Origin of the sequence: Synechococcus sp. N5 (assembly GCF_900473925.1) — a bacterium.
GTDB lineage: Bacteria > Cyanobacteriota > Cyanobacteriia > PCC-6307 > Cyanobiaceae > Parasynechococcus.
The window spans coordinates 1-109793 of the sequence record NZ_UCNI01000001.1 but is presented as its reverse complement, the minus strand read 5'-3'; the positions used below and the strand labels follow the sequence as shown (position 1 = coordinate 109793).

The window sequence follows — 109793 nt, the reverse complement described above, 5'->3', positions numbered from 1 at the left end:
CCCTGACGCGACCGGCAGACGGTGAAGGCAGCGTGCAGGTCCACCAGGACCCGGCACTGAACATCCAGGAAGAAACCCTGGTGATCGCGGTCTATGGCAAAGGCGGGATCGGCAAATCCACCACCTCCTCGAACCTGTCAGCCGCCTTCTCGAAGCTGGGCAAGCGGGTGCTTCAGATCGGCTGCGATCCCAAGCATGACAGCACCTTCACCCTTACCCACAAGATGGTGCCGACGGTGATCGACATCCTTGAGGAGGTGGACTTCCACAGCGAAGAGCTGCGGCCTGAGGATTTCGTCTTCACCGGCTTCAACGGGGTGCAGTGCGTCGAGAGCGGCGGCCCACCGGCGGGCACGGGCTGCGGCGGATACGTGACCGGGCAGACCGTGAAGCTGCTCAAGGAGCACCATCTGCTGGAAGACACCGATGTGGTGATCTTCGATGTGCTCGGCGATGTGGTGTGTGGTGGTTTCGCCGCTCCGCTGCAGCACGCCAACTATTGCCTGATTGTGACCGCCAACGATTTCGATTCGATCTTCGCGATGAATCGCATCGTTCAGGCGATTCAAGCCAAAGCCAAGAACTACAAGGTGCGGCTTGGCGGCGTCGTGGCGAACCGATCCGCCGACACCGATCAGATCGACAAGTTCAACAATCGCACCGGCCTGCGCACCATGGCCCACTTCAGGGATGTGGATGCCATCCGGCGATCCCGACTCAAGAAATGCACCATCTTTGAGATGGATGATGCCGATGAGGCTGTGCAAGCGGTGCAGAACGAATATCTGCGGCTAGCCCAGAACATGCTCGACAAGGTGGAGCCGCTCGAGGCCACATCCCTCAAAGACCGCGAAATCTTCGACCTGCTGGGATTCGATTGATCCTCACTTGATCAACAAAGCCATCGACAAAGCCCCGGACGCTGCAACCGGGGCCTTGTTGTGATGAGCTCAGCTCAAAGTCCAACGAGTTTCATCGACAGCTCCCACACCCGGCGGGCTGTTTCTGGATCAGTGGCCTTGTCGGACAGTTCCTGGCTGAACTGCTGTCCATCCTTTTTCTGACGGTTGCCCCAGCTCCAGTGCACCCCGGATTCGGCGAAGTCGGGATTGGCCACCACATCAGCCACCCGTTCCCCCGCCAGGGCCTGGGAGACATAGCCGCCGGTGATGTTTTTCTGAAACCAGGGGAAGATCGTCTGGAAGGCCTTGGGGGTGTTGCGGAACAACGGTGTGTCCGCCACACAGCCCGGGTAGAGCGACGTGAAGGTGATCCCCGTGTCCCCGTGCAGACGGCGATGCAGCTCCTGGGTGGTGATCATGTTGCAGAGCTTGCTGTCTTTGTAGGCCTTGCCGGGCTTGAACGGCTTGCCACTGGCCATGGTGACGGGGTCTTTGAACCCGGCTTCAAAACCAGAGAGGTCCCCCAGATCTGCCGGCGCAGGGATCGGAATCTTGCCCCCCAGCTCCTTGGAGTTCGCCGTCACGGTGCCCAGGATTACCACCCGCTTGGAGGGATGAGTGGAGGCCTTCAGCCGACCCAAGAGCAGCTGCACCAGCAGGAAATGGCCGAAATGGTTGGTGGCCATCGAGATTTCATAGCCCTGGGGCGAACGCTCCGGCTGCTTCAGTTTCGGCTTGTACACGGCTGCATTGCAGACCACAGCATCCAATCGCTCGGGCAAGGCATCCACAGCCCAACGCACACTGTCGAGATCACCCAGATCCATCAGCACGTGCTTGAGCCGGTCTTTCGGGAGATCCAGCTCATCCGCCGCCGCCGCGGCACGCTGCGGGCTGCGGTTCGCCGTGATCACCTTCCAACCCCGCTTCACCAAGGCGCAGGTGGCATTCAGGCCAACACCGGAGGTGGTGCCGGTGATCAGAACGGTGCCGGGCGTGGACATCAAGACAGGGCCAGGAAGGCTGCCAGTCTGCCGGTCAGCACTCAATCCCAACGCCGCTGGTCACGAATCTCAGCGCCAGATCACGCGCAGACGGTTGGGGGCGATCCACTGATCCTGCTCGCTGATCAGACGCTTCTCTCCACCGATGCTGAACAGACGATCGAAGCGTTGTTGCAGCGTTTCCAATTTCGCCGACTCAATCGTCACGACCGCCGCGATTTCACTGTGGCGATCCATGCGTTCCTGATAGGCCACGGACAGACGGATCAAGCTCACAGCGCCCAACAGAACGAGCCCCGCCTTGGCCGCCAAGGCGAGAAGGCTGCACTGCAGCTCCTGTTGGTCGGTCTGCCGCTGAATCGCCGCAGCCATGCTGGCTGCATCCGTGCGGGGAGCTGATCTTTGAACCTGACTGGCGGTCACCGCATCAGCACGAACATCCGCTTGTAACGCAATCCGTTCGCAGTGCCAAGACCAGCTCTACGCCCGTTGATCTGGGCTGCCTTTGAAATCAGGCCTCGTAAAGGCTGATGGAGAGACGCAGAGCCAGAACAGCGGCATGGGCAGCCACCACGAGGGCAATGAACACCTCAGGTGCAGACAGAACGGTTTCCATGGGAGCCATGCATCAAACGGTCCCATTCTTCTCTGAGGGAAGGGCTGCAGGCCATCATTCGCAAAGGCCTGTCACACCAGCCCATGGATCCGGTTCTGATCGATGCCCCTGCTATCCGCGCCTTGGATCTACGGCCGCTGGAGATCTGGAGCACTCAGCCGCTGGATGCACTGCTGAGCCAGGGACCAGTGCTCGAGCTTCGTTTCGATTGGCCCCGGGCGAAGGATGACCCACGCGAACTGCCGGAATGCCCCGAGCCTCGGCTCTGGGCCCTTCGGGCAGATGCGCGCTACCCCTGGCTGCCGCTCTTGCTTGAACGCGACCAGGGCAGCCTGATTCGCCATGTGGCCCTGGTGATTCCCCACAGTTTCAGCCGCAGCGAAGGCCTGCGTTTTAACCCGGATGCCTTGGAGCTCTGGGTGACGCATCGATTGATGCTGTTGGACGACCTCTGCCAGCGAGAGCTCGGACGCCCGATGCGGGGCAACCTCTCCCAAATGGCCGCAGCACTGGGCTACGAGCTGGATAGGAGATTTTGGAACCTGTTGGGCTGACCAGTCAGCTCAGCCAAAGCTGCAGGGCCCGCCTGGAGCTGTCAATCGCCAGGATGATGGCGAGCCCCCGCAGACAGCGCACCAGCAGGGCCGCATCAAACTGATCGAGCCGGCTGGCCGTCCACTGCGCAGCGATCGCCGCCACCGCCCCCAGCAGCAGGCCCATCAGAGGAACGCCGCGTCCTTCATGCAGGAACTGGAGGGATGCTGCGCTGGCTGAGCAGAGCACCGCCACCGTGCTCAGCCGCACGGCCTGATGAATCGGCACAGACATCGGACCGCTCATCAGGGGCACCATCACAAGCCCCCCGCCCAGGCCCAACATCCCAGCGGTCCAGCCGGCGATGCAGCCCACACCCGCCAACTGCGGAGCGCTGCCGTCATCAACGTCATCATTGGCATCCGCCTCGGGCCGTTCGCGAACGCAGAACGCCAGCACGATGTACATCAGCGTCTGCATCGCCAGCAGAATCCAGCCCGCTGCCAAACCGGCCAAACCACCGAACAGCAGTGCCGAGCCAAAGGCCGCCAAGCCGATGGCGAGTCCAGGCCGGGTCGGCAGCCGGCCCTGGCGCAGATGGGTGATGGTGCCCGCCAAAGCGGTGGGCACAATGGCGAAACTGCTGGTGGCCAGGGCCTGATGGGGCGGGAGATCAAGCCAGAGCAGGAGCGGGGCAAAGATCAAGCCACCGCCGATCCCCAACAAGCCGGCCAAGCCCCCGGCCAGCAGGCCCAGGGCGATCAAGATCGGCACATCCCACCAGGGCACCATGGCGTGCGATCGACTCTTCCCTCCAGCATGCCCGCAACCGGGCGTTTGCTCCCCACCCAGCAAGCGGATGGACACACCCAGATGGCTTTGGATGCCTGGCTTCTGAAGCGCAGCAACGGCCCGATTCTGCGTTTTTACCGCTGGGATGGGCCCTGGCTCTCGCTGGGACGCCATCAACGCCTCTGGCCTGAACACTGGAATGAGCTGGCCCGCCGCGGCCGCATCAACCTGGTGCGACGCCCGAGCGGAGGTCGGGCCGTACTTCATGCCGGCGGTCTCACCTATGCCTTGATCTGGCCGGATGCACCCCGGCGACGCCAGGAGGCTTACCGCCAGGCCTGCCAGTGGTTGATCGATGGCTTCCAGGATCTCGGGCTACCGCTGCACTTCGGCTCGGACCCTGCTGGTGGCGAGGCCAACAACTGTTTCGCCTCGGCAACGGTGGCCGACCTGGTGGATCCATGCGGCGTCAAACGGGTCGGTAGCGCCCAGCGCTGGCAGAACGGTCGCCTGCTTCAACACGGTGAAATCCTGCTGGATCCCCCTGCTGAGCTCTGGGAGGAGGTGTTTGAGGAAGCGGCTCCAGCGACGGCTCCAGCCCGGATCAACCGGCTGGAGCTGGATCAGCGACTGCGCCAGAGCCTGGTTCAATCCTGGAGCCATTGCCCGTGGCAGATGCAGCCTCTGAAGGCTGACGAAGTTCAGGAGTTCGAGATCGAGCTGGCGTCTGACTCTGCGCTCTGAGCCTGCATCGACTGCACCATCTGGGGAAGCATCGCCAAACCCAGGGGGTATCCATTGCGCTTGCGCGCCTCGTCGAGGATCGCGGGGGGCAGGTTCACCCCGAGCCGCTTCAGCACCGCATCGCCTACATCCATTCGGTCAAGGGTGCCGGAGGGAAGGCCCGCAGCACTCATCACCAAGAGGCGTCCCTGGGAGGCCGCCTCCAAAGCCGGCACCGCCTCCACCAGGGGGGCCGAACTGGCGATGGACGGCAGTTCAGTGAGGGGGCGCAGATGATCCTCGAGGCGCTGTTGGTCCCATTGCTGCACCGGCAGCAGTTTCAAGGGCTGATCATCAATCCAACCCACCCAACGGCCGCTTTTGCAGACGAGCACCCAATCGGCAGGTCCCTCCGCCTCGCTGGCGATCAGCCGCAGCTGACTGAGGCGCCGCAAGGTCTGATCCGCCTCCAGCACGCGGAAACGTTTGCCTGCCGCAGCCGCCACCTTCAACTCCCGCAGCACCGTCTGCAACTGCAGCATCTGGGTCTGACTGCGGTTGGCACTCAGGCCGAACCAACCGATCAACATCAGCAGGAGGCCGTTGAGCCCCCAGCCCTGCCAGAGCAGAACACCACCCAACAGGATCATCAGCATCGACAAAGCCCGTCCGGACGCCGATGCCACCTGAACGCCTTTCTGCTGACTGCCGCTCAGCTTCCAAACCAAGGCCTTGAGGATCAGCCCGCCATCGAGGGGCAGCCCGGGCAGGAGATTGAACAAGCCGAGCATCAAGTTGAGCAAACCCACCTGGCTCAACAACTGAGTGGCCAGGGGCTGGGTGTCCGACAGCGCTGCAGCCCCCGCCAGCATTCCGAAGGCCAACACCAAACTCACGATCGGGCCAGCAGCCGCAATGCGCAGATTGCCCATGGCGGTGGGGCATTCCTTCTCCACCCGCGCGATGCCGCCCAGATGAAACAGGGTGATGCTCAACACCTTCACCCCTTCTCGCAGGGCCATCAGGGCATGACCCAATTCATGCAGCAGCACGGAGCTGAACAGCAACAAGGTGGTCAGCAATCCCAGCCCCCAACTCGCCGTTACCGAGGCCGTGGACGCGTAGCGGGACTGAAACAACGTGGTGAAGATCGCCACGGCAAACAACCAGCTGGGCTGAAGCCGCAGGGGAATTCCGCCAATCTTGAGCACCTGCCAGCCCTCTCCCACCGCCAATCCCGTCGTGTGCCGCTGCTGCGGACTGTCATCCACGATCCTAGGGAGAGCAACCCATGCAGCCCTTGCGTGATCCCCGCCCCACTCCAGACCTAAAGATCTGTGGGATCACCGACCCCGAGCAGGCTCAAGCCATCGCACAGATGGGGGTGCAGGCGATTGGCGTGATCGGCGTTCCCGCCACCCCACGCTTTGTGGAACCAGCCCAGCGCAGGGCCTTGTTCCAGCTGCTGGAACAACAGCACCCCCAGCTGCATCGCGTTTGGGTTGTGGCCGATCCCGACGATGCCGCTCTCGAGGAAGCGCTCAACGGTGCTGGGCAGCCCTCCGTGGTGCAGCTGCACGGCAGCGAGTCAGACCAACGTTGCCAACACCTGAAACAGCGCTACCCCAGGCAGCAGTGGTGGAAAGCGTTGCGGGTGCGTAAACCCGACGATCTCAAGCAGCTCGAGCAGTACGCGCCCCATGTGGATGCTCTGCTGCTCGATGCCTGGAGCGCCGATCAACTGGGCGGCACCGGGCACCGGATCCCCCTTGATTGGCTCGCCGAAACCGAGCTTTCGGTGCCGTGGTGGCTGGCAGGAGGAGTAAGTGCGGAGTGGGTTCCAGAACTGCTCAGTCGCGTCACTCCACAGGGGCTCGATGCCTCAAGTCGGCTGGAGGAACGACCCGGATGGAAAAACCTCGACAAGGTTCAAGCCCTTGTCGAGGCCGTGAGGTCGAGACTGTGAAGTCGAGGAGTTGAAAGAGCGTTGAATCGCGGCTGATCAGGTGCTGAGCAGCGCTTCCTGCTGACGCACCAGCTCAAAGAACTCCTGCTTGAGGCTGGGGTCGTGGCGGAAATCGCCGCGCACAACGGAGTTCACCATGCTGGTTTGAGGCTCTTTCACCCCACGCCACTTCATGCAGTAGTGCTGCGCCTTGATGATGATGCCGAGACCCTGGGGCTCACAGAGCTTCTCGATTTCATCGGCAAGGATCATCACAGCCTCTTCCTGGATGTGAGGGCGGGAGAAGACCCAGTCAGCCACGCGGGTGAATTTGGAGAGACCGATCACCCGGGCACCAGGTTTGATCCCGATCCAGCAGTTGCCCATGATCGGCACCAGGTGGTGTGAACAGGCGGAACGAACCGTGATCGGGCCAACGGTGTAGATCTCATCCAGCTGTTTCACGTTGGGGAAGCTGGCCACCTTGGGCTGCTGGTGGTAGCGCCCCTTGAACACCTCCTGGAGGTACATCTTGGCGACGCGCTCCGCCGTCTCATGGGTGTTGTGGTCGTTATCGATATCGATCACCAGGCTGCGCAGCAGGTCGCGAACCTTGTCTGCAACTTCAACCTGAAGCTGATCCAGCTCACCCGGCTGGAGGTGATCAGCGATGTTGTCGTTCGCCAGGAAGGAAACGCCAGATTCGATTAACCGTTCACGAATTCGGGCTGAAACCTGGGGATTCAAAAGCTTGTTGCCGTTGCCGTTGGCGACGCCGTTGGAAACGAAAGGGACTGTGGAGGTCATGGTGTTCGTTCAGAAGGCGCCGGCGGCCGGCATAAGGGTGAGGTCTTCGATCAGCTGGTTGCTGGGTTGCAACGCCAGATTCGCCAGTGTTTCTGCCGCCTGATCGACAGAGAGCATGGCACGACGATCGAAATCGCTATGTACGGTTTCCGCGTCCCACAGTGGTGTGTTCACGGCCCCAAGAGTGAGGGTGCAGGCACGAATGCCATTGCTCCGTTCCTCTTCCGCCAGGCAGCGGGTGAAGCTGGCCAAGGCAGCTTTACTGACGCAATACGCCCCCCATTGAGGGAAGGCATTACGGGCGGCGTGGCTGCTGATGTTGATCACCAGTCCGCCGTTCTGACGCATGGCGGGAACAACTGCAGAACAAACCTGCATCACGCTGGTGACATTCAGCTGTAGCAGCCATTGCCAACGTTCAATCGGCATGGCCAATAAATCGCCGGTGTAGGCCGCACCCGCGTTGTTGATCAACACGGAAGGGGTCTCACCCTGCTGCAACAAGCCAGCCATCGCAGCTGCGATGCCATCGGGTCGCGTCAGGTCAATGGCGGCAGAGGCCACAGAAACACCTTTTGAGCTGAGCTGAGAGCTCAGCTGCTCCAGTTGATCAGCGCTGCGGGCGGTGAGCAGCAAATCCCATCCTTGATGAGCCAGTAGCTCAGCAGTTCGGCGACCTATGCCTCGGCTCGCACCTGTGATTAGAGCCGTTGGCAAAAACCGTTAGCAAACCGCGACACTTTAAGCGGCTTTGTCGACATCCTGTGACGTTTTTTCGAGGAACCGCCCCATGGCCCTGAATTTGGAGTAACGAGCCTCGCGCAGTTGCTGTTCCGACAGGCTCAGCAGTTGGTCGAGGTGACGCTCGATTGCCGCCCGCAGGTTTTCTCCTGCCTCCAATGGTGCCCAGTTGTTGCCACCGGAGGGCTCTTCGAGCACCTCATCCACTAGCCCAAGCTCCAGCAGGTCCCGGCCGGTGATCCTCAGGGCTGCCGCTGCATCAGGCGCTTTGGCCGCATCACGCCAGAGGATCGAGGCGCAGGCCTCAGGGCTGGCCACCGTGTAGACGCTGTGCTCGAACATCAGCAAGCGATCGGCCACCCCGATGCCCAAGGCACCGCCGGATCCGCCTTCACCGATCACGGTGGCGATCACCGGAACACGCAAGCGGAACATCTCCCGCAGGTTGACGGCGATCGCTTCACCCTGGCCCTGCTCTTCGGCCTCAAGGCCGGCATAGGCCCCAGGGGTATCGATGAACGTGAGAATCGGCAAGCGGAAGCGGTCGGCATGGTCCATCAACCGCATCGCTTTGCGGTATCCACCCGGAGCGGCCATCCCGAAATTGCGGGCGACGTTCTCTTTGGTGTCGCGTCCTTTCTGATGGCCGATCAACATCACGGGTCGATCGCCCACCCGGCCGACACCGCCGATCAAGGCCTGATCGTCGTTACCGCGACGATCGCCGTGCAGTTCAACCCAGTCGTCGCAGAACATCTGGATGAAATCCAGCGTGCTCGGACGCTGCGGATGACGGGCGACCTGAATTTTCTGAGCGGGAGTCAGCCCCTGAAAGATCTCCTGACGCCGACGGGCCGCAAGGCTTTCCAGTTGCTGCAGTTGCTGCGAGACGTCGACTTCCGAATCTCTGGCCAGCTGACGGATCTGCTCAATCTGCTGCTCCAGCTCGACGAGCGGTTTTTCGAACTCAAGCAGGGGGCGACGGGGCATGGCTCTGGCTCTTCGAAGGTCAGGCAGCAGTGGCCTGCAGGTTGGGTTGAAGGTTCAAGGTGCTGAACCCATGGCGCACCGATGCCGCGCCGATGAAATCCATCTTCTCGAGGGTGATGTTGTTACGCCCCCAGCTGAAGTTGGTGTGGCAGCGCTCAAACTCGAGCAGCATGGCTTCGGCAAAGCAGGCAAACATCTGGCGCTGCGGCCGCTCCATCTCGGCGATGGCCATCATCGACCAGCCGATGTCGCGGCAGAACTCAACGATTCCACCCTTGAGAACGTGGATGCCACCACCGGCGACCTTGGTATCGAGATTCTTGGGATAGCCCCCATCAATCATCAGACAGGGCTTCTTGAGGCTGTCTTGATCGATCTCAAGGGTGCGGGGCATGCTCGCCACCCAGACGACCACATCGGCTTCAGGTAGGGCCTCATCGAGGGACAGAATCCGGCCATCGCCCAGTTCCTGCTGAAGATCAAGCAGCGGTTGCTGCTGACGCGCCACCAACAGGAGCTCACCAACTCCGGTGCGTGCCTGCAGCCAACGGCAGACGGCGGAGCCGATATCACCAGTGGCACCAACGACGGCCACCTTGGCTTTGCTGAGATCGATCCCGAGACTTGGAGCGTTGTTCTCCACCTGACGGCAGATCACCCAGGCCGTGTGGGTGTTTCCGGTGGTGAACCGCTGCCAATCCAGGGTGGTGCTCCGCACCGTCTGGTGCTGGAGCAGGTTGAAATTCTCGAAAATGATCGAGGTGAAGCCACCCAGGGCAGTGATGTTGATGCCCTTCTTCTGGGCGAGTTCCATGGCGTTGAGCACCTTGCGCCGGGCCGTCTTAAAGCGGCTCAGCATCTCGGGAACGAAGCAGGAGTCGATGTAGGCACCCTCGATGGTCGTGCCCACGGGACTGGTGACTTGCACGTGCTCAACGAGCTGCGGGGGTGCACTGCACCAAACATCCAAATCACCGTCGGCGATGTGATCGAACCCGAGTTCCATCGCCTTGCGGCGAGCAGCCTCAAAACTCGTTGAATGTCCGATCAGACCAAACATGTCTTACTGCTGACGTCTCAAAGAACACCTCGAACAACCATGCTCCCATGGCAACCGGTATCGACGGCAACGTGCCTGTCGATAAACCGGCGTTGGATCAAGAATTGAAACGGGTCAAACAGCAAGCGCTGCAGCGGCCATGCGGGCGATATCGCGGGAAGTGAAGCCGATTTCACCCAAAGCTTCCTGGTAAGCGATCAGGAAATCTTCGATTAGGTCTTCCTTCTCCATGTGGAGGACGGCCGCATCAGCAGCCACGTCTTCCAGCATCGAGCGGATGAGGGGAAGATTGGCTTTGTTGGCCTCGAACAGTTCGTCCTTGCTGGCCTCGAAGTTGGCCTTCAGCCATTCCTGGCCGTAGTTGAGGTGGGTGTATTCATCCTTCACCACACCCTCAGTGATTTTGCGGGCGAAGGGATCGGCCACGGGGATATAGATGTGATATGCCGAAATGGCGAATGCTTCGATCAGCAGGGCCTGAATCAGCAGGCAGGTGACCACCTTGCCCTCCTTAAGAGCGGCCTGAAAATTGCCGTGAAGAGGTTCGAAAAACTTCTTGGCGAAGGGAAGATCGGCTTCCACCCCGAGGTTGCGTCCACAGGAGGTGAAGCCCTTCATGTGCTTCATTTCCATCCTTGCCAGACGCTTGAGCTCCTCGGCCTGCTCGGGGATCAGCGTTCCCAAAGAAATGTAGTTGTCGTGGGCTTCCTGTTCGCCCTCGATCACGATGGCGTTGATCCGGCTGTAGGCGTCTTTGTAGGCCTCGGTTGTGAAATCGGGCAGTGCGTCCTGGCCCTCCAGCACGGGTGCTTCAGGTGCATTGAGGGTAGTCATAGGACGCTGTCCACCACGTTAAGTGGGACCGACAATAACCAGTTCCCCAAGAGTTGGTGACACATGCGTCCAAGGTTCAGGACTTGGGCGTGATGTTGGACGGTTGGGAGAGAAGACTTTGCGTGGGTGGCCAGTCACTGGCCAGAAGGGCTTGAAAACGCTCCTGCCAGTGTTTGATCAAGCGATCTTGCAGGCAATGTCCCAGATCAGCGGAGGCCTGGCGCGCATCACCGATCACTCCCGTCACGCTGAGATCGTCGGTGAGCCAAGCGCAGGGCGCCGCCCCCTCGAGACTCCAGCCCGCTGGAGGATCCTGCGCGGATCCTGCTGCTGGACGTCCATCCACCGGGCGGGCAGATCCAACCAGCTCTGGGGCCATCTGCAGCATCAAGCTGGTTTCGGCTTGGCCGGCATGAAGTCCATGGGCCAACTCCTGCTCAGGCAACAGATCCGCCAACCCCTCCACACCACTCCAAAGGAAGCAGGGCAGAACGGCCAACGATGGGCAGCGAGCGCGCAGCTGTCGGGCTGCCACCTGCAGCAAACCGATCTGGCCGCCATGGGCGTTGAACAGAACCAGGCGCTGCACCCCCATCGCCGCCAGCTGCATGCCCACCTGGTCGACCAGATCCAGAAGCAGAGGAGCTGAAAGGCTGAGGGTGCCGGGAAAGTTCTGGTGCTCAGGCGAAAAGCCGATGGCCTGACACGGCAGTCGCCAAATCGGCAGAGCTGGCTCAAGCCCGCGCAACACGGAATCGAGGATGCCCTCAGCAAAAACAGCGTCCGTCGAAAGCGGCAGTTGGGGGCCGTGTTGCTCACAGGCTCCGAACGGCCAGATCACCGTGGCACCAGGTTGGCTGGCAGCACAGCTGGCCTCGGGCCAGGTCAGCTGATCAAATCGCTTGCGGAGCTGGTCCATGGCGTTGCACAGGCACGGGGGTGCTGATCCCAACCCAGCCTGTCAAAATGAGCGATCGACAAGCCCAATGGTCCATGCCCGCAGCCGGCAGTCCGCAGCCCAACCGCCCCAAGGCACCCAAGCCGGCAGCTACGAAACCGCTGCAGGTGATGCAGATCAACCGCCGAGAAGAGCAGGAAAAGCTGGCTCGTGAAGCGGCTGAAGCACGGGCAGCAGCAGAGGCTGCGGCGGAAAAGGCACGCATCCTTGAGGAACGGGCGGGTCTCGCCACCCCGCCGCGACCGGTCCAGCAGGACTCCACCTCGTCTCCAGGCACGGATGACGACGCTCTGTTCGACATGGGCGGCATGGAAGGCATGACCATGGCCGACCTGATGGGCGCACCGGATCAACAACCCAAGAAGGAGCAGCGCAATCAGCCGCGCAGCGTGGACGACTTCGATTTCGATGAAGAAGCCTTCCTCGCCGCCCTGGACGAGAACGCTCCGGTGGGCACCACCGGTGAGGTGATCAAGGGCACGGTGATCGGCATCGAAAGCGATGGCGTATACGTGGATATCGGCGGCAAAGCCCCCGGCTACATGCCCAAGAGCGAGGCGGGCCTTGGCGTGGTGACCAACTTCCGGGAGCGCTTCCCCAAGGGCCTGGAGGTTGAAGTTCTGGTGACCCGTGAGCAGAACGCTGACGGGATGGTCACGATCAGCTGTCGCGCCCTTGAGCTGCGCAAGAGCTGGGACCGGGTGAAGGAACTGGAGAAACAGGGGAAAGTGGTTCAAGTCATCGTCAATGGCTTCAACCGCGGCGGTGTCACCTGCGATCTCGAAGGGCTGCGCGGCTTCATTCCCCGCTCTCAACTCCAGAACGGTGAAAACCACCAGGAGCTCGTGGGCAAGACCCTGGGCGTGGCCTTCATCGAGGTGAATTCGGAGACACGCAAGCTGGTGCTGTCCGAAAAACGAGCCGCCGTGGCCGAACGCTTCCAAGATCTGGAAGTGGGCCAATTGGTGGAAGGTCAGGTTGCTGCGGTGAAGCCCTACGGCCTGTTCATCGACCTTGGTGGCATCAGCGGACTGCTGCACCAATCAGCCATCACCAATGGCAGCCTGCGCTCGATCCGTGAGGTGTTCGACCAGGGCGACCGCGTTTCGGCCCTGATCACGGAACTGGACCCGGGCCGCGGACGGATCGGCCTCAACACAGCCCTGCTGGAGGGGCCTCCTGGAGAGCTGCTGATCGAAAAAGACAAAGTGATGGCTGAAGCCGCCGATCGCGCCAGCCGCGCCCAGAACACCCTGAAACAGCAGGAGCAATCGGCCGGATGAGCACTGCTGCCCTGACAGCCGCCGAAGACTGGGAACTCGACTTCTACTCCCGACCCATCCTTGAGGCCGATGGCCGCAAGCGTTGGGAACTGCTGATCACCTCCACCCCCGCCGCAACCGGCGATGCAGAGCCATTTCGCTTCGCCAAGGTGTGCCCCTCTGGTGAGGTGAACTCGCTTTGGTTGAGCCAAGCCCTGGCTGAAGCCAAGAAGGCATCCGCAAGCGGGGGCTGGGGTTCGCCCGTCCGCCTGCGCTGCTGGCGCAGTTCGATGCGCACCATGGTGCAGCGCGCCGCAGCCGAACAAGACCTCGAGGTGATTCCCAGCCGCCGCACCTTCGCCCTGCTCGACTGGCTTCAGCAGCGCGAAAGGGAGGTGTATCCCGAGGAGGAGGGCTTCATGGCCGGCCCGCTGGCACCACCGCCGGCGCCTGTTCCAACCCCTCCAGTGCCCCTGCCGGAGGAAGTTCAAGGAGACGCCTGGAGCTGGGCCGCCCTGCCAGCGAGCCTCCTGCTGGAGGCATCGGAATGGCCAATGAGTTTCAGCGGGCTGCTGCCGGTGCCCGGTGGCATCGACCCCGAGGCCTCTGTGCCGGGTCTACGCCTGTTCAGCCAGAGCCGCTCCCTCGCCATGGCGGGCTGGTTGGGGGGACTGGAACCGGTGCGGATGATCGTTGAAGACCGCCAGCTGGTGCTGGAGGCTGGTCAGGATGACCGCTGGCTGGTGAGCGACCTGGAGCCGGGCGTCGCCGCTGAAATCTCCGAGGCCCTGACCACTTCGCAGCAGCAGGTGCGCGGCCTCCAGTTCATCGCCATCCAGTCCAGCCCCGAAGAACAGACCTTCGGCGGCTTCTGGATGCTGCGGGACATCCCCATGGCCTGATTGCAGGGCTGATGAAAGACGGGCCGTTTGATCGACCAGACAGCCGCTTCAACACGTTGAAGGGCTGGACCTGGATCGGTTGTTACGGGGGCTATTACCTTCAGAGCGATCTGCTGCATACGCAGGGGTTCGAGCACGGCTTCTTCACCCGGCTCTGGCAGGGCCGTGGTCCTGACGAACTGGCCGGGTACGTCAGCGCCGGCATCAGCGTCCACCGGCCCCAGCAGATCCACAGTGGGATCGTGCTGAACGCCAGCGATGCCCGTCAGGATCCCTGGCCTGAAGCCGATGGCCTGGTGAGTGATCGCGGGGGCCAGAGCCTCTGGGTGTGCGGTGCCGACTGCACACCGGTTCTGATCGCAGATCCCGGCACCGGGCATGCCGCGGCCTGTCATGCCGGTTGGCGTGGGGTGGCGGCTGGAATCCTGATCACGGCCCTGGATCGGTTGGTGGAGCGGGGGGCCCGGCGGGAGGATCTGGTGGTTGCCCTGGGCCCGGCCGTCAGCGGCCCCTGCTACCAGGTGGGCGATGAGGTGGTGAAGGCCGTCAGCGCCGCGGTCCCGAACAAGGCTTCCCTGTCCGATGCAGGGGCCCTGCTGCCGGATGAGCAACCGGGGCGGCATCGCCTGGACATTCGAACCGCCGCCAGAGTGCAGCTCCAGGGCGCAGGAATCCCCAGCGAACGGATCGCCCACTGCCCGCTGTGCACCGTCAGTGAGCCCAAGCTGTTCCATTCCTGGCGACGGGATCAGGTGAAAGCCGTTCAGTGGAGCGGAATCGTGGCGCAAGCCCCCGTCTGCAGCTGAAACTTAAACAGGCTTGGTCCTCAGGATCTGAATGGCCAAGGCTTCAGCAGCCCGAATGCCATCGATTCCGGCCGAGAGGATGCCGCCGGCATAGCCCGCCCCCTCACCCGCGGGCACCAGCCCCTTCACATTGAGCGATTCCAACGCTTCATCCCTGGGAATCCGCACGGGCGATGACGTGCGGGTTTCCACGCCGGTGAGCACCGCATCGGGGTGGTCATACCCCTTCAGCTTGCGGGCAAAGGCCGGCAACGCCTCCCGCAAGGCCTCAACGATGGCAGCAGGGAGCAGGTCATCCAGATCGGCGGGATGCACACCCGGCTGATACGACGCGGCGACGCCACCCAGACGGGTGGAAGGACGGGCAGCCAGGAAATCCTCCAACCGCTGCGCCGGTGCGGCATAACTACTCCCTCCAAGCCTGAAGGCGCGCTCCTCCAGCTCCCGTTGAAGGGCAATCCCCGCCAACGGATCCCCTGGGAAGCGTTCAAACGGTGCCAGGTCATCGGCGTCCAGAGCCACAACCAAACCGCTGTTGGCGTTGCGCTCGTTGCGGGAGTGCTGGCTCATGCCATTGGTCACCACCCGGCCTTCCTCCGAGGTGGCGCCCACCACAAATCCTCCGGGACACATGCAGAAGCTGTAGACGCAGCGGCCGTTCTCGGCATGGTGAACCAGCTTGTACTCGGCGGCCCCGAGACGGGGATGGCCCGCCGCCTCTCCCCAGCGGGCTGCGTCAATCAGATGCTGCGGATGCTCAATCCGCACACCCACAGAAAACGGTTTGCGCTGCAGCTGCACACCGATCTGCTCCAGCATTTCGAAGCAGTCGCGCGCGGAATGACCGGGAGCCAGCACCAGATGGCGGCAGGGAATCTCCGTTCCATCGGCCAGCACCACCCCATCGAGTTGATGGGGCTTCCCAGCGCTGCTGTCGCTGAGCTGAAGGCGTGTGACGCGACTGTTGAAACGCACCTCACCGCCCAGAGCTTCAATCCGTGCCCGCAGGCCACGCACCACGGTGGCGAGCTTGAAGGTGCCGATGTGGGGGCGGTGCAACGTGAGGATCTCCTCGCTCGCACCACAGGCCACCAGCTCCTCCAGCACCTTGCGGCCGTAGTGCTCGGGATCGCTCACCTGGCTGTAGAGCTTGCCGTCGGAGAAGGTGCCGGCTCCGCCCTCACCGAATTGGGCATTCGATTCTGGGTTGAAGGGGCTGGTGCCCCGCCAGAAGCCAAAGGTGTCTGCGGTGCGTTGCTTCACGGCCTGACCCCGTTCCAGCAACAGCGGTCGGAACCCCATCTGTGCCAACAGCAGAGCAGCGAAATAACCGCAGGGGCCTGCCCCCACCACCACAGGCCGATCGGCCGCATCCAAGGGGAAGCCATCGGGGGCATGACCCACAGACCGGTAGCGGGTGTCTGGAGCCAGACGCACCCGGCCTTTGTTGCCGATGCGCCGTAACAGGGCGGCTTCACCCTTCACCTGCACATCCACGCTGTAAATCAGCTGAATCCGGTCGCGACGCCGCGCATCAACACTGCGCTTCACCAGGGTCTGACCCAGAAGACGATCCGGCGGAATCCTCAAACGCTTGAGCACCGCCTCCTGCAGCGCTTCCTCCCCATGGTCGAGGGGCAGCTTCAGTTCACTCAGGCGCAGCATCTCGAGGTCGTGTCCCCAGACCTCATTCGATCAGACCGGCCATGGCCTGGCCCGATGGTGCAAGGCAAGCACGAAAGCGGGAATCACTGGCCACCGCCTTCAGACGCAGACGCTCCCCGCGGCGACGCTGATCAAAGGCCTGGCAAATCGGAACGACCTCCTTCTGATCAGGGTCCAACCAACCCATCGCATCGATGCCCCCATCAGCAGCTTGAGCTCCGTCGAGGGCATCAGCTGCGGATCGGGCGCATCGCCGGAGTTGGTCCCATGCCAGGCAACCTGCGGGAAGGGCTCACCACAGGCCTCCACCGAAGCCTGCCCCAGACGAAAGCCCTGGAGGAAGTTGTGCCGCAATTCAGCATCGCGGTGCCCCATCGGCAGCAGCACCGCCAGCCTTGGGCGGCTGACGCCACTGGCCACGATCGACTGGCAGCCGATGAGCGTGGCTGCAACAACACTCCACGACAGCCAAGGCCAACGTCGCCACTCAGGCTTCGACATGGGATCGGAGGGAAGCAACCCGATCCCCGCAAATTAGGGAGAGGGGTCGGACTCGTCCGGTTTTGTCACAGAGGATTCAGGCCCACCGTCGGAGCCGCCACCCAACTGGGACAACCAACCTGCCAAAAGCAAGCCAGCACCGATGCCGATGGCCAGGGTGCGGTTTTCAGCTGCGGCGCCCTGCCCCCAGGCCGCTGTGGCCAGAAAGGCGCCCCCCAGCAGCAGACAGGGAACCAAGACAATGCCCCGGGCAATGCGGTTATCAGCCATCGCCCCCACAGCTGTTGCTGGCCAAACCAGCGGCAATCAAGCCGGTGCTGAGGTCACGCTCAGCACCGATCGGTGTCACCCTGGCCATCAGCTGCCCCTCGCTGGAGCCGACCGGCCGCAGATTGACCTTGCGACGGCGCGGCAGTTCCTGACGCAGCCATGCGGTGGCCTCGGCCTCCTGGCTTGCATCAACGGCGGAACAGGCCAGGGCAACGGTGTAGGTGCGGTTGTGATCTCCCACCTGCAGCAGGGAACTGCTGCGCACCTGAAGCACCTCTGCGGCCTGCACCGGCACGGCCCAAAGCAGCAGCAGAACGCCGATTAAGACAAGACGAATCAAGAGGTCGGGGCGTTGAGAACCGGCATGGGAGCCGGAAGGCCCACCATTTCAGCATTGCTTTTACCCGGGGGAACCATCGGATAGCAGTTCTCACCACGACGCACGTGGATGTCGATCAACATCGGGCCGGGGGCCTTGAGCGCCGCCTCGAGATCACTCTTCAACGAGTCCCGCTCGCGGATGTGCACGCCGTCCACACCGAAGGAGCGGGCGAGAGCCACGAAGTCCGGCATGCCATTGAGCATGTCGGAGGCGGAATAACGCTCCTCGTAGAAGCTCTCCTGCCACTGACGCACCATGCCCTGCCAGTGGTTGTTGACGATCACCACCTTCACCGGAAGGCCGTAGGCCGCCAAGGTTCCCAACTCCTGAATGTTCATCAGGATGCTGGCGTCACCCGCGATGCACACCACCTGACGATCGGGACACGCCACCTGGGCGCCCATGGCGGCCGGCATGCCGAAGCCCATGGTTCCAAGACCGGCACTGCTGATCCAGCCCCGGGGCCCATTGCGCAGGTACTGGGCCGCCCACATCTGGTGCTGACCCACGTCCGTGGTGACGATGGCATTCGGTGCCAGCTCGCGAACGGCCAGCAGCACCTCCTGGGGGAAGAGGGGGCCTTCGGTGGGAGGCACGGTGAGGGGATAGGTCTGTTTCCACTCGGCGATGCGCGCCAACCAAGGGGCCGTGCGGGGTTGCACCTGCTGCTGCAGGCTCAGCTCCACCAGGCGCGCCACGCTCAGGCCCAGATCACCCAGCACCGCCACATCGGGGCGACGGGTCTTGCCGATTTCGGCCGGGTCAATCTCAAAGTGGATCACCCGGGCCCGGGGGGCGAAGGTGTCGAGCTTTCCGGTCACCCGATCGTCAAAACGGGCGCCAACAGCAATCAGCAGATCGCATTCGGTGACGGCGAAGTTGGCATAGGCCGTGCCGTGCATGCCGAGCATGCCCACCGAGAGAGGGTCGTTTTCATCGAAGGCACCCTTGCCCATCAATGTGGTGGTGACAGGGATCTGATAACGCTCAGCGATCACCCGCAGGCTGTCGTGAGCACCGGCTGAGATCGCACCACCGCCCACATAGAGCAGCGGACGCTCCGCCTCGGCGATCAGCTCAAGCGCCGACAGGATCGGTTCATCCCGGGGGGACTGAGGCTTGCGGAAGCCTTTGGGAACAATCGATCCGGGCTCAACCGGCACGTAATCGAACATCTCCTGGCCAACATCCTTCGGGATGTCGATCAGCACGGGGCCTGGACGACCACTGGTTGCAATCAGGAAGGCTTGGGCAACGATGGAGGCGAGATCGGCCGGATCGCGCACCACCCAGGAATGTTTCACGATCGGCAGGGTGATGCCGAAGATGTCGGTCTCCTGGAAGGCATCGGTGCCAATCGCCGGACGCGGCACCTGACCGGTGATCACCACCATGGGCACCGAGTCCATCTGGGCGGTGGCGATGCCTGTTACCAGGTTGGTGGCACCCGGCCCAGACGTGCCGAAGCAAACGCCCACCTTGCCGGTGGCACGCGCATAGGCATCGGCCGCGTGGGTGCCGGCCTGCTCATGCCGCACCAGGATGTGCTTCACCCAACCCTCGCTCTCGGCGATGTGGAGTGCGTCGTAGATAGGGAGAATCGCGCCGCCGGGGTAGCCGAAAATCGTGTCGACGCCATGGCGCCGCAGCGCATCCATCAGGGCTGTCGCCCCAGACATTCTCTGGCCACCGTGACCGGCCTGCTGCCCAGTGACGGCCGAAGACGCTGAGGTGAGAGTCACAGAGGCGACGGGTCAATGACCCCCAAGGTTAAGGGCCCGCAGCTCCCCTGGCTTGGTCAGAGCAGGCCGAGGGCGTGCAGCGGCCCTTGACCACTGATCAGCTCGAGCAAAAAGGCTGAAAAACCAACCATGGCCAGACGGCCGTTCCAGACCTCGGAACTGTTGTTCCAACCCCATTCCCACTTCTCCTGGGGATAGAGCTTCACCTTGTTGGGCAGCTCCGCCGCCGCATCGAGACTCACCTCAGGGCCCTGCAGGCTGGTGGCCACGAGATCCGCCAATCCCTCGATGAAGGGGGCATAAGTGTCGAGAGCACGCACCCGACGGAAATTCACCACACCGGCTTCGGTGGCCAACTCCCGGTATTCGATGTCGATTTCCTCAAGCGTCTCGATGTGTTCGCTGACGAAGCTGATCGGCACCACCACCAGATCGTTGGTCTTGGCTTGCCCCAATTCCTCAAGGGCCTCCTCGGTGTAGGGCTTGAGCCACTCCACCGGACCCACACGGCTTTGGTAGGCCAGGGTGAAGGGGTTCTCGTGGCCCATCTGAACGGCCAACTCCTTCATGATCAAACCGGTGCAGGTTTCGATCTCCTTTTGATAGGGGTCGCCCGCCTCTTCGACGTAGCTCTTCGGCACACCGTGGGCACTGAAGAAGACGTGGGCCTTCTTGGGGTCGTCGCTGTTGCGGACCTCTGCCGCGATCAGCTCGGCCATGGCCTTCACATAGCCCGGGTGGTCAAACCAGCTGCGGATGCAGCGAATCGGCAACTTCTCAAAGGCCGGATCCGCCTGACGCAGGCGCTGCAGCTCACGAAAACTGGATCCACTGGTGCTGATCGAGAAATGGGGGTAGAGGGGGAGCACCACCACCTCATCCATACCATCGGCCTTGATGTCCGCCACAGCGGATTCGGTGAACGGATGCCAGTAGCGCATGGCCACATAGCTGGTGGCATCGATGCCGCGCTGACGCAGCAAGCTCTGAAGTTCACGGGCCTGCTGCTCGGTGATGCGCCGCAGCGGTGATCCGCCACCGATGGAGCGATAGGCCTCCTGCGACTTGCCACTGCGCAGGGTGCTGATCAACCAAGCCAGCGGCTTCTGCAGCGCCGGACTGGGAAGCCGAATGATCTCCGGATCGGCGAACAGGTTGTAAAGAAACGGGCCAACGTCCTGGATCCGCTCCGGGCCACCCAGGTTCAGCAGGACGACACCGACGCGAGACATACCAACCAGAACGGTTTTCGGGGGTTGAGCGTAGCCGCCACGGACGCGATCCTTGGTTCCAACGACACATTTATGGAGCTCAAAAGTGCGCTGGAGACCGCCAATGCTCAGCTGGCGGCACAGGGATCGCGCCTGCGCATCGAACAGCGGGGTCGGCGGCTGAACCTGCGCGGGTCTCTGCCCTTGCGCGGGGATCCGAGCCGCAACGGCCTGCAACGGATCAGCCTGGGGCTGATGGCCGATGCAGCAGGACTGAATCAGGCCCTCAGCACCGCTGCCCTGGTGCAACTGCAACTGGATCAGCGCAGTTTTGATTGGACGCTCTGGTCGGCCTCCACCTCTGCCGCCACGGCCAGAGGCCGTTCGATCGGGATCCAGGCCGCCATCGAGGGCTTCGAAGCAGCCTTTTTTACCGACCCGCGCCGACGCCGTTCCCCGGCGAGCAGTCGCACCACCTGGACCAGTGCCTATTTGCCCTACCTCCGGCGACTGGCGCGTCAGTGCGGTGATCAGCCGCTGGAGCCAGCGCTGCTGATGCAGACGCTTACCAGTTACGACGACGGCAGCCGCAGCCGGCAGCAGTGCGCCACAGCTCTGGCCGCCCTGGCCCGGCACCTGGAGCTGCCCTTGCCGGAGGACTGGCGCCAGGAGGCCGGCGGCTATGGCCTGCACCGGGCCCGCTTCCGCCAGCTGCCCACCGATCCGCAGATCCTCGAGGCCGCAGGCCGCATCCCCAATCCACAGTGGCGCCTGGCCTTTGCCCTGATGGCCACCTACGGCCTGCGCAACCACGAGGTGTTCTTCTGCGATTGCTCCTCCCTGGCACCGGGCGGAGATCAGGTGCTGCGGGTGCTGCCCACCACCAAAACCGGTGAGCACCAGAGCTGGCCGTTCCACCCCGACTGGGTCGAGCACTTCGGGTTGCAGGAGCTGGCGGAGAACCCGGCCGCTCTGCCAGCCATCCAGACCGATCTGCGGCGCACCACCCTGCAGCAGGTGGGACGACGGGTGAGTGAGCAGTTCCGCCGCTACGACCTGCCGATTACCCCCTACGACCTGCGCCACGCCTGGGCGGTGCGCACCATTCATGTCGGCCTGCCGGACACCGTCGCCGCCAGGATGATGGGCCACTCGGTGACGATCCACACCCGCACCTATCACCACTGGATCACCCGGCGGGATCAGCAGCAGGCGGTGGATGCAGCCCTGGCCCGGCAACCGGCCTGACAACACCCTGTCTGCTTGTTTTCACTTCAACGATGACCTCATTTCTGAGGCCGCTGGCCTACCGCTACCGCTGGATTTACGACACGGTCACGGCGGTGTCGTCGCTGAGTATTGGCGGAGTGGAGCGCCTACGGGGCCTCGGGCTCGAGGCGGTGCAGCCCCATCTCAAGCCCGGCGCGTCGGTACTGGATCTCTGCTGCGGCAGTGGCGAAGCAGCGGCCCCCTGGCTGGCGGCGGGATACGCCGTGACGGGGCTGGATGTCTCCCCCCGCGCCCTGGATTTGGCCGCCCAACGCCACCCCAACCTGAAACGGGTGGAAGGGCTGGCCGAAGATCCGCCCCTGGCCGATGCCAGCTTCAGCGCCATCCAGCTGAGCGTGGCCCTGCACGAATTCCCCCGCAGCGATCGGGAACAGGTGCTCCGCAGCGCCCTGCGGCTGCTGGAACCGGGCGGCTGGTTGGTGCTTGTGGATCTGCATCCCGCCGGGCCTTGGCTGAAGCTTCCCCAGCAACTGTTTTGTGCCCTGTTTGAAACCGACACCGCCACCGCCATGCTGGAAGACGACCTCCCCACCGAGCTGGAGCAACTCGGATTCAGCAGCGTAAGCCAGGAACTGCTGGCGGGTCGGGCCCTGCAACGCATCACCGCCACTCGGCCTCGATAGAACCAACACCCCCTCTCCCCATGAGCACCAACGACCTCGATCAATCCGCCGCGGAACTGGGCATGGGGGGCAATCTCGCCCCAGAAACCGACGATGCCGGTTACCGCAAACGGATGGAGCGGCGCCAGCAGGTGCAGAAGCAAAGGGTGGAGGAACGTAATAAGGAGAAGGGGCTGGTGCTGGTGTTCACCGGCCAGGGCAAGGGAAAAACCACCGCCGGGCTTGGGCTGGTGCTGCGCACCCTTGGCCATGGCGAGCGGGTGGCGATTGTTCAATTCATCAAGGGGGGCTGGGAGCCCGGCGAAGCACGGGCACTGCAGGCCTTCGGTGAGCAGGTGAGTTGGCATGCCCTGGGGGAAGGCTTCACCTGGGAAACCCAGAACCGAGAGCGGGATCAGCAACTGGTGGAGGCGGCCTGGCAGACGGCCCTGGGCTATCTGCGCGATGCCAGCGTGAAATTGGTGCTGCTGGACGAACTGAACGTGGCCTTGAAACTGGGCTACATCGAGGCCCATACGGTGATCGCCGGATTGAACGAGCGACCGGAGCTCACCCACGTTGCGGTGACCGGCCGGGGTGCACCAGCCGAGCTGGTGGAGCGAGCCGATCTGGTGACGGAGATGACCCTTGTGCACCACCCTTTCCGCGAACAGGGGGTGAAGGCCCAGGCGGGCATCGAGTTTTAAGGGTTGAACCAGCCGGTCTCAGGCCGCTTCAGCCGCCTCGAGATCATCCTGAAGATGACGGGTGGCAGCGGTAAGCACCGAAAGCCCACTCACCAACAGAGCGCGATGCACCACCGGTTCACGCCAACAGTCGGGATCCTGACTGGCCCGTTCCAGGGCTGAAAGCGTGAGACGGGCCATCACACCGCTTTGGGTGGCATCGGTCTCTGGCATCAAACAGCCGCGGTTTCCCCATCCAAGCGGCGATCAGAGGCTTGTGCCAGTGCTTGCTACTGTCGGAAGGATCTGGACCGTAGATGACCTACACACGCGTCCTGCTGAAACTCAGCGGCGAAGCTCTGATGGGATCTCAGGGCTATGGCATCGACCCCGCCATTGTTCAGTCGATTGCTTCCGATGTGGCCAAGGTGGTGGCCAATGGCACCCAGCTGGCGATCGTCGTGGGCGGCGGCAACATCTTCCGCGGCCTGAAGGGGTCTGCAGCGGGCATGGAAAGAGCCACAGCTGACTACGTCGGCATGTTGGCCACGGTGATGAACGCCATCACCCTCCAAGACGGGCTTGAGAGGGCCGGTGTTCCAACCCGGGTGCAAACAGCCATCGCCATGCAGGAAGTGGCGGAGCCTTACATCCGTCGCAAAGCGATCCGGCATCTGGAGAAAAATCGGGTGGTGGTGTTCGGCGCCGGTTGCGGCAACCCTTTCTTCACCACCGACACCACGGCTGCCCTGAGGGCCGCCGAAATCAATGCCGATGTGGTGTTCAAAGCCACCAAGGTGGATGGGGTCTACGACAAAGACCCGGCCAAGCACGCCGACGCGGTGAAACACGCACAGCTCAGCTATCAGGATGTGCTCAGCGGCGAGCTGGGCGTGATGGACAGCACCGCCATCGCCCTTTGCAAAGACAACAACATCCCGATTGTTGTCTTCAACCTGTTTGAACCTGGCAACATCGGCAGAGCCGTGGCCGGGGAACCGATCGGGTCCCGCATCGGCGACCCCTCCTAAACAACGCCAACCCAGTTCGCACGCCTCCTCTCCAAGCAACCATGTCGACCCAGGACCTCGAAGCCAGCATGCGCAAGTCGGTGGAGGCCACCCAGCGCAACTTCAACACGATCCGTACCGGCCGGGCCAATTCCTCCCTGCTGGATCGCATCAGCGTGGAGTACTACGGCGCTGACACACCGCTGAAGTCGCTGGCGACCCTGTCGACCCCGGACTCCCAGACCATCCAGATCCAACCGTTCGACATCAGTGCCCTGGCCTCGATCGAAAAGGCCATCGCGATGAGTGAGCTGGGCTTCACCCCCAACAACGACGGCAAGATCATTCGCATCAACGTGCCGCCCCTCACCGAGGAGCGCCGCAAGGAATTCTGCAAGCTGGCATCGAAGTACGCCGAAGAAGGCAAGGTGGCCCTACGCAACCTGCGCCGCGACGCGATCGACAAGATCAAGAAGCAGGAAAAGGAAGGGGAGTTCTCTGAAGACCAGAGCCGTGACGAGCAGGACGGCGTTCAGAAAACACTGGACAAGTTCATCGCCGAGCTGGAACAACACCTGGCCACCAAGGAAGCCGACATCCTCAAGGTGTGAGCAACGAATCAGATCGGACCTACGACGTCCTGATCGTTGGGTCCGGTGCCGCTGGCGGTGCCGCGGCCGTGCATCTCGCCTTAGCGGGCCATGACGTTCTGACGCTTGAGCGCGACGCCGAGCCGCGGATCAAACCCTGTGGAGGAGGCATGGCAGCCTCAGTTCAGCAGTGGTTCCCTTTTTCATTGGAGCCGGCGGTGGAGCAGGTGATCGATCAGGTGGATTTCAGTTGGTGCCTGGAGGATCCGGTGGTCGCCGAGTTGCCAGGGGATGCACCGTTCTGGATCGTGCGCCGCGAAACGCTGGATCAACTGCTCTCAGATCAGGCCATTCAGGCTGGGGCAAAACGCCTTTCAGGTGTTGAGGTCAATGATATCCGGCGCCATGGAGACGTGTGGCACGTCACGGCAACCGACGGACGCCATTGGCAGGGGCGGGCCGTGGTGATCGCCGATGGTTCGGGATCCCCTTGGCCCCAACGGCTCGGCCTGGGGGCCAAACAGCCCCAGACGGCCAGCACCATGTCGGTGCGACTCGAGGGTCAAGGCAAACTCAGCGATGGCACAACCCGCTTTGAATTCGGCCTGGTGAAACAGGGCTTCGCCTGGGCCTTTCCCCTCGCCGGTGGTGTGAACATCGGGGTGGGCAGCTTCATCGGCAAGCAGGACGCCGACCCGGAGCAGGTGCTGGCCCAGCTGTTGCCGGATCTGGGTTTCGCCGCCGATGCAGGCATCCGTCAGCGCGGCCAACTGCGGGTGTGGAACGGTCATCACCGTCTTGATGGCGACGGCATTGTTGTGGTGGGGGATGCGGCATCGCTTTGCGACCCCTTTTTGGCGGAAGGGCTACGCCCTGCCCTGATGAGTGGCTGCGAAGCGGCCCGACATCTGAACCTATGGCTCAAGGGCAGCAGCAAGGATCTGCGGGGCTACAGCCGCAGCATGCGGGAGCGCTGGGGTGAGTCGATGGCCTGGGGCCGGCGCATTGCCCAGGTGTTTTATCGCTTCCCCGGTGTGGGGTATCAGCTGGGGATCAAGCGGCCCACCGCACCACGGCGCATTGCTCAGATTCTCTCCGGGGAGATGGGCTATGGCGACATCGCCCAACGGGTGATCAAGCGGTTGCTGCTGCAGCGCAACTAAAGACCGAGGCTGAGCTGCTGGCTGCCGTTGTCGGGCTGCTGTGGTTTGCGGCTGCGCCGCCGAGACGTTGTTGGCTTCAACCCCGCCTTGCGGGAGCCATGCTTGCGCTGAATCGCATCGGCATGGCGATCAAAACCGGCTGATCGGCGAATCTTCCAGATGCGCTCTTTGGCCTCCTGCATCGATGCGGTGACATCAACGATCGGTGCTGGCATGCCACCACCCAGCATCCAGGGCTCATGGATGTGAATGATGGGGACATCCTTGAGTTCAGGGCACCACTGACGGATGAACAGCCCCTGAGGGTCATGGTCCATCCCCTGCTTGATCGGGTTGTAGATCCGAATCGTGTTGATCGAGGTGCTGCCCGATTGCATCTGGCATTGGCTCCAGTGAATCCCCGGTTCGTAATCCACAAACTGACGGGCCAGATGCAGGCCACTGTCTCTCCAGGGCAGCCAGAGGTTGTAGCTGGCAAACGACATCAACATCGCCCGCATGCGGAAGTTGATCCAGCCATGGGCCCGCAAGGCGCGCATGCAGGCATCCACAAAGGGGATGCCAGTGCGACCTTCGCTCCAGGCCCTCAAGCGCTCGGCGTCGGCTGCGCGAATGCCGCGCATGAACGGATGGAAATCGCTGAATTCAATCGCCGGCTGATCCTCCAGCTTTTGAATGAAATGGCAATGCCAGTGCAGCCGTGATTCAAAGCTGCTGACGCCGCGGCCGCTGTGGGTACGGCTGGTCTGCAGCACTTCCCGCATCGAGAGGCAACCCCAGGTGAGATAAGCCGACAGGCGCGAACACCCGGTGAACGCGGTGTTGGGGCTCGATATCGACCGTTGATAGCGCGGGGCGCGGTGCTGCAAAAAGTCGTTCAGCTCCTCCAGGCCGATCGACCGCCCACCGATCTGACGCTGCGGACATGCATCCGAGAGCAGGTCTGAACAGGGGTGCTCCGGGATCACACCGGGATCAATGCCCTCCAGCGATTGCAACGCGGCCGACTCGGGTGTGATGGGCTCCGTCATCTGAACCTCCCAGCGTTTAGCCCAGCCATTGCGGCTGCGCATCCGGCGCGTCACCCCGAACTGCGGTATTTCCGTCCAGGCGATGCCGTGCTCACGGGCCCAGGCTCCAACGCGTTTGTCGCGCTGGTACGTCCAACCATTGCCGGTTTCCTCATGGCTCCACAGCCCATCAATGCCGAACTGACGACGGGCCCGTTCCAGCACCTGCACCACATCCCCAGCGCGCACCACCAAGGGTTGGCCCCGATCCGCTAGGGCCTGGCGCAACTCCAGCAGCGACTCCCGGCAAAACATCCACTGCCGCTCGGAGGCATCGGGCTGCTGCCACAACTCTGGTTCCACCACATACAGCGGCAGCACCAGACCCCGCTCTGCAGCAGCCTCCAAGGGCTGGTGATCAACGATGCGCAGATCACGCTTGAACCAGACGATCTGCAGCGCTGCCATTCACTGCAATGGAAGGAACCCGGTTCTAGTGGATCCGGAGCTCTAGCCAAGCTTCAATCGACTGCTATTTCCATGTCATCGGCAAAGCGGGTTTTCACCGTGTTGCGAAAACCCACCACATCCAAACGGCGCGTCATCAACGCGGCAGCGAGGAAACAAACTATCTGCAGGCCGAACACGCCGCCATAGGCAGCAAACAAATCACCACCGTTCCAGGCTTTGAGCAAGGTGAGCAGCCCGCCTCCACTGGTGGTGGCCAGGCCGCAGGAATAGGCATAGCCCGCCCCCCACACACCAAGCAGAAAGCCGGTTAGGCCGGGCTGCACAAAGCTGAACATCAAGGTGAGGCAGGCATTCATGCACACCCCCAGTGACAGGCCAAACAAACCAACGGCTGTCCGCAAAGGGGGGATGGATGCCCAGAACCGGCCCAAAGCATCAACAGCAAAGCCAAAGCAGCCAGCACCGCACCCACCCGGGCCGTTCTGATGTTGCCGGCACGCTCAATCAACCAGAACCCACCCTGCAGGAGGCGCAGTAGCGCAACCTTCTTTCAGGATCAGGCCTGACGTGAGGCTTCACGGGAGCGCTGCTTCTCATCCAGCAGCTCCCCTTCCAGTTGCTCGATCAAACGACTCACCAACGCCTGAAATTCAGGCTGGCAACCACGAAACGCCGCTTTGTGACGGATCGGCTCGTTGCGCATGCGCAGATCCGTGAGCATCAGCTGCAGCGAATCGATCCGGGCATTGGAAGTCATGAACTGCGTCGGCGTTCCAGAATGAGGTTATGACGCAGCTGCTTCAAAGCTCCAGCTCTCGCAGCAGACTGTTTTGCGTCTCCCGGCCGAGGACCGCATGGGCCGCCATGGCACCACTCGCCGCCACGGGGGGAATGCCGATCCCGGGGAAGGTGCTGGCACCACAAAGCCAGAAATTGGCCAGGGGCGTCGTCACGCCCGGGAAGAGACCTTCCGCTGCTGAAAGGGCAGGGCCATAGCTGCCCTGATGAACATTGAGGAAATGGCTGTGGGTCAGCGGCGTTCCCTCCATGATCAGCTCACAGCGGTCGCGGATGTCGGGAATACGGCGTTCCAGCACCCGCCAGAACACAGCACATCGCTCCTGTTTTCTCTGCTGATACGCCGCACTATCGCGCTCCAGATCAGCCCAGAGCTCCCAGGGTTCGCTGGCCGGTGTGTAGGCATGCAGCACATGGCGACCGGCCGGCGCCATCGAGGAATCCAACACCGACGGAATCGACAACACCACGGCATTGCGCTCGGCGTCGATCCCACGCTCCCAGTCATCCACCCAGACGGTGTGGATCGGCAGATTCTCCAGCCCCGTGGCATCAAAGCCCAGATGCAGATGAAGGAAGCCGTTGCAAGCCGGCGTGGCCTGGCGCTGACGCTGCCACTTCGGCGCCACGGACTCCGGCAGCAGAGCAAGGGTGGACCAGATGTCGGCATTGCAGATCACTTGCCGTGCCGCAATCTGCGTTCCATCGGCCAACGTCACACCCACCACACGATCCCCCTCCACCCGCAGCTGCTGCACCGCCTTGCCGGTGTGCAGGCTGCCGCCGTGAGCTTTCAACCCACGCACCAGGGCCTCAACCACCGCTGCACTGCCGCCAACGGGGTAGTCGAGATGGGCATCCGGCTCAAACCACTCGCCGAACAGCGTGGCCATGGCTGCGGCGTTGGTGTCTCCCATCGGCATGCCGCTGATCAGGAAGGAGAGCAGATCCACCCAATGGCGCAGGAAAGGATCGCTGAGGTGACGATCCACCAGGGGCCCAAAAGAACCGGAGAGGTGACGCATCGCCGCAAGATGCGGCAACAGACGTCCTCCGCGCTTCAGCAGTTGCGCCATGCCATCCACCCCAGGCCGCAGTGCCAGCAAAGGCAAAGCATCGGCAGCGGCGGCAATCGGCTGAAGCGCCTCCACAAAACGCCGCCATTCGGCGGCCACTTCGGGGCCGCGCAGGCTGCGCACCACAGCCTCAAAGTCGTCGTGCCCAACGGCGATGCGCAGATCCCCTTCCGGCAACAGCACATCCCAGCTGCGATATGGAATCACCTCCACGGTCTGGTCCAGCGCGCGCAACACCTGGGCCAGGGGATTGCTGCTGGGCCAACGCCCCAGGCCACTCCAGAGGGATGGACCGGATTCGAAGTGATACCCCTGGCGTTGAAAGCCATGGGCGGCTCCACCGGGTTGGTGATGGGCTTCCAGCACCAGCACCTCACGGCCGGCGCGGGCACACAAACCTGCGGCAGAGAGCCCACCGATGCCGCTGCCGATCACCAGAACGTCGGCGTCGCTTCTGATCATCCGCTCAGCATCCGCGTCATCATTGTGGTCATTGGCGCAAGACGATGCGCACTCGACTGCTGCTTCCCCTGCTGATCCTGGCCTTGGCCTGGGGGCAGGAGCTGATCGACCAACTGCTGTTTGCGGGGCAGTGGAACCTGCCGATGGGGCCGGATCAACCGTGGTGGGGGGTGATCACATCGCCATTCAGCCATGCCGGCTTCGGGCATCTGATCTCCAACAGCCTGGCGTTTCTGCCCCTGAGCTGGCTGGTGCTCAGCCGGGGGATGCGCGATTACATGAGCGTCTGGCTGTCGGTGCTGCTGATCAACATTCCGGTAGCCCTGTTCTGGCCCGCCCGAAGCCATGGACTCTCAGGCGTGGTTTACGGACTGCTGGGCTACATGCTGCTGATCGGCTGGTTGGAACGCCGCATCCTCTCCATCGCTCTGGGGCTGGTGGCGTTCTGGCTTTACGGCTCAGCCCTGATCGCCTTGATCCCCGTTGTCTCACCCGCTGGCGTCAGCTGGATCGGCCACAGCGCAGGGTTCATTGGCGGATTGGTGGCGGCTCTTGCGGTGTATCGCGAGCACACTGTCAGGTGAAGACGGCCAGTTGAAAACAGTCAGTTGAGCTCAGCCCTGGGCCAGAACCTCATCGAGAAACGCCAAGGGGCGCTCCATGGTGGCGGAGTAGCCGAGCAGGCTTTGAGCGCGGTGGAAATAGATCACGCTGTCATCGGCGTCGAGCAACACGGTGGCGCCGCGCTGGGTGATGTAGTCGTCACAAGGCACGTAGGTGCGCCAGTTGCGGAGCACTTCATTCATGTTGCGCAAACGCTTGGTGGCGAGCTCAAACGGTCGCTGGAACCCGGCACCACCGGCCTGGCGGAACAGAGCCCCCCGGAAGCGCGGCAGAGGAAAGGCTTCAACCCACTCTTCGTCGTCGAAGATCTGGGCCGCCGAGCGATCTCCGGTGTAACCGCGCAACACCTCGCGCAGGGTGCCCGGCGAGCCCACGCCGGCGCACATCAACAGAAAACCAGGCCAGGGCCCACCGGGGAGCTTCAAGCCGGCCTCCAACCCCAGGGCCTGATGCAGCTGGGGTGATGGATCGGCGATCAGCTGCTGGAGGGGAAAGCCGGTGAAGGCCGCGAAGCGTTCGGCACTGGCGGCGTTGCCAATGCCGAACAGCTGAACCTTGACCCCAAGCGCCGCCAACTGGGGCAGCCTTGGCACCAGCGCCTGGGCGTATTCGATCGAGTCGAAATCCCCCAGCTGGCCCTGCACAACAACAAGGCGCTTGCAACCGCTCTCCATGCCGGCAACTCCGGCCAGCCGTTGCAGCAGTGGGTCGAGTGGGATCATCCCGACAGGCTGACATTTCGCCTCCGAGAACGTGGATGGCGCTTGCGCACCGCCTGAGAGACTCAAATCAAAGGCAGGGAGCAGGTGGGCAAGAAATCTGGCTTCACAAGTGCTGAGATCGAGGAGATCAAGCGTCTGTATCTGCAGGAAGGGCGATCGATCCTGCAGATCCCCAAGATCCTGGGCAAAGGCAGTGAAAACTCCGTGCGCAACGCCCTGCACAAGGCCCGGGTGAAGCATGCGCCGGAGGAACGCACCAAGCTGGAGCGGTTCAAGCCCGATCAAGTTTTTGGCAACGTCACCCTTTTAAAGCGACTCAAAAAAGCGAAAAAACTGAAGTTCCATGCCCGCTGCTCCTGTGGCTACGAATTTGACGTGGACCCATTCCGGCTAACGCTGCCGGAACACCACAAAGACAGGATTGCCGCATGCCAACGCTGCAGCAAAGTGCAAACAGAGGAGCGCTCCAAGCCTGAAGCCTGAGAGAATCAATCAAGATAAGTTCAACAGCGCATACAAAACCAACAAATATTTCAACGGCTTCACATCAATAAACACAAAATCCCACAAGTCGAATCAACCCCTTTCTCCTGCCAGGACAGGGGTTAAGAGCAGAACTTGTATCAAGCTGACGCAGCCTTAACAATGACTAAAGAGCTAGGTATCAAGCGGAACCTTGCTGCATTCGGGCGAGAACGTAGAACTCAAAAAGTTTTTACTCATCCCTATTCACGCCATGGAACTCACTTTCTTGGGCAACAAATATGCAAAGACAGAAGCAGTATCGACGCGGCCAACAATCCAACTGAAATACATGGGCAAAAGCTATCGGGCTGAGCAGATCAAATCCGTTCGCAATAGCGTTGCTCTCACCTACCGCGGCGTCTCCTACTCCAAAGTCTGAAGAGGCCTTGGGGTAGGGCACTGAGAACGCAGCCGACGTGACGGCATGAGGCCGCAGGATCGGCAAAATGGCGCGATGAGACTTCTGATCGCAGCCCTGATCGCGTCCAGTGCTTTGGCCTGGCCGGCAAAGAGTGCGGAACCGATCCCCCTCGTGGTGGTTCCCTTTGATGCCGCATGGGGGTCGCGACGTCTTCCCGTTCAGCCCGCAGGGTTGTTGCCGCCACCTCCAATCCCTGCACCGAGTCCAGCCAGCGAAGCCAACGCTGAACCAAGGCCGCAACGCCAACGCTGGTGCCGGGGTGGCTGTTGAACACAGGACGGCTGTCACCTGGAAGCGTTCTGTGTAAACCGAAAGGAGAAGCCCCCCTTCCGGCCCTAACGATGCGAAACGCGGCGCTGTTGATGGCGAGCCTCCTTCTGGGATCCATAGCTCTTGCCGGTGGCAAGCGGGCCACAGCCCAAGGGCCGTCCGAGCAGTTCGCCACCGCTGAGGCGATGCGGGTGATCCCGAAAGGGGCAACGATCACCAACACCACTTGCAAGAGCATTGATGTGGGAGCCAGCAGCCGCTATCAGTGCACCATCACCTACAGCCCCTGAGCTGATCGATGAAAGGCTGGCGTGCTGCGTGTTGGAGCCTGATCCTGCTGGGGATCCCGGCTGCGGGGCGCGCCGAATTTGATCAGTGTCGCTTGATCGATCAGGTGCTGAATCGCCTGGGCAACGCCATGGCCATCAACCGTTTGATCATTGCGGAAGGCAAGGACAGCACGGCTGTTGCTGCGGCGAGTGATGCTCTGGCCGCACAGAACGAGAGCTACCGGCGCACCAAGCGCCAACGCGCCAAAGCCGGCTGCGATGGCTGGCAACGGGACTGACTGGCTGACGGGCTGTTGTCTGACTGACTCACTGACTCACTGGCTCACGCCAGGCAAGCTGGTGAAGCGCTGATCGAGAGACCTTGGCCGTCACCGTCTGCCAGAACTGCGGAAGCCGCCGGTTTCGTGCCGACCGATCCATGGCCGGGCGGCTGGTCTGTCAGAACTGCGGCCTTGCGGCCGGTAGCCGAGCTGCACGGTCCACACCGCAAAGCAGGCGGGGCAGCAACGCAAAACGCTGGCTGGTGATCCTGCTGATCGCGGTGATCGTGCTGGTGGTGGTCACGTCGTAAGCAACTGCACCACCTCAGCGGTGTTCGCCGATAAAGGCTTGGCGGCCAGCTGGTCGATGGCCTGACGCATGACCATTTGACGATCGGGGCCGTAACTGCCGCAGCGACTGAACACCTTGGCCATCCGTGATGCGGTGATCGGATTGCGGGAGTCGACCGCTGCGATCTGCTCCGCCATGAACCGATAGCCGCTGCCATCGATGGCGTGAAACGCCTGAACATTGGCGGTAAATCCACCGAGAACAGCGCGAAGGGAATTGGGCGCCAGGGGATCGAAGCGCGGGTGCTCCAGCAGCTGTTGAACGCGCTCCAACGCGTTGGACCTGGGGGCTGATGCCTCCATCGCGAACCAGGCATCCAGGATCACGGGCTTGTCTTGCCAACGCTCGTAGAACAGCGCCATCGCCTGCTCACGCTCAGCGCTTTCCTGCGGCAGCAAGGCCCGCAGGGCTCCCCGCGCCAGGGTCATCGAGGGGCCGGAAACAGCAGCCAATGCCTCCGCTTGAACCGTGGCATCACCAGCCGCAGCAAGCCAGCGCCAGGCCAAAGCGGTCAGGGCCCGGCCGCCCTGACCCGCCGGCCAAGCCAGGCTCCAGTCAGCCCGGGCCAGCTCCAGAAGTCGACGCAGGGACGACTGCAATTGAACGCCCATCTCATGGGTCCATGCCCGGAAGGCTTGATCCAGTGCCAGCGGATCCACCGGGGATTGCAATGCCTCCAGTTCCGCCATGCCCGGCAGCGCCAGCAGCGCCGCCAGATCCATGCCATCACCACCGTCGTAGGCGCAGATCCGCTGATCAAGGGCCTGAATCAGCGCCGCTTCCACGGCAGGCTTCGGCTGGTTTTCAGCCCGCGCCAACAGCACCTGGCGTGCCAGGCGCTGGGCCACATCCCAGCGGCAGAACGGGTCATCATCAGACGCCAACAGCTGCAAGCACTCCTCCAGCGGCTGCTCCAAACGCACCTGCACCGGGGCCGAGAAGCGGCGCAGGACCGAAAGGGCAGGGGGTGTGTCGCCGGGCTGGCCCTGCAGGGTGATGCTGGCGCGCTCAGCCTCCATCACCAGCAGCTGCTCCTCACCAATACGGCCTTGCTCACCCACCAGGGCCATGGCAACCGGCAGCACCAGGGGCTGTTTGTCCGCTTGCCCCGGCGTGGGAGGCGTCGCCTGGTGCAAGTCCACCGTCAGTTGACCCGATTCGGGGTTCCACCGCCGATCAATGCTGAGTTCCGGAGTTCCTGCCTGGTGGTACCAACGCTTGAAGCGTTCCAGATCAAAGCCAAGAGGCTCGCCCTGGCTGGTGGCGCCATCGGCAATCGCCTGAACAAAGTCTTCCGTCGTGGCGGCCGTGCCGTCGAAGCGTTGCACGTAAACCGCTATTCCCTCCATGAACCGCTCAGGCCCCAGCAGAGTGCGCAGCATGCGGATCAATTCCGCACCTTTTTCATAAATGGTTGTTGTGTAGAAGTTATCGATCGCCTGGTATTCCGCTGGCTTCACCGGGTGGGCCGTCGGTCCAGCATCCTCACGGAATTGGGTGTTGCGCAACATCGCAACATCCTCAATGCGCTTTACCGCTTCCGAATGCAGATCTGCGGTGAAGCACTGATCACGGAACACCGTCAGGCCTTCTTTGAGCGACAGCTGGAACCAATCCCGGCAAGTGATGCGGTTTCCACTCCAGTTGTGAAAGTATTCATGGGCAATCACACTTTCGATGCGCTCAAGTTCAGCATCGGTGGCTGTTTCCGCATCAGCCAGAACAAGCTTTGAGTTGAAAATATTCAGACTCTTGTTTTCCATCGCGCCCATGTTGAAGTGTCGGACGGCGACGATGTTGTATTCATCCAGGTCGTATTCAAGGTTGTAAACCGATTCATCCCATTGCATGGATCGTTTCAACGAAGCCATGGCATGTGCCGTGAAAGGTTCATCCCCCTCCTCCACATGCAAGCGCAGAGTGACCTGCCGGCCCGACGCCGTTGTGTAGTGATCACGAATCTCCCTGAGGTCTCCGGCCACCAGGGCGAACAGATAGGAGGGCTTGGGGAAGGGGTCATCCCACGTGACCGCATGACGATCAGCGCCGACGGATTCCTCCTGAACCGCATTGCCATTGCTCAACAGCACAGGGCAGCTGCTGCGGCTGGCCTCAATCCGCACCTGCCAGCGGCTCAGCACATCCGGACGATCAGGGTGCAGGCTGATGCGCCGGAATCCCTCGGCCTCGCACTGGGTGCTCAGCAGACCACCACTGGCGTACAGGCCTTCGAGCGAACTGTTGGAGTAGGGATCCAGACGGCAACGGGTTTCAAGCACAAAGGGCTGGCCCGGCACGTTGGAGATAGTGAGACGTCCGTCGGCAAAGCTGTATTCCTCTGGCGACAATGGCGCCTGGTCGATCACCAGGGATTCGATCGCCAGATCGACGCCGCACAGCACCAGGGGCTCTCCAGGTCGACGCGGTTCAAGGCTGAGTCTGGAGGCAACGACGACATGATCGTCCTGGATATTCACGTCCAGGGCGATGGAGGGGAGGTCAAAAGCCCACGGCGTGTAGTCCGCCAGACGAATCGAAGCAGCTGTAGCCATGGCCGAACCACGCGAGGACCGAACGATCCTGACGGACGACGCTCAAAACCGGGACGTTTCAGCCAAGCTGCCGACCATCAAGCAAGCAACGGCATCAGAGCAGAAGAACAGACACAAAAAAACGCCTGACCTCAATCGGTCAGGCGTTTGAATGATGCGGCGGGGGTAGAAACGAATTATTTTTTCTTCATTTCAGCCACTGCCTTCTCAAACTTGGCTTTTTGATCGGCCGGAATCATCTTGGGACACATTTTCATGGATCCCGCCATCACCATGTACGACGCATTACCTATGAATTGCTTCTCCTCCAAGGGTTTTGTAGAGCCTGGGACCAATCCACCATGCTTGGAGAAGACGGGATACCCCTGAGCTGCAACCGCAACTAACATAGATTTCTGAAAATCAATATTTTGCCCTCGAGCCTCACAGAAAGTAGCTATCGAGATGTTGACATAAGTGAGAACTTCTTCGTTGCTGGCAGGCTTTTGCTTTGTCTTACTGACCTGAGCATTTGCAGGAGCAGAAATCGAAACATGCGCCGCAACGAATAATGCCGACGCGATCAATGAACGAATTAGCACGTGCTCAATGAAGCAGATTATTTGACAAATTTACTCTTTACAGATTCCACTCGTCAGCCTCAGGCGCGGTTGTTGAACTGGGCCATCAGCACAACGGCGCCGTTCAATCGTCCTCGATCAGTGGCAGGGGATCGGACATTCGAATCTCATGGTGGTGCTCAACGATCGAGAGATCACCGTTCTCCCAGCTGTAGATGGCGCGGTAGCGATAGCGGTCCTGATCGACAAGGCGAATGTGCTCAAGGATGTCCCACTGCTGGTAATGGGATTCGAGGATGGTTTCGTGCTCATCCACCTGACGCAGCCGAGTGCGCACCGGGTCTCCCGTCAAATAACCACGACTTCTCTGGAGTTGATGGCCCCACAACGTGGCTTCCATCACGCCACTGCGTTCAAACCAGGGTTTGCGGGCAAAGAATTCGTCGGAATGCTGGTCTTGCTGGTCAGACCACCAGCTGAAGCGGTAGCGGCTCTCACCCACCTCGGGGTGTGCGAACGCCTCCATTTTCAGGTTCATGTCCAAGTGGAGAACCTGATCGTCACTGAAGGTGTATTGCCGCCGGGAACGCCACAAGCCCAGATTGCGGCTGAACCAGCGACGCAGGTTGCTATCCACCTGAATCGAAGGCTGGGCAGCCACTCCGCCGGGAACGGTCAGAGGAACACGGTTTTGCGCAGAAAAAAGCGACATGGACCGCGTCAATGACGCAACGGAGTGTTCCTGTTCGTCTTAGCGCTGCTGGCGGTGCAGTCAAAAACCCATAAGGTGAGCATCGGTTTTTGCTGTCTTGCAGTCCGCGTGGTCAAGGACGCTCCCAAGACACGTCAAACCCTGAAGCTGTTGCTGGTGGCAGCTCGCCATCACCTGTCGGGACAGGACCTCCGATCGCTGGTGCAGTTCCTGGAACGGGAGGACCTGGGCTTCGAAGTCACCCTGCAGGTTGCCGATCCCGCCCAGCAACCCGAACTGCTGGAGCTGCATCGCCTCGTGGTGACGCCAGCGCTGATCAAATTGGCGCCGAACCCCAAGCAGGTGTTCGCGGGAAGCAACATCCTTCAGCAACTCAAAGGATGGGTGCCTCGCTGGAAACAGGATGGGGTGGTGAGCGGCCTTGGCCTCAGCCTCAGGCCCACCGAACTTGATGGCAGTCGCACCCAGAAGGAACTTCAGCTGGAGGATCAGCTGCTGGTGCTGCGCCAGGAGAACGAAACGCTGATCGATCGCGTGAGTGCCCAGGAACGTTTGTTGCGCATGGTGGCCCACGAACTGCGCACCCCACTCACGGCAGCGGCCTTGGCCTTGCAAAGCCAGAAGCTGGGCCAGATCGATATGGATCGCTTTCAGGATGTGATCACCCGCCGCCTGCAGGAGATGGAGGCGCTGTCGAAGGATTTGTTGGAGGTGGGCACCACCCGATGGGAAACCCTGTTCAACCCTCAACGGCTTGACCTGGCCAGCGTTTCAGCCGAAGTGATCCTCGAACTCGAAAAATTGTGGTTGGGGCGCAACGTCGAAATCAAAACCGACATTCCGGCTGACCTGCCCAAGGTTTTCGCTGATCAGCGCCGCATGCGCCAGGTGCTGCTGAATCTGCTCGAAAACGCCCTGAAGTACACCAACGACGGCGGGCACATCTCGCTCACGATGCTGCACCGCACCAGCCAGCGTGTGGAGGTGAGCGTTTGTGACAGCGGCCCGGGTATTCCAGAAACAGAACAGCAGCGAATTTTTCTGGATCGGGTGCGGCTGCCGCAAACCTCCGACCAAACCACCGGTTATGGCGTGGGGCTAGCAGTCTGCCGCCGCATCGTTGAAGTGCACGGCGGCAAGATCTGGGTGGTGTCGGACCCTGGCGAAGGCGCCTGCTTCACCTTCACGGTGCCGATCTGGCAAGGACAAGGTGTCGAATGGGGTCAAGCTGTCTTGACGGAGGGTCCGACCAAGCCCTAGTGTTCACAAGTGATCAGGAGCACAGATCGCTCGCTGATTACGGCCTCGCCCCCATCGTCTAGAGGCCTAGGACACCTCCCTTTCACGGAGGCGACAGGGGTTCGAATCCCCTTGGGGGTATGACCTCATCACCAAACCTCTGTTTGGTGATGAAATGAGTACCAATTCAAGTTTTTAATGGTGCCTTCAGGCCCAGAATGACTGGGTCATCAAAGGCTCCTTAACTGCAGCACCCTCGCTGCTTGTTCAGCTGTTTCTGCGGTGCGCTTCCTGCACAACGGCGTTGAGGTTGCTGGAGAGATCGTCCCGCAGCCGCTCCTCGATCAGACCGATCGGCATGCCAAGACAGCCTTGAACCGTCAGCTCATAGAGCAGTGAGCTGCCATCGGGACGCTGACGGATCTGCCAGGACCCTTCAAAACGTCGGAAATCCCCTTTCACCATGCGGAACTGCAGCAATCCGTCCTGGCGGTATTCCGTCAGCTCTAACTGAACCTTGGCCGAGAAGCGAAGACCCAGCAGCTGCTGACTGCCCACCTGTTGGAGCCGCACCGTCTGACCCTGGCGCTGAATCAGCTCACTGGTGCTGAGGTTGGGAATGAAACGAGACAGGTTCTCGTAATCCGTCAGCACATCCCAGAGCAGCTGAACAGGAAGTGGAGATTTGAGTTCAGCGGCAAGACGCCGGGTCCCCTGGGGCAGCCGCTCCATGGTCTGCTCGATCGCAGTGCCTGAATCCGCGGAGGTTTGAAGCCCTCGTCCAAACGTTGTCTGGGGGAAAACCAAAAGAAACGCCTAGATGTGGGTGCGAACCCGAGAATCTTAATGAGGTCGCCCGGATCACATCAGATTCTGTTCCGAACAGCAACCTTTTTGTGTGAAATCAAAGGCCACGCCTATAGTCGCGCCACCAAAGGCAGGTGATTTCTATGCGGGTGTCCAATGCAGCGACAGAGCACTGCAATGAAGCTCTGTTCACTGTTGTGGCTCGTGGTCCCCAGGTCGGCGCCAAACCGTCCGTGGTTCAGACCTACACCGTTGCAATGAACCAGTTTTCCGCACTTTTCAAACGATTGGGGGCCACGGGCGCCAAGATCGTTTCTGTGAATGGTGCGGGCGAAGAGCGTTCCGCCGCTCCCGCTGTCGCCACCCCGGCACCTGCCAAACAACCCGCCAAAAAAACCGCCAAGAAAGCTGTGACGTCAAGCGCCCCGAAGAAGAAGCCCCACGCCGACGTTCCGGTCAACACCTACAAGCCCAAAACACCGTTTATGGGGACGGTGACGGAGAACTACTCCCTGCTGAAGGACGGTGCGATCGGCCGTGTGCAGCACATCACCTTTGATCTGGCCGGCGGCGACCCGCAGCTGAAGTACATCGAAGGCCAGAGCATCGGCATCATTCCCGAAGGGGAAGACGCCAACGGCAAGCCCCACAAGCTGCGCCTGTACTCCATCGCCAGCACCCGCCATGGCGACAACCTGGAGGGCAACACCGTCTCCCTCTGCGTTCGCCAGCTCGAGTACAAGAACGACGCCGGTGAGCAGATCTATGGCGTCTGCTCCACCTACCTGTGCGACATCGAACCCGGCACCAAGGTGAAGATCACCGGTCCGGTCGGCAAGGAGATGCTCCTGCCTGACGACGAGGACGCCAACATCATCATGCTGGCGACGGGCACTGGCATCGCTCCGATGCGCACCTACCTGCGTCGCATGTTTGAGCCCCGTGAACAGGAGGCCAACGGCTGGAAATTCCGCGGCAAAGCCTGGCTGTTCATGGGCGCACCCAAAACCGCCAACCTGCTCTACGACGAGGACTTCCTCCACTACGAGAAGGAGTATCCCGACAACTTCCGCTACACCAAGGCGATCAGCCGGGAACAGCAGAACGCCAAGGGCGGCCGGATGTACATCCAGGACCGCGTTCTGGAGCACGCTGAAGAGATCTTCGCGATGATCGAAGACCCCAAGACCCACGTGTACATGTGCGGTCTGCGCGGTATGGAGCCGGGCATCGACGAAGCCATGACCGCCGCCGCGGCTGCAAAGGGGCTCGACTGGGCCGAACTGCGTCCCCAGCTCAAAAAGGCTGACCGCTGGCACGTTGAAACCTATTGATCGATCAAGCGCTGATCCATCAGCCAACGATCGTTTTCAGTCCACCCCGAGGGGTGGACTTTTTTTTGGGGTTGGCAACAAAGGCTGACGCCAACACGGAAACAAAGCGGCGAGTCCATGTCTGTTGCCATTTCCGTGCCTAAACCATCGTCAGAAGCCTGGACACTCCATGGTTGCCACGATGACGAACCCCCTCAGGGTTGGACTGCGTCAGGAGCGCGTGATCGCGCCGCAGTGTCTGGTGATCTTCGGCGCCAGTGGTGATCTGACCCACCGCAAGCTGGTGCCAGCCCTGTTTGAACTGTTCAAGCAACGGCGTCTGCCCAGTGAGTTCGCCCTGCTGGGCTGTGCGCGACGGCCGTGGAGTGACGAGGAGTTCCGCGGAAAGATGGCGGAGGCACTGGCCAGCACGATCGAGGACGATCCCCAGGCCTGGGAGCAGTTCGTGGGCAAGTTGTTCTACGAGCCGGTCGACCTACAGAACACCGATCACATGCTGAGCCTGCACACCAGGCTCGAGCAGATCGATCAACAGTGCGCCACCCGCGGCAACCGCACCTTTTATCTTTCCGTCTCCCCCAAGTTCTATGGCAGTGGCTGCCGTTCACTGGCCGACGCTGGCCTGTTGAAGGACCCCAAACGCAGCCGGGTGGTGATCGAAAAGCCCTTCGGACGCGACTACGGCAGTGCCCAGGCCCTCAATCGCGTGGTGCAGGCTTGCGGTCAGGAGAACCAAATCTTTCGCATCGACCATTACCTGGGCAAGGAAACCGTCCAGAACATCATGGTTCTGCGGTTCGCCAACACGATCTTCGAGCCGCTCTGGAACCGCAATTACATCTCCAGTGTTCAGATCACCGCCGCTGAAACGGTTGGCGTGGAGGAACGGGCCGGGTACTACGAATCGGCCGGAGCCCTACGGGACATGGTGCAGAACCACCTGACCCAGATGCTGGCGATCACTGCCATGGAACCTCCAGGGCGCTTTGACCCGGAGGCCATCCGCAACGAAAAGGCCAAGGTGCTCCAGGCCGCCCGCCTGGCCGATGAGCTCGAACCCTGGAACTGCTGCATCCGTGGCCAGTACGGACCCGGTGGTTCGGCGGAATCGCCCCTGGCCGGATACCGCCATGAACCCGGCGTGGATCCCAACAGCACCACCGAGACCTACGTGGCGATGAAGCTGTTCATCGACAACTGGCGCTGGCAGGGGGTCCCGTTCTACGTGCGCACCGGCAAACGGCTGGCCAAGCGCACCAGTGAGGTGGTGCTCACCTTCCGTGAAGCACCGGTGCATCTGTTTGATGCAGCCACCGGAGGCCCCACGGCCAATCAGCTGATCCTGCGCATCCAACCGGATGAGGGGGCCGAATTCCGCTTCGAGGTGAAGTCACCCGGATCTGGCATGCGCAGCCGCCCGATCGACATGGAGTTCTCCTACGACGAATCCTTCGGGGAACCCTCCGATGAGGGCTATGTGCGGCTCCTGGCTGACGCCATGCTCAGCGATCCCACCCTGTTCACCCGCAGCGATGAGGTGGAAGCGGCATGGCGGCTCTACACCCCGCTGCTGGAACTGATTGAAGACAGTCCCTGGCAGCTTCCGGTTCATCCCTACGAATCCCGCACCTGGGGACCGGCCGCCGCGGATGCCCTGCTGGCGAAGGATGGACTGCTCTGGCGACGCCCCTGACCGCGCACGTTCACAGCCCTGTTGTTCAGCTCTCCACGTCTCGTTCATCCGTCACCATGTCCCCTCAGCTCACCCTGCAAACCCCGCTTGAACTGGCACCGGCGGAGGTGCCCCACTACCTCGAACAGCTCTGGTCCCCCGAGCAGCAGGGCAGCACGGGCACCGGGGCCAACACCTTCTGCCTGCTGATCTGGCAACCTGCCTGGGCCGAGCAGCAACTGATCCGCAGTGGTCGTTTATCAGGCCCGATCACGGGACAGCAGTCCGCCCCCTTGATCGCTGCGGGCCGCCAGGCGGTGCTGGATGCCGACCTTACCCTGAGCACACCGCCCCTGGATGGGGCTGTGGTGAAGGCGGTGGCTGATTTGGAAGGGCAAGCGAACGCCGAAGACCTGCGGGGGCAGTACATCGATCCGGCCCTGAGTGCACTGATGCCCCGGCGCCTGATCACCCTGGCGCCCACCATCGATGCGGCCCAGCCCCTGGAAACACTCGTGGCCGCCTACTGCCCGCTGCCTGAAGAAGGCGGTGGTACCGCCGCCTGCGGCGATGTGGTGGTGCTGCGGGGCGGCCATGGCGCCCTGCATGAGGGCCTTTCGATTCTCGACCCCCTGCTGCCGGAATCGATGCCGGCCTGGGTCTGGTGGAACGGGTGCATCGACGAAGCACCGGAGCTGATGCAACGGCTCACCAGCGCACCACGACGCCTGATCATCGACACCGCGTTGGGGGATCCACATCAGTGCCTTGAGCTTCTGCGTCACCGCGTGGAGAGCGGCCAGGCGGTGAACGATCTCAACTGGCTGCGCCTGCGCAGTTGGCGCGAGACCCTGGCCATGGTGTTCGACCCGCCGCAACGGCGTGATGCCCTCAGCCACATCACCCGTCTCGACATCGACGTTGAGGGCCATCACCCTGCCCAGGGGCTGCTACTGGCCGCCTGGATCGCCGATCGACTGGGCTGGACGCTGCTCTCGACCGCTGCGGTCGAAAACGGCACCACCGCCCAGTTCAAGCGCTCCGATGGCAACGAGGTGCGCTTCCAACTGATGGCCGTGCCAGTCGCTCAGCCCAACGTGCACGCCGGCCAGATGGTGGGACTGCGGCTGATCGCTGAACCGGAGAACGGCCAGGGGGTGTGCGTGATTCTCTGCGCTGAATCCGGGGGCTGCATGCGTTTGGAGGGGGGAGGCATGGCCAACCTCGAGCTGCATGAGGAAGTTGTTCCCGTGCAGCACGACACCCCTGAAATGGATGTGGCCCGCCTGCTGGGCGGCGGTCACGACAGCACCAATCCCCTGCTGGCCGCTGCGGCTCCGCTGGCTGCCAGGCTGCTGGGCTGATCCGCATCTGAGCCATGGCCGCTGTCATCGCTGCACCAGCCAGTGGCAGCGGCAAAACCCTGTTGAGCCTGGCGCTTTTGAGCTGGGCCCAGCAGAACGAACGCCGGATCCAGGCCTTCAAGGTGGGGCCGGACTATCTCGATTCCCAGCTGCTCAGCCAGGCCTCGGGGCAGGCCTGTCGCAACCTCGATCTCAATCTCTGCGGAGAAGCCTGGGTTCGCCAGGCCTTTCACGGTTACGGCGGTGCCTCTGAGCTGACCCTCGTGGAAGGGGTGATGGGGCTCTTCGATGGCATCGGCAGCAGTACAACCGGAAGCACGGCCGACGTGGCCCGCCTGCTGGACCTGCCGGTGGTGCTGGTGCTGGATGCCGGTGGTCAGGCCGCCTCCCTCGGCGCCATCGTGCGCGGATTCCGCGATCACGATCCCCAGCTGCGCATCGCCGGAGTGGTGCTCAACAAGGTCAGCAGCCCCAGGCACCGGGAGCTGCTGGCCAACGTGCTGGAGTGCATGGAGATGCCGTTGCTGGGCTGCCTGCCGCGCAGCGAAGCCCTGGCCCTGCCGGGCCGGCATCTCGGCTTGGTCCCGGCCCATGAATTGGAGGCCCCCGAGCAGCGACACCAGGCCTGGGCCGCTCTTGCCAGCCAGCACCTGAACCTGGAACGCCTGGTGCCCCTGCTGCAGGCGCCCCGCCCCGGGCCGCATCCCCTGGCCAGCATCCCCGTGGAGCAGGGCCAGCCCCTGCCGGTGGCTTTGGCAAGTGATGCCGCCTTTCACTTCCGCTACCAGGAAACCAGTGAACTGCTGGAGCACATGGGCATGCCCGTGCTCCGCTGGAGCCCCCTGGCCGATGAGGCCATCCCTGCAGACGCCAAGGGCCTGATCCTGCCGGGCGGTTTCCCCGAACAGCACGCTGCCCAGCTCAGCAGCTGCACGCGAAGCCTGGGCTCGCTGAGGGCTTTCGTGCAGCAGCGACCGCTCTACGCCGAATGCGGCGGGATGCTTGTGCTCGGAGAGCAGCTGACCGACCTCGATGGCACCAGCCACCCCATGGCGGGCCTGCTTCCCTTCACAGCCCAGCGCGGCCCGCTGCAGGTGGGCTATCGCCGGCTGCAGGCGCGGCGGGACAGCCCTGTGGTGGAGAGCGGTCAGCAGCTGGTGGGCCATGAATTTCACCGCTGGGAACTGCACACCAACCGGCCGTCCTCCGACAGGTCAGTGCTGTGGGACATTGAGGGATGGAAAGTCCATCGACATTCGGAAGGATGGGTCGATCAGACGGTTCACGCGAGCTGGGTTCACCTGCACTGGGCAAGCTCTACGACGATCTGCTCCCGATGGCGCGCCGCGCTCGAATCCGGGGAGAGAAGATCGCCAAACGCTTCATCAGCCGCCAGCAGCCCCCGCGGGTCCAACCCTTCTCCGAACGCTGGCGCTGGGTGATCGAAGGTCGCGTTCAGCGGGTGGGGTTCCGCGCCAGCTGCAATCGGCGCGCCCTGGATCTCGGCATCAGCGGCTGGGTGCGGAACCTGAGTGATGGCCGTGTGGAAGTGCAGGCCGAAGGCCCACCGCTGGCCTTGTCTGAACTGCGGGCCTGGTGTGAGGTCGGGCCGCCGGGCGCCCGGGTGGTTCGGGTGACCCCCAGCCAGCTCCCGGTCACGGGCGACGACTGGTTCGAAGTGCGCTACTGAGACGACGTGCGCTGGGAGGAAGTCCGCTGAGACATAGACGCGAAAATATTGGGAAGGAGGTCTCCACGCTCCGCCCATCTCGCTACGGCTGAAGCAGGACCTTCGCGCCTGCCGCATGCTCCGCTTCGGATTTGTCCTGTTGATCACTGCGCTGCCCCTGCTCGGCATGGAGGCCATGAGCACGCGACGGGAAACCACCAAGCAGGTGTTCGATTCCGCGGCAGAAGCCCTCAACGCCTGTCAAAGCTGGCGGCTCAGGGAAGGACAGTTTTCGGCCCTGATTCCCGCCGCTGCACCGGTGTCAACGCAGGCGCGGCCTGTGCAGACCGACATCCGCAGCTGTGAGGCCGATCTGGACCATGCACTGGTGCTGGGTCGCCGCTACAGCGTTGTGCCCGGCGTGCACTACAACAAAACGCTGCGGTCGCTGCACCGCCCGATTCATCGCACCTTTCCTTTCCTGCTGCCAGATGGCACAACTGGCGAATAAAGCCCCTGGCATGTCTTGAGCAACTTCCTCGACACCAAAGACAAAGCCTTCTGGAGAGCCCTGCTAGGCGTTGTGAGTTTGGGGGTGAGCATCGGCCTGGCGGCCCTGATCCTGCAACTTTGAGCTGCGAGCTCTGAGCACGGCCCATGGCGGAACCCCGGATCTGGACGGAACTGCTGACCTACGGGCTTGGCGTGGCGCTGTCGCCCATCCACATCGTTCTGCTGCTGTTGCTGCTGCTGGGGGGCTCGCCGCTGCGGCGCGGTGGCTTTTTTGTGGGCGGCTGGATGACGGCACAGCCCCCGCCTGGAGCGGCGCCGTGGATCGTTTCGCCGCGATGCCGCTTCCCCTGCTGTTGCTGATCAGCAGCGTCACTGAAGTGATCAGTCCCGACGACCTGTTGCTGTTCGCCAAAAGCGCCGCCGTGATCCTGGCTGCGCAACTGCCCCTGCAGAAGGAGATTGCCTGCAGCATCGGCTTCAGCACCGCCGCCACTGCCCTGCTGCTGGTTCCGTTCCTGGCCGTGTTGATCGGACGCGAGCGGGTTCTTCCACTGCTGCAACGCGGCAAAACGGCCCTACTGCGCCGGGGGGAGCTGGTGGTGGGCAGCCTCAGCTTCGGACTGGGCTCCTATCTGGGCTGGCAGGGCATCAGCGGTTTGATGATCAACTGATTCACTCGGAATCCCGCGTGGTGTCGAATTCGCGCTGCCAGGTAGCGCGCAGATCAGACGACGTCACCCCGCCGAGCAACCAAACCCCCGTGCGGGCCCGGGACACAGCCACGTAACAGAGCTGCTGGCGGATGGCTGGATCGGCCCGGAACACATCCGGCGCCACAAAAACATCCCCGAAACTGCTGCCCTGACTGCGGTGCACCGTGAGCACCGCCGCCGGCCCCAGGGAAGCGAAAGCATCGCGAATCAGGAAGTACTGCCGCCAGATCGCGCGACCGTTTTTCTTGCCGGCATCACGGGCCTGCTTGCGCAGCCGCTGCATCACCGCATCGAGCTCCTGCCGACCGGAGCTGCCAATCGGCGGCTGCAGGCGCAGGGTGAGCTCCAGGTCCCCCGCATTCACCGATGCGGAGAGGGTCTCGATCACGGGCACAGGCCCATCGGCGGAGGAGAGGCCGAAATCCGCCAGATCACAGGCCTCCGGCTTGACGTCCCGTACCGTCACTTCGCGGTTGGAGCCCAGCACCATGTCGGGTTCTTCACCGGCCTCTTCGCCATCCCTTGAGGCCGGGGCCATCACCGCGGTGCGACTGATCAACACCTCACCGGGCAGCACCGGCATCTGATCCGCCATCTCCCCATGGATGGCCCGTCGGGCATGGGGCACCAAACGATCCAAGGTGCGGTTGGTGTAGCAGAGGATGCGTGCTGCATCGGGGTTGTCTTGCACCGAAGCCTCCCGCAAGGCACGCCGGGCCTGATCCAGCCACTCCCGTTGCACCAGGCTGCGCACCTGCCCCTGCGGGGAACGAATCGGCGGCAGCAGCGGCGGCATCTGGCAGGGCAGGCGCCCCTCCCGCAGCCCCGCCGCCAACTGCAGCACCGGGCCTTGATGCCGCACCACCTGGGTCAAGCTGGCGGAACAGGACCGTTGCATCGCAAACACGGGGCTGTTCGGCTCACCCACCGGAGGCAACTGGGCGGGGTCGCCGACGAACACCAGACGAGTCTTGAACGGATGGGCGCACTGGAGGGCAATGCCCAACAGGGTGCTGTCCACCATCGAGGCTTCATCAATCAGCACCAGGCCCAGGTTCTCCAGGGCCATGGCCGTCTGCTCGGTGGGTTCACAGAGTTCAGCGTCGGCGGAGCGCTTGAGCTTGAGCCGCAGCAAGCGATGAATGGTGGAGGGGTACCAGGTGGGTTGGAGACCCTCCAACTCCAACGCCTGGCGTAGAACGCCCACCGCTTTATGGGTCGGTGCCACGACGGTCCAGCACAAACCACTGGCCTCCACCTGGCGCAGCAAGCGCATGGAGAGGAAGGTCTTGCCGCTGCCGGCAAAACCATTGAGCACGAAGGGCGTGCCATCCACGGGCTGCTTGAGCCAGGCCGCAAAGGCGTCAGCCGCTGCCTGCTGATCAGCGGTGAGGTCCGCAGCAGCGGTCACCCCAGCCCAGCTCCAAGACGAGCCACCAGATGCAGCGGTGATCCCACAAACTCCAAACCGGGCAGAGCAATGGCGGGCCCCATCAAGCTGCCCACCAGCACCTGCAGCCGACTGTGACCCAAGCTTTCCTTGAGGGGTTTCTCCGGAGCGTCCGGCCAGAGCGAATCAGGCAGACCATTGACCCGTTCCGCCGTCAGGCCAGCAGCGCGACGAATGCCACTGGCGTCGTACATGACCACGAACGCCACCATCGCTGCAAGGGCGAAGAGGGGGTGATCAAAACCAAGAGTCCAACCCACACAGGCCGCCGTACCGGTGACCAGAGCGGAGTGGCTCGACGGCATGCCGCCGGTTTCGATCAGCACCGCCGGACGCCAACGGCGATGCAGAAGCAACTCAAGAAACAATTTCGAGAGCTGGGCGACGCCACAGGCCATCAGGCCCCAGGTGAGCGAACTGTTGTCGAAGAACTCCCGCAGCACCGCATGGGAGGGCGTGGCGTCGATCATCGGTCGCGGCTGGTGATGAAGTCAGCCAAGGCCAGCAGGGGAATCGCCTTCTCAGCCCAGGGTTGAAGCGCCTCTTTCGCTTCATTGACCAACGCATCGGCCCGACGGCGGGACTCGTCGAGCCCGAGAAGCTTGGGATAGGTGGTCTTGTCGGCGATGAGGTCCTTGCCGGCGGTTTTGCCGAGCACCTCGCTGCTGGCGGTGATATCGAGGATGTCGTCGATGATCTGGAAGGCGAGGCCGATCCCCCTGGCGTAGGTGCGCAGGGCCTTGATCAGCGCCTCATCGGCGCCGCCGATCATCGCCCCGGTGATCACACAGGCACTCAACAGGGCTCCGGTTTTGTGGAGGTGGATGTATTCGAGGGTTTCAAGATCCACCTCCTTGCCTTCGCTTTCCAGATCCACCACCTGGCCGCCCACCAGGCCAGGGGCGCCGGCCACCAACGACAGTTCTCCCACCACCTTGAGCAGACGCTCAGCCGGCACATCCGGACTGCGCAGCGCCACCATTTCGAAGGCGCGGGTCAACAGGGCATCACCGGCAAGGATGGCCACGGCTTCGCCGTACACCTTGTGGTTGGTGGGACGACCACGGCGCAGGTCGTCGTCATCCATGGCCGGCAGGTCGTCATGGATCAACGACATGGTGTGGATCATTTCCAGCGCCACCGCCGTGGGCAGGGCCTGCGTCGCTTCCCCGCCCGCCAGCTCGCAGGCGGCAAGGCAGAGAATCGGGCGCAGGCGCTTGCCACCGGCAAGCAGCGAATAGCGCATCGCTTCCCTGAGGGACTCCGGCCGCTCCGGACCGAGCGATCCATCGAGGGCCGCTTCCACCCGCTCTTTGGCCTTGCCGAGATAGGCCTTGAAATCGAACTCGGCGCTCATGGGTGGACCCTGGCTGGCGGGATTCTCTCAGGCCGAGCCCTTAGCTGCCGAGGGGAACCCAATCCATCGGATGGGGTGTTCGCATCTCGCGTCCCTTGCCCGGCGCCGTGATGATGGCCAGGTCGTAGGACACCGAGTAGCGGGGGCTGCTTCCCTCATAGAGGAGCACCCGATGGCGCAGGTCCGAAGGGAACAGCAGAAGACGGTGGAGTAACGGCGCAAACACCCCACCGGAAACCGCCGCATCGCGGTAGGGAATCGCCATCACATGGCTGAAGTAATCGTCGGGCGCCTCAAATTCCAGCTCCCCACTCTCGTTCGCAGGATCCGTCAACACGTAGAACACCGCGCTCAACTGGGCGTTGCGGTGGCTGTGCAGATCCACCGTTCCGCCATTCCTCGCACACACCACAGGCCAGGCCTTCTGGATGTGGGCCACAAGACCGTGCTCCGGGCCCAACAGCGCACGGAGGTAGGCCGAAACGTGCTCAGCCAACTGCCCGTTCAGCCACTGGAACGCATCCATGCGATGCAACTGATCCAGGCCGGCATGGCCCAGCAGATCTCCGGTGAGGTTATTGCGATCGCTGAACTCAGGGTGCTGATACACCTGGGCATCGAACTGCTCCAGCTGCTGCTGCATGGCTGCGGCTGTGGCGGCATCCGGCTCAAGGTCCACCTGCAGAACGGGGGTGGGGAACAGCTAGTGCAGCGCCATGGAACCGATCAGGGCACGAGATCGTCCAAATCATGGTCAAGGTTGTGGCGTCTGCACCAAGCCACAACGGTGTTCACCAGAAGCATCGTCACCGTCATCGGTCCCACACCGCCGGGGACGGGCGAGAGCGCAGCAGCGATCGACTCGACTTCAGCCGCACGAACATCCCCGCACAGGCCGCCTTCCGGCTTGCGGTGGATGCCCACATCCACCACCGCAGCTCCCGGCCGCACGTGCTCGGCCCCGATGAACTCAGGACGGCCTGCTGCCACCACGAGGATGTCGGCTTCGCGGGTGTGGGCCGCCAGATCGGCCGTGCGGGAGTGGGCGATGGTGACGGTGGCGTTGGCGGCCTGCAGCATCAAGGCCATCGGCTGCCCCACGAGAATGCTGCGTCCGATCACCACGGCGCGCTTGCCCGCAGGATCGATGCCATTGCTGCGCAGCATCGCCATCACCCCGGCGGGGGTGCAGCTGCGCGGACCCGGCTCCCCCTTGAGCAGCCGTCCGAGATTGAGGGTGTGCAGACCATCAGCATCCTTTTCAGGATCAATGGCCATCAGCAGCGGCCCCTCATCGAGGCCAGCAGGAAGAGGCAGCTGCAGGAGGATCCCGTCCACTGCAGGGTTGGCATTCAGCTGTTCAATCGTCTGAAGCACCTGCGCTGGAGGCGTGTCGCCGGGGAGGTGATCACCAAAGCTGGCCACCCCGATCCGAGCACAGGCTTTTTCCTTGTTGGCGACGTAGACGGCGCTGGCGGGATCATCACCAACCCGCAGCACCGCCAAGCCCGGCGGTCGCCCCGCCTCAGCCAGACGCCGTTCGATCAGGGTTTGAAGACGATGCTCCACATCCCTTGCCAGCACCTTGCCGTCCAAACGCAGGGCCATGGCATTCCCATGCACTCCCTACAGCATGCCCTCTGAGGAGAGCTAGCGTTAAGCCGCTACAGGGTCATTTTGGTTCGTGTTCCACGGCTGAGCAGCCTTTGGCGGAACTGGGTGCGGCTCGAAGGCCCAGGGCGACGCCTTCTGCGCTGGACGCGACTGCAAACCTTTGTTGTGCTGCTGCTGTGCCTTTCCGTGGCCGCAGCCTCAAGCCTGCCCTGGCTGATCAAGCCAAAACTTCAACCCGGATCAGTGGCCCCGTTTGAAGCCATCGCTCCAAAGGATGCCCTGGTGCAGGACAGCACCGCCCTCGAGCAGCAGCGGGCCTCGCTGGTGGCTCGATCGGTGGTGCAGGTGATCGATCAGGAGCAGACCCAAGCACTCAAACAACGGCTCGAGCAACAACTGCTGCAACTGCAGGAGGTCACCAACACCGGATCCGGAGACCGGATCGGGCCGGTGAACCTGTCTGATCAAGAGAAAAGGTGGCTGGAACGACGCAGCGAATGGGAGCATCTGGCCTGGGATAAAGCGGTGCGCAGCACCGCTGATCGCATGCTCAGCCAAGGGCTTGTGAGCAACCTGGCCATTGAGCAATTGCGCAAGGCCGCCGACCAGCAACTCAAGGCGGTTGCCCTGCAGCCAGAGGCGGCGCGCACCCTGGCCGGCAAGGTGCTCACCAGCGCCATGCGCGGCAGCACCAACCTGCGCACAGACCCGAACCTGAGCAAACAGCTGATCGAGGAACAGCTGACCAAACAGGCCATCCCCACCATCGAGGTGCGCAAGGGGGATCTGATCACCCGCAAGGGTGAGCTGATCAGTCCCCAGGCCTACGACGTGCTGGATTATTTCGGCCGCGTGCGCCGCGAACCCCAACCGTTGATCTGGTTCCAACGGTTCGTTGAAGCCGCTGCAGCCTGCGCCCTGATGCTGCTGGTGATGCGGCGTGAACGGCCTGGCCTGGAGGTGCGCCACGCGCTGCTGGCGGTGGGCCTGCTGCTGCTGGTGCAGGGAGCCAAGCTCTGGTTCAAAAGCTCCGTGAGCCCTCTGGCCGTGCTGGTGGCACCCACCCTGGTGCTGGCGGAAGGCCTCGGCACCGGCTGCGGCTTGGTCTGGATGGGGGTGGCCGCTCTGCTCTGGCCAGAACCCGTCCAGGGTTTGGGGGACGGTCGCCTGATCGTGGCGGCAACGGTGGCCGCCGCTGGGGCCTTGATCGCAGGTCGTCAGCGCAGCCGCAGCCAGTTGCTGCAACTCACGGTGCTGCTGCCGATTGGCGCCTTCGTGGGGCAGTGGCTGCTGCTGCAGCTGCAACCGATCACCGGCCTGCGGCTCTGGGGAAATCTGAACCCAAGCCTGGATGAACTGGCCACCGATTCCTTTGTGCTCGGTGTTCTGCTGATGTTCAGCCTGCTGCTGATCCCGATGCTCGAGGGCTCCTTTGGCCTACTCACCCGGGCGCGGCTGCTGGAACTGGCTGATCAGGAGCGCCCCCTGCTGCGCCGCCTCTCCTGCGAGGCCCCGGGAACCTTTGAACACACCCTGATGATCTGCGGCCTGGCGGAGGAAGGGGCGCGGGCAATTGGTGCGGATGTGGATCTAATCCGGACCGGCTCGCTGTACCACGACGTGGGCAAGCTGCATGCACCGGGCTGGTTCATTGAGAACCAGAAGGACGGCCCCAATCCCCACGACGCGCTGGATGACCCCCAGGCGAGTGCGGCAGTGCTTCAAGCCCATGTGGATGAGGGTCTGAAGCTGGCGCGACGCCACCGCCTGCCCCGGCCCATCGCCGATTTCATCCCTGAGCACCAGGGCACCTTGAAAATGGGCTACTTTTTCCACAAGGCCCAGGAGCGCGGCGGAGCCGTTGAGGAGCGCCGCTTCCGTTACCGGGGCCCGGCACCCCGCTCCAAAGAAACGGCGATCCTGATGCTGGCCGACGGATGTGAGGCGGCGCTTCGATCACTCCCCCCCGACACCTCCGATGCCCAGGCGGTGGACACGGTGCGGCGGATTGTGGAAGCGCGGCAGCGGGATGGACAACTGCGCAAAAGCAGCCTCAACCGCAGCGAAGTGGAACTGGTGATTCGTGCCTTCGTGCAGGTGTGGCGGCGGATGCGCCACCGCCGCATCCCCTATCCAATCCCCGCCCGACGCTGACCGCAGCGTCCACGTTCAGCACTCACGAGTTCAACACTCAGTGGCAAAGGGAACCTCCTGCGCGATCAAACGGACGCGTTGCTGGGTGAAGGGATGGCGAAAGCTCAGAGCCTGGGCATGCAGATGCAAGCGGCAGGAACGGCCGGCATCCCCATAGATGGGATCGCCCACGATGGGGTGACCCCGTTCGGCCAGATGGGCCCGCAGCTGATGGGAGCGCCCCGTGAGCGGACGCAGCCAGAGCCGCGTGCTGTGGGCACCAGCGGTGTGAACCCTCCAGATCGTTAGTGCCAGACGTCCCTCAGGGTGGCTGCCGTAGCGCGGCGGTTGGCGCGACAGGCGCGCCAAAGGGCTGGCGATGCAACCGCAACCATGGAGTTCCCCCTCCACATCCGCCTGATACAGCTTGTTGATCCGGCGTTCAGCAAACAGGGCACTCAGGCGCCGCAGGGCGTCAGCGCTTCGGGCCAAGAGCAGCACCCCCGAGGTGTCGCGGTCCAGGCGGTGAACCAGGCGCAGGCTTTGGTCCTGCTGCTGCAGGCGGGTGATCACGGAATCGCTTTGCTCGGGCCCCAGGCCCGGTTGACTCAGCAGGCCGGCGGGCTTGTCGACCGCCATCAGCCACGGGTCCCGGATCAGCAGCTTCAAGGGGAAAGCCGATGGGCGCAGTGTTTTTCAAACAAGGCCACCACCTGCTCCGCGGGCAGGGCCTGAATCAGCCGGGCTTCCGCCTCAACGTGATGCTGGCTGGAGTGATAGAGCTGCAACTCGTGAAAAGGATTGGGCTCCTGCTGGCGGGCCAGCTCCACCTCACGGCTGAGCAAGGCCGCCGGCATCAGGTTGCCGCCATGGCACGACTGCATCACATGGGCTGATTCATGGGCCAGCACCACCCAAACCACGGCGGGATCGTCAGGCAGGTTGTTGCCGCACATCAACAGGGCCTGCTTGCCCTCATGGAAGGCCCCAAGCAAGCCCAAAGAGCAGTCGGGTGCCACCAGGGTCTTCACGCCCGCCCGCTGCAGCAGCCGCAGGTAACTGGCGATGCGATCCCAGGTTGAGGCTTGAACAGCACTGCCCGTGAGCTGCAACACCAGCAGAACCAACAGCGCAGCCCTGAAACGGCGACCCATCAAGCCAGGGACCACAGAACAATCTCATTGGTCTCAAGATCGGCTCAAGCCGGCTTGATTCCCACCGAAGTTCTACAGATTTTCAGTCGTCAAGCAGCTGCTCCACGGACGTGACCTTCTCAGCAAACGACTGCTGCCGATCGGTGCGGGTGTTGAGCTTGAGCGTTGTGTAAAGACGCGGGGCTCCCATGCCGTGCAACTCGGCATGACACGCGCGCACACAGTCCATCACCTCGTCCCATGGGCCTTCGATCGCTGTGCCATTGGGACCCAGCTGGTGGGTCAGGCCCGTGGCGGCGATCACCCGCTCACAGGCGGCGATGTAGGGCGAAAGGCTGACGCCCACACCGATCGGCACCACGCAAAGATCAACACTGACCCACATCAGCCCGCCATCGCACTGGATCGGCTCAAGCAACTGACGGGGTAGTCGATGGTGCGCCAACTGCCGCTGTCGGTTCGCACTTCAACCGCAATGCCCTGCTGACCCATGGGACAGCGGGACCCTTGTCCCGTGCACCAATCGCTGGCATCAGCGAGGGCCAGTTCCAACGTGTCGTAAGGGGCGTCGAGCACCGGATGCGGCTGACCGTCGAGGCCAACCAACCGGTAGCGGGAGCGATGCTTGGCCATCGCAGTCCAATCCCGGAAGTGTCACCATCTTCCCATGGTCCTGACCCGATGGCATTCCCACACTGGAGCCAGCAACGGGACGCAAAGGGCATGAGTGAACAGCTGCAGCAGGCCTACAACGCCTTGATTGTGAAGGCTCCGGGGGCAGCGTTTCAAAAAGCACGGGCCCTGTATCTCAACAAATATCCACTTCCCCAGGCCGATGGCAGTGCTCCTCTGCGGCTCTACGTCTGCGATGAGCGGCTGGAGGAATCGATTCAGCCAGCCAACGATGGTGATCCGAATCACCGCCTGGCGATTCTCCGCTCACGGCCGGGGCAGTTGGCCGTGGTGCACTGGCAACAACCCCATCCGCCCGAGCCGGAGCAGCTGCGCCGCTACCTGCAGGACACCTGGTCGCTCAACCCGGACGAAGTGGAGATCGAGGCCCTCAGCACCCCCTGGTTCCGGGAGGGCGGGCATCAAAGCCGCTTCGCTGCACCGATGGGGTTGGGCTGGCAACAACAAACCCTCTTAACCCTCAAAGAAGAAAAGTGAAAGCAATTCCGCAGAACGACGAAAGCCGCGCAACCGCATCGCTAGCGAGAAGAAATAGCCCGCTCAGCCGATGCTCAGCAAGTACGCCGAACGCTATGTGCTGCGGCCCTGCTCGGAGGGCGGCTACCTCGGCATCAATGCCGTGGACCAACGCATCGAGAGCCAAACATCCCTCGACAAAGCCTGGATCTTTCACAGCCACGATAGTGCCGTGAACCACGCCCTTTCGATCGGCAAAGTGCTCGGGGAAACACCGGACGTGGTGAAGCTGGATCAGTGACAGGTTGCGTGAACTGATCTGTGAACTGAAACGTGGTGGTGATCAGCCGTGGATGAAATTGCGCAGGCGGCGTGATTCGGCGGCTTGATCCTGCTGAAGCTCAGCTGCCGTTCGCGCATGGTGTTCACGCTGCTGTGCCGCGAAGACATCCGCCTCACTCAGGGCAAAGCCGTGCTCGGCTGCGAGCCCGAGAAACCGCTCAAGATCCATGGGCTGCGCGAGGGCCTTGGCCAGATCAGGGTCGCTGTCGCGAAGTGTGAGAAACCGATCCAGATCCTCGAGAGACATCCCTGCACCACTTGTTGCGTGCTCCCACTCAAGTCAGCATCGGCCCAAGTGGGGAGGTTGCATGCTGTTGAAACTGATCAGCTGCTGCAGCCTGGCACTGGTGAGTGTGCTGGTGGTGACCCTGCTGCAGGGTTTGCGGCAGCACAACCAACGCATCCATGCGCTGCAGGAGCGGATCGATCAACTGGAGGAGCGCACACCGAACCGCGCCCACAGTGAGCTGCTCAGCCAACAGATGGGTGTGATGCAGGAACGCATGGATGCCTTCTCGGCCATGCGCACCTCGGCCGCTTCATCCCTTCACCGCATCCCCGCTGGCGTTGGGAAGTATGAAGCGCTGCAAGAGCACGAACAAGACCAGCACCGGCAGGATTGAGACCACCGAGCCGGCGGCAACGATCCGCCAATCGAGCGAAAAGCTGCTGGAGAGCTGCTGCAACCCCAGAGGCAAGGTGTAGAGGGACGGGTCATCGAGGATCACCAGCGGCCAGAGGAAATCACTCCAGGTGCCGATGAACACGAACATCGCCAGGGTGATGAGATCGGCTTTGGCGGCAGGAATCATCACGTTCCACCATTCCCCCAGCCGGCTGCAGCCATCGATGCGTGCCGCCTCCTCCAGCTCCTTGGGGACACCCAGAAAGCTCTGGCGCAGCAGATAAAGACCAAAGGCGGTGGCGGCTTGCGGAATCACCAGGGCCAGCAGGGTGTTGCGCAGGCCCAGCTGCACCATCAGCAGATACAGCGGAATCATCACCACCTGAAACGGGATCAGGATCGTGGCCACCACCAACCCCAGCACCAGGCCCCGGCCGGCGAAGCGCAGCCGGGCCAAGGGGTAGGCGGCCAGGGAGCAGAACAGCAGGTTGGCCAGCACCGCCAGGCCACTCACCACGGTGCTGTTGAGCAGATAGGTGGTGAGGGGATTGTCCTGAAACAGCCGCACGTAGGCCTCGATGCTCGGCTGGGCGGGCAGCAACGCCGGCGGACTGCTGAAGATGTCTTCCGCCGGACCCTTGAGCGAGGTGCTCACCAACCAGAGCAACGGGGTGAGCACCAACAGCGCCAGAAGAATCAGCAGCACCAGCTGAACAACCCGGGCGGTGGAGGTGCGCATGGCGTCGGCTCTAGAGCGTCGGTCGGGTCTCCAGGACAACAGGATCCTTCTGCGGATGCAATGACTGGCGCTCCTCTCCGGCCACCAGGCGATTGAGGGCGTTCACGAAGGCCATTGCCGCCGCCACCACCACATCGGTGTCTGCAGCGTGACCGGAATAAAGCGCACCGTTGCGGCGCAGGCGAATGGTCACATCACCCATGGCATCGATGCCCTCGGTGACCGACTTGACCGAGAACTCGATCAATTCATTGGGCACACCCGCCAGATCATTCAGGGCACGGCAGACGGCATCCACCGGACCGGTGCCCACTGCCGAGCCCGTGGTTTCACTGCCCTCTTCATCCGAAAGGGTGACGGTGGCGGTGGGGCGCAGGCTGCTGCCGCAGCTGACCTGCACCAGCTTGAGCTGGAAGCGGGCTTCCGGCTGCTGCACCTGTTCGCTGACGATCGCCTCCAGATCACGGTCGGTGATCTCGCGCTTGCGATCGGCGAGTTCCTTGAAGCGGGCAAAGGCCTCATCGAGATCCTCACGGGTGAGGTCGTAACCCAGCTCCTCCAGACGGGCGCGAACGGCACTGCGGCCGCTCAGCTTGCCAAGGGAGATGCGGTTGTCGGACAGGCCCACGGTCTGGGCGTCGATGATTTCGTAGGTAAGCCGGTTCTTGAGAACGCCGTCCTGGTGGATGCCGGATTCATGGGCGAAGGCATTGGCACCAACGATGGCCTTGTTGGGCTGCACCACCATGCCGGTGAGATTGGAGACCAGCCGTGAGGTCTTGGTGATCTCTTCGGTGCGCACGGCCGTCAGCGGCGTGGGGCTGTCTTCCTCCCGGCCAATGAAGGGGTTGTAGTAACGCCGCCGCACATGCAACGCCATCACCAACTCCTCGAGGGAGGCATTGCCGGCCCGCTCGCCAATGCCATTGATCGTGCATTCGAGCTGACGGGCGCCGTTCTTCACCGCCTCGAGGAAATTTGCCACGGCCAGGCCGAGGTCGTTGTGGCCATGCACCGAGATCACGGCCTCACCGATGTTTGGCACGTGCTGGTTGATGCCCGCGATCAGGGCACCAAATTCCGACGGGGTGGTGTAGCCGACGGTGTCGGGGATGTTGATCGTGGTGGCACCGGCGGCAATCGCCGACTCAATCACCTCGTAAAGGAACTCCGGATCGCTGCGGCCGGCGTCTTCACAGGAGAACTCAACGTCCTCCACCAACGAGCGGGCATAGCTCACCATCTCGGGGACGATGCCGAGCACATCGGCACGGCTCTTGCGCAGCTTGTGCTCGAGGTGAATGTCGCTGGTGGCGATGAAGGTGTGAATGCGGCGGCGCGGTGCCGGCGCCACGGCATCGGCACAGGCTTTGATGTCGGCCCGCGAGGCACGGGCCAGGCCGCAGATGATCGGGCCGTTGTCGCCACCCACCTGCTGGGCGATCCGCTGCACGGCGGCGAAATCCCCAGGGCTGGCGAAGGGGAACCCCGCCTCGATCACATCCACACCGAGCCGCGCCAGCTGCTGTGCGATGGCCAGCTTTTCCTCCAGGTTGAGGCTCGCCCCGGGCGACTGCTCACCATCCCGCAGGGTGGTGTCGAAAATCAGGACGCGACCGGGGTCCTTGGCCATGGAAGGGGCTCCAGCGGAGGTCTTAGTCGGAATGACTATGAGTTAACCCATCTTAGTTCAGCCCCCGAGGGGGAATCGGATTAAATTCAGCCACCGTTTGGGCTTGTTCGTGACCAAAGGCGCTGTCGCCCTGGTGTTGCATGCCCATCTGCCCTACGTGCGGTCGGCACAACCTGGCTCCCTGGAGGAGGACTGGTTTTTCCAGGCCCTGATCGAGTGTTATCTGCCGCTGCTGGAAACGCTGGAGCGGGCCAGCGCCGACCCCCACCAGCAGCCCAAGCTCACCATCGGCTTGTCGCCGACGCTGCTTTCTCTGCTGAGCGATCAAGACCTCAAGCAGCGCTTCCCCGACTGGCTGAAGGAAAGGCTTGATCTGCTGCCGAAGGCCGACCCATCCCTGCGCGCAGGCGCCGAACACCTGGCGGCCACGATCGAGCGGCACCGGCGGGGCTGGCAGAGCTGCGACGGCGATCTGATCCAGCGCTTCGCTGCTCTGCAGCACCAGGGGGTGGTGGACCTGCTCACCTGCGGCGCCACCCACGGCTATTTGCCCCTGCTGCGCCATCACCCGGAAGCGGTGCGCGGGCAACTGCGCACGGCGGTGCGGGAACACCAACGCCTCGTGGGCGAACGCCCCTTGGGGATCTGGTTGCCGGAATGCGCCTATTACGAGGGCCTGGATCGCTGGATGCGCGATGCAGGGCTGCGCTACGCCGTGCTGGACGGGCATGGGTTGCTGCACGGCAGGCCCAGACCCCGCTATGGGGTGTACGCACCGATCTGCAGCCGCAATGGGGTGGCCTTTTTCGGGCGCGACAGTGACGCCACGCTGCCGGTTTGGTCGGCCAAGGACGGCTACCCCGGCGATCCCCACTACCGGGAGTTCCATCGGGATCTGGGTTGGGACCTGCCGATCGAGGAGCTCAAACCCCTGGGGCTCGACCAGCCGCGACCGCTTGGCCTGAAACTGCATCGGGTCACCGACCACAGCGCTCCGTTGGACCGCAAACGCCCCTACGAACCTGGGGTGGCGGCGGAACGGGTGAAAGAGCACGCCGCCGATTACCTGCAGGGACGCCGGCGGCAGTTGGATCAGCTCAGCGCTGCCATGGACGTCTCTCCACTGCTGGTAGCCCCCTTCGATGCCGAACTGTTTGGCCACTGGTGGTTTGAAGGCCCGGCTTTTCTCAGCCAGCTGTTCCGGCAAGCTCCTCAGGAAGGGGTGGCCTTCACCCGACTGCGCGATGTGCTGAACAGCGTTGGCCAGCTTCAGCTCTGCGATCCCTGCCCCTCCAGCTGGGGGCAAGGGGGCTATCACGACTACTGGCTGAACGACAGCAACGCCTGGATCATCCCGGAGTGGGAAAAGGCCAGTGCCGCGATGGTGCAGCGCTGCAGCCGCGGCGTGGGCAGCGAGCAGGCGATGCAGTGGCTGCAGCAAGCGGCTCGGGAACTGTTGCTGGCGCAGTCGTCGGATTGGAGCTTCATCCTCCGAGCCGGCACCACCACCGAACTGGCCAAAGAACGGGTGCAACGCCACCTGGGCCGCTTTTGGCAACTGATGCAGGCGATCGATGGCACCACCGAGCTGCCGGAGGGCTGGCTCGAGGAGGTGCAGACGGACGACCGCCTGTTCCCGCTGATTCAGCCGCTGGACTGGGCTCCGTTGCAGCCCAAGGCACAGCCTTCTGCACCCAACTCATAAACAAACGCCTCCCTCATCTGAGGGAGGCGTGGATGCTCAGAACTCCCTTGACTGGGGGATCGGATCTTTCTTGAACCGATCTCAAAACCGCGGCGCCTGATCCTTCGCTGCCCCAAGCACCAGCCCTCGCCGCAACTCCCAGGGCGAAAGGGCGAACAAACGCAGCATCACGCCCATCAAGCGCGGTAAGGGCAGGGTGTTGGTGAGGAAGCCAAACCACTCCTCCTGCGGCAATGAGAAAAAGGTGTCGAAGTGGGTGCGCAACAACGCTTCGTTGAAGCCCATGAGCCGACCCAAACCGAATTGATAGAGCTGATGGCGCAGCACCAATTCGATCGGCCATAGCGCTTGCCAACCCCGTTGCGCCATTGCCGCTGAACCAAAGCTTGGATTGGCGATGGCTTCGGCAACAGCATCAGCCAGATCCGGACCCCGCCGCAGCAGCGATCCCACCATGTAGCCCGAGGCCGGATGCACCATGCTCGCCGCACCGCCAAAGGCCAACACCGGCTGATTGCGATCCGGCAGCGGCAGGTTCATCGGGAAGAGGCAGAACTCCTCGTGAATCACCTCAGTGATCTCCACGCCGCGCCGATCCAGGCGCTGCTGGAGCCGTTGCTTGAGCGCGTCGTAGGGAACACCCGGTGCCAAGGCGAGTGAGGTTTCTTCCACGAAGAACACCCCATCGCCCAGATCCATCGCATACAAAAACGTGGGCGGTTCGCTGCGCTGCTCCTCACTGAGGTGATCGCAGCGATAGTCCATCAACACAAACCGGCCTGGCTCAATCGGCGGCTTGGAGAAACGCCCCACCACGCCATAGGCCGCCTGGCCCGCCACCGGTCCCTGATCCGGGCGGCGAATGTGGGGTGTGCGCGAGCCGGAGGCATCGATCACCAAGCGCGCCTGCAACGTGGTTCCCGATGCGCAGCTGACGCTGGTGGTTGCACCCTTCACATCCACCCGCTCAACGGTGTCTTGATGAAAGACCACACCCTCAGCCCGCTCCAGCCAATGGCGCTGCAGGGCCGCCCGATCGAACAGGCCGTAGTCGATCCCGTGGGCATGGCTCTGATCTTGAGCCGTTGAGCCGCCTTCGCCGAAATAACTGACGGTGTCGCTCCAGCGGTGCTCCAGCAGCTGCTCAAGCCCCACCGCTTTGAGTTCATCGGCCCAGATGCCGTAGGTGTTCGGCCAGGGATCGTCGACCGGGTCGGGAGCGATGCCAGCAATAACCACACCCCGTTGGTTCAGTTCCGAAGCGATGCAGAGGGCAGCAGGACCGCCCCCCAGCACCAGCACATCCACCGGCTCAGCCAAGGTCAGCCGTCCTGCGCGCTGCTTTCAGTGTTAGACGCTTCGGTGTCACTCGATTCGCTGTCGTTCGACGTGTCGTCAGCGGAGTCGTCTTCCGCTTCCGGCGGCACCAGCACCACCTTCAACAGCCGGTCACCCTTGTCGAGCTTCTGCAGACGCACCCCTGTGGCAGCACGGGATTGCTGAGGGATGGCATCGGCGCTGGTGCGCACGATCACCCCTTTCTCGCTCACCAGCAGCAGCTCTTCACCGGCACCGAGCACACTCAGCCCCACCAGCTCGTCGGAATCCGTGCGGAACTTCATCGCCCGAAGACCCATGCCGGCCCGCTTCTGCAGGCGGAATTGCGTCACCGGCACCCGCTTGCCCAGACCCGAAGCCGACGCCACGAGCACCCAGGGGCCCTCGCTGGCGGCATCCTCTTCATCGTCTGCGCTGGCGGCCACCTGATCGGCGAGTTCCACCGGCAGCACATCCATGCTCACCAGGGCATCGCCCTCGCGCAGGTTCATCGACCGCACGCCGCGGGCCGTACGCCCCAGGGGCCGCAATTCCTCATCACTGAGGCGGAAGTGGATGGTCATCCCGGCTTTGGAGCCGATCAAAACGCTGTCGCCGGGCACAGCCAGACGCACCCAAGTGAGGGCATCGCCCTCCTCCAGGTTGATGGCGATCAGGCCATTGGAGCGGATGTTGCTGAAGGCCGAAAGGCGGGTGCGCTTGATGAAGCCACCGCGGGTGAGCATCACCAAGTCGGTGTCGTCGCTGAATTCCGACACCGGAATCAACGTGGTGATCGCTTCTTCCCGGGGGATCGGCAGCAGCTGCACCACCGGTGTTCCCTTGGCCGCACGGCTGCACTGGGGCACGCGGTAGGCGGGCAGGGCGTACGACACACCACGGTCGCTGAACAGCACCAAGGTGTCGTGGTCGTTGCAGCTGATGAACAGCTTCACCGCATCTTCACCCTGGCTGCGGGTGCCCGCCTTGCCGCGAGTGCCGCGGCTAGTGGCTTCAAATTCATTCACCGGCATCCGCTTGAGGTAGCCGGTCTCGGTGAGCAGCACCACCGAACGCTCGTTGGCGATCAGGTCGATGTCAGACAGGCCACCGCCGAGGTCGAGGATTTCGGTGCGGCGCGGCGTCGGATAGCGCTCCCGCAGCTGGCCGAGCTCGTCCTGGATGATCCCGAACACCCGCTCACGCCGGCCAAGAATGTCCTTGTAATCGGCGATCTTGGTGACGAGGTCCTCATGCTCGAGCCGGATCTTGTCGGCCTCAAGCGCGGTGAGACGACGCAGCTGCATCTGCAGGATGGCGTCGGCCTGGATGTCGGACAGGCCATGGCGATCCTGCAGCTGTTGCCGTGCCGTGGCCGTGTCGGGTGCAGCCCGGATCAAGGCAATGATCGGATCGAGCTGATCGAGGGCCAGCAGCAGGCCCAGCAGGATGTGGTCGCGCTCTTCGGCCTTGCGCAACAGGTAGCGGGTGCGGCGCTCGATCGTCTCGACCCGGAAGTCGAGGAACACCTCGAGCATCTTGCGCAGGGTGAGCAGGATCGGCTCACCGTTCACCAGCGCCAGCATGTAGGCACTGAAGTTGCTCTGCAGCGGAGTGAGCTTGAACAGGTTGTTCAGTACCACCTGCGGGTAGGCGTCGCGGCGCAGCTCCACAACGATCCGCATGCCATCGCGGTCGCTTTCGTCGCGGATGTCGGAGATGCCCTCGAGCTTCTTGTCGTTGACCAGCTCAGCGATGCGCTCGATCAGCGCCGCCTTGTTGGTCTGATACGGCAACTCGGTGATGATCACCGCATCGCGATCGGGGCGCCCGGGGGCCTCGATCGTTTCGATGTTGGCTACGCCGCGCATGGTCACCGAGCCGCGGCCGCCCAGGTAGGTCTCGCGGATGCCTTCGCGCCCCAGGATCTGACCGCCGGTGGGGAAGTCCGGTCCGGGGATCAGCTGGATCAACTCCTGATCGGTGATCTCCGGGTTCGCGATCAACGCGAGCAAGCCATCAATCAGTTCATTGAGGTTGTGGGGCGGGATGTTTGTCGCCATCCCCACGGCGATGCCCGCCGAACCATTCAGCAGCAGCTGCGGGATCCGCGCCGGCAGCACCGTGGGCTCCTGCTGGGAGCCATCGAAGTTGTCGGCGAAATCAACGGTCTCCGCCTCGATGTCCTCCAGGAGGCTGTCGGTGGTGAGCGCCTGCAACCGCGATTCGGTGTATCGCATGGCCGCCGGTGGGTCGTTGTCCACCGAACCGAAGTTGCCGTGCCCATCGATCAGGGGCATCGACATAGAGAAGTCCTGTGCCATGCGCACCAGGGCGTCGTACACGGCGGTGTCGCCGTGGGGGTGATATTTGCCGAGCACTTCGCCCACCACACGGGCGCACTTGCGGTAGGGCCTGTCGCTGGTGAGGCCCAGCTCGTACATCGCGTAGAGGATCCGGCGATGCACCGGCTTGAGGCCATCGCGGGCATCGGGCAGGGCCCGACCCACGATCACACTCATCGCGTACTCCAGGTAGGAGCGCGACATCTCGTTGCGCAGGTCCGTCTGAATGATCCGATCGTCGGAATCGCCGGGACCGCCGCCGCCAGGCCCCACAGAATCCGTCATACGTGCATCAGACGTCCTCTGTCAGTCTATCTCGGACAGTGGAAGCAACAGAAAAATCCGGATAAAGTGCCGAACGCTTTCCACTGACGTGATGGGTCCTGTCGACGAGCCGCGCCCTGAAGCCGAAACCCCAGGCAGCGACCCCAGCCCCACACCGGAGCCCACGCCCGCCGCAACACAGGAACCTGAGCCGACTCCGGCACCCACGCCAGCCCCAATACCGGCGCCCACTCCGGCACCGACCCCCGCTCCAACACCAGACCCGGTGATTGCTTCCACCGTGTCGATCCCTGCTCAGGAGAGCTCCGATGGTGATGGCGGCGAATGGGAGCTGCTGGTGGGCAAGGTGAAGGATTGGCTTGAGCAGAACGATCTGGCTGAGCTCTGGACCAAAGCCCAGCTGCCGCTGCGGGTTGTGGGCGGCCTGATCGTGTTCAGCCTGGTGGCGACGGTTTACTCCGGCGTGCTCAGCACCATCAACAGCATCCCTCTGGTGCCAGGCCTGCTGGAGCTGGCCGGCGTGATCTGGCTGGTGAACTTCGCCCTGCGCAACCTGATCCGCAACAGCGATCGGGACAACTTCATCAAGGGCGCCCGCTCCACCTGGACCCGCGTGACCGGCCGATCGAGCTGACCCGGTCAAGCTGAGCAGATCATCCCGATTGGTAGCTTGATCTGAACTTTATTGAAGTCGCGCGGTGGACATTCAGCTCGGACGCTCCAAGACCGTTCGCCGGGCCTACGGAATCGACGAAATCGCCCTGGTGCCTGGGGGTCGCACGGTGGACCCCGAGGTCACCGATACCCGTTGGACCCTGGGCGGCATCGAGCGCGAGATCCCGATCATCGCCAGCGCCATGGACGGCGTAGTGGACGTGGGCATGGCCGTTCGCTTGTCCCAACTGGGCGCCCTCGGTGTGTTGAACCTTGAGGGTGTTCAGACCCGCTACGAAGACCCCAACCAGGTGTTAGATCGCATCGCCGCCGTCGGCAAGGACGAATTCGTCCCGCTGATGCAGGAGATCTACAGCCAGCCGGTTCAGGAGGCTCTGATCCGCAAACGCATCCAGGACATCAAGGCCCAGGGCGGCATTGCCGCCGTCAGTGGAACTCCGGTGGCCGCCATGCGTTTCGGCAAGGCCATCGCCGAAGCCGGAGCCGACCTCTTCTTCGTGCAGGCCACCGTGGTCTCGACGGATCACACCGGTCCTGCAGGCCAGGAGACCCTGGATCTGGAAGCCCTGTGCCGCGACATGGGGGTTCCCGTGGTGATCGGCAACTGCGTCACATACGAAGTAGCCCTGCAGCTGATGCGGGCTGGTGCCGCCGGCGTGATGGTGGGCATCGGCCCCGGTGCCGCCTGCACCTCCCGTGGCGTTCTCGGCGTGGGCATTCCCCAGGCCACCGCAGTGGCCGACTGTGCTGCCGCCCGGGCCGACTACGAAAAGGAAAGCGGTCGCTACGTGCCGATCGTTGCCGACGGTGGCATCGTCACCGGCGGTGACATCTGCAAGTGCATCGCCTGTGGCGCTGACGCCGTGATGATCGGCTCCCCCATTGCCCGTGCTGAGGAAGCTCCCGGTCGGGGCTTCCACTGGGGCATGGCCACCCCGAGCCCGGTGCTGCCCCGCGGCACCCGCATCAATGTGGGCAACACCGGCAGCATCGAACGCATCCTGCGTGGCCCGGCCAAATTGGACGACGGCACCCACAACCTGCTGGGCTGCCTCAAGACATCCATGGGCACCCTGGGCGCCCAAACCATCAAGGAGATGCAGCAGGTGGAGGTGGTCGTGGCCCCCTCCCTGCTGACGGAAGGCAAGGTCTACCAAAAGGCCCAGCACCTCGGAATGGGCAAGTAAGGCAGGGCTAAATTGGAAGTGTGCGGGCTTCGGCCCACACACTCCTCACACCCCCCGGCCCGGCGCGATCGGGCTTTCACTCTTTGTGGAGAGCGACTGTCACAGTTCCCTTCTCAGCAGGGTAGAGCTGTGTTTTCGCTCGAAACCGTTGCTAAATTCTCTCTAATTTCACCTGCTCATATGTCCAGCGCTGCTGCTGTCACCGACGCATCCTTCGAGCAGGACGTGCTCCAGAGCGACGTGCCGGTTCTCGTGGACTTCTGGGCACCCTGGTGCGGACCCTGCCGCATGGTGGCTCCGATCGTGGAAGAGATCGCCAAGGAATTTGACGGTCAGATCAAGGTGTTCAAGCTCAACACCGATGAAAACCCCAACGTGGCCAGCCAGTACGGCATCCGCAGCATCCCGACGCTGATGGTGTTCAAGGGCGGCCAGAAGGTTGACACCGTCGTGGGCGCTGTTCCCAAGGCAACCCTGTCAGGCACCATTTCCAAGTACCTCTGAATCCGTCTTCAGAACGGATCGACCGGTTGAGTCTGAATCTCGGGTTAATCGATTACGGCATGGGCAATCTCCATTCCGTGGAGAAATGCCTCGAGCGGCTTGATCAGGGCTGCTCTTTGATCCATAACGCCGACGATCTGGAGGGCGTCGATGCGCTGATCCTCCCCGGTGTCGGCGCCTTTGATCCGGCCATGGCCAACCTCAGGGCCACCGGACTGGTGCCCCACCTGCTGCGCTGGGGCCAGGAGGATCGCCCTTTGCTCGGCATCTGCCTCGGCCTTCAACTGCTGTTCGAGCACAGCGATGAAGGCAGCGATCCAGGCCTCGGGCTCTTGGGCGGACTGGTGAGCCGCCTGCCCAGCAACAGCGGCGAACGCATCCCCCACATGGGCTGGGCTCCGTTGAAGCATCACGGCACCTGCCCGCTGCTCAGCAACGATGCCCCGTCGGAGTGGGTCTATTTCGTGCACAGCTATGCCGCTGTTCCCAGCGATCGGAATGACCTCAAGGCCTCGGCTCCCTTCGGCGATCAGGAGGTGACCGCTGTGGTCTGGCGGGGCCGCGTCGGCGCTTGCCAGTTCCATCCGGAGAAGTCGTCCGATGCCGGAGAAGAGATGCTCAAACGCTGGATGACCTGGCTGCGCAACGGGGCTGAACCCTGCCCATGAGCGGTGGCGGGCAACTGCGCCTCAGCGGGGGGCGACGGCTGCTGAGCCCCGGGGGTCGCACGGCTCGGCCCACCACCTCCAGGGTGCGCGAAGCGGTGATGAACATCCTCGCGCCGCACCTGCAGGACTGCCGCTGGCTCGACCTCTGCAGCGGCAGCGGCGTGATGGGCTGTGAAGCCCTACAGCGGGGGGCGCGCCGTGTGGTGGCCGTTGATCAAGACCCGCAGTGCATCCGCGTGAGCCGCAGCAACCTCAGTGCCGTGGCTGCAAGCCGTTCACCGGCTCCGGAGATCCGCACCGAACGGCGGGAACTGATCTCGTGGCTGCGCAAGGGCTGGAGCCAGGAGCCCTTCGACATCGTCTATTTCGACCCTCCCTACGACCAGGGCCTCTACGAACCCTGCCTGATCGCCCTCGCCGAGGGGAATTGGCTTCACCAGGATTCTATGGTGGTGTGTGAACACCGCTCCAACCTGAACCCAGAACCGGGCTCAGATTGGACAGTGGTGGATCAACGCCGCTACGGCATCAGCAGCGTGATGCTGCTCAGCCCCCCAGAGCGCTGCCACCACGGCGGTACTGGTTCCATGCCGCCACGAACAGACCCATCAGCGTGACGGGGATCAGACCCAGAACGATGCCGCAGAGCAGAGGTTCGATCATCGCGTCGCGTCAGCAATCAGAATTAGGGAGAATTCTCTCATTGGAACTCCAGGTCTGTGGTCCAGCCGTCACGAATTGCGGCCGAATCGGCATCAGCTGATGCAAATGATTCGAGCGATCGGGGTCGCGGCCTGATCGCCGCGCTGGTGGTGTCGGCTGCCACGGCCTGCGTGGTGCTGGTGCTCTGGGTTCTGAGCAGCGCCCAGCAGGACCCCTACATCAAGGCCAGCCTTGAGCTGCAGGGGGCCGTGGACCACGGCGGCCAGCTGTTCCGGATCAATTGCGCCGGCTGCCACGGCCTGGCCGGCCAGGGGTTGGTGGGCCCTCAACTTCAGGGTGTCAGCAACCAGATCAAAGACCCCGTTCTGGTGCACCAGATCATCAGTGGCGAGACTCCCCCCATGCCGAGCTTTGAGATGGAACCGCAATCGATGGCCGACCTGCTGGCCTACCTGCACACCCTCAGCTGAGCCGCTGCCTTGAATGCCGTTGTCGTGCTGGTGGAGCCGGCCGGCCCTCTGAACATCGGAAGCGTGGCCAGGCTCTGCGCCAATTTCGGGGTGAACGAGCTGCGGCTGGTGGCCCCCCGCTGTGACCACCTCAGCGAGGAGGCGATGCTGATGGCCGTGCACGGCCAGGCGCTGCTTCAGGGCGCCGTGGTGGTTCCCGACCTGCTGACGGCCATCCATGACTGCCGCCGCACCGTAGGCAGTTGCGGACGCCTGGACCATGGCAAAATCCCCCTGCAAACACCCGAACAGGCCCTGGGCTGGTTGCTGGCCAGCGATGGCAGCAGCTTCAACTCAGACGCCCCCGTGGCCTTGGTGTTTGGACGGGAAGACCGCGGCCTCAGCAACAGTGAGCTGCGGCTCTGCCAGAGGGTTCTCTGCCTGCAGAGCGGGGAGGCTTATCCCTCGCTGAATCTCTCCCACGCCGTGGCGGTGGCGCTGCATGAGTTGGCCCGCCTCAACAGCGGGAGCACTGAAACCCGCTGCATCGAGCCCCCATCGCCGGACCCGGCAGCCGCCAAGGCGCTTTCAGCCTGTCTTGACGACGCCACTGACCTGCTGCTGGAGGCCGGTTTCCTGCTGGAGCACACCGCCTCAGCCCGCATGGCCAAGGTGCGGGATCTGCTGCAACGCGCCACGGTGCGCGCCGAAGAGGTGGCTCTGCTGCGGGGAATGGTGCGCCAACTGCGCTGGGCCATCCGCGCCAAGCGCCCCTAATCTCTGCCGAACAGTCACGGCTGAAAGGTTGAGCAGCAGTCGTTCGTCACGTCGCTCCGCCGGCTGGAAAGGTCCGGCCCAGCTCATTCTGCGGCTGGTGTTGATGGGGGTGGGTCTTGGACTGCTCACCGGCAGCGGCCTGCGGCTGTTGGCGCCCCGCGTTCAGCAACAGGAGATCGCCCTGCCCAGCTGGCTGGCCGATCAAGCCCTGATCACCACGCTGCTCGGTGACGCCGTGGAGCCGCCCAGCACTGAAAACGCCACAGGGAAGAAAACTGCTTCTGTGGTGGCGAAGGGCCTGAAGCAGGCACGCTTTGCCCCCAGGCAGGAAATCAGGGCGCTGAGTGAGCGCTGGCTGGAGCTGGCCGCACAACAGAGCGATCTGCAGGCCAGCGCCTACATGCTGATCCTCGACGACGGACGCTTTGCGGCCATGCAGGCCGAACGGCCGATGGCTGCCGCCAGCTCGATCAAGACGCCAATCCTGCTCGCAGTGCTGGAACTGCTGGATCAGGGAACACTGCAGTGGAACGAGCCGCTCACGCTCACCAAGGAGCTGGTGGGGGGAGGCGCCGGATGGATGGCCACCCGGCCTCTGGGGAGCCGCTTCCCCACCCATGAGGTGGCCACGGAAATGATCCGGGTGAGCGACAACTCCGCCACCAACCTGATGATTGCCCGGGCAGGGGGAATGGATGCGATCAACGCCCTCTTTCAGGAGCTAGACCTGCCCTCCACCGTGGTGAACAACTGGCTGCCGGATCTCGACGGAACCAACACCACCAGTGCCAGAGATCTCAGCCGGGCCATCGCCTTGGTGGACAGCGGCGAGCTGCTGGCCCCCCGCAGCCGGGATCTGTTTCGCGAGGTGATGGGCACGTCGATCACCAACACGCTGCTGCCCAGGGGCTTGATGCGCGGCCTCGGTGGCGCCCAGGGCGAACCGGACGCAAGCCTGGCCCGCAAGGGGTACCGCGTCTACAACAAAACAGGTGACATCGGCATCGCCTACGCCGATGCTGGGCTGATCGAACTCCCCGACGGACGACGCGCTGTGGCGGGATTTCTGGTGGAGGGCCCCTTCAACGACCCCCGATCCACCGAACTGATCCGTCGGCTCGCCGCTGCGATGGCACCGCACCTCAAACCCGTCCCCGTTCCGCCCAAGCCATGAAGCTCGCTCCGCTTTTGTCTGCTGCCTGGCTGGCTGTTGCAACCATGCCCGGCGCTGCGGAGGTGATTGAGCGTCAGCAGAGCGTTCGCCCCCTGCCGGGAGGCCTCGACAGCGTGTTGATGGTGAACGACAACAACCCCGAACTGATCGATGACGACGGCATCCTGATCTCAACCTTCCCCGATGGGAAGGCGGCGTCGGTTCCGGTGGTGCTCAACGGTCGCTTCGACCTGTTCAGCCACCACGTGTATGCCGGTGATACGGAGGGCAGCCCCAGCTCAACCCTGTGGCTGGCGGTGCTGGCAGCTCCGCTGGGGAATGCTCCTGTGACGCTGCAGCTGCTCTCGGGCAGCACTTCGCTCTCGCAGGCCACAGGGCCCGGCCAGACCCAGGCCCCCTTCCTGCCCTTCCCGAGCCTGATGCCGGAAACCACCGACGTGGTGGCGTCTGGCCCCGGCAGCCGTGTGGCCGGAGATCTGTTGGCCGGCCGCCGCGCAGCGGAACTGACCAACCGCCGCTGGAGCCTGGCTCCCGGCGCACCCACACAGCTGTTGCTGCTGCCCATTCCCGTGGCCGGTCTCGATCCCCTGCTCAACGGCCGCAACCTGCAACTGCGCTTCCACAGCTCCGGACCTGTGGCGCTGGCCACCCTGGCCGCCCACGGTGAAGACGGCAAGGCTCCAAGCGAGCAGCACTGGCTGCAACTGCTCAAGGACCAGCGCATGAGCAGCAAGGAGCACCAACCCACCCCACGGGGCAGCAAGGGCAAGATCATTTATTCCAGGGTGAGCGGTGTTCAGATCGGCAGCAGCTGGCGGGCGCGCATCACCGACCCGGGCAGCCCGGTGCTGGCCGCACCCAAGGCCCCCATCTCCTGGCCGATCAGCAGCCTGGAGCGCGGCACCCTCGCCACCAACCAGGTGCAAACCGCGGAACTCAAACGCTTTTATCCCGGCACCGCCTGGGCAGCCCATGGCAACTACGGGGTGGAGTACGACCTCACCCTGCCGCTGCAAAACACCGGTTCAGCCGCGGTCACGCTTCAGCTGTCGCTGGATTCGCCCCTCAAAGGCAACAGCACCACCTCTCTGCTGCGCTTCCGCGATGACCTCAACGGTCCGGTGATGTTCCGCGGGCCTGTGCAGACCACGGGTCTAGAGGATTCAGAGGGTGGTTCCAAGGGGCGCCAGACCCAGCACCTGGTACTGCGCCAGGGGCAGCAGGGGCCGTCCTTGGGACAGCTGATGCTCAAGCCAGGGGAGGCCAAGCAGGTGCGCGTTCGCCTGATCTATCCCGCTGATGCCACGCCACCGCAGGTCATCACCGTGCAGCCTGTGAAACAATCCTGAGCACGCCTAGAGAATTGCTCGTGACTGCACCCCGGAAGCGCAGGGTCTTCCCCTTCACTGCGGTGATCGGTCAAGAGGAGATGAAGCTGGCCCTGCTTCTCAACGTGATCGATCCGCGCATCGGCGGCGTAATGATCATGGGAGACCGTGGCACTGGCAAATCCACCACGATCCGTGCCCTGGCTGATCTGCTGCCGGACATCGACGTTGTCGCTGGAGATCCTTACAACAGCTCGGCCAGCGATCCCGACCTGCAGAGCAGTGAGGTGCGCGAGCGTATGCAGCAGGGGGAAACCCTGAGCACCGAACCGCGGCAGGTGCCGATGGTGGACCTGCCCCTCGGTGCAACGGAAGACCGACTCTGCGGCACCATCGACATCGAGAAAGCCCTGAGCGAAGGCGTGCGCGCCTTTGAGCCCGGCCTGCTGGCCAAGGCCAACCGCGGCCTGCTCTACGTGGATGAGGTGAACCTGCTCGACGACCACCTCGTCGACGTGCTGCTCGACTCCGCCGCCTCCGGCTGGAACACCGTGGAACGGGAAGGCGTCTCCGTGCGTCACCCCGCGCGTTTCGTGTTGATCGGCTCCGGCAACCCCGAGGAAGGCGAACTCCGCCCCCAGCTGCTCGACCGTTTCGGCATGAGCGTGGAAGTGCGCACCGTGCGTGATCCGGAACTGCGGGTGCAGGTGGTGGACCAGCGCACCTCCTTCGACAGCGACCCCGATGGCTTCAGCACCGCTGTGGAGGGCAATCAAAACGCCCTGCAACAGCGGGTGGTGGAGGCCCAGCAACGCCTCGGTCAGGTGACCATCGATGAGGATCTGCGCCTGCGCATCTCCGCCGTCTGCGGCGAGCTCGATGTGGATGGTCTGCGGGGTGACATCGTCACCAACCGTGCCGCGCGGGCCCTGGCCGCCTTCGAAGGACGCACGGAAGTGAGCGAGGAAGACGTGGCGCGCGTGGCCTCCTGCTGCCTGCGCCACCGTCTGCGCAAGGACCCCCTAGAGCAGGTGGATTCCGGCGACCGTGTGGTGAAGGTGTTCTGCAAGGTGTTTGAGCGCAGCGAGAGCAGCGACCGCGCTGATTTCGAACTGGCCCTCGCCGCCTGATCCCCCCACAATCAGCCCATGCGGATCCTCGGCATCGACCCGGGCCTCGCCCGGGTGGGCTATGGGGTGATTGACATCCAGGACGGATGCCAGCGCATGCTCGATTGCGGCATCATCCAGACCGATTCCGGTCGCTCTGACGGTGATCGCATGGTTGAGATCGCTGGCGACCTTCGCCAGCTGATCCGGATCTGGCGCCCGGACCTGGCGGCCGTGGAGAAGTTTTTCTTCTACCGATCCAGCAACACCATCAACGTGGTGCAGGCGCGGGGCGTGGTGGTGATGACCCTGGCCCGCTTCAAGATCCCGATGGTGGAGTTCCCACCCATGCAGATCAAACTCGCCGTGGCGGGGTTCGGCCATGCCGAGAAAGATGAAGTGCTGGAGGCGGTGATGCGGGAGTTGAACCTGGAGGAACCGCCCCGCCCGGACGATGCGGCCGATGCCCTGGCGGTGGCGCTGACGGCCTGGTTGCAGCGATGAGCAGCAAGCCAACCCTGCGCCGTCACTTCAAAGCCCAGCGTCATCTGGGGGAAGCCGCCACGCGATCCATCCAGAACGCCGTGGCGGCGCTGATCGACCAGTCCAACTGCGGCAGCCGCCATGTGGGCATCTACTGGCCCCTTCCGGGGGAGGTGGATGTACGGCCGCTGCGGGAGGGTCCCCATCCACCCTTGGCCTTGCCAGTGGCCAATGGCAACGGCCGGCTCATCTACCGAAGCTGGGGTGAGGACCCGCTTCAGCCCGATGGCTGCGGCATTCCCGCTCCTGCCGCTGGAGATGCTCTGCAACCCGATCAGCTGGCGCTGCTGCTGGTGCCGGCTCTGGCGGTGGACGGCGCGGGAATCCGCCTGGGCTACGGCGGTGGGTATTACGACCGGCTCAGGGCTGATCCCGCCTGGGCTGCCGTGCCGGCCTGGGTGGTTCTCCCCTCAACCTGCCTTGCGGCCGAGGCGTTGCCTCGGGAGTCCTGGGATATTCCGTTCACCGGCTGGATCACGGAGCAGGGTGCTGGTCGACCCGCCTGAGGGGCCGCATCATGGGCAGCATTGATCGCCCTTCCATGCTGCGTCTGCTGGCTCCACTGCTTCTGCTCGGCTCGGTGCTACAGGGTGCGCTGCTGGCCCCTGCCAAGGCCCATCAGATCGAAAGTGCTCTGCAGTATCTCGATGGTGATCTGCAATTGAGCAGCAGCTTTTCCAACGGTGAGCCAACCCAAGGGGCCGTTGTTCGCTTGCTCAATGCCGATGGCACGCCAGGGCAGGAACTGGGCCGCACCGACGCCGAGGGACGCCTCAGCCTCGATCTCAGCAGCGTGGGCAACGGCACCGTTGATCTCCAGGTGGACGGTGGTCCAGGCCACCGCGACTACCTCGAACTTCCCGTTCAAGACGGCGAAGTGGATCTGAACGAGGTGGTCATGTTCCCCTTCAGCCTGGTGATGGTGGGGCTGCTGGTTAGCGTGCGACGTCGAAACGACTGAGCCCCGCATGGCCACCAGCACCGGCAGTGATGCCCTCGACCGGATGGTGGAGCGCCTGGGCGGCACCGCCGATCCAAAACGCCGCTACGAATACGTGCTCTGGTTGGCCAAGAAGCTCGCGCCCATGCCGGCCGAAGAGCAGACCGACGACATCAAGGTGAAGGGATGTGTGTCGCAGGTGTTTGTGCGGGGTGCCCTCGATGAGGGAGTGATGCGCTGGCAGGGGGACTCCGATGCGCTGATCACCAAGGGACTGCTGGCCTTGTTGATCCAGGGGCTGGATGGATTGACGCCGGCCCAGGTGCAGGCGGTGGACCCGGCCTTCATTGCGGCAACAGGCCTGCAGGCCAGCCTGACGCCCTCCCGCGCCAATGGCTTCCTCAACATCCTTCTGGCCATGCAGGAGCAGGCCCGTCAACTGGACAGCTGACCCAAGCGCTGATCAGGACAGGGACAGAGACAGGAACAGAAGCCGAATCACGTCAATACATAGAGTCGCTCGCAAACGTTCCAACACGGATCACAGGGGATGGCAGCAAAGGTCGGCGTGGGTCTGCTGGGACTGGGCACGGTTGGCGGTGGGGTGGCATCGATCCTCCAGAACCCCAGCGAACGTCACCCGCTGGTGGGTGAACTGGAGCTGATCCGTGTTGCCGTCCGCGATCTGAACCGCCCCCGGCCCGTCGCCCTGGACGAAAGCCTGCTGACCACCGACCCATCGGCGGTGATTCAAGACCCAGCCGTGGACGTGGTGGTGGAGGTGATCGGCGGTCTGGAGCCGGCCCGCAGCCTGATTCTCCAGGCGATTGCAGCCGGCAAATCCGTGGTGACCGCCAACAAGGCCGTGATCGCGCGCCACGGTCAGGAAATCGCTGAAGCCGCGGCCGCTGCCGGGGTGTACGTGCTGATCGAGGCCGCCGTTGGTGGCGGCATTCCCATCATTGAGCCGCTGAAGCAGTCCCTGGGGGGCAACCGCATCAACCGCGTCAGCGGCATCATCAACGGCACCACCAACTACATCCTCACCCGCATGGCTGAGGAGGGGGCCGCCTATGACGCGGTGCTCAAGGATGCCCAGGAGCTGGGCTACGCCGAAGCCGATCCGGCAGCGGATGTGGACGGTCTTGATGCGGCCGACAAGATCGCGATCCTTGCGACCCTGGCCTTCGGCGGCAGCGTGGATCGCGCTGCCGTTCCCACCGACGGCATCAGTGGCCTGCAGGGCGTGGATGTGGATTACGCCAATCAACTGGGCTACGGCGTGAAGCTGCTGGCGGTGGCCGAGCGCATGGCAGAAAGCGGCGATCCCCTGCCCCTCTCCCTGCGGGTGCAGCCCACGCTGGTGCCCAAGGACCACCCCCTGGCCGGCGTGAACGGCGTCAACAACGCCATCCTTGTGGAAGGTGACCCCATCGGCCGAGTGATGTTCTACGGCCCCGGTGCGGGAGCCGGCCCGACCGCCTCTGCGGTGGTGGCCGACATCCTCAACATCGCTGGCATCCGCCAGGCCAGTGAAGGTCCCGGGAACGTGGATCCCCTGCTGGCCGCCAGCAGCTGGCGACCCTGCGCCCTGGTCGACTCAGGCGACATTCGCCAACGCCACTATGTGCGTTTCAAGACAAAAGACGCCCCCGGCGTGATCGGCAAGGTGGGTGGCTGCTTCGGCGAACGCAACGTGTCGATCCAGTCGATCGTGCAGTTCAATGCCAGCGACGCCGGCGCCGAGATCGTTGTGATCACCCATGAAGTGAGCCAACGCCAGATGAATGAAGCCCTGGACGCCATCCAGGCTTTGCCGGAGGTGTCTGGCCTCGCTGCTCACCTCGGCTGCCTCTAAGGAGAGCTTCGGCCCTGGCGAATGCCCCCTGGCGTGCGTCAGAGTGTCAAGAACTTTCACGGCACAGGCCTGAATCCTCAGATCTGTGCTCGAAACGGTTCATGCAGAACCTCACCTGCTCGAGTCCCGGTCAAGGCTGCCCCCTAGAGGAGGGGGTGAATCCGATGACGGTGCACCAGGGAGATTGCGTCAATCTCGACAGTGACGACGACACCTATCAAGTGATCGGCGTGGATGGTGACCATGACCGCTGCTGGGTGCGCCGCTGGCCCTTACAGAGCAACGAGGGCTCACCGGTGTTCGAAATCTCGTTGGAAAGGATTCGCCAGGTCGGGTAAGTCCCTGTTGAATGGGCCGACCCGTGTTGATTGAGGCCCGTTGAAGCGCACCGATCGCCCCACGAGATGGACGTGCGGTGGCGCGCTGATGGCCCTAGCCCTGACCATCACCCAGATGGGGTGTCAGGCCCCGCCCCCCACCAGCCGCATCACGGTGGCCTCAGCGGGCCGCATCAGCTCCCTGGATCCAGCCCAGGCCAGCACCCTCGGTGCCACGCAGCTGATCAGCGCCCTGGGGGATCCGCTCTATCGCCTGAAGCGGGATGGCTCCCTGGAACCCCGCCTGGCGGCCTCGGCCCCGGTTCTGAGTGATGGCGGTCGCACCGTCACGGTTCCCCTGCGCACCGATGTGCGATTCCACGATGGAACGCCGTTCGATGCCGCAGCCATGGCCTTCAGCCTGCGGCGCTTCCTCGAGATCGGAACCCTCAGCTATGTGGTGGGCGACCGGATTGCGGCGGTGGAGGAAGCCGACAGCCACACCCTGCGGCTGCGCCTCAGTCGCCCCTCCACATCCCTGCAGGGCCTACTGACGTCGATCAACCTCACCCCGATTTCACCAACGGCCTACAGCAACCATCAGGACCGTTTTCTGCACGACCGCTTTGTGGGGACAGGCCCCTACAAACTGACCCGCTTCAGCGAACATCAGCAACGCTTGGAGCCCTTTGCCCAGTACTGGGGTGAGGCGCCGCGCAACAACGGCCTCGATCTGATCACGCTGAGCAACTCCACGGCGCTCTACGGGGCATTGCGCAGTGGCGAGGTGGATCTGCTGCTCTCCGCCTCGATCGACGAAGACCAGCGCCACACCCTGCATGAACGGGCCAGCGCGGGGGAGCTGCACGAGTCGGTGGGTCCGGCGATGGAGATCGGCTACATCACCCTGCTGAGCAACCGGGAGCCATTCCAAGACCCCAAGCTCAGACGGGCCCTGGCCGTCAGCCTGAACCGAAGCGAGATCAGTGAACGGGTGAGCTACGGGCTGCGCCGTCCACTGCGGGCACTGGTTCCCCCCAGCCTGGCCGGCGGCGCCATGGCCCCTTGGCCCGAACACAACCCCGATCAGGCCCGAAAGCTGCTGCAGGCGGCGGGCTACTGCAACGGCAGCACCCTGCGCTTTCCGCTCACCTTCCGCTCCAATGTGCCCGCCGACCAATTGCTGGCCCTCACCTGGCAGGCCCAGGTGCAACGGGACCTCTCGGATTGCCTGGTGTTGGATCTCGATGGCGTCGAATCCACCACCATCTACCGCCAGCTGGGGGAAGGTGCCTTCAAAGCCGTGATGCTGGATTGGCGCGGCAGCTACCCCGATCCGGAGGCCTATCTGACGCCGCTGTTGAGCTGCACCTCGGTGGAGGGCAACATCTGTATGGAAGGAGAAGCAGTCATCAGCGGCAGCTTCTGGAGTGCCCCCGGATTGCAGACCGCCCTGCTGAAATCCGACACGCTGACGGGCGATGCCCGCCGCACCGCCCTGGATCGTGTGGACCATCTCTCCGCCGACGGTGCCGCCTACATCCCCGTCTGGCTGGATTCACCTCGGGCCTGGGCCCAACTGAACCTCAACCCTCCACGATTTGATGGCAGTGGTCAGCTGATGCTCGCTGAGCTGGAGCGCCGGCAGGACGGAGCATCAAAGACAGGAGCGACGAACAACTGATGGGACGCGCCCGAGACCTCGCCCGCTACAGCGCCACCCGCCTCGCCCTGGCGCCATTGATGTTGTGGCTGATCGCCAGCCTGGTGTTCCTGTTGCTGCGCGTCGCCCCAGGGGATCCCGTGGATGCGGTGCTCGGCAGCCGAGCCCCCGCCGCTGCCAAAGCCGCCATGCGAGCTCGGCTTGGCCTGGATCAATCGTTGCTGGATCAGTACCTCAGCTATCTCAATGGATTGATCCACGGCGATCTGGGGCAGGCCCTGATCAACCAGGAGCCGGTGCGAGCAATCATCGGCAAAACCCTGCCCGCCAGCCTGGAGCTGAGCGTGATCGCCCTGGTGTTGGCTGCTGTGGTGGGGCTGAGCATTGGCTTCAGTGGCATTGCCCGGCCCGAGGGAAAGATTGACCTGGGCGGACGCCTCTACGGATTGGGCACCTATGCCCTGCCGCCCTTCTGGGTGGCCATGCTGGTGCAGCTGGTGTTCGCCGTCAGCCTGGGCTGGTTGCCGGTGGGCGGGCGCTTCCCCCCCAGCCTTCTCCCCCCCGAGGGCAGCGGATTTTTCCTGCTGGACAGCGCTCTGCAGAACAACTGGACCGCGTTCCGAGGCAGCGTGCGTCACCTGATCCTGCCCGCGGGGACCCTGGCCCTGCTACTCAGCGGCACCTTCACGACCGCCCTGCGACTGAACCTGCGACGCACCCTGCGAGGCGACTACGTGGAAGCGGCGCGCAGCCGCGGCCTCAGTGAACGCCAGGTGATCCTGCGCCACGGACTGCCCAATGCTTTGCTGCCGGTGCTCACCATTGCTGGCATCACCGTGGCTTCCCTGATCGGTGGGGCCCTGCTGATTGAAGTGACCTTCTCCTGGCCAGGCATTGCCTTGCGGCTGCAGGAAGCCATCAACCAGAGGGACTACCCCGTCGTTCAGGGGATCGTGGTAGTGATCGCCGCCCTGGTGGTGCTGGTGAGTGTTGCCGTCGATCTACTGGTGGCCAGCCTCGATCCACGGGTGCGCTACTGATCCAGCAGCTGCTGGGCCCTGCGACGGCCCAAGCGATGCCAGCGCGTCTTGGAACTGGCGTCCATCAGGTGAACGGCATCGTTGCTGGGTGGCGGGGAGTTCAGGGAATCAAGAAAACGAATGACTTCATGGGCAATCACCCGTTGAACGCTAAGGGGATTGACACCCACCAACTCTTCGCCGAGCCGGAAGAGGTCATCCCCCTCTGACGCCATTCCCTGGCCATCCACACGAATCGGCGAAAAGTGACTGGCCCCCTCAACCACCACCACCCGGCTGGCGGGATGCTCCGCCAATCCAGCCAAAAGAGCCAGCTGCTCATCCAGAGGAGGGGTGATCAGATCGAGGGTCCCACCCACCATCAACAGCGGAATCGGCAACGCCAGACTGGCGCGGTGCGGCCAGATCAACCCGCCAAAGCTGTTGAGCCCCACCACCGCCCGGGGCGGCGGGTCGATCGCTTTGCCCTCGAGCACACGGCCTGCCGCCAGTTCGCACTGGAGCAATTCCGACAGGTTGGTGAGGGGCAAGCCCGCCAGGGCCGCTTCACAGCGCTGGGCGATCCCGGGCACCAGCTCCGCCCCACTGGCCAGGTGGGCCGTCAAGGCACCCAGGGAATGGCCCATCAGCACCACCTCGGTCCCGGGGATGTCCAGATCGCCTCGTTGTTGCGCCTCCAGCACCGCCGCCAGGTCAGCCAAGCGATCACGAAGTGCTGCGGCGCCATCGAACGACTGCCGCCCCTCGAGCAAACCCTGAACAGCGGCGGCATCGCTGCCGGGATGCTCCAGCACCAGCACGGGCCAGCCCGCCTGCATCAACGAACGGGCCAGCCAGTGGAAATGATTAGGGTCCCCGCCCAGCCCCGGCATCATCAAGACCCATGTCTGATCCGCACGAGGCGACTGGGGGATCCAACGTTCCAGCTGCAATGGACGTGAACGATGGCCCACCGCAAGCGTTGCGTGACGGGGCGCATCAGCCGAGGCAGAACGCTGCCTGCCCTGAAGGGGCTGCAGCCGAGCCTCTTCCTCAGCCAAAGCCCGCATCAAGGCCTGATGACGCTTCAATTCCAGCCGCCAGCGGTTGGCAACAGCCACCAACGCATCCAGATCCAGACGCAACTGCGGGGTGGGCAACGCCTCCAACACATCCAGCGTTGAGACAGTTTCCTGCCGTTCGAGCAGCTGCTCCAGCGTGGGGAGCACCAGGGAACGCTTGATGCGCTGTCCGTCCTCCACGCGAATCAATTCCCCCAGAGCATCCAGCAGCGGCCCCGCCCCCCAGCTGCTGAGCAGCTGACGACCGAGGCTGAGGCGGGAGAGCACCGGAGCCTGGAGCAGACGGATCAGGCCTTCGCGGCTCTCGGGAGCGAGAAGCCCCATCCAGGTGGACAACTCCGATCGCGAAAGCTGCGCCAGATCAGCCGTCGGCGAGCGCACAAAGGCGCCTAGTTCCTCCACTGAAACCGGAAAAACCACACCGTCGATCTTGACCTCCACACGTTCTGTGGAGCCAACAGGCCACGATCCGCATGTGCTGAGCAGCAGACTGCCCATCAAGCCCATCGCGATGCATCGTCCTGTTAAGCGTCCGCGCAGCAACGCCTGACCCTCAGCGGTGGTGGAACCAGTTTCCATCACCGCTGAGAAACGTCACCCGACTGAGGTTTCTGGCCTCAATCGGTGCCGGCGGAGTGATGTTCATGACGCCGCTGATCTTTCATGCGATTGACTTCTCAGCCCGTGAAGTGGGAAGCGGCCTGGCCGTCTCCGCTCTGATCGGCACGGTGGTGCGTCTGCTCAGTGGCGCTTTGCTCGATCGCGGCATCCGCTGCTCCTGGCCGGTACGGGGCACAACCCTGTTGGCCATTGCCGCTGATCTGATCCTGCTGCAGGCCAACAGCTACAACAGCTATCTGCTCGGACAACTGCTGCTGGGCTGCGCGGCGGGTCTGTACTGGCCTGCCATCGAATTGGCCGTTCCGCTGAGTTGCGGCAACCTGCCCTCCAGTCGGGGCTACGCCCTGGTGCGCAGTGCCGATGCTCTGGGGATCGGCATTGGCACGCTGATCGGAACCGCTGCCGCGACCCTGGGAATCCTGCGGACGGTGTACAGCGTTGAGGCGGTTTGCATGGGCGCTGTGCTGGTGCTGATCAGCCTTGTTCCCCTCCAGGACGGTCCGCCCTACCGCAACCTCAGCGGCAACAGCCCAGATCCGCTTGGCCAACGACCACGGCCGATGACCCGGCTGCCTTGGCTGCTTCCCCTGCTGCCGGTGCTGTTGATCAGTGTGGTGGCCACAGGGATCCTGGCCCTTCAACAGAGTGCGCTTCCCCTCGATCTGGTGCGCGGGGGGATGATGCGACCGGCCCTGAGCGAGAGCCACAGCAGTGCCCTGATCGCCCTTCAGTTGACCTTGCTGGTGAGCCTGCAGTGGCCGGTGGGCCGATGGCTGGCGGAGCGCAGCGTTGCCTTCGGCCTCGGATTGAGCCTGGCGGGATTCAGTCTGGGCTGCAGCCTGATTGCACTCTCCTCCCTGTTCGAGAACGGAACGATCCTGGTGCTGGCAGCGCTGCTGCCAATGGCCTTCGCCCAGGCCGCTTTCCTGCCCACGGCCACAGAAGCCGTTATTGAAGAGACACCACCAGAACACCGTGGCTTGGCGATGGCTCTGTTTTCACAGTGCTTCGCCATCAGCGCCATCGTGGCGCCCCTCGCTGGTGGAGCCCTGCTGGACCTTCAAAACAATGGCCTGCTGCTCTGGCTGCTGATGGGTGGGGCATGCCTGGTCGTGCTCCCTACCCTGCGCAGCCTCAAGCCGCGCTACGGGGTGACAGCAACAGGCCAGGACATCGCCCCGCCAGAACAACAAAGCTTTGATGCTCTGGCAGGCAGTTCAGGTCAACAACATCGTTGAGAGCTGACGGCAGAGGATGAAGACCATCCGAGGACCAAGAGAAAGCCATCTCTCAGTTAGATGCTGACGAAAATACTGAAGAAGACCTGACTCCTCTTTTTGCCCTACAAAATGATCTCAACTAGAGAACAGATGTTCATGCTCTATGGACGTACAAAGAATTGATCAGCAGCCAAACTGTGTTGACCACAACACCGCAAAAGCAAGATCAGATCGCTCAATGAAATGGTTCACTGCGATGCTGCTCACCGTCATATTTTCTCCGCTTGCCAGTGCCACTCAGCACGATGGACGGGCACTGGTGGCTCACGGAGAGCGCAAGAAAGCGGCTTACCTGGTTCTAAGCACAATCACCCAGGAGATCGAACTCATTCCAGTTGAATCCCTGAATCAATGCGAGAAAATTGGAAGTGAGATCATGAAGGGTGGAAAGTTGAGCAAGTTCCTCAAGGGATACAAGTGCATTCAGGGCTTGCTCTAGGCGAACCAACTAGAGATCACTGATATTTCCCCAATCAAGCACTCTTGAAAAGTCAAAGAGCGCTAGAGGGAATGTCTAGGGAATCAAATGCTTTGACTAAACGTTGAACAGGAACTCCATCACATCACCTTCATCCACCACATACTCCTTTCCTTCACTGCGCAGCCAACCTTTGTTGCGGGCTTCTGCCAGTGATCCGGCCTCCAACAGCTTCTCCCAACCGATGGTCTGAGCGCGGATGAAGCCCCGCTCGAAATCGGTATGAATCACACCGGCAGCCTGCGGAGCGGTCATCCCGGCTTTGAAGGTCCAGGCCCTTGTTTCCTTTTCACCGGTGGTGAAGTAGGTGCGCAGCCCGAGCAATCGATAGGTGGCCCGAATCAGGCTTTGCAGACCGCCTTCCGTCACCCCAAGACCTTCCAGATAGTCCGCGGTTTCCTCATCTCCCAGTTCCACCAACTCCGCTTCCACCTGGGCAGAGATCCGCACAGTTTCGGCACCTTCCTTGGCGGCCAGTTCAACCACCTCGCTGCAGAAGGCATTGCCTTCAGCCAGGTCGTCTTCACTCACATTGGTGGCGTAGATGATCGGCTTGGAAGTCAACAGCCCCAAGGGCTTGATCATCGCCGCTTCTTCCTCGCTCAGATCGACGCTGCGAGCCGCACCACCGTTCTCGAGCACCGCCTGAATCCGTTCAAGAGCAGCGTCTTCCACCTGCGCTTCTTTGCTGGTGCGCATCTGCTTCTTGAGACGCTCCCGGCGCTTCTCAATCTGAGCCAGATCCGCCAGACCCAGCTCAAGATTGATCACCTCCGCATCCCGGGAGGGACCCACTGACCCTGAAACGTGAATGACGTCATCGTCCTCGAAGCAGCGGATCACGTGAACAATCGCGTCCACCTCACGGATGTTGGCCAGAAACTTGTTGCCCAGACCTTCGCCCTGGCTGGCGCCTTTCACCAGACCAGCAATGTCGACAAACTCCATCCGGGTCGGAATGGTGTCCTGGCTTTTGCTCAGTTCTGTGAGCCGGTCCAATCGTTCATCGGGCACCGCCACGGTGCCAACGTTGGGCTCGATCGTGCAGAACGGAAAATTGGCAGCCTGCGCCTGAGCGTTGGCGACCAACGCATTGAACAAGGTGGACTTGCCCACGTTGGGCAATCCGACAATTCCGGCTTTGAGCATCGGCGGAATCTACCGGCCAACGGCGAGACTGTTGTGAAGTTTTGTGGGCCCATGCTGCAGTCCTTGCGCTCCCCTGCGTCCCCATCGCCTGAAGCAGAGCTGGCCTCAGTGGCAAAAGCACGATCCAGCCGGCGCAAAACCGCAATGGTGGGAGTGCTGCTGCTGGCCTTGGGCGGAGGTGGGCTGCTGCTGCGTTTCGGTCCTTGGAGCAACCGTCAACGGGATCTGACGCCCTTCACCACCACAGCTGAACGCGGCGTGCTCTCTGGAGTGATCAGCGCCAGCGGGGAACTGCAGGCCCAGCAGAAGGTGAACGTGAGTCCGCGCCAGCCGGGTCTGCTGGCGGAGCTGATGGTGGATGAGGGGGATGTGGTGGAGAACGAGCAGGTGCTGGCGGTGATGGATCGCGGCGATCTCGATGATCGGCTGCAGGAGAAGCAGGCTCTGCTGCGTCAGGCCGACGCCAACTATCAGAACAAGAGGGAGGATTTCGAACGTCGCAGCCAGCTGTATGCCAGCGGCGCGCTCAGCGCTGACGACTTCAGTGATGCGCGCTTCGAGATGCTGGCCAGGCAGGCGGGTCTGGTGGCAGCCCGAGAACGGGTGGAGCAACTGGAACAGGAAAGCCGAGAAAAGACGATCCGCGCCCCCTTCTCAGGAACGATCACAGCGCGCTACGCCGAACCGGGGTCATTTGTGACCCCCACCACAGCCGCCTCGGCCACAGCCGGTGCCACCAGCGCCTCGATCGTTGAGCTCTCGCAAGGCTTGGAGGTGAGGGCCCGCGTTCCGGAAAGCGACATCGGCCGCATCCAGCCCGGCCAAACCGCCAAGATCAGGGTGGATGCCTATCCCGATGAGCGCTTCCAGGCAACGGTGAGTGAGGTTGCACCCCGCGCCGCGAAAGAAAACAGCGTCACCTCCTTTGAAGTGAAGCTGAACTTCGTCAACCCGCAGAAGAAACTGAAGATCGGTATGACCGCCGACATCAATTTCCAAACCGGGCGCAGTGCGCCCGAAATCCTGGTGCCCACCGTGGCGATCACCCTTGAAGACGGCAAACAGGGTGTGTTGCTGGTGGATGAAAACCAGCAACCACGTTTTCAGCCGGTGGAACTGGGCAACAGCAGCGGCGACAAGACTGCAATCCTGAACGGTCTCGAATCAGGAAGCCGCGTGTTCATCGATCTGCCCCCATGGGCCGATCGCCGCGATTGATCCACCCACACTTTCAACACCGTCATGCCCGAGGCCACCGCCAAGCCCCTTCTGCTGCTTGTGGATGGCCATTCCCTGGCATTCCGCAGCTTCTACGCCTTCAGCAAGGGGGGGGAAGGCGGTCTGGCCACCAAAGACGGCCGGCCCACCAGCGTGACCTATGGCTTTCTCAAAGCCCTGCTGGAAAACAGCAAAACCCTGAAGCCAGAAGGCGTTGCCATCGCCTTCGACACAGCCGAGCCCACCTTCCGCCACAAGGCGGACGCCAACTACAAGGCCCACCGGGATGTGGCGCCTGAGGTGTTCTTCCAGGACCTCGAACAGCTGCAGCAGATCCTCGAAACGCACCTGCAGCTCCCCCTCTGCATGGCACCGGGCTACGAAGCCGACGATGTGCTGGGAACCCTGGCGAACCGAGCGGCCGACTCGGGATGGGGCGTGCGGATCCTTTCGGGAGACCGCGACCTGTTCCAGCTGGTGGATGACAGCCGTGACATCGCAGTGCTCTACATGGGTGGCGGCCCCTACGCCAAAAGCAGTGGCCCAACACTGATCCGCGAAGAGGGGGTGCTCGGCAAGCTCGGCGTGATGCCCGACAAGGTGGTGGACCTCAAGGCCCTCACCGGGGACAGCTCCGACAACATCCCCGGCGTGCGTGGTGTTGGCCCCAAAACAGCCATCAACCTGCTGAAAGACAACAGCGACCTCGACGCGGTGTACGCCACCCTCGAGGAAGTGGAAGCCGAAGGGCCGAAAGCCAGCCGGGGCGCCATCAAAGGAGCTCTGAAAGGAAAGCTGCGCGCCGACCGCGACAACGCCTACCTGTCGCGCAAGCTGGCCGAGATTCTCGTCGATGTTCCCCTGCCCAAGGAACCCAGCCTGCCGTTGTCGTCGGTGGATGCCGACGGCCTGAGCAGCTGCCTGGAAGACCTCGAGCTCAACAGCCTGCTGCGCCAGGTGGGCGGCTTTGTGGCGGCCTTCTCCGAAGGGGGCTACGGGGCCAATGCGGAGGCCGCTGCAGCCAAGACCCCCCGGCGCTCAGCCAGCGCGGAACAGCCAGCTGCCGAAGCCGCAACCGAACCGGCAACCAACGACGACGTGGGTCTGCCGGCCCTGAAGCCGCAGCTGATCCAGACCGAAACAGCCCTGGACGCTCTGGTGCAAAGGCTGATGGCCTGCACCGACAGCAGCCTGCCTGTGGCCTTCGACACCGAGACCACCGACCTCAACCCGTTCCGCGCCGAACTGGTGGGCATCGGCATCTGCTGGGGAGAGGCCCTGGACGCACTCGCCTACATCCCGCTGGGTCACAAACGCAGTGAAGACAGCAGCCCGGAGCAGCTGCCCTTGGAAACCGTGCTCACCGCCCTCGCCCCCTGGCTGGCCAGCAGCAACCACCCCAAGGCTCTGCAGAACGCCAAATACGACCGCTTGATCCTGTTGCGGCATGGCGTTGCCCTGGAGGGCGTCGTGATCGACACGCTGCTGGCCGATTACCTGCGGGATGCCGCAGCGAAACACGGTCTGGAGCTGATGACCGAACGGGAATTCGGCTTCCAGCCCACCGCCTTCACCGATCTGGTGGGCAAGAAGCAAACCTTCGCCGATGTGCCGCTGGAGCCCGCCAGCCTGTACTGCGGTATGGACGTGCACGTCACCCATCGCCTCGCCCTGCTGCTGCGACGTCAGCTGGAGGCCATGGGCCCCCAGCTGCTGCCGCTGCTGGAGCAGGTGGAACAGCCGCTGGAACCGGTGCTGGCCCGGATGGAATCCACCGGAATCCGCATTGATGTGCCCTATCTCCAGGGCCTTTCCGAGGAGATGGGCTCCACCCTGCAGCAGCTGGAATCCGACGCCAAAGCGGCCGCTGGAGTGGACTTCAACCTGGCCTCACCCAAGCAGCTGGGAGAGCTGCTGTTCGACACCCTTGGCCTGGATCGCAAGAAATCCCGACGCACCAAAACCGGCTTCAGCACCGACGCCACCGTGCTGGAGAAACTCGGCAACGACCACCCGGTGGTGCCCCTGGTGCTGGAGCACCGGGTGCTCAGCAAGCTGAAAAGCACATACATCGACGCCTTGCCGCAGCTGGTGGAGGCGGAAACCGGGCGGGTCCACACCGATTTCAACCAGGCCGTAACGGCAACGGGGCGGCTGAGCAGTAGCAATCCCAACCTGCAGAACATTCCGGTGCGCACCGAGTACAGCCGGCGGATCCGCAAGGCCTTCCTGCCTCAGGAGGGCTGGACCCTGCTCAGCGCTGATTACTCCCAGATCGAGCTGCGCATCCTCACCCACCTCTCGGGAGAAGAGGTGCTGCAGGAGGCCTACCGCAGTGGCGACGACGTGCACGCGCTGACCGCCAGGCTGCTGCTGGACAAAGACGAAGTCAGCCCGGACGAGCGTCGGCTCGGCAAAACGATCAATTTCGGTGTGATCTACGGCATGGGAGCCCAGCGCTTCGCCCGGGAAACCGGCGTGAGCCAGAGCGAAGCCAAGGAGTTCCTGGCCAAGTACAAGCAGCGCTACCCGAAGGTGTTCGCCTTCCTCGAGCTGCAGGAGCGGCTCGCCCTCAGCCGCGGTTACGTGGAAACCATCCTCGGCCGCCGGCGGCCGTTCCACTTCGATCGCAACGGCCTGGGGCGGCTGCTGGGCAAGGACCCCCTGGAGATCGACCTCGATGTGGCCCGACGCGGTGGCATGGAGGCGCAGCAACTGCGGGCGGCGGCCAATGCCCCGATTCAGGGCTCGAGTGCCGACATCATCAAAGTGGCGATGGTGCAGCTGCAAGAAGCCCTGCAGCGTCAGGGCCTACCGGCCCAGCTACTGCTGCAGGTGCACGACGAACTGGTGCTCGAGGTGGCGCCGGACGCGCTGGACGCCATCCGAGAGCTGGTGGTGCAGACCATGGAACAGGCCGTTGCGCTGAGTGTTCCCTTGGTGGTGGAGACCGGCGTCGGCGCGAACTGGATGGAGGCGAAATAAACGCAGCCGAACAGGCCGTAGCCTCATCCTGAGCTCCTGATCAGCTGTGTCCCTGCGCTTCACCAACAGCCTCACAAGCCGCACCGAAGCGTTCGAGCCCCTCACAGAGGGCAAAGCCAGCATCTATTGCTGCGGCGTGACGGTCTATGACCTCTGCCACCTGGGCCATGCCCGCAGCTACATCAACTGGGATGTGCTGCGGCGATATCTGATCTGGCGCGGGTACGACGTCACCTACGTCCAGAACTACACCGACATCGACGACAAGATCCTCAACCGCGCCGATGAGGAGGGCATCACGATGCAGGCGGTGAGTGAACGCAATATCGAAGCGTTCGAGGTCGACATGGGGCGTCTGAATATTCTCCCGGCCGACCGAATGCCACGGGCCACCGGCTGCATCGAAGGCATCCAGACACTGATCAGCGAACTGGAATCCAAAGGAGCCGCCTACAGCTCAGACGGTGATGTCTACTTCGACATTTCGAAGGCCAAGAACTACGGCAAGCTCAGCGGCCGCGACCCCAACGACCAGCAGCAAGGAGCCAGCGGTCGAACCGCTGATGGAGAGGAAAGCCGCAAGCGTCATCCCTTTGATTTCGCCCTGTGGAAGGGGGCCAAAGCCGGAGAACCCAGCTGGGAATCCCCCTGGGGACCAGGCCGCCCGGGCTGGCACATCGAATGCTCAGCGATGGTGCGCCAGGAACTGGGGCAAACCATTGACATTCACCTCGGTGGCGGAGATCTGGTGTTCCCGCACCATGAAAACGAGATTGCTCAATCGGAAACCGCCAACGGCACAACCCTGGCGAAGCTATGGATGCACAACGGCATGGTCAATGTCGGGGGCACCAAGATGTCCAAATCGCTCGGCAACTTCACCACCATCCGCGCCTTGCTGGACAGTGGAATCTCGCCGATGACCCTTCGCCTGTTTGTGCTGCAGGCGCACTACCGCAAACCGCTTGATTTCACCGCCGAGTCCCTTGAGGCCGCAGCCACCGGCTGGAAGGGTCTGAATGCGGCCCTGAGCCTTGGCGATCGCCACGGCGAGAGCCTTGGCTGGAGCATCTCCGCACCGCTCACAGAGGGCGCCATGACCGCCAACGGAGGTCCAGCCGACACCGCTCTGGTGGAGTTCGAACAACGCTTCATCAGCGCCATGGACGATGACCTCAACAGCTCGGGCGGACTGGCCGTTCTGTTCGATCTGGCCAAGCCCCTGCGGGCCCTCGCCAACCGGCTGGAACGGGGGGAAGACGCCGCCCTGCCTGAGCCGGAGTTGAAGGATCTGGAGGGGCGTTGGCAGCTGCTGCGACACCTGGCGGCGGTACTGGGACTGCGCTCGGAAGCGGAAGCCGCCACCAGCCTCGACGACGGCGCCATTCATGCAGCCATTGCGGCGCGCAAGGCAGCGAAAGCAGCCAAGGATTACGCGGAGGCCGACCGGATCCGGGATGAGCTCGTCGCCCAAGGGGTGGAGCTGATCGACAAACCCGGCGGAGTGACGGAGTGGATCCGCGCCTGATCCCGGCAGACTGAACCCCGATCCTGTTGCTCCCCATGCTCTGGCTGAAGAAGCTGAACTTCATGGAAACCGCCAAGCTCGAGATGGAGCTGATGAAGGCCCTTGATGCTGGCGAGGATCTTGAGGCGAAGCTCACGGCTCAGAAGCAACTGGCCGCTTCCACGGGCGATGCGGAGCAAGCCTGGAAAGCAGAGGTGTGGGACAAGATGCTGCAGAGGATTCGCAAGATGGAATCCATGCTCAATTCCTCGGATCAGCCGTAGGCACTCTCCAAGTGAATCTCCTCAGCTGGGGATGAGATCAATCACGCTGATCACCAGACCAACGGCGATCACTGGCGGCGAAATCCAGCGCAGCATCACCAGCAGAAAGCGCTGCAGCCAGATCGGGCTCCCCGAATGGCTGAGCTCCTCTTGGAAACGGGCGGGAAGCACCCAACCCAGCAACAGGGCCAGGAGCAAGCCCCCCAGAATCAGCAGCAGGCCCCCAAACACGGAATCCATCCAGCCGAGAACCTCCATGGAGGTGGCCGCTGGAAGACCGGCCACAAAGATCAACGCCGCGGACACCCAGACGGCCCGGGAGCGGCTCCACCCCAGGCGATCGATCAAACAGGCCACCGGCACCTCCAACAGCGACACCGCTGAGGTGATCGCTGCAATCAGGGCCAGAGCAAAAAAGAGCACCGCCACCAGCTGACCTGTGGCGCCCAGCGAGCCCAGGCCCGTGGGCAGCGCGATGAAGATCGTGCCCAGGGTGGAGCCACTGATCACATCCTGGAGGCCAAAGCTCATCACCACGGGGAAGGTGACCATGCCGGCCAGCAAGCCCACAGCGGTATCCATCCCCACCACCGCCACGGCTTCCCGCGGCAGGTGGGCGCGCCGGCTCAGGTAGGCCGAATAGGCCAGGATGCAACCGATGCCCGTGCCAATCGAGAAGAAGGCCTGGGTGAAGGCATTGCGAATCGTGGTGGGGTCCTGCAGCTGGCTGTTGTCCCAGCGGAGCAGGAAGGTGCGATAGCCCTCCGAGGCCCCATCAAGACCAGCGGCCCATACCGCAAGGCCAATCAGCAGCACAAACAACAGCGGCAGCCCCCAGCGGGACAACCGCTCAATGCCTCCGCGCACGCCGGCCGCCACCACAGCAGCAGTCGCCACCAGGCTGAGCAGCTGGCCGATCAAGGCGGAGCGGCCGCCACTGAGGCCGGCGAAAAAGGCTTCCGCTGAAGCGATATCCGCCGGGAGCCCCTGGGTGAGGGTCTGCACCAGGGTGGCCCCGGTCCACCCCATCAACACGGCATAGAAGGCCAGGATTCCACTGGCCGCCAGCACGAACAGCCAACCCATCGGCTGCCAACGGCGGCCGGCGGCCGCCACTGGCGCGAGCAGGGGGCTTTGGCCGGTGCTGCGCCCCAGCACCATTTCGGCCACCAGCACCGGCAGGCAGACCAACAGCACAATCACCACGTAGAGCAGCAGGAAGGCGCCGCCACCTCCCTGGGAGGCGCGGTAGGCAAAGCCCCAGAGATTGCCCAGACCCACGGCACTGCCCGCAGCTGCAAGGACAAACCCCAGGCCCGATCGCCACTGTTCCTTCGCCATGCGCTCTCCACAAGCTGTCCGCCAGCTTGCCAGCGTTCAACGGTCCTGGTGGGAGACTTGTCGCAACTGCCGGAACAGCATGAAAGCCATCAGCGTGCTGGGATCCACCGGTTCGATCGGCACCCAGACCCTCCAGATCGCTGAGGAGTTTCCAGAGCAGTTCCGCGTTGTGGCCCTAACGGCCGGCCGCAACCTGAAGCTTTTGGTTGACCAAGTTCAGCGGCATCGCCCTGAGGTGGTGGCCCTGGCCGATGCCGATCTCCTGCCCGAACTGCAGGAGCGTCTGCAGGACGCCGGCGTCACAGGCGCTGATGCACCCCAGCTGGTGGGAGGTGCTGATGGTCTCAACGTTGCTGCCGCCTGGGACAGCGCCGACCTGGTGGTGACGGGCATTGTTGGTTGCGCCGGTCTGTTGCCGACCCTGGCGGCGATCCGCGCCGGTAAAGACCTGGCTCTGGCGAACAAGGAAACGCTGATTGCAGCCGGCCCCGTGGTACTGCCGGAGCTGAAGAAGAGCGGCAGCCGTCTGCTGCCGGCGGATTCGGAGCACTCAGCAATTTTCCAGTGCCTGCAGGGAACCCCCTGGGCTGAAAACGCACGCCTCTCCACCGGCGTGCCCACACCGGGGCTGCGCCGGATTCAGCTCACAGCCTCCGGCGGCGCCTTCCGCGACTGGACGGCCGCCGACCTCGAAAAGGCCACCGTGGCCGATGCCACCAGTCATCCCAACTGGAGCATGGGCCGCAAGATCACCGTGGATTCCGCCTCCTTGATGAACAAGGGGCTGGAGGTGATCGAAGCCCACTACCTGTTCGGCCTGGATTACGACCACATCGAGATCGTGATCCATCCCCAGAGCATCATCCATTCGATGATCGAGCTGGCGGATTCCTCCGTGCTGGCCCAACTGGGCTGGCCCGACATGAAGCTGCCGATCCTCTACTGCCTCAGCTGGCCCTCTCGCCTGGAGACGCCATGGCGGCGACTGGATCTCACGGAAGTGGGTCAGCTCAGCTTCCGGGCCCCCGATCCCGCCAAGTACCCCTGCATGGAGCTGGCCTACGCCGCCGGACGCGCCGGCGGCACCATGCCTGCGGTGATGAATGCTGCCAACGAGGAAGCCGTGGCGCAGTTCCTCGAGGAGAAGATTCACTTCCTCGACATCCCAGCCGTGATCGAGGCCGCCTGCGAGCGTCATAAACCCGATCTGATGGCCCAACCCCAGTTGGACGACGTGCTGCGGGTGGATCAGTGGGCGCGAACCGCCGTGCGAGAACAGGTGAACCTCGGGGTGACCCGTTTGCCCATGGGAGCGCTCGCCGCTTAGGCATGGAACGGGTCAGCCATCACCTCCTGCTCTGTGCAACCGCCACCAAAGCCAAATGCTGCGATTCAGCGGTTGGAGCACAAACCTGGAATGAACTGAAGAGCGTTGTTCGCGAACTGAATCTCGAAAATACGGAACGCCCGGAGGGAATTGTTCTGCGCAGCAAAGCCGATTGCCTCAGGGTGTGTGAACGAGGGCCGATTCTTCTGGTCTGGCCAGACGGAATTTGGTACGCCGACGTTTCGCCTGATCGCGTCAAAAGAATCATCGAACAACACATCATCGGCCAACAACCCGTTGAAAAATGGATTCTCAAAAGAACACCATTCAAGACAACCACTGGCGCCCCTTCAGGCGAAATTTGATCCCAAATCAATCCAGCAAAGCATAAGCGAAAGGCCCAATTTGCACCCAAGAGAAGGAACTCTGAGCAAAAGGAACTTGAAATCCAGCCGGAATTCCAAACAACGAAATCCGAACAATTGCTATTGGGCTCTTGAGCACCATGCGCCCACAGGTCGCAGCCCGGGCAATTATGATGAAAACCTTAAGCGCCAACGGATGAGCGCTTGTCTTGAGGCTTCCATTTGGCATTTGCAACTGCGACCCGACCCGCAAATCCAGCCCCTGAAGACAGCGCTGAATCAATCCCCTACCCGAGCAAGGCTGAGCTGCTCAGCGCTTTGCCAGCAGAGCTCTCCAAGCTGAGCCCAGCGAAGTCCTGGGCGAGCCTGGCCATGTCTTCTGGCCTTTCGCTTCTGGCCGTCGGCCTTGGAACCCTGATCCCGCTCTCGGCAGCCGCCGTCCCCCTCTGGCTCCTCTACGGTGTGATCACCGGCACCATCGCGATGGGCTGTTGGGTGATCGCCCATGAATGCGGCCATCACGCCTTCCACCCCAACCGCCGGATTGAAGGCGTTGTGGGCTTTGTGCTGCACAGCACTTTGCTTGTGCCGTACTACAGCTGGGCCCACAGCCACGCGGTGCACCACGCTCACTGCAATCACCTGGAACAGGGAGAAACCCATGTTCCGCCGCGGGCAACGTCACCGATGGGGCGAACCACCGAACAGTTCAAGCAGAGGTTAAATCCCACCGTCTTCGGGATCATTTCACTGTTCAATCACCTCGTGATTGGCTGGCAGCTTTATCTCTTCCTGGGCGCCACCGGCGGCGAGGACTACGACTCCCCCACCTCTCATTTCTGGAATCCCAAGCGCAATTTCAACGGCAAACGCCGTCTTTTCCCTAAGTCCTTCGGCAAGTGGATGCTGCGATCCAACCTGGGATTGCTCGCCATGGTTGGCCTGTTGCTCATCGCCTCAGTGCAGTTTTCCCTGCTCCGTGTGCTGTGCGTCTACGGCCTGCCCTACCTGGTGATCAACATGTGGCTGACCACCTACACCTGGCTGCAGCACACCAACACCGATATCCCTCACTTCTCCAACGAAACCTGGACGTGGTCGAAGGGAGCCCTGCAAACTGTTGATCGTCCCTACGGGCCCATCCTCAACCTGCTGCACCATGGAATCGGCTCAACCCACGTGTGCCATCACGTGAATTCATCGATTCCGCACTACAACGCCTGGCGTGGAACTCAACTGCTGAGGCAGAGGTTTCCTGAGCTGGTGCGCTACGACTCAACACCTATCCACAAAGCGCTGTGGAAGATTGCCACCCGCTGTGGTGGCGCTGTGTACCAGAACCCAAGCGATCGGGCCTTCTACTACTGAAGCGATAGGGCCCCACAACATGTGGGGATCACGGCTTAGCCAGCAACAACATCCCTGAGCCAGGCCGTCGCCAGCTGATCGCCCCAGCAGCCGCCACGGCCATGAAAGCCGTTGTGCCCTCCCCGTGGCGTGAACAAGGTGCGAATCGCAGCCTCCGGAGGCAGCGCTTCTGCCAGATCCATTGCAGTCGAGGCAGGAACCCAAGGATCATCCAGGGCCTGCAGCAGCAAGGTGGGCGGCATCGCTTTGCAGGCGGGCACCAGATGCTGCAGGGGTGAAGCCTCGCGGTAGTAGGCCTCCACATCCGCAAACCCCCAGCGGGGAGCCGTCACGGCACTGTCGAACTCACGAATCGAACGAGGGGGCGACGCCTGCAGCTTGGCTTCCTCGTCGGCGCTCACCCCAAAAGGATCCGCCAGGGTCTGACGCACCAACCGCTTGAGCAGCCAGCGTTGGTAGACCCGATTGCGCGGTCGCTCGATCGAGGCGCTGCAGGCCGCCAGATCCAGGGGACTGCTGGCACAGAAGAGGCCATCAAGCACGCCGGGGGAAGCCAAAGCGGCATTAAGCAGCATCGTGCCGCCCAGGGAGATGCCTGCCCCCAGCAGTGGGCGACCCGCCGCCAAGCTTCGGGCCCGAGCAATCACCGGCAGCAGATCGCTGTTGCAGCGTGCTGCATAGGTGCCACCCGCAAGGTGGCGGCCTGGATCAGCACCGCGCAGGTTGAGGCGCAGCACTGCAAAACCGGCGGCCTGGAGCGCCACACCCATCCGCCTCAGGCCTTCCCTGGAACTGGATCCACCCAGCCCATGGAGCAGCAAAACCAAGCCCTTGGGGTCCCCTTCCGGCTGATCGAGCAGGGCCAGCAATGACCCGGCAGCCGCCGCTCCACTGGGCAGGGCTGGCACGGGAATTTCAATCGGAACCCCTTGATCGTGGGGGAGATCCACCTCGCGCAGGGTGTCGCGCAGGGTTTGCAGGTCACCGCCAATCCAGGGCCAGCGCTGCTCAAACGACGGAACCCCCAGCCGCTCCCGCAGCTGGGGGTTATCCACGCCGCGGGCCATCACTTCTTGCCCAGTCCCAGATCCTTGAGTTCCACCAGGAGATCGCCGAGCACCTTCTTGGCATCGCCGAACAGCATCGAGGTGTTGGCCAGCTCGAACAGATCGTTCTTGATGCCGGAGTAGCCAGCGCTCATGCCCCGCTTCACCACGAACACCGTGCGGGCGTCCTGCACATCCAGAACGGGCATGCCGTAGAGAGGCGAATTGGGGTCGTTCTTGGCCTGGGGATTGACCACATCATTGGCACCCAGCACCAACACAACGTCGGTGGCAGGGAACTCGGGATTGATCTGATCCATCTCCTGCAGCTGCTCGTAGGGCACATCGGCCTCAGCCAGGAGCACGTTCATGTGACCCGGCATACGACCGGCCACCGGGTGAATGGCATAGGCCACATCGATACCAACGCTCTCCAGCACCCGAGTCACTTCCCTGAGTGTGTGTTGCGCCTGAGCCACGGCCAAGCCATAGCCCGGAACGATCACCACCCGTTCAGCGGCCTCAAGGGTGAGAGCGCACTCCTCAACACTGCAGCTGGTGATGTTGGTGTATTCACCGCCGCCACCGCCTGCAGCGGTCGTGGCACCCAGGGCGCCACCGAACAGCACAGACACCAGGGAACGGTTCATGCCATTGCACATCACCTGGGTGAGGATCAGGCCAGCAGCACCAACCATGGCGCCGGCCACGATCAGCAACTGGCTGCCCACCACGAAACCGGCAGCAGCGGCAGCCACACCGGAATAGCTGTTCAACAGGGAGATCACCACGGGCATGTCGGCGCCGCCGATCGGCAGCGTCACCCCGATTCCCAGCAGGCCGGAGGCCACCACCAGCAGCCAGAGGCCCGTGCTCGAATCAGCGTTGCGCAGCATCTCAACGGCACCCACAAGGGATGCCACCGCCAGCGCGATGTTCACGGCATGGCGCGCCTTGCTCTGCATCCAGGCCGGCGTGGACAGCCAACCCTGCAGTTTGGCCATGGCCACGATCGATCCGGTGAAGGTGATCGCACCCACGAACACGGAGACAACGATCGACACCACGGCCACAGGGCCTGCCGCATCGAGGGCCGCCGGGTAAAGCGCAGCAGCCAGAGCCACCAGCAGTGACGACATGCCACCGCAGCCGTTGAAGAGGGCGACCGTCTCCGGCATCGAGGTCATCGGCACCCGCTGGGCGGTGATGGCGCCGAGCACACCACCCACCAACGTTCCGGCAATAATCCAGGTCCAGGCGGCGATGCTGATGCCGCTGGTGCCGAGGTAGTTGATCAGCAGACCCAGCACCGCGAGGCCCATAGCCACAGCGGCCAGCTGGTTGGCGCCCCTGGCGGAACGCACCTTGGAGAGACCTTTGATGCCGAGAGCCAGCAGCAGAACAGCAACCAGCTCGATCGCGTATTTGAGAAGGTCAGTCATCAGCGGTTCTCCTTGCGAGCAGGCTTGCGGCTGAACATGGCCAGCATGCGATCGGTCACGAGGAAGCCCCCGATCACGTTGAACAGGGCAAAGCCCAGCGAGACGGAACCGAGCAGCAACAGCACGGTGTTTTCGCCAGCTTTGATGATGGCGGTGAGCGCTGCCAACACGGTGATGCCCGAGATGGCATTGGCACCACTCATCAAAGGAGTGTGCAGGGTGGGGGGAACCTTGCCGATCAGCTCCAGCCCAAGCAGGCTGCCAAGCAGGAGAACCCAGAGGAATTCAACAAACATCAGTTGGCACCTGGGGTAAGGACATCGCCACGACGGATGGTGCCGTCCTGGGCGATCAGACAGCCGGCGATCAATTCATCCTCGGGATCAAGGCTGAGGACGCCGTCCTTCAAGGTGGGCTCCAGCAGAGCCACGAGGTTTCGGGCGTAGAGCGCACTGGCGTGATTAGGAACGCTGCAGGGCAGGTCGTTACCACCGATCAGCTTCACACCCTTGCGATCCACGGTCTGACCAGGAACGGTGTCGGCACAGTTGCCGCCCTGGGCCACGGCCAGATCCACCACCACCGCACCGGGGCGCATCCGATCGAGCATGTCTTCGCTGATCAGACGCGGAGCGCGACGGCCCGGCACCTGGGCGGTGCAAATGGCCACGTCGGCCTCCGCCAGCTGATCCGAGAGCTGCTGACGCTGGGCCGCCAGGAAAGCGTCGGAGGCCTGTTTGGCATAGCCACCGGATTCCGAAGGCTTGTCCTCCATTTCGGGAGGCTCAATGAAGCGGGCGCCGAGGGATTCCACCTGCTCCTTCACCGCAGGTCTGATGTCACTGACGTACACCACCGCACCCAGACGGCGCGCTGTAGCCACGGCCTGGAGGCCGGCCACACCGGCTCCGAGAATCACCACCTTGGCCGGCTGAACAGTGCCCGCCGCCGTCATCAGCATCGGGAAGTAACGGTCCAGCGCGGCGGAGGCCAGCAGCACCGACTTGTAGCCCGCAATGTTGGCCTGGGAGGAGAGCGCATCGGCGGACTGCGCCCGGCTGATCCGGGGCAACAGCTCGAGCGCCATGGCTGAAAGGCCGCTGCGCTTCAGGGCAGCCGTCAGCTCTTCGTTGGCGTAGGGGGACAGCAGACCCACCACCAGCGCTCCCTGGCGCAGGCGAGCCAGGGTGGCTGCGCTCGGCGATTGAACACAGAGAAGAACGTCGGCCTGACCCCAGGCCGACGTGTCTCCCGCCTCAATGAGATCTGCGCCCTGCTCGGCGTAGGCCTCATCGAGATATCCGGAGGGGGTACCGGCTCCACATTCGACTGCGACGCTGCAGCCCAACGAGATGAATTTTTTGACCGTGTCCGGCGTTGCCGCGACCCGGGTTTCTCCCGGTGTCGACTCCACCGGTATCAGAAGTCTGGGCAAGGCGAACACAACCACCGACCCAAGCGAGATTACGAGGTCGCCCTCTCGCGATCAGGAACCTTCCTGAAGAAAGGCCCTCAGTTCTGTCGCTCTTGCTACGTGAAGTGCACCCTCTGTGCTCCCCATGGGTCTCAGCGCAATCGAGTGTCCAGACGGCCTCTGCCACAGCCACCACGGTGGCCATGCCGTTGAACGGGAAACCATGCAGTCCACCCTCCAGTTGCACGGCAAAGACTGGTGTGAACGACTGGCGGAGCGGATTTATGAAATCTCCGTCGACACCTTTTCGCAAAGCGTGATGCCGAGCCTGCACACGGCCGGCTGGCAGCGACGCCATCTCGACTGGGAGTTCAAGCTCAACGACGGCGAGAGTGAACCCGATCGCACCCTGGTGGACGGGATGATCAACGCCACCGAAAGCTTCCTGCGCAGCAGCGAAGTGCACCGCCTGTTCATCCAGGAACTCGTGCAGGGCACCTTCGCGGAGGCCGAAAACGACGACCTGCGCATTCAGGCGGTGCGCACCTTGGTGGAGACCGAGATCGTGGCGATGCTTGAGGAGCACAAAGAGGAGCTGCTGGATCGGCTCGCTCAGCAGCTGCTGGACACCGCCAAGGGGGATTTCACGGCAGCTCGCTCCGCCTCGGAGGAGGCCTTGAAGGAGGTGGAGCACCTGGTGGTTAACCACGCCGAAGCGCTCTGAAGCAGGCGCTCTAAAGCGAGCGCTGAGGATCCAAGAAGTGCTGCCGGATCAGACGATCGGCAGCACTTCCTGTTCGAGGCCGGCGGCCCCGTTCACCTCTCCGCGGCGGTGCAGGACGCGGGCCCGAAGAATCAACGGATCGATGTCGCATTCGAGTTGCCAGCAGCCATCGAGCTGGTCGCGCTGCTGATCGAGGGGGCTGCTGAAGAAACGACGTTGGGCCATGGCGATGGGCGGGACCCGATCCCGATGGAGCTGATGGCCGGACGGTAGAGATGCCACGGCGCAAAGGAATGGTTAAAAAGACTCATCTTCCCGGGAGGTGATATCTCAGCCGTCAGCTTCAACCTCCCGGCCAGGCAGACCACGAACGAGGCCCAAGCCCGCCAGGTTCAACCAAGGCAGTGGCAGCAACAGCTGATCCAGCTGCTGCGGCGCAGGCTCGAGCTCGAGGGCAGCAGCCGCGACCTGCTGGTGTTTGCAGGCCCAGGGGCAGGCAAAACCCTCGGAGCGTTGCTGGGATTCCGCGCCATGCGTGATCAAGGCCAGCTGGACCATTTCCTGGTCTTCTGCCACCGCACCTCAATCCTCAATCAGTGGAAATCTGCCGCGGCGCGTCTTGGCTTGCGGCTTGAGGAGTGGCCCTGCCCGCCGGAGCAAAGCCAGGACGCCGATGGCTTGTTGGTGACTTATCAGGGGGCCGGTCGTCAGCGCGAGGCTCTGGGGGAACGGCTCGAGCAATGGGGCCTGAGCGCCTGCATGGCGATCGCCGATGAGGCCCATCATCTCGGCGTTGATCCCGACGAACCGGATGCCACCGCCTGGGGGCAGACCTTTCTGGAGCTGACCGGCAGCGTGCGGCTGCGCCTGGGGCTCACGGGCACCCCCTTTCGTGCCGACAACCTGGCGTTCTGCGCCGCCCGGCGCATGCGGGTGCGGCTTGATGACGGCGGTTGGGTTGAGCAGATCCGACCGGATCTCTGCGTTGAACCCAGGGACTTGATCGCCGCAGGGGATGTGCGCCCCCTGGAGTTCCGTTTTCAGGACGGCTGGGTGGAACACAGCCGCGAAGGACAACCCGACCGCGACGTTTCCCCACTCTCGGCGGAGCAACGGGAAAGCTGGCGCGCGCGAAACCTGCGTCGCGCCATTCGCCTGGCCGACAGCAGCAGCATTGGCCAGCAGGTGCTGCTGCGCGCCCAGCAGAAGCTGAACCAGTTGCGTGAGCGACAGCCGCAGGCTGCTGGTCTTGTGATCGCCCGCGACATCAGCCACGCCGAAGCCATCAGCCGGGTGTTGATGGACGACGGCAACCGGGTGGAGTTGATCCATTCCCAGAGCCCGCAAGCAACGGAGCGCTTGAACGCCTTCCAAAGCGGTGACGCCGATTGGCTGGTGAGCATCGACATGTGCGCGGAGGGCTTTGATGCGCCACGTCTGCGGGTGGTGGCCTACCTGACCACCGTGGTGACTCGGAGCCGGTTTGTGCAGGGCATCACCCGGGCTGTGCGGATGACGCCTGAACTGGCCGCCCGTGAAGCCATTCCCAGGGAAGCCTCCTACGTTTTTGCGCCAGCAGACCCACTGCTGATGGAGTACGCCCGCTCATGGTCGGTGGCCGAGCCCTACGTGCTGCGGCCTCAGGAGCAGGAGGCCGAAGACGAGCAACCGGGGGTTGGCGCATGGCGCGGACCGAGCCTTCCCCTAGAAGCGGTGGAGGACGGAGCCGGCGCTGTGATCCGGCTGAAAACGCCCGAATTGCCCGCTTTTTTGCAGCGCTGAGCACAGCATTGGCCAGAGGAAAATGCGAATTTGTGCAAATGGACGGCCGAAAAGGACCCCCGATCCGCCAACCTGATAAACATCGAGGAGACAGCCATGGATGCCGCAATGGAACGCCGGATCGTCGTTGCAACGGGCTGGGCGTCCACGCGCATCGCAGTCCTGGACAAGGAAGAGCGCTATGAAGACAGTTATGCGATAACGCAAGAATTCTGCGAATGGATCACATGCATCGGCGAAAACGTGGAGATGCTTGAGGCCAATGTTTTGGCGGTCCCGCGCAATCCGAGCAAACGGCGTCCGATTCACGACCCCAGCGCCAACGACTCACAAGTTGAAATCTGAAGATTTTCTTAAATCCTTCTAAACCTCACTCATTCATTTCCAAGCCTTTACTCACGTCGGCTTCCAGCAGGGCTTTAGATTTAACTCATAGTCAGTTCGCTTAAGCGGTGGGTCAAGCCGGTACGGATCACATCGAAAACCTGGTCATCGTTGGGTCAGGGCCAGCCGGGTACACAGCCGCCATCTACGCAGCACGGGCCAACCTGCAACCGCTGCTGATCACTGGGTTCCAGCGCGGTGGTATTCCCGGTGGCCAGCTGATGACCACCACCCATGTGGAGAATTTTCCGGGCTTCCCTGATGGCGTGCTCGGGCCCGACCTGATGGACCTGATGAAGTCCCAGGCGGTGCGTTGGGGCACCCACCTGCTGGAAGCAGATGCGGACAGCATTGATCTCAGCTCCAAGCCCTACCGCATTGAGGTCGAGGGACAGACCATCCGCACCCACGCCCTGGTGATCGCCACCGGCGCCAGTGCCAACCGCCTCCAACTGCCCTCTGAGCAAACCTTCTGGAGCAAAGGCATCAGTGCCTGTGCGATCTGTGACGGCGCCACACCGCAGTTCCGCAATGAGGAACTCGCCGTGGTGGGCGGCGGCGACTCCGCCTGTGAGGAGGCGGTGTACCTCACCAAGTACGGAAGTCATGTGCACCTGGTGGTGCGCTCCGACAAACTCCGCGCCAGTGCCGCCATGGCTGATCGGGTGTTGGCCAACGACTCGATCACGGTGCACTGGAACAGCGAAATCGAGGACGTGAGCGGGGACGACTGGATGCAGTCGATGACCCTGCGCAATCGCATCGAGGCCAGTTCATCCACCATCGCCGTTAAAGGGCTCTTCTATGCCATCGGCCACACCCCCAACACCGATCTGCTTCAGGGGCAAATCGATCTGGACGACAAGGGCTACCTAACAACGCAACCCGGACGACCGGAAACGTCCATAGAAGGCGTTTTCGCAGCCGGCGATGTGGCCGATGCCGAATGGCGACAGGGCATCACCGCAGCTGGCAGCGGCTGCAAAGCGGCCTTGGCAGCGGAGCGCTGGCTGAGTCACCACAACCTGGCCACCCGGGTGCAGCGTGAGCAGGTGGAGCCAGCGGTGGCGGAACGCCCGGTGAATGTGGATGTCACCACGGAAGCCACCTACGACCCCCAAGGGATGTGGCAGAAAGGGAGCTTTGCCCTGCGCAAGCTGTATCACGACAGCGCCAAGCCGCTGCTGGTGATTTACACCTCACCGAGCTGCGGCCCTTGCCACGTGCTGAAACCCCAGTTGCAGCGAGTGATTCAAGAACTGGATGGATCCGCCCAAGCCGTTGTGATCGACATCGAAGACGATCAGGAGATCGCTGAACAGGCCGGAGTGAACGGGACACCCACGGTGCAGCTGTTCCACAACAAGGCCATGGTGAAGCAGTGGCGCGGCGTGAAGCAGCGCAGTGAATTCAAAGCTGCGATTGAAGCTTGCCTTCAGGCTGCCGCCTGAGGGCGACAGCCCTCAGGCGGCCCTCATCGACGGCGCGGTCCGCCGGGGCGGTTGCCGCCGGGACGACCGCCGGGAGCACCGGCATTGCGCTCGCGGTAGGTGATGCGGCCGCGGGTGAGGTCATAGGGGCTGATCTCCACCAGCACCTTGTCACCCGCGAGCAATTTGATCCGGAACTTGGTGAGCTTTCCAGCGGCTCTGCAGAGGCATTGGTGGCCAGCAGGCTGCTCGAGGGTGACCAGATAGAACCCGTTGCCCTGTTCCTTCTCGATCACGCCCGAGGTTTCGATCATGCGCTGGTGGCCAGTTCAGTCTTGCTGCAGCCAGTTTAGAAGGCCACTTGCACCCCGCAGAGACAACACAGCCCTTAGGCTCCAACGCCGACACACATCCCCCTGCCGTGATTCTCCCCCCGTTGAGCCTGGATCTCGGCCTGCTGTTGATCTCCATTGGCGTTGTCAACCTATGGAGGATGCGCGAAAACGCAAGCTGACTTGACGACGCTGCTGCTGAACAAGCCCTACGGGGTTTTGAGTCAATTCACGACGGAGGAAGGAAGCCGCTGGCGTTGCCTGAGCGACTTTGTTGATGTGCCCCAGGTGTATGCCGCGGGCCGACTCGATGCCGACAGCGAGGGGCTGCTGATCCTCACCAGCAACGGACGTCTGCAACAGCGCCTCACCGACCCTCGCTTTGGCCATTGGCGCAGCTACTGGGCGCAGGTGGAAGGCACGCCCAACGCCGCTCAACTGCAACAGCTCTGCGATGGCCTTGTGGTTCAGGGGCGCCGCACCTTGCCGGCGAAGGCGCGCTGGCTTCAGGACCAAGACCAACCGCAGTTGGCCGAACGAACACCTCCGATTCGTTATCGCGCTGCGATTCCCACCAGTTGGTTGCTGCTGTCCCTCACCGAGGGGCGCAACCGGCAGGTGCGCCGGATGACGGCGGCTGTTGGCCTACCGACGTTGCGTCTGGTGCGCTGCTGCATCGATCTAATGGACAACGGTCCCCCGCTGGACCTCACGGACCTTCACCCCGGCAGTTGGCGTGCGGTGACTGCAGCTGAACAGGAACGGCTCAACCGCCTGATCAGCAGCAGCTCGAGCGCTGGTGCTCGGCGGGGAGGACATCGGAGGGGAGGGCACCGACGAGGGTGACCGCCCGGAATTCAATGCCCTCCACCACACGCCAGGGCTGCTCACTGCGATCGGCGTAGCGAACCTGCTCAAAGCCAAGAGCTTCGAAGGCCTCCAGGAAGGCCTGCTCCTGCCAGGCGCCGCTGATGCAGCCACTCCAGAGATCAGGGTCCTGCTGCAAATGCAAGGGCACCACCTGATCGCAAACAATGTCGCTGATGGCAACGCGACCACCGGGAGCCAAGACCCGGCGAATGTTGGCCAGGAGCCTGTCGCGTGCTGATGGGTTCACCAGGTTGAGCACACAGTTGCTCAGCACCACATCGATCGAAGCGTCTGCGATCAGGGGTTCACCCGTGGCCGTGGGTGCATCCAGGGCTTCGATGGCCCCATCAACAAAACGGACGTTGTCGAAGCCCACAGCTGAAGCAACAACGGGGATGGCTTGACGCGACAAGGCCAGCATGTCGGCGTTGCGGTCCACGCCGGTCACGCGACCGGATGCACCGACAATTTGGCTGCAGATGAAGGCGTTTTTGCCGCTGCCGCTGCCAAGGTCCAGCACGCGGTCCCCCTGCTTCACCCAGCGGGTGGGGTCACCACAGCCGTAATCCCGTTCAACGACTGCATCAGGAATCACCTTGAGCAGGGCAGGGTCGAAGCCGACCGGGGTGCAAAGGCAGGCTTCCTGCTCTTGGGCAGCAGCCCCATAACGCGCTTCCACAGCCTGGGTTTGATCCAGAGACTGGGGCACTGGGGACGAACAACACGATTCCGCCATCAGCCGATCGCCTCCTGCAGCTCACGCACCACATTCCACTGCCCGTACCAGTAGTTGGCCTCAGCCCGTCGATCGGGGTCCTCCACACCATCCACCGCATCGGGGCCCACCGACTTCCACAGCTCATGGCCACAGACGCGGTTGAGGCCTTGTTCCGCCTCATCCGACAGCAACTGCAGACGCCGCTGCAGATTTTTGAGCTGAGCGACAGCCATCAGAACAGGATCAATTGAGGCGACAGTACAAAAGAACCAAGAGGGATCAAGGTTCAGAAAGGCAGCTTTTTCTTCGCGTCCTTGTCGAGATCGGCTTCCATCTCGCGCAGGCGCTTCAGGATCGTGTCGTAGTACTCACCGATGTAGCCCTCCATATCCGTGGTCTCCGAGGCCTCAAGACCGAAGGCGGCATAGCTGTTCTGCATGGGGGCATCCAGGGTCTGACCGCTGCCGGTGACCTCAGCAAAAGCCAAGCGCTCCGCCACGTTCACGGCGGGTTCAAAGAAGGACGCCACTCCCTGCATCAGGTTCATCAGGACGGGCTGCACACGAAACACGCGGGCTGTCTTGCCACTGCAGCGTTCACAGAGCTGCACCAGTTCGCCAGTGTTCCAGGCCTTGGGGCCAACAACGGGGTAGGTACCACGCACGGTTTCCTCCCGCTCGAGCGCCGCAACGGCGAAGCGGGCCATGTCCTGAGTGTTCATGTAGGCGATGGCCGTGGGGCTGCCACTGACCCACACCGTCTGGCTCTCCAGAACAGGAATGGCGAACTGACTGATCACCCCCTGCATGAAGGCGGCACCCTGCAGGATCGTGTAGTCGAAATCAGACGACTCCAGCAGCTTCTCCGTACAGGCCTTGATGTCCATCAAGGGCACTTCGCGGTGCTGATGAGCGCCCAGCAGTGAGAGGAAGACAAAACGCTTCACCTCTGCCCGCTCACAGGCACGAAGCAGATTGAGCTTTCCGTCCCAATCGGTTTCGTAGATGCTGCGGGGGTCGTTGGGGCGACTGGTGGATGCATCGATCACGGCATCCATGCCCTCGAGGGCGTAATCGAGGCTGTCGGGCTCCAACAGGTCACCCCGGGTCAGCTCACAACCCCATTCCTGCAGAAAGGCAGCCTTGCGGGGGGTCCGCACCATGCAACGCACTTGGTGGCCGGCGTCAAGGGCACGACGGGCGATTTGTCGTCCCAGGGTGCCGGTGCCACCCACCACAAGCACTTGCATCGGAGCCTTCCTCACGAAGGGTGGAGCCTAATGGCCCCGGTACCAAAGCGACTGCTTCAGTCGTCGCCTTGCAGTTTCAGCAGCAGCGCGCCACCAGCGAGGCCGACGGGAATCAAGACCCAGAAGATCGCAGCAGTTCCAAAAATCTCAGCAGCCATGGTCTGGGCAAAGCGATCACCCGCCTATTTAAATCCCTTCCCCCCGCAGGCTGGCGCAGATCTGTAACAGCTGCGGTAATTCCGCATCTGTTCGCACCTGGCCAGGCATGACGCCACTGGCACTGGCGCGATAACCCACCGCCTGGAGCGCCTGCACCAATGGCCCCAGAGCTGGTGGTCCGCCGATGCCCAGCCGTCGAACCAGCTCATCGGTGGGCCAGACCGTAGGGATATCGCCGGGATCCGCCTGCAGGCGCTGCATCAATCGAAGGGTGGCAGGGCTGATCTGCTGACGCCCAAGCTGTTGAGCCTCGGCAATCAGCTGCTGCAACAACTTCGGCTCCTGCAAGGGACCGATCCACAGCGGGCCGCTGATGCTCCAGCTCCCCTGCCCAGCCACGCAATCACAGGCGGGCCAGCCGCTGAGCTTGAGCAGGGGCTGCACCCGCTGGGCTCCGCAGCATTCACAACGGGCCACCAGCCCCAGCTTCTGTTCATCGCCCGCGGGGATCTGACGCCGCAGGCGCAGGGCGAGGCGAAAGGTACGGCCTTCACTGAAGCTGAACAGTGGCTGCAGTCCGCGACCCAGCATCCAGGCCTGCCGCGCCACCAGCCCGATCTGCTGCCGCAATGCCATTTCCCAGCTGGAGGGATGGGCGCGAGCGGCAGCCCCGAGGCTGCGGATGGCGCCCGGCCGGTCGTGGCCGGTGGGGGAGCGACCATCCGTTGAGGCCAGAAACAACAGGCCGTCGAAGCGCAGAGCCTGAAGAGCCGGCTGAATCAGAGGCCCAGGAGCACCAAAGGCATCAAGGTCGATGAAATCGAACCAGTGGCGCTCAACAATCGAGCGGTGCAGCAGCAGGTCTGCAGCCTCAACCGTGAGCCGGGTTGAACACCCGAGTTCCGGCGCATTGGCCTGGATCAGCGGCAGCCGGTCGGGATCCCCATCGTTGATCCAGAGCTCCGTTTCAACGGCCGGGTTGGCCAGCGCCTCCAAGCCCCAGCGCAGGGCCCTGATCCCGCAACCGGCCATGAGATCCAGCCAGCGCAGGGGCCGCGTGGCGTTGAGGCTCTGGTGACGGGCCAGCAACACCGAAAGGTCCCGGGCCGGACGCGACTCAGGCCTGAAAAAGCCTGGGCCAAGGCTGAGCTCAGCCAAACCTTCGCGATAGTGATGATCGGTTGAGGTCAGAAGGGTGCCGCCTGCTGCTGTCCAGACTGCCGAGTGGGGTGTCCAGAGCACCTGGCAGTGGAGGGGCTGGCCCTGCCACTGGCGGGTCAGCGGCCCTGAAGGGGGCCCTGCCCTGCTGCTGCTGCACGGGTTCGGCGCCGCCAGCGGACACTGGCGCCACTGCGCGCCGCGCCTGGCTGACCAGGGCTGGCGGGTCTACAGCCTGGATCTGCTGGGTTTCGGCCAATCCGCCCAGCCGGCGCGGCCGATGGACAACCGGCTCTGGGCCCTGCAGGTGTGCGCATTCCTCGATCAGGTGGTGCAAGGGCCCGCGGTGGTGATCGGCAATTCCCTGGGGGGCCTGACCGCACTCACCGCGGCGGTGCTGGCGCCGAACCGGGTGCGGGCGGTGGTCGCCGCGCCCCTGCCGGACCCTGCCCTGATTCAACCGCTGCCGAAACGACGGGCGGCCTGGCGGCGGCGTTGGCAGCGGCGCCTGCTCGCCCTGGTGCTGCACGTACTCCCACTTGAACTTGTGGTGCCCTTGATCGCGCGCACGGGCCTGCTCAAAGCCGGGCTTCAGGGGGCCTACTGGCAGTCGATCCAATCCGACCCGGAGCTGCTGCAGCTGATCGCCCGTCCTGCCCGGCGCCCTACAGCAGCCCGGGCCCTGCGGGGCATGAGCCTGGGCATGGCCAACCGTCCCCGAGGCGCCACCGCCCCAGCCCTGCTCGAGCAACTGCGGGCGCCCATGCTGCTGATCTGGGGCCGTCAGGATCGGTTTGTGCCCCTCGCCATCGGGGAATCCGTGGCCGCCAGCCACCCAGAACTCGAGCTGAGGGTGCTGGATCGCTGCGGCCACTGCCCCCATGACGAAGCGCCTGATCGCTTCCTGGCTGTGTTGTTGCCCTGGCTGGACCGTAACTTGGGAGGACCAGACCGGCAGGGGACTACCAGCGGCGATGAAACACACCCTTTCGGTGGTGGTTGAAGACGAATCCGGCGCACTAAGCCGGATCGCAGGACTCTTCGCCCGACGCGGCTTCAACATCGACAGCCTGGCTGTCGGCCCAGCAGAGGCCGAAGGTCAATCGCGCCTGACCATGGTGGTGGAGGGCGATGACCAGACGCTCCAGCAGATGACCAAACAGCTGGACAAGCTGGTGAATGTGCTTCAGGTCCTCGACCTGACCCAGCGCCCGGCCGTGGAACGGGAGCTGATGCTGCTCAAAGTTTCAGCACCGGCAGCATCCCGGGGCGCCGTGATCGAACTCGTTCAGGTGTTCAGGGCCAAGGTTGTGGACGTGGCCGATGAAGCCCTGACCCTGGAAGTGGTGGGGGATCCCGGAAAACTGGTGGCCCTTGAACGGTTGATGGCCCCCTTCGGCATTCTCGAAATCGCCCGCACCGGCAAGGTGGCCCTGGAGCGGGCCTCAGGCGTGAACACCGAAATGCTCAAGGTGTCTCCCAGCCAAAGCCGGGTGCCGGCCTGAGTTACTGCGTGATCGCAGCCTTGGTGATGCGATCTCCTTGCTGGATCGCATCCACCACCTCTATGCCGTCCACCACGCGGCCGAAGACGGCGTAACGACCGTCGAGTTCCGGCAAGGGACGCAAGGCCACATAGAACTGGGCGCTGGCGGAGTCAGGAGCCTGGGAGCGGGCCATGGCCACCGCTCCACGCTCATGGGTCAACTCCAGGCCATCAAGTTCCGCCGGATTGGTGCTGATCCTGCTGTAGCGGGGCTGCGGCTCGGATCGGAACTTGATCTCAAGCGGGATCATCCGCGCCTGGCCGTTGTCGGGATCCACAAAACTGCCGGTACCAAGCTGCCCCAGGGGAACCGATCGATCACTGGATTGCGGATCGCCCCCCTGAACCACAAAGGGAACGGGCTCGCGAACAACGCGGTGGAACAGGGTGCCGTCGTAGGTGCCGCGCCGCACAAGATCGATGAAATTGCCGGAGGTGAGGGGAGCGGCATCGCCGTTCACTTCAATCGTGAACTCGCCCTGGCTCGTCTGCATGGTGACGGTGGCCAGGCCATGCAGGCAGGCCGCCTGAGCATCAGCACAACCGGTCACCACCGAAGCGCGCGGGGAAGGGCTGCAACTCACCAACAACGGGATGAGTATCAACAGCGTCCAGGAACGAAGACGACGCATCGGATCAAAGGCCCTCAAGGTTGACGCCCAGGAAGCGGGCCAGTTCAGCACCGTCCTTCTCCAACTGAGCCAAAGGAAGCGGTTCACCAACGCGGGTGAGCGGCATGTCACGGCGTCCCTGGATTCTCAGGGCGACGCGGCGGCGCGCATTGAAGCCATCGCGCACCTCTACCTTCACCGCCTTGACGTCTTTAAGTGGAATTTCCACCAGAACGGGTTTGCGGAAACCACGACGGCTGATGGTCACCACGCCGGCATCTTTATCGAAGCGATTGCTGCCGCCACCAACGTTCACGGCGATCACGTACCAGAGGTAAGTGGCCAGCAAAGCCGCAGCCAGGCTGTACAAGCCCATCACCAGTCCCTGGGGCACAAACACCAGCGCAGCGGGGTGCCCCAAGGGGAGCAGGTCGCGACCGAGGTAGCTCGAGAGCGAAGCCAGAAGGAAGCCCACGCCCCCAATCGTGACGGCCGAAGCCACCAGAAAATTCGAGAGACGACGGGAGCCGAGCACGGGTTGCTCGAGCACTGCTGCGGACATGACCCAGCCAAAACGAAGCGCCATTGTGACCGCAGAAAGGCCCCGACGACGAAATAGGAAAAAATCCCTAAGAAACAGAGCGATACAGGGCGTTTCAGCTCACGTAAATCAGCCCCGCAGGTCGCGTGAAGATTGTTAAGGTCGCGGCGTATCCCACAGCCTGCGGCTTTCCGCACCGTTCACCTCTCATGACGATCGCTGTAGGACGCGCGCCACAGCGGGGATGGTTTGACGT

Annotated in this window: 123 protein-coding genes, 1 tRNA gene and 2 pseudogenes (1 of these 126 running past the window's edge); 68 read left to right on the top strand and 58 right to left on the bottom strand. The window is 63.1% G+C overall.

The features are described 5' to 3' along the window. On the top strand, positions 1 to 881 hold the 3' portion of the coding sequence (gene bchL / locus DXY03_RS00615; RefSeq protein WP_115008696.1) for a ferredoxin:protochlorophyllide reductase (ATP-dependent) iron-sulfur ATP-binding protein. 10 nt of this gene lie to the left of the window's left edge; the window shows 881 of its 891 coding nt (coding positions 11–891); the start codon falls outside the window, past its left edge; it ends in the stop codon at positions 879 to 881. 74 nt (positions 882 to 955) lie between these two features. Here bchL and DXY03_RS00610 read toward each other — a convergent pair whose 3' ends face one another. The 3 genes from DXY03_RS00610 to psaM all read right to left on the bottom strand — a co-directional run bounded on the left by DXY03_RS00610 (position 956) and on the right by psaM (position 2522). Beyond that, positions 956 to 1906, bottom strand: coding sequence for a protochlorophyllide reductase (locus tag DXY03_RS00610; protein WP_115009227.1), 951 nt, complete (start codon positions 1904 to 1906; stop codon positions 956 to 958). Between the two features lie 69 nt (positions 1907 to 1975). Beyond that, entirely contained in the window at positions 1976 to 2278 is a 303-nt protein-coding gene (locus tag DXY03_RS00605) for a hypothetical protein (protein ID WP_115009226.1), read from the bottom strand. Between the two features lie 139 nt (positions 2279 to 2417). Continuing rightward, on the bottom strand, positions 2418 to 2522 hold the full coding sequence (gene psaM / locus DXY03_RS00600; protein ID WP_025362433.1) for a photosystem I reaction center subunit XII: 105 nt from the start codon (positions 2520 to 2522) through the stop codon (positions 2418 to 2420). Positions 2523 to 2605: 83 nt separating this feature from the next. Between psaM and DXY03_RS00595 the strand changes: the two genes are divergently transcribed. Continuing rightward, positions 2606 to 3076 (top strand): CRR6 family NdhI maturation factor, encoded by a 471-nt coding sequence (locus DXY03_RS00595; protein WP_115008695.1) that lies wholly within the window; start codon positions 2606 to 2608, stop codon positions 3074 to 3076. A gap of 4 nt (positions 3077 to 3080) precedes the next feature. Here DXY03_RS00595 and DXY03_RS00590 read toward each other — a convergent pair whose 3' ends face one another. After that, positions 3081 to 3848: a sulfite exporter TauE/SafE family protein gene (locus DXY03_RS00590; protein ID WP_115008694.1), complete on the bottom strand. Its 768-nt coding sequence runs from the start codon at positions 3846 to 3848 to the stop codon at positions 3081 to 3083. Positions 3849 to 3875: 27 nt separating this feature from the next. On the opposite strand from DXY03_RS00590, the gene DXY03_RS00585 reads away from it, so the two are divergent. Further along, a complete protein-coding gene (locus DXY03_RS00585; RefSeq protein WP_115008693.1) occupies positions 3876 to 4592 on the top strand; it encodes a lipoate--protein ligase family protein in 717 nt (238 codons plus the stop codon). On the opposite strand, the gene DXY03_RS00580 is transcribed toward DXY03_RS00585, so the two are convergent. Continuing rightward, positions 4550 to 5800: a site-2 protease family protein gene (locus DXY03_RS00580; RefSeq protein WP_115009225.1), complete on the bottom strand. Its 1251-nt coding sequence runs from the start codon at positions 5798 to 5800 to the stop codon at positions 4550 to 4552. The two genes, DXY03_RS00585 and DXY03_RS00580, sit on opposite strands and share 43 nt — an antisense overlap. A 62-nt stretch (positions 5801 to 5862) precedes the next feature. On the opposite strand from DXY03_RS00580, the gene DXY03_RS00575 reads away from it, so the two are divergent. After that, the gene (locus DXY03_RS00575; RefSeq protein ID WP_115008692.1) at positions 5863 to 6537 is read left to right on the top strand and encodes a phosphoribosylanthranilate isomerase; all 675 of its coding nucleotides are present in this window, start codon (positions 5863 to 5865) and stop codon (positions 6535 to 6537) included. A 36-nt stretch (positions 6538 to 6573) separates the two neighbouring features. Here DXY03_RS00575 and folE read toward each other — a convergent pair whose 3' ends face one another. The 6 genes from folE to DXY03_RS00545 form a co-directional block, all read right to left on the bottom strand. Further along, a complete protein-coding gene (gene folE, locus DXY03_RS00570) occupies positions 6574 to 7323 on the bottom strand; it encodes a GTP cyclohydrolase I (RefSeq protein ID WP_115008691.1) in 750 nt (249 codons plus the stop codon). Between the two features lie 9 nt (positions 7324 to 7332). Further along, positions 7333 to 8040 (bottom strand): SDR family oxidoreductase, encoded by a 708-nt coding sequence (locus DXY03_RS00565; RefSeq protein WP_115008690.1) that lies wholly within the window; start codon positions 8038 to 8040, stop codon positions 7333 to 7335. Between the two features lie 24 nt (positions 8041 to 8064). Beyond that, a complete protein-coding gene (locus DXY03_RS00560) occupies positions 8065 to 9054 on the bottom strand; it encodes an acetyl-CoA carboxylase carboxyltransferase subunit alpha (protein ID WP_115008689.1) in 990 nt (329 codons plus the stop codon). A 19-nt stretch (positions 9055 to 9073) separates the two neighbouring features. Then, a complete protein-coding gene (locus DXY03_RS00555) occupies positions 9074 to 10114 on the bottom strand; it encodes a long-chain acyl-[acyl-carrier-protein] reductase (protein WP_115008688.1) in 1041 nt (346 codons plus the stop codon). Positions 10115 to 10228: 114 nt separating this feature from the next. Further along, positions 10229 to 10948 carry an aldehyde oxygenase (deformylating) gene (locus tag DXY03_RS00550; RefSeq protein WP_114988527.1) on the bottom strand — a complete coding sequence of 240 codons (720 nt, stop codon included), beginning with the start codon at positions 10946 to 10948 and terminating at the stop codon, positions 10229 to 10231. Positions 10949 to 11024: 76 nt separating this feature from the next. After that, the gene (locus DXY03_RS00545) at positions 11025 to 11867 is read right to left on the bottom strand and encodes a creatininase family protein (protein WP_115008687.1); all 843 of its coding nucleotides are present in this window, start codon (positions 11865 to 11867) and stop codon (positions 11025 to 11027) included. Positions 11868 to 11941: 74 nt separating this feature from the next. Between DXY03_RS00545 and DXY03_RS00540 the strand changes: the two genes are divergently transcribed. From DXY03_RS00540 to pgeF, 3 genes are read left to right on the top strand one after another with little or no spacing between them, the layout of a single operon-like run. After that, entirely contained in the window at positions 11942 to 13189 is a 1248-nt protein-coding gene (locus tag DXY03_RS00540) for a S1 RNA-binding domain-containing protein (RefSeq protein ID WP_114988640.1), read from the top strand. Next, positions 13186 to 14070, top strand: coding sequence for a Tab2 family RNA-binding protein (locus tag DXY03_RS00535; protein ID WP_115008686.1), 885 nt, complete (start codon positions 13186 to 13188; stop codon positions 14068 to 14070). Before DXY03_RS00540 ends, DXY03_RS00535 begins: the two co-directional genes overlap by 4 nt. Positions 14071 to 14081: 11 nt before the next feature. Next, a complete protein-coding gene (gene pgeF, locus DXY03_RS00530) occupies positions 14082 to 14876 on the top strand; it encodes a peptidoglycan editing factor PgeF (RefSeq protein ID WP_115008685.1) in 795 nt (264 codons plus the stop codon). Between the two features lie 3 nt (positions 14877 to 14879). On the opposite strand, the gene DXY03_RS00525 is transcribed toward pgeF, so the two are convergent. The 6 genes from DXY03_RS00525 to hemH all read right to left on the bottom strand — a co-directional run bounded on the left by DXY03_RS00525 (position 14880) and on the right by hemH (position 20668). After that, complete coding sequence (locus DXY03_RS00525) at positions 14880 to 16541, bottom strand: NAD(P)/FAD-dependent oxidoreductase (protein ID WP_115008684.1); 1662 nt, start codon at positions 16539 to 16541, stop codon at positions 14880 to 14882. A 99-nt stretch (positions 16542 to 16640) separates the two neighbouring features. Then, positions 16641 to 17042, bottom strand: a complete 402-nt coding sequence (locus DXY03_RS11765) for a hypothetical protein (protein ID WP_136987603.1) — start codon at positions 17040 to 17042, stop codon at positions 16641 to 16643. A 33-nt stretch (positions 17043 to 17075) separates the two neighbouring features. Beyond that, a complete protein-coding gene (locus tag DXY03_RS00520) occupies positions 17076 to 17312 on the bottom strand; it encodes a GIVxVP protein (RefSeq protein ID WP_114988532.1) in 237 nt (78 codons plus the stop codon). Continuing rightward, a complete protein-coding gene (locus tag DXY03_RS00515; RefSeq protein WP_115008683.1) occupies positions 17305 to 17652 on the bottom strand; it encodes a nuclease in 348 nt (115 codons plus the stop codon). The genes DXY03_RS00520 and DXY03_RS00515 overlap by 8 nt, the downstream gene beginning before the upstream one ends. Beyond that, positions 17649 to 19436 (bottom strand): biosynthetic-type acetolactate synthase large subunit, encoded by a 1788-nt coding sequence (gene ilvB, locus DXY03_RS00510; protein ID WP_115008682.1) that lies wholly within the window; start codon positions 19434 to 19436, stop codon positions 17649 to 17651. Before ilvB ends, DXY03_RS00515 begins: the two co-directional genes overlap by 4 nt. A gap of 56 nt (positions 19437 to 19492) precedes the next feature. Beyond that, the gene (gene hemH, locus DXY03_RS00505) at positions 19493 to 20668 is read right to left on the bottom strand and encodes a ferrochelatase (protein WP_115008681.1); all 1176 of its coding nucleotides are present in this window, start codon (positions 20666 to 20668) and stop codon (positions 19493 to 19495) included. A gap of 72 nt (positions 20669 to 20740) precedes the next feature. Here hemH and DXY03_RS00500 point away from each other — a divergent pair, with 72 nt between their 5' ends. From DXY03_RS00500 to cobO, 3 genes are read left to right on the top strand one after another with little or no spacing between them, the layout of a single operon-like run. Then, positions 20741 to 21895 (top strand): site-specific integrase, encoded by a 1155-nt coding sequence (locus tag DXY03_RS00500; RefSeq protein WP_115008680.1) that lies wholly within the window; start codon positions 20741 to 20743, stop codon positions 21893 to 21895. Between the two features lie 32 nt (positions 21896 to 21927). Then, positions 21928 to 22560: a class I SAM-dependent methyltransferase gene (locus tag DXY03_RS00495; RefSeq protein ID WP_115008679.1), complete on the top strand. Its 633-nt coding sequence runs from the start codon at positions 21928 to 21930 to the stop codon at positions 22558 to 22560. Positions 22561 to 22580: 20 nt separating this feature from the next. Then, the gene (cobO, locus tag DXY03_RS00490) at positions 22581 to 23246 is read left to right on the top strand and encodes a cob(I)yrinic acid a,c-diamide adenosyltransferase (protein ID WP_115008678.1); all 666 of its coding nucleotides are present in this window, start codon (positions 22581 to 22583) and stop codon (positions 23244 to 23246) included. 18 nt (positions 23247 to 23264) lie between these two features. Here cobO and DXY03_RS00485 read toward each other — a convergent pair whose 3' ends face one another. Further along, positions 23265 to 23459 (bottom strand): hypothetical protein, encoded by a 195-nt coding sequence (locus DXY03_RS00485; RefSeq protein WP_114988539.1) that lies wholly within the window; start codon positions 23457 to 23459, stop codon positions 23265 to 23267. A gap of 83 nt (positions 23460 to 23542) precedes the next feature. Between DXY03_RS00485 and pyrH the strand changes: the two genes are divergently transcribed. From pyrH to DXY03_RS00470, 3 genes are read left to right on the top strand one after another with little or no spacing between them, the layout of a single operon-like run. Continuing rightward, positions 23543 to 24256 (top strand): UMP kinase, encoded by a 714-nt coding sequence (gene pyrH / locus DXY03_RS00480; protein WP_115008677.1) that lies wholly within the window; start codon positions 23543 to 23545, stop codon positions 24254 to 24256. Between the two features lie 41 nt (positions 24257 to 24297). Continuing rightward, on the top strand, positions 24298 to 24846 hold the full coding sequence (gene frr / locus DXY03_RS00475; RefSeq protein WP_115008676.1) for a ribosome recycling factor: 549 nt from the start codon (positions 24298 to 24300) through the stop codon (positions 24844 to 24846). Continuing rightward, positions 24843 to 25988, top strand: coding sequence for a geranylgeranyl reductase family protein (locus tag DXY03_RS00470; RefSeq protein ID WP_115008675.1), 1146 nt, complete (start codon positions 24843 to 24845; stop codon positions 25986 to 25988). The genes frr and DXY03_RS00470 overlap by 4 nt, the downstream gene beginning before the upstream one ends. On the opposite strand, the gene DXY03_RS00465 is transcribed toward DXY03_RS00470, so the two are convergent. The 4 genes from DXY03_RS00465 to DXY03_RS00450 form a co-directional block, all read right to left on the bottom strand. Further along, positions 25985 to 27466 (bottom strand): deoxyribodipyrimidine photo-lyase, encoded by a 1482-nt coding sequence (locus tag DXY03_RS00465; RefSeq protein ID WP_115008674.1) that lies wholly within the window; start codon positions 27464 to 27466, stop codon positions 25985 to 25987. The two genes, DXY03_RS00470 and DXY03_RS00465, sit on opposite strands and share 4 nt — an antisense overlap. A 53-nt stretch (positions 27467 to 27519) precedes the next feature. Further along, positions 27520 to 27900, bottom strand: coding sequence for a PucC family protein (locus DXY03_RS00460; RefSeq protein WP_244272165.1), 381 nt, complete (start codon positions 27898 to 27900; stop codon positions 27520 to 27522). A gap of 125 nt (positions 27901 to 28025) precedes the next feature. Then, entirely contained in the window at positions 28026 to 28226 is a 201-nt protein-coding gene (locus DXY03_RS00455; protein ID WP_114988545.1) for a hypothetical protein, read from the bottom strand. Between the two features lie 43 nt (positions 28227 to 28269). Next, on the bottom strand, positions 28270 to 29805 hold the full coding sequence (locus DXY03_RS00450) for an NAD(P)/FAD-dependent oxidoreductase (protein ID WP_115008673.1): 1536 nt from the start codon (positions 29803 to 29805) through the stop codon (positions 28270 to 28272). 44 nt (positions 29806 to 29849) lie between these two features. Here DXY03_RS00450 and DXY03_RS00445 point away from each other — a divergent pair, with 44 nt between their 5' ends. Beyond that, positions 29850 to 30389, top strand: a complete 540-nt coding sequence (locus tag DXY03_RS00445) for a rhomboid family intramembrane serine protease (protein ID WP_115008672.1) — start codon at positions 29850 to 29852, stop codon at positions 30387 to 30389. Positions 30390 to 30419: 30 nt separating this feature from the next. On the opposite strand, the gene DXY03_RS00440 is transcribed toward DXY03_RS00445, so the two are convergent. Continuing rightward, positions 30420 to 31151, bottom strand: a complete 732-nt coding sequence (locus DXY03_RS00440) for a peroxiredoxin-like family protein (RefSeq protein WP_115008671.1) — start codon at positions 31149 to 31151, stop codon at positions 30420 to 30422. An 84-nt stretch (positions 31152 to 31235) separates the two neighbouring features. On the opposite strand from DXY03_RS00440, the gene DXY03_RS00435 reads away from it, so the two are divergent. The 6 genes from DXY03_RS00435 to DXY03_RS00415 all read left to right on the top strand — a co-directional run bounded on the left by DXY03_RS00435 (position 31236) and on the right by DXY03_RS00415 (position 33228). After that, positions 31236 to 31634 (top strand): hypothetical protein, encoded by a 399-nt coding sequence (locus DXY03_RS00435; RefSeq protein ID WP_115008670.1) that lies wholly within the window; start codon positions 31236 to 31238, stop codon positions 31632 to 31634. 193 nt (positions 31635 to 31827) lie between these two features. Beyond that, complete coding sequence (locus DXY03_RS00430) at positions 31828 to 32055, top strand: DUF4278 domain-containing protein (RefSeq protein ID WP_115008669.1); 228 nt, start codon at positions 31828 to 31830, stop codon at positions 32053 to 32055. Between the two features lie 75 nt (positions 32056 to 32130). Next, on the top strand, positions 32131 to 32367 hold the full coding sequence (locus tag DXY03_RS11760) for a hypothetical protein (RefSeq protein ID WP_136987601.1): 237 nt from the start codon (positions 32131 to 32133) through the stop codon (positions 32365 to 32367). A 92-nt stretch (positions 32368 to 32459) separates the two neighbouring features. Next, positions 32460 to 32657 (top strand): hypothetical protein, encoded by a 198-nt coding sequence (locus tag DXY03_RS00425; protein WP_244272163.1) that lies wholly within the window; start codon positions 32460 to 32462, stop codon positions 32655 to 32657. A gap of 8 nt (positions 32658 to 32665) precedes the next feature. Further along, positions 32666 to 32935: a hypothetical protein gene (locus DXY03_RS00420; RefSeq protein ID WP_115008667.1), complete on the top strand. Its 270-nt coding sequence runs from the start codon at positions 32666 to 32668 to the stop codon at positions 32933 to 32935. An 83-nt stretch (positions 32936 to 33018) separates the two neighbouring features. After that, a complete protein-coding gene (locus DXY03_RS00415) occupies positions 33019 to 33228 on the top strand; it encodes a transcriptional regulator (protein WP_115008666.1) in 210 nt (69 codons plus the stop codon). On the opposite strand, the gene pepN is transcribed toward DXY03_RS00415, so the two are convergent. The 3 genes from pepN to DXY03_RS00400 form a co-directional block, all read right to left on the bottom strand. Continuing rightward, positions 33218 to 35821, bottom strand: a complete 2604-nt coding sequence (gene pepN / locus DXY03_RS00410; protein WP_115008665.1) for an aminopeptidase N — start codon at positions 35819 to 35821, stop codon at positions 33218 to 33220. The genes DXY03_RS00415 and pepN overlap by 11 nt on opposite strands. A gap of 176 nt (positions 35822 to 35997) precedes the next feature. Next, positions 35998 to 36387 carry a cAMP phosphodiesterase gene (locus DXY03_RS00405; RefSeq protein WP_244272161.1) on the bottom strand — a complete coding sequence of 130 codons (390 nt, stop codon included), beginning with the start codon at positions 36385 to 36387 and terminating at the stop codon, positions 35998 to 36000. 118 nt (positions 36388 to 36505) lie between these two features. Beyond that, a complete protein-coding gene (locus DXY03_RS00400) occupies positions 36506 to 37093 on the bottom strand; it encodes a hypothetical protein (RefSeq protein ID WP_115008663.1) in 588 nt (195 codons plus the stop codon). A gap of 108 nt (positions 37094 to 37201) precedes the next feature. Here DXY03_RS00400 and DXY03_RS00395 point away from each other — a divergent pair, with 108 nt between their 5' ends. Together DXY03_RS00395 and DXY03_RS00390 are read left to right on the top strand one after the other, a co-directional pair. Further along, positions 37202 to 38353 carry a histidine kinase gene (locus DXY03_RS00395; RefSeq protein WP_115009224.1) on the top strand — a complete coding sequence of 384 codons (1152 nt, stop codon included), beginning with the start codon at positions 37202 to 37204 and terminating at the stop codon, positions 38351 to 38353. Between the two features lie 47 nt (positions 38354 to 38400). Beyond that, positions 38401 to 38473: transfer RNA gene (locus DXY03_RS00390), tRNA-Glu, on the top strand. Between the two features lie 126 nt (positions 38474 to 38599). Here DXY03_RS00390 and DXY03_RS00385 read toward each other — a convergent pair. After that, positions 38600 to 39064 carry an SRPBCC family protein gene (locus DXY03_RS00385; protein WP_244272159.1) on the bottom strand — a complete coding sequence of 155 codons (465 nt, stop codon included), beginning with the start codon at positions 39062 to 39064 and terminating at the stop codon, positions 38600 to 38602. A gap of 218 nt (positions 39065 to 39282) precedes the next feature. On the opposite strand from DXY03_RS00385, the gene DXY03_RS00380 reads away from it, so the two are divergent. The 7 genes and pseudogenes from DXY03_RS00380 (at position 39283) to DXY03_RS00350 (ending at position 46362) form a co-directional block, all read left to right on the top strand. Next, the gene (locus tag DXY03_RS00380; protein ID WP_115008661.1) at positions 39283 to 40473 is read left to right on the top strand and encodes an FAD-binding oxidoreductase; all 1191 of its coding nucleotides are present in this window, start codon (positions 39283 to 39285) and stop codon (positions 40471 to 40473) included. Positions 40474 to 40642: 169 nt separating this feature from the next. Then, positions 40643 to 42166 carry a glucose-6-phosphate dehydrogenase gene (gene zwf, locus DXY03_RS00375; RefSeq protein WP_115008660.1) on the top strand — a complete coding sequence of 508 codons (1524 nt, stop codon included), beginning with the start codon at positions 40643 to 40645 and terminating at the stop codon, positions 42164 to 42166. A gap of 56 nt (positions 42167 to 42222) precedes the next feature. After that, positions 42223 to 43509, top strand: coding sequence for a glucose-6-phosphate dehydrogenase assembly protein OpcA (locus DXY03_RS00370; RefSeq protein ID WP_115008659.1), 1287 nt, complete (start codon positions 42223 to 42225; stop codon positions 43507 to 43509). A gap of 14 nt (positions 43510 to 43523) precedes the next feature. Beyond that, positions 43524 to 44951 carry a cobyrinate a,c-diamide synthase gene (locus DXY03_RS00365; protein WP_115008658.1) on the top strand — a complete coding sequence of 476 codons (1428 nt, stop codon included), beginning with the start codon at positions 43524 to 43526 and terminating at the stop codon, positions 44949 to 44951. Next, entirely contained in the window at positions 44864 to 45199 is a 336-nt protein-coding gene (locus DXY03_RS00360; protein ID WP_371637622.1) for an acylphosphatase, read from the top strand. The genes DXY03_RS00365 and DXY03_RS00360 overlap by 88 nt, the downstream gene beginning before the upstream one ends. 115 nt (positions 45200 to 45314) lie before the next feature. Further along, positions 45315 to 45689, top strand: a complete 375-nt coding sequence (locus DXY03_RS00355; RefSeq protein ID WP_115008656.1) for a hypothetical protein — start codon at positions 45315 to 45317, stop codon at positions 45687 to 45689. Between the two features lie 146 nt (positions 45690 to 45835). Beyond that, a pseudogene (locus DXY03_RS00350) lies at positions 45836 to 46362 on the top strand (GAP family protein). Between the two features lies 1 nt (position 46363). Here the strand turns inward: DXY03_RS00350 and DXY03_RS00345 are convergent. From DXY03_RS00345 to folD, 5 genes are read right to left on the bottom strand one after another with little or no spacing between them, the layout of a single operon-like run. After that, positions 46364 to 47815: an AAA family ATPase gene (locus tag DXY03_RS00345; RefSeq protein WP_115008655.1), complete on the bottom strand. Its 1452-nt coding sequence runs from the start codon at positions 47813 to 47815 to the stop codon at positions 46364 to 46366. Then, on the bottom strand, positions 47812 to 48324 hold the full coding sequence (locus DXY03_RS00340) for a divergent PAP2 family protein (protein WP_115008654.1): 513 nt from the start codon (positions 48322 to 48324) through the stop codon (positions 47812 to 47814). The genes DXY03_RS00345 and DXY03_RS00340 overlap by 4 nt, the downstream gene beginning before the upstream one ends. Then, the gene (gene crtE, locus DXY03_RS00335; protein ID WP_115008653.1) at positions 48321 to 49211 is read right to left on the bottom strand and encodes a geranylgeranyl diphosphate synthase CrtE; all 891 of its coding nucleotides are present in this window, start codon (positions 49209 to 49211) and stop codon (positions 48321 to 48323) included. The genes DXY03_RS00340 and crtE overlap by 4 nt, the downstream gene beginning before the upstream one ends. Before the next feature lie 40 nt (positions 49212 to 49251). Further along, positions 49252 to 49914 (bottom strand): TIGR02466 family protein, encoded by a 663-nt coding sequence (locus tag DXY03_RS00330; protein ID WP_256377235.1) that lies wholly within the window; start codon positions 49912 to 49914, stop codon positions 49252 to 49254. A 23-nt stretch (positions 49915 to 49937) separates the two neighbouring features. Next, entirely contained in the window at positions 49938 to 50819 is an 882-nt protein-coding gene (gene folD / locus DXY03_RS00325; protein WP_115008652.1) for a bifunctional methylenetetrahydrofolate dehydrogenase/methenyltetrahydrofolate cyclohydrolase FolD, read from the bottom strand. A gap of 69 nt (positions 50820 to 50888) precedes the next feature. Between folD and DXY03_RS00320 the strand changes: the two genes are divergently transcribed. Continuing rightward, positions 50889 to 52979 (top strand): HDIG domain-containing metalloprotein, encoded by a 2091-nt coding sequence (locus DXY03_RS00320; RefSeq protein ID WP_115008651.1) that lies wholly within the window; start codon positions 50889 to 50891, stop codon positions 52977 to 52979. 30 nt (positions 52980 to 53009) lie between these two features. Here the strand turns inward: DXY03_RS00320 and DXY03_RS00315 are convergent, their stop codons facing one another. The 4 genes from DXY03_RS00315 to DXY03_RS00300 all read right to left on the bottom strand — a co-directional run bounded on the left by DXY03_RS00315 (position 53010) and on the right by DXY03_RS00300 (position 54745). Then, positions 53010 to 53597 carry an RluA family pseudouridine synthase gene (locus DXY03_RS00315; protein ID WP_115009223.1) on the bottom strand — a complete coding sequence of 196 codons (588 nt, stop codon included), beginning with the start codon at positions 53595 to 53597 and terminating at the stop codon, positions 53010 to 53012. 26 nt (positions 53598 to 53623) lie between these two features. Continuing rightward, positions 53624 to 54112 carry a hypothetical protein gene (locus DXY03_RS00310; protein WP_115008650.1) on the bottom strand — a complete coding sequence of 163 codons (489 nt, stop codon included), beginning with the start codon at positions 54110 to 54112 and terminating at the stop codon, positions 53624 to 53626. Positions 54113 to 54194: 82 nt separating this feature from the next. Continuing rightward, positions 54195 to 54497, bottom strand: coding sequence for an MTH1187 family thiamine-binding protein (locus DXY03_RS00305; RefSeq protein WP_115008649.1), 303 nt, complete (start codon positions 54495 to 54497; stop codon positions 54195 to 54197). Next, positions 54497 to 54745 carry a hypothetical protein gene (locus DXY03_RS00300; protein ID WP_115008648.1) on the bottom strand — a complete coding sequence of 83 codons (249 nt, stop codon included), beginning with the start codon at positions 54743 to 54745 and terminating at the stop codon, positions 54497 to 54499. The genes DXY03_RS00305 and DXY03_RS00300 overlap by 1 nt, the downstream gene beginning before the upstream one ends. A 48-nt stretch (positions 54746 to 54793) precedes the next feature. On the opposite strand from DXY03_RS00300, the gene DXY03_RS00295 reads away from it, so the two are divergent. Together DXY03_RS00295 and DXY03_RS00290 are read left to right on the top strand one after the other, a co-directional pair. Next, complete coding sequence (locus tag DXY03_RS00295) at positions 54794 to 55282, top strand: hypothetical protein (protein ID WP_244272155.1); 489 nt, start codon at positions 54794 to 54796, stop codon at positions 55280 to 55282. A gap of 70 nt (positions 55283 to 55352) precedes the next feature. After that, positions 55353 to 55562, top strand: coding sequence for a hypothetical protein (locus DXY03_RS00290; RefSeq protein WP_115008646.1), 210 nt, complete (start codon positions 55353 to 55355; stop codon positions 55560 to 55562). A 42-nt stretch (positions 55563 to 55604) separates the two neighbouring features. Here DXY03_RS00290 and DXY03_RS00285 read toward each other — a convergent pair whose 3' ends face one another. Then, positions 55605 to 55850, bottom strand: coding sequence for a Nif11-like leader peptide family natural product precursor (locus DXY03_RS00285; protein WP_115008645.1), 246 nt, complete (start codon positions 55848 to 55850; stop codon positions 55605 to 55607). Positions 55851 to 55911: 61 nt separating this feature from the next. Between DXY03_RS00285 and DXY03_RS11755 the strand changes: the two genes are divergently transcribed. Beyond that, on the top strand, positions 55912 to 56226 hold the full coding sequence (locus tag DXY03_RS11755; RefSeq protein ID WP_136987600.1) for a hypothetical protein: 315 nt from the start codon (positions 55912 to 55914) through the stop codon (positions 56224 to 56226). Here DXY03_RS11755 and DXY03_RS00275 read toward each other — a convergent pair. Together DXY03_RS00275 and DXY03_RS00270 are read right to left on the bottom strand one after the other, a co-directional pair. After that, positions 56143 to 56967, bottom strand: a complete 825-nt coding sequence (locus tag DXY03_RS00275) for a carbohydrate ABC transporter permease (protein WP_115008643.1) — start codon at positions 56965 to 56967, stop codon at positions 56143 to 56145. The genes DXY03_RS11755 and DXY03_RS00275 overlap by 84 nt on opposite strands. Positions 56968 to 56977: 10 nt before the next feature. Further along, complete coding sequence (locus DXY03_RS00270; protein WP_115008642.1) at positions 56978 to 58600, bottom strand: 2-isopropylmalate synthase; 1623 nt, start codon at positions 58598 to 58600, stop codon at positions 56978 to 56980. 109 nt (positions 58601 to 58709) lie between these two features. Here DXY03_RS00270 and DXY03_RS00265 point away from each other — a divergent pair, with 109 nt between their 5' ends. After that, positions 58710 to 60305: a glycoside hydrolase family 57 protein gene (locus DXY03_RS00265; protein WP_115009222.1), complete on the top strand. Its 1596-nt coding sequence runs from the start codon at positions 58710 to 58712 to the stop codon at positions 60303 to 60305. An 81-nt stretch (positions 60306 to 60386) separates the two neighbouring features. On the opposite strand, the gene crtL is transcribed toward DXY03_RS00265, so the two are convergent. Continuing rightward, the gene (gene crtL, locus DXY03_RS00260) at positions 60387 to 61625 is read right to left on the bottom strand and encodes a lycopene beta cyclase (protein WP_115008641.1); all 1239 of its coding nucleotides are present in this window, start codon (positions 61623 to 61625) and stop codon (positions 60387 to 60389) included. A 2-nt stretch (positions 61626 to 61627) separates the two neighbouring features. Next, complete coding sequence (gyrA, locus tag DXY03_RS00255; protein WP_115008640.1) at positions 61628 to 64252, bottom strand: DNA gyrase subunit A; 2625 nt, start codon at positions 64250 to 64252, stop codon at positions 61628 to 61630. A gap of 91 nt (positions 64253 to 64343) precedes the next feature. On the opposite strand from gyrA, the gene DXY03_RS00250 reads away from it, so the two are divergent. The 5 genes and pseudogenes from DXY03_RS00250 to rsmD form a co-directional block, all read left to right on the top strand. Next, positions 64344 to 64886: a CAAD domain-containing protein gene (locus DXY03_RS00250; RefSeq protein ID WP_115008639.1), complete on the top strand. Its 543-nt coding sequence runs from the start codon at positions 64344 to 64346 to the stop codon at positions 64884 to 64886. A gap of 64 nt (positions 64887 to 64950) precedes the next feature. Next, a complete protein-coding gene (locus DXY03_RS00245) occupies positions 64951 to 66114 on the top strand; it encodes a GuaB3 family IMP dehydrogenase-related protein (protein ID WP_115008638.1) in 1164 nt (387 codons plus the stop codon). 180 nt (positions 66115 to 66294) lie between these two features. After that, complete coding sequence (trxA, locus tag DXY03_RS00240) at positions 66295 to 66618, top strand: thioredoxin (protein WP_006851354.1); 324 nt, start codon at positions 66295 to 66297, stop codon at positions 66616 to 66618. A gap of 26 nt (positions 66619 to 66644) precedes the next feature. Further along, positions 66645 to 67286 carry an imidazole glycerol phosphate synthase subunit HisH gene (gene hisH, locus DXY03_RS00235; RefSeq protein WP_115008637.1) on the top strand — a complete coding sequence of 214 codons (642 nt, stop codon included), beginning with the start codon at positions 66645 to 66647 and terminating at the stop codon, positions 67284 to 67286. Further along, positions 67283 to 67822: pseudogene (gene rsmD / locus DXY03_RS00230) on the top strand (16S rRNA (guanine(966)-N(2))-methyltransferase RsmD); the annotation flags it as partial. The gene hisH and the pseudogene rsmD, both read left to right, overlap by 4 nt. A gap of 10 nt (positions 67823 to 67832) precedes the next feature. On the opposite strand, the gene petG reads toward rsmD, so the two are convergent. Beyond that, positions 67833 to 67949 carry a cytochrome b6-f complex subunit V gene (petG, locus tag DXY03_RS12515; protein ID WP_071823076.1) on the bottom strand — a complete coding sequence of 39 codons (117 nt, stop codon included), beginning with the start codon at positions 67947 to 67949 and terminating at the stop codon, positions 67833 to 67835. 56 nt (positions 67950 to 68005) lie between these two features. On the opposite strand from petG, the gene DXY03_RS00220 reads away from it, so the two are divergent. From DXY03_RS00220 to DXY03_RS00160, 13 genes are all read left to right on the top strand, one after another. Beyond that, positions 68006 to 68419 (top strand): c-type cytochrome, encoded by a 414-nt coding sequence (locus tag DXY03_RS00220; RefSeq protein WP_170951916.1) that lies wholly within the window; start codon positions 68006 to 68008, stop codon positions 68417 to 68419. 9 nt (positions 68420 to 68428) lie between these two features. Continuing rightward, positions 68429 to 69175: an RNA methyltransferase gene (locus DXY03_RS00215; protein ID WP_115008635.1), complete on the top strand. Its 747-nt coding sequence runs from the start codon at positions 68429 to 68431 to the stop codon at positions 69173 to 69175. Between the two features lie 28 nt (positions 69176 to 69203). Next, positions 69204 to 70349: a serine hydrolase gene (locus tag DXY03_RS00210; protein ID WP_115008634.1), complete on the top strand. Its 1146-nt coding sequence runs from the start codon at positions 69204 to 69206 to the stop codon at positions 70347 to 70349. Further along, positions 70346 to 71698: a DUF3370 domain-containing protein gene (locus DXY03_RS00205; RefSeq protein ID WP_115008633.1), complete on the top strand. Its 1353-nt coding sequence runs from the start codon at positions 70346 to 70348 to the stop codon at positions 71696 to 71698. Before DXY03_RS00210 ends, DXY03_RS00205 begins: the two co-directional genes overlap by 4 nt. Positions 71699 to 71718: 20 nt before the next feature. Beyond that, positions 71719 to 72807: a magnesium chelatase ATPase subunit I gene (gene bchI, locus DXY03_RS00200; RefSeq protein ID WP_115009220.1), complete on the top strand. Its 1089-nt coding sequence runs from the start codon at positions 71719 to 71721 to the stop codon at positions 72805 to 72807. Between the two features lie 18 nt (positions 72808 to 72825). Next, a complete protein-coding gene (ruvC, locus tag DXY03_RS00195; protein WP_115008632.1) occupies positions 72826 to 73290 on the top strand; it encodes a crossover junction endodeoxyribonuclease RuvC in 465 nt (154 codons plus the stop codon). Further along, positions 73287 to 73835: a 5-formyltetrahydrofolate cyclo-ligase gene (locus DXY03_RS00190; protein ID WP_115008631.1), complete on the top strand. Its 549-nt coding sequence runs from the start codon at positions 73287 to 73289 to the stop codon at positions 73833 to 73835. Before ruvC ends, DXY03_RS00190 begins: the two co-directional genes overlap by 4 nt. Before the next feature lie 11 nt (positions 73836 to 73846). Next, a complete protein-coding gene (locus DXY03_RS00185; RefSeq protein WP_115008630.1) occupies positions 73847 to 74290 on the top strand; it encodes a hypothetical protein in 444 nt (147 codons plus the stop codon). Between the two features lie 7 nt (positions 74291 to 74297). Continuing rightward, positions 74298 to 74720: a SufE family protein gene (locus DXY03_RS00180; RefSeq protein ID WP_114988587.1), complete on the top strand. Its 423-nt coding sequence runs from the start codon at positions 74298 to 74300 to the stop codon at positions 74718 to 74720. Positions 74721 to 74819: 99 nt separating this feature from the next. Further along, on the top strand, positions 74820 to 76127 hold the full coding sequence (locus DXY03_RS00175) for a homoserine dehydrogenase (RefSeq protein WP_115008629.1): 1308 nt from the start codon (positions 74820 to 74822) through the stop codon (positions 76125 to 76127). A 101-nt stretch (positions 76128 to 76228) separates the two neighbouring features. Beyond that, positions 76229 to 76465 (top strand): hypothetical protein, encoded by a 237-nt coding sequence (locus DXY03_RS00170; protein WP_041435076.1) that lies wholly within the window; start codon positions 76229 to 76231, stop codon positions 76463 to 76465. An 88-nt stretch (positions 76466 to 76553) separates the two neighbouring features. Further along, the gene (locus DXY03_RS00165; RefSeq protein WP_115008628.1) at positions 76554 to 78128 is read left to right on the top strand and encodes an ABC transporter substrate-binding protein; all 1575 of its coding nucleotides are present in this window, start codon (positions 76554 to 76556) and stop codon (positions 78126 to 78128) included. Then, on the top strand, positions 78128 to 79147 hold the full coding sequence (locus tag DXY03_RS00160; RefSeq protein WP_115008627.1) for an ABC transporter permease: 1020 nt from the start codon (positions 78128 to 78130) through the stop codon (positions 79145 to 79147). The genes DXY03_RS00165 and DXY03_RS00160 overlap by 1 nt, the downstream gene beginning before the upstream one ends. Here the strand turns inward: DXY03_RS00160 and DXY03_RS00155 are convergent. After that, a complete protein-coding gene (locus tag DXY03_RS00155) occupies positions 79141 to 80715 on the bottom strand; it encodes an alpha/beta hydrolase (protein ID WP_115009219.1) in 1575 nt (524 codons plus the stop codon). The two genes, DXY03_RS00160 and DXY03_RS00155, sit on opposite strands and share 7 nt — an antisense overlap. A 77-nt stretch (positions 80716 to 80792) precedes the next feature. On the opposite strand from DXY03_RS00155, the gene DXY03_RS00150 reads away from it, so the two are divergent. Both DXY03_RS00150 and DXY03_RS00145 read left to right on the top strand, forming a co-directional pair. Then, positions 80793 to 82067 (top strand): MFS transporter, encoded by a 1275-nt coding sequence (locus DXY03_RS00150; protein WP_256377234.1) that lies wholly within the window; start codon positions 80793 to 80795, stop codon positions 82065 to 82067. A 145-nt stretch (positions 82068 to 82212) separates the two neighbouring features. Then, positions 82213 to 82548: a hypothetical protein gene (locus DXY03_RS00145; RefSeq protein WP_206749710.1), complete on the top strand. Its 336-nt coding sequence runs from the start codon at positions 82213 to 82215 to the stop codon at positions 82546 to 82548. Between the two features lie 96 nt (positions 82549 to 82644). Here the strand turns inward: DXY03_RS00145 and ychF are convergent, their stop codons facing one another. Then, positions 82645 to 83736 (bottom strand): redox-regulated ATPase YchF, encoded by a 1092-nt coding sequence (ychF, locus tag DXY03_RS00140; RefSeq protein WP_115008624.1) that lies wholly within the window; start codon positions 83734 to 83736, stop codon positions 82645 to 82647. 51 nt (positions 83737 to 83787) lie between these two features. Between ychF and DXY03_RS00135 the strand changes: the two genes are divergently transcribed. The 4 genes from DXY03_RS00135 to DXY03_RS00120 are packed head-to-tail and all read left to right on the top strand — an operon-like array spanning position 83788 to position 89730. Further along, positions 83788 to 84954, top strand: a complete 1167-nt coding sequence (locus DXY03_RS00135; RefSeq protein ID WP_244272149.1) for an efflux RND transporter periplasmic adaptor subunit — start codon at positions 83788 to 83790, stop codon at positions 84952 to 84954. 24 nt (positions 84955 to 84978) lie between these two features. Further along, entirely contained in the window at positions 84979 to 87939 is a 2961-nt protein-coding gene (gene polA / locus DXY03_RS00130) for a DNA polymerase I (RefSeq protein ID WP_115008622.1), read from the top strand. A gap of 46 nt (positions 87940 to 87985) precedes the next feature. Next, positions 87986 to 89467, top strand: a complete 1482-nt coding sequence (gene cysS, locus DXY03_RS00125) for a cysteine--tRNA ligase (RefSeq protein WP_115008621.1) — start codon at positions 87986 to 87988, stop codon at positions 89465 to 89467. Positions 89468 to 89502: 35 nt separating this feature from the next. Then, the gene (locus tag DXY03_RS00120; protein ID WP_115008620.1) at positions 89503 to 89730 is read left to right on the top strand and encodes a hypothetical protein; all 228 of its coding nucleotides are present in this window, start codon (positions 89503 to 89505) and stop codon (positions 89728 to 89730) included. 21 nt (positions 89731 to 89751) lie between these two features. On the opposite strand, the gene DXY03_RS00115 is transcribed toward DXY03_RS00120, so the two are convergent. After that, a complete protein-coding gene (locus DXY03_RS00115) occupies positions 89752 to 91071 on the bottom strand; it encodes a sodium-dependent transporter (RefSeq protein WP_115008619.1) in 1320 nt (439 codons plus the stop codon). Positions 91072 to 91150: 79 nt separating this feature from the next. On the opposite strand from DXY03_RS00115, the gene DXY03_RS00110 reads away from it, so the two are divergent. From DXY03_RS00110 to DXY03_RS00100, 3 genes are all read left to right on the top strand, one after another. Beyond that, a complete protein-coding gene (locus DXY03_RS00110; protein WP_115008618.1) occupies positions 91151 to 92398 on the top strand; it encodes a 1-deoxy-D-xylulose-5-phosphate reductoisomerase in 1248 nt (415 codons plus the stop codon). A gap of 2 nt (positions 92399 to 92400) precedes the next feature. Further along, the gene (locus DXY03_RS00105; RefSeq protein ID WP_115008617.1) at positions 92401 to 92763 is read left to right on the top strand and encodes a ferredoxin; all 363 of its coding nucleotides are present in this window, start codon (positions 92401 to 92403) and stop codon (positions 92761 to 92763) included. Between the two features lie 222 nt (positions 92764 to 92985). Next, positions 92986 to 94131: a fatty acid desaturase gene (locus DXY03_RS00100; RefSeq protein ID WP_115008616.1), complete on the top strand. Its 1146-nt coding sequence runs from the start codon at positions 92986 to 92988 to the stop codon at positions 94129 to 94131. A 35-nt stretch (positions 94132 to 94166) separates the two neighbouring features. Here DXY03_RS00100 and DXY03_RS00095 read toward each other — a convergent pair whose 3' ends face one another. The 4 genes from DXY03_RS00095 to DXY03_RS00080 are packed head-to-tail and all read right to left on the bottom strand — an operon-like array spanning position 94167 to position 98033. Further along, entirely contained in the window at positions 94167 to 95198 is a 1032-nt protein-coding gene (locus DXY03_RS00095; RefSeq protein ID WP_170951915.1) for an alpha/beta fold hydrolase, read from the bottom strand. After that, the gene (locus tag DXY03_RS00090; RefSeq protein ID WP_115008615.1) at positions 95198 to 96619 is read right to left on the bottom strand and encodes an NAD(P)(+) transhydrogenase (Re/Si-specific) subunit beta; all 1422 of its coding nucleotides are present in this window, start codon (positions 96617 to 96619) and stop codon (positions 95198 to 95200) included. Before DXY03_RS00090 ends, DXY03_RS00095 begins: the two co-directional genes overlap by 1 nt. Then, positions 96619 to 96915, bottom strand: coding sequence for an NAD(P) transhydrogenase subunit alpha (locus DXY03_RS00085; RefSeq protein ID WP_115008614.1), 297 nt, complete (start codon positions 96913 to 96915; stop codon positions 96619 to 96621). Before DXY03_RS00085 ends, DXY03_RS00090 begins: the two co-directional genes overlap by 1 nt. Further along, positions 96915 to 98033, bottom strand: a complete 1119-nt coding sequence (locus DXY03_RS00080; protein ID WP_244272145.1) for a Re/Si-specific NAD(P)(+) transhydrogenase subunit alpha — start codon at positions 98031 to 98033, stop codon at positions 96915 to 96917. Before DXY03_RS00080 ends, DXY03_RS00085 begins: the two co-directional genes overlap by 1 nt. 145 nt (positions 98034 to 98178) lie before the next feature. Here DXY03_RS00080 and DXY03_RS00075 point away from each other — a divergent pair, with 145 nt between their 5' ends. Continuing rightward, a complete protein-coding gene (locus DXY03_RS00075) occupies positions 98179 to 98757 on the top strand; it encodes an EF-1 guanine nucleotide exchange domain-containing protein (protein ID WP_115008613.1) in 579 nt (192 codons plus the stop codon). A gap of 48 nt (positions 98758 to 98805) precedes the next feature. On the opposite strand, the gene DXY03_RS11750 is transcribed toward DXY03_RS00075, so the two are convergent. Further along, entirely contained in the window at positions 98806 to 99039 is a 234-nt protein-coding gene (locus DXY03_RS11750; protein ID WP_136975370.1) for a hypothetical protein, read from the bottom strand. A 144-nt stretch (positions 99040 to 99183) separates the two neighbouring features. Here DXY03_RS11750 and DXY03_RS00070 point away from each other — a divergent pair, with 144 nt between their 5' ends. The 3 genes from DXY03_RS00070 to trxB all read left to right on the top strand — a co-directional run bounded on the left by DXY03_RS00070 (position 99184) and on the right by trxB (position 102374). After that, the gene (locus tag DXY03_RS00070; protein WP_371637620.1) at positions 99184 to 100539 is read left to right on the top strand and encodes a DEAD/DEAH box helicase; all 1356 of its coding nucleotides are present in this window, start codon (positions 99184 to 99186) and stop codon (positions 100537 to 100539) included. Positions 100540 to 100635: 96 nt separating this feature from the next. Continuing rightward, a complete protein-coding gene (locus tag DXY03_RS00065; protein WP_115009216.1) occupies positions 100636 to 100884 on the top strand; it encodes a hypothetical protein in 249 nt (82 codons plus the stop codon). A 107-nt stretch (positions 100885 to 100991) separates the two neighbouring features. Next, the gene (trxB, locus tag DXY03_RS00060; protein ID WP_115008611.1) at positions 100992 to 102374 is read left to right on the top strand and encodes a thioredoxin-disulfide reductase; all 1383 of its coding nucleotides are present in this window, start codon (positions 100992 to 100994) and stop codon (positions 102372 to 102374) included. Positions 102375 to 102397: 23 nt separating this feature from the next. Here trxB and infA read toward each other — a convergent pair whose 3' ends face one another. Then, on the bottom strand, positions 102398 to 102667 hold the full coding sequence (gene infA, locus DXY03_RS00055; protein WP_006041809.1) for a translation initiation factor IF-1: 270 nt from the start codon (positions 102665 to 102667) through the stop codon (positions 102398 to 102400). 201 nt (positions 102668 to 102868) lie between these two features. On the opposite strand from infA, the gene DXY03_RS00050 reads away from it, so the two are divergent. Next, positions 102869 to 103531: a pseudouridine synthase gene (locus DXY03_RS00050; RefSeq protein WP_244272144.1), complete on the top strand. Its 663-nt coding sequence runs from the start codon at positions 102869 to 102871 to the stop codon at positions 103529 to 103531. Here DXY03_RS00050 and DXY03_RS00045 read toward each other — a convergent pair. From DXY03_RS00045 to DXY03_RS00025, 5 genes are read right to left on the bottom strand one after another with little or no spacing between them, the layout of a single operon-like run. Next, positions 103464 to 104291, bottom strand: coding sequence for a methyltransferase domain-containing protein (locus DXY03_RS00045; protein ID WP_115008609.1), 828 nt, complete (start codon positions 104289 to 104291; stop codon positions 103464 to 103466). The two genes, DXY03_RS00050 and DXY03_RS00045, sit on opposite strands and share 68 nt — an antisense overlap. Next, positions 104291 to 104506 (bottom strand): hypothetical protein, encoded by a 216-nt coding sequence (locus DXY03_RS00040; RefSeq protein ID WP_114988609.1) that lies wholly within the window; start codon positions 104504 to 104506, stop codon positions 104291 to 104293. Before DXY03_RS00040 ends, DXY03_RS00045 begins: the two co-directional genes overlap by 1 nt. A 53-nt stretch (positions 104507 to 104559) precedes the next feature. Beyond that, positions 104560 to 105522, bottom strand: a complete 963-nt coding sequence (locus tag DXY03_RS00035) for an NAD(P)H-binding protein (protein ID WP_114988610.1) — start codon at positions 105520 to 105522, stop codon at positions 104560 to 104562. A 56-nt stretch (positions 105523 to 105578) separates the two neighbouring features. Further along, positions 105579 to 105680, bottom strand: coding sequence for a cytochrome b6-f complex subunit PetM (petM, locus tag DXY03_RS00030; protein WP_011364936.1), 102 nt, complete (start codon positions 105678 to 105680; stop codon positions 105579 to 105581). 28 nt (positions 105681 to 105708) lie between these two features. Then, entirely contained in the window at positions 105709 to 106839 is a 1131-nt protein-coding gene (locus tag DXY03_RS00025) for a N2,N2-dimethylguanosine tRNA methyltransferase (RefSeq protein WP_115008608.1), read from the bottom strand. Between the two features lie 37 nt (positions 106840 to 106876). On the opposite strand from DXY03_RS00025, the gene DXY03_RS00020 reads away from it, so the two are divergent. Continuing rightward, positions 106877 to 107842 (top strand): alpha/beta fold hydrolase, encoded by a 966-nt coding sequence (locus tag DXY03_RS00020; RefSeq protein WP_115008607.1) that lies wholly within the window; start codon positions 106877 to 106879, stop codon positions 107840 to 107842. Further along, on the top strand, positions 107814 to 108344 hold the full coding sequence (ilvN, locus tag DXY03_RS00015) for an acetolactate synthase small subunit (protein ID WP_011364939.1): 531 nt from the start codon (positions 107814 to 107816) through the stop codon (positions 108342 to 108344). The genes DXY03_RS00020 and ilvN overlap by 29 nt, the downstream gene beginning before the upstream one ends. A 1-nt stretch (position 108345) precedes the next feature. Here ilvN and DXY03_RS00010 read toward each other — a convergent pair whose 3' ends face one another. Both DXY03_RS00010 and DXY03_RS00005 read right to left on the bottom strand, forming a co-directional pair. Then, on the bottom strand, positions 108346 to 109017 hold the full coding sequence (locus DXY03_RS00010; RefSeq protein ID WP_115008606.1) for a peptidylprolyl isomerase: 672 nt from the start codon (positions 109015 to 109017) through the stop codon (positions 108346 to 108348). Between the two features lie 4 nt (positions 109018 to 109021). After that, positions 109022 to 109558: a photosystem I assembly protein Ycf4 gene (locus DXY03_RS00005; protein WP_115009215.1), complete on the bottom strand. Its 537-nt coding sequence runs from the start codon at positions 109556 to 109558 to the stop codon at positions 109022 to 109024. Between the last annotated feature and the right edge of the window lie 235 nt (positions 109559 to 109793).

What these genes read in the sequence shown, in the direction of transcription:
- DXY03_RS00610 (WP_115009227.1), bottom strand. Translation starts at nt 1,906, where the DNA reads ATGTCCACGCCCGGCACCGTTCTGATCACCGGCACCACCTCCGGTGTT.
- DXY03_RS00605 (WP_115009226.1), bottom strand. Translation starts at nt 2,278, where the DNA reads ATGGCTGCGGCGATTCAGCGGCAGACCGACCAACAGGAGCTGCAGTGC.
- psaM (WP_025362433.1), bottom strand. Translation starts at nt 2,522, where the DNA reads ATGGAAACCGTTCTGTCTGCACCTGAGGTGTTCATTGCCCTCGTGGTG.
- DXY03_RS00595 (WP_115008695.1), top strand. Translation starts at nt 2,606, where the DNA reads ATGGATCCGGTTCTGATCGATGCCCCTGCTATCCGCGCCTTGGATCTA.
- DXY03_RS00590 (WP_115008694.1), bottom strand. Translation starts at nt 3,848, where the DNA reads ATGGTGCCCTGGTGGGATGTGCCGATCTTGATCGCCCTGGGCCTGCTG.
- DXY03_RS00585 (WP_115008693.1), top strand. Translation starts at nt 3,876, where the DNA reads ATGCCCGCAACCGGGCGTTTGCTCCCCACCCAGCAAGCGGATGGACAC.
- DXY03_RS00575 (WP_115008692.1), top strand. Translation starts at nt 5,863, where the DNA reads ATGCAGCCCTTGCGTGATCCCCGCCCCACTCCAGACCTAAAGATCTGT.
- folE (WP_115008691.1), bottom strand. Translation starts at nt 7,323, where the DNA reads ATGACCTCCACAGTCCCTTTCGTTTCCAACGGCGTCGCCAACGGCAAC.
- DXY03_RS00560 (WP_115008689.1), bottom strand. Translation starts at nt 9,054, where the DNA reads ATGCCCCGTCGCCCCCTGCTTGAGTTCGAAAAACCGCTCGTCGAGCTG.
- DXY03_RS00555 (WP_115008688.1), bottom strand. Translation starts at nt 10,114, where the DNA reads ATGTTTGGTCTGATCGGACATTCAACGAGTTTTGAGGCTGCTCGCCGC.
- DXY03_RS00550 (WP_114988527.1), bottom strand. Translation starts at nt 10,948, where the DNA reads ATGACTACCCTCAATGCACCTGAAGCACCCGTGCTGGAGGGCCAGGAC.
- DXY03_RS00545 (WP_115008687.1), bottom strand. Translation starts at nt 11,867, where the DNA reads ATGGACCAGCTCCGCAAGCGATTTGATCAGCTGACCTGGCCCGAGGCC.
- DXY03_RS00540 (WP_114988640.1), top strand. Translation starts at nt 11,942, where the DNA reads ATGCCCGCAGCCGGCAGTCCGCAGCCCAACCGCCCCAAGGCACCCAAG.
- DXY03_RS00535 (WP_115008686.1), top strand. Translation starts at nt 13,186, where the DNA reads ATGAGCACTGCTGCCCTGACAGCCGCCGAAGACTGGGAACTCGACTTC.
- pgeF (WP_115008685.1), top strand. Translation starts at nt 14,082, where the DNA reads ATGAAAGACGGGCCGTTTGATCGACCAGACAGCCGCTTCAACACGTTG.
- DXY03_RS00525 (WP_115008684.1), bottom strand. Translation starts at nt 16,541, where the DNA reads ATGCTGCGCCTGAGTGAACTGAAGCTGCCCCTCGACCATGGGGAGGAA.
- DXY03_RS11765 (WP_136987603.1), bottom strand. Translation starts at nt 17,042, where the DNA reads ATGTCGAAGCCTGAGTGGCGACGTTGGCCTTGGCTGTCGTGGAGTGTT.
- DXY03_RS00520 (WP_114988532.1), bottom strand. Translation starts at nt 17,312, where the DNA reads ATGGCTGATAACCGCATTGCCCGGGGCATTGTCTTGGTTCCCTGTCTG.
- hemH (WP_115008681.1), bottom strand. Translation starts at nt 20,668, where the DNA reads ATGTCTCGCGTCGGTGTCGTCCTGCTGAACCTGGGTGGCCCGGAGCGG.
- DXY03_RS00500 (WP_115008680.1), top strand. Translation starts at nt 20,741, where the DNA reads ATGGAGCTCAAAAGTGCGCTGGAGACCGCCAATGCTCAGCTGGCGGCA.
- DXY03_RS00495 (WP_115008679.1), top strand. Translation starts at nt 21,928, where the DNA reads ATGACCTCATTTCTGAGGCCGCTGGCCTACCGCTACCGCTGGATTTAC.
- cobO (WP_115008678.1), top strand. Translation starts at nt 22,581, where the DNA reads ATGAGCACCAACGACCTCGATCAATCCGCCGCGGAACTGGGCATGGGG.
- DXY03_RS00485 (WP_114988539.1), bottom strand. Translation starts at nt 23,459, where the DNA reads ATGCCAGAGACCGATGCCACCCAAAGCGGTGTGATGGCCCGTCTCACG.
- pyrH (WP_115008677.1), top strand. Translation starts at nt 23,543, where the DNA reads ATGACCTACACACGCGTCCTGCTGAAACTCAGCGGCGAAGCTCTGATG.
- frr (WP_115008676.1), top strand. Translation starts at nt 24,298, where the DNA reads ATGTCGACCCAGGACCTCGAAGCCAGCATGCGCAAGTCGGTGGAGGCC.
- DXY03_RS00465 (WP_115008674.1), bottom strand. Translation starts at nt 27,466, where the DNA reads ATGGCAGCGCTGCAGATCGTCTGGTTCAAGCGTGATCTGCGCATCGTT.
- DXY03_RS00455 (WP_114988545.1), bottom strand. Translation starts at nt 28,226, where the DNA reads ATGACTTCCAATGCCCGGATCGATTCGCTGCAGCTGATGCTCACGGAT.
- DXY03_RS00450 (WP_115008673.1), bottom strand. Translation starts at nt 29,805, where the DNA reads ATGATCAGAAGCGACGCCGACGTTCTGGTGATCGGCAGCGGCATCGGT.
- DXY03_RS00445 (WP_115008672.1), top strand. Translation starts at nt 29,850, where the DNA reads ATGCGCACTCGACTGCTGCTTCCCCTGCTGATCCTGGCCTTGGCCTGG.
- DXY03_RS00440 (WP_115008671.1), bottom strand. Translation starts at nt 31,151, where the DNA reads ATGATCCCACTCGACCCACTGCTGCAACGGCTGGCCGGAGTTGCCGGC.
- DXY03_RS11760 (WP_136987601.1), top strand. Translation starts at nt 32,131, where the DNA reads ATGAGACTTCTGATCGCAGCCCTGATCGCGTCCAGTGCTTTGGCCTGG.
- DXY03_RS00425 (WP_244272163.1), top strand. Translation starts at nt 32,460, where the DNA reads ATGGCGAGCCTCCTTCTGGGATCCATAGCTCTTGCCGGTGGCAAGCGG.
- DXY03_RS00420 (WP_115008667.1), top strand. Translation starts at nt 32,666, where the DNA reads ATGAAAGGCTGGCGTGCTGCGTGTTGGAGCCTGATCCTGCTGGGGATC.
- pepN (WP_115008665.1), bottom strand. Translation starts at nt 35,821, where the DNA reads ATGGCTACAGCTGCTTCGATTCGTCTGGCGGACTACACGCCGTGGGCT.
- DXY03_RS00400 (WP_115008663.1), bottom strand. Translation starts at nt 37,093, where the DNA reads ATGTCGCTTTTTTCTGCGCAAAACCGTGTTCCTCTGACCGTTCCCGGC.
- DXY03_RS00385 (WP_244272159.1), bottom strand. Translation starts at nt 39,064, where the DNA reads ATGGAGCGGCTGCCCCAGGGGACCCGGCGTCTTGCCGCTGAACTCAAA.
- DXY03_RS00380 (WP_115008661.1), top strand. Translation starts at nt 39,283, where the DNA reads ATGCGGGTGTCCAATGCAGCGACAGAGCACTGCAATGAAGCTCTGTTC.
- zwf (WP_115008660.1), top strand. Translation starts at nt 40,643, where the DNA reads ATGGTTGCCACGATGACGAACCCCCTCAGGGTTGGACTGCGTCAGGAG.
- DXY03_RS00370 (WP_115008659.1), top strand. Translation starts at nt 42,223, where the DNA reads ATGTCCCCTCAGCTCACCCTGCAAACCCCGCTTGAACTGGCACCGGCG.
- DXY03_RS00365 (WP_115008658.1), top strand. Translation starts at nt 43,524, where the DNA reads ATGGCCGCTGTCATCGCTGCACCAGCCAGTGGCAGCGGCAAAACCCTG.
- DXY03_RS00355 (WP_115008656.1), top strand. Translation starts at nt 45,315, where the DNA reads ATGCTCCGCTTCGGATTTGTCCTGTTGATCACTGCGCTGCCCCTGCTC.
- DXY03_RS00340 (WP_115008654.1), bottom strand. Translation starts at nt 48,324, where the DNA reads ATGATCGACGCCACGCCCTCCCATGCGGTGCTGCGGGAGTTCTTCGAC.
- crtE (WP_115008653.1), bottom strand. Translation starts at nt 49,211, where the DNA reads ATGAGCGCCGAGTTCGATTTCAAGGCCTATCTCGGCAAGGCCAAAGAG.
- folD (WP_115008652.1), bottom strand. Translation starts at nt 50,819, where the DNA reads ATGGCCCTGCGTTTGGACGGCAAGGTGCTGGCAAGGGATGTGGAGCAT.
- DXY03_RS00315 (WP_115009223.1), bottom strand. Translation starts at nt 53,597, where the DNA reads ATGGCGGTCGACAAGCCCGCCGGCCTGCTGAGTCAACCGGGCCTGGGG.
- DXY03_RS00310 (WP_115008650.1), bottom strand. Translation starts at nt 54,112, where the DNA reads ATGGGTCGCCGTTTCAGGGCTGCGCTGTTGGTTCTGCTGGTGTTGCAG.
- DXY03_RS00305 (WP_115008649.1), bottom strand. Translation starts at nt 54,497, where the DNA reads ATGTGGGTCAGTGTTGATCTTTGCGTGGTGCCGATCGGTGTGGGCGTC.
- DXY03_RS00300 (WP_115008648.1), bottom strand. Translation starts at nt 54,745, where the DNA reads ATGGCCAAGCATCGCTCCCGCTACCGGTTGGTTGGCCTCGACGGTCAG.
- DXY03_RS00295 (WP_244272155.1), top strand. Translation starts at nt 54,794, where the DNA reads ATGGCATTCCCACACTGGAGCCAGCAACGGGACGCAAAGGGCATGAGT.
- DXY03_RS00290 (WP_115008646.1), top strand. Translation starts at nt 55,353, where the DNA reads ATGCTCAGCAAGTACGCCGAACGCTATGTGCTGCGGCCCTGCTCGGAG.
- DXY03_RS00285 (WP_115008645.1), bottom strand. Translation starts at nt 55,850, where the DNA reads ATGTCTCTCGAGGATCTGGATCGGTTTCTCACACTTCGCGACAGCGAC.
- DXY03_RS11755 (WP_136987600.1), top strand. Translation starts at nt 55,912, where the DNA reads ATGCTGTTGAAACTGATCAGCTGCTGCAGCCTGGCACTGGTGAGTGTG.
- DXY03_RS00275 (WP_115008643.1), bottom strand. Translation starts at nt 56,967, where the DNA reads ATGCGCACCTCCACCGCCCGGGTTGTTCAGCTGGTGCTGCTGATTCTT.
- DXY03_RS00270 (WP_115008642.1), bottom strand. Translation starts at nt 58,600, where the DNA reads ATGGCCAAGGACCCCGGTCGCGTCCTGATTTTCGACACCACCCTGCGG.
- gyrA (WP_115008640.1), bottom strand. Translation starts at nt 64,252, where the DNA reads ATGACGGATTCTGTGGGGCCTGGCGGCGGCGGTCCCGGCGATTCCGAC.
- DXY03_RS00250 (WP_115008639.1), top strand. Translation starts at nt 64,344, where the DNA reads ATGGGTCCTGTCGACGAGCCGCGCCCTGAAGCCGAAACCCCAGGCAGC.
- trxA (WP_006851354.1), top strand. Translation starts at nt 66,295, where the DNA reads ATGTCCAGCGCTGCTGCTGTCACCGACGCATCCTTCGAGCAGGACGTG.
- petG (WP_071823076.1), bottom strand. Translation starts at nt 67,949, where the DNA reads ATGATCGAACCTCTGCTCTGCGGCATCGTTCTGGGTCTGATCCCCGTC.
- DXY03_RS00205 (WP_115008633.1), top strand. Translation starts at nt 70,346, where the DNA reads ATGAAGCTCGCTCCGCTTTTGTCTGCTGCCTGGCTGGCTGTTGCAACC.
- ruvC (WP_115008632.1), top strand. Translation starts at nt 72,826, where the DNA reads ATGCGGATCCTCGGCATCGACCCGGGCCTCGCCCGGGTGGGCTATGGG.
- DXY03_RS00190 (WP_115008631.1), top strand. Translation starts at nt 73,287, where the DNA reads ATGAGCAGCAAGCCAACCCTGCGCCGTCACTTCAAAGCCCAGCGTCAT.
- DXY03_RS00185 (WP_115008630.1), top strand. Translation starts at nt 73,847, where the DNA reads ATGGGCAGCATTGATCGCCCTTCCATGCTGCGTCTGCTGGCTCCACTG.
- DXY03_RS00180 (WP_114988587.1), top strand. Translation starts at nt 74,298, where the DNA reads ATGGCCACCAGCACCGGCAGTGATGCCCTCGACCGGATGGTGGAGCGC.
- DXY03_RS00175 (WP_115008629.1), top strand. Translation starts at nt 74,820, where the DNA reads ATGGCAGCAAAGGTCGGCGTGGGTCTGCTGGGACTGGGCACGGTTGGC.
- DXY03_RS00170 (WP_041435076.1), top strand. Translation starts at nt 76,229, where the DNA reads ATGCAGAACCTCACCTGCTCGAGTCCCGGTCAAGGCTGCCCCCTAGAG.
- DXY03_RS00165 (WP_115008628.1), top strand. Translation starts at nt 76,554, where the DNA reads ATGGCCCTAGCCCTGACCATCACCCAGATGGGGTGTCAGGCCCCGCCC.
- DXY03_RS00160 (WP_115008627.1), top strand. Translation starts at nt 78,128, where the DNA reads ATGGGACGCGCCCGAGACCTCGCCCGCTACAGCGCCACCCGCCTCGCC.
- DXY03_RS00155 (WP_115009219.1), bottom strand. Translation starts at nt 80,715, where the DNA reads ATGGGCTTGATGGGCAGTCTGCTGCTCAGCACATGCGGATCGTGGCCT.
- DXY03_RS00145 (WP_206749710.1), top strand. Translation starts at nt 82,213, where the DNA reads ATGGACGTACAAAGAATTGATCAGCAGCCAAACTGTGTTGACCACAAC.
- ychF (WP_115008624.1), bottom strand. Translation starts at nt 83,736, where the DNA reads ATGCTCAAAGCCGGAATTGTCGGATTGCCCAACGTGGGCAAGTCCACC.
- DXY03_RS00135 (WP_244272149.1), top strand. Translation starts at nt 83,788, where the DNA reads ATGCTGCAGTCCTTGCGCTCCCCTGCGTCCCCATCGCCTGAAGCAGAG.
- polA (WP_115008622.1), top strand. Translation starts at nt 84,979, where the DNA reads ATGCCCGAGGCCACCGCCAAGCCCCTTCTGCTGCTTGTGGATGGCCAT.
- DXY03_RS00120 (WP_115008620.1), top strand. Translation starts at nt 89,503, where the DNA reads ATGCTCTGGCTGAAGAAGCTGAACTTCATGGAAACCGCCAAGCTCGAG.
- DXY03_RS00115 (WP_115008619.1), bottom strand. Translation starts at nt 91,071, where the DNA reads ATGGCGAAGGAACAGTGGCGATCGGGCCTGGGGTTTGTCCTTGCAGCT.
- DXY03_RS00110 (WP_115008618.1), top strand. Translation starts at nt 91,151, where the DNA reads ATGAAAGCCATCAGCGTGCTGGGATCCACCGGTTCGATCGGCACCCAG.
- DXY03_RS00105 (WP_115008617.1), top strand. Translation starts at nt 92,401, where the DNA reads ATGGAACGGGTCAGCCATCACCTCCTGCTCTGTGCAACCGCCACCAAA.
- DXY03_RS00095 (WP_170951915.1), bottom strand. Translation starts at nt 95,198, where the DNA reads ATGGCCCGCGGCGTGGATAACCCCCAGCTGCGGGAGCGGCTGGGGGTT.
- DXY03_RS00090 (WP_115008615.1), bottom strand. Translation starts at nt 96,619, where the DNA reads ATGACTGACCTTCTCAAATACGCGATCGAGCTGGTTGCTGTTCTGCTG.
- DXY03_RS00085 (WP_115008614.1), bottom strand. Translation starts at nt 96,915, where the DNA reads ATGTTTGTTGAATTCCTCTGGGTTCTCCTGCTTGGCAGCCTGCTTGGG.
- DXY03_RS00075 (WP_115008613.1), top strand. Translation starts at nt 98,179, where the DNA reads ATGGGTCTCAGCGCAATCGAGTGTCCAGACGGCCTCTGCCACAGCCAC.
- DXY03_RS00065 (WP_115009216.1), top strand. Translation starts at nt 100,636, where the DNA reads ATGGATGCCGCAATGGAACGCCGGATCGTCGTTGCAACGGGCTGGGCG.
- infA (WP_006041809.1), bottom strand. Translation starts at nt 102,667, where the DNA reads ATGATCGAAACCTCGGGCGTGATCGAGAAGGAACAGGGCAACGGGTTC.
- DXY03_RS00045 (WP_115008609.1), bottom strand. Translation starts at nt 104,291, where the DNA reads ATGGCGGAATCGTGTTGTTCGTCCCCAGTGCCCCAGTCTCTGGATCAA.
- DXY03_RS00040 (WP_114988609.1), bottom strand. Translation starts at nt 104,506, where the DNA reads ATGGCTGTCGCTCAGCTCAAAAATCTGCAGCGGCGTCTGCAGTTGCTG.
- DXY03_RS00035 (WP_114988610.1), bottom strand. Translation starts at nt 105,522, where the DNA reads ATGCAAGTGCTTGTGGTGGGTGGCACCGGCACCCTGGGACGACAAATC.
- petM (WP_011364936.1), bottom strand. Translation starts at nt 105,680, where the DNA reads ATGGCTGCTGAGATTTTTGGAACTGCTGCGATCTTCTGGGTCTTGATT.
- ilvN (WP_011364939.1), top strand. Translation starts at nt 107,814, where the DNA reads ATGAAACACACCCTTTCGGTGGTGGTTGAAGACGAATCCGGCGCACTA.
- DXY03_RS00010 (WP_115008606.1), bottom strand. Translation starts at nt 109,017, where the DNA reads ATGCGTCGTCTTCGTTCCTGGACGCTGTTGATACTCATCCCGTTGTTG.
- DXY03_RS00005 (WP_115009215.1), bottom strand. Translation starts at nt 109,558, where the DNA reads ATGTCCGCAGCAGTGCTCGAGCAACCCGTGCTCGGCTCCCGTCGTCTC.